The organism is Mycobacterium kyorinense (genome assembly GCF_002101735.1).
In the GTDB taxonomy this organism is placed as follows: domain Bacteria; phylum Actinomycetota; class Actinomycetes; order Mycobacteriales; family Mycobacteriaceae; genus Mycobacterium; species Mycobacterium kyorinense.
This window is the reverse complement of sequence record NZ_LQPE01000143.1, coordinates 56,000-168,608: the sequence shown is the minus strand read 5'-3', so window position 1 is coordinate 168,608 and position 112,609 is coordinate 56,000. Positions and strand designations below refer to the sequence as shown.

The following is a 112,609-nucleotide window of genomic DNA, read 5'->3' as shown; positions in this document are numbered from 1 at the left end:
CGGCGCTGCGCCGCCGCGACACGAACGCCACCTCGACGTCAAGCCGGTCGGCCCGCAACAACCGGGTCAGCACCGCGGCCAGGTCCGCGTCCGAGCCGACCACGATCAGCCGTTGGAGGCTGGCCGCATCCACGTCGTCGACAACGGGCAGCCCGTTAAGCGTACGAGGCAACCGCCGACCGCCGAACAACAGGACAGCCGTCTTCAAAACGCTCCTCGCAAACTGTCGGCATGGTGCTTTCGTTGAGATCGCGCGCAGGGTCGTGATCCGTGAGGAATCACAACCCTGTACGCGATCTCGACGACGTCGGGGTGCCCTCCGCGACTACTGGGCTAGTGTGAGACACCGGCTGGACCACAATAATCAGGAGAACCATGCCGGCAATCGTCCTGATCGGCGCCCAATGGGGCGACGAGGGCAAAGGCAAGGCCACCGATCTACTCGGCGGGCGCGTGCAGTGGGTCGTGCGCTACCAGGGCGGCAACAACGCGGGCCACACGGTCGTCTTGCCCAGCGGCGAGAACTTCGCGCTGCACCTCATCCCGTCGGGGGTGCTCACCCCGGGCGTCACCAACGTGATCGGCAACGGCGTGGTGGTCGACCCCGGCGTGCTGCTCGACGAGCTCAAGGGCCTCGAGGACCGCGGCGTGGACACCTCACGGTTGCTGATCTCCGCCGACGCGCATTTGCTGATGCCCTACCACGTGGCCATCGACAAGGTGACCGAGCGCTACATGGGCAGCAAGAAGATCGGCACCACCGGCCGCGGCATCGGCCCCTGCTACCAGGACAAGATCGCCCGCATCGGCATCCGGGTGGCCGACGTGCTCGACCCCGACCAGTTGGCCCACAAGATCGAAGCCGCCCTGGAATTCAAGAACCAGGTTTTGGTCAAGATCTACAACCGCAAGGCGCTCGAGCCACAGCACGTGGTCGCAACGCTGCTCGAGCAGGCCGAGAGTTTCAAGCACCGCATCGCCGACACGCGGCTGCTGCTCAACGCGGCTCTCGAACGCGGCGAGACGGTGTTGCTGGAGGGCTCGCAGGGTACCCTGCTCGACGTCGACCACGGCACCTACCCGTACGTGACGTCGTCGAACCCGACCGCGGGCGGCGCGGCGGTGGGCTCCGGCATCGGCCCCACCCGGATCACCGCCGTGCTGGGAATCCTCAAGGCCTACACCACCAGGGTCGGCTCCGGCCCGTTCCCCACCGAATTGTTCGACGAGAACGGCGAATACCTGTCGAAGACCGGCGGCGAGTTCGGCGTGACCACTGGCCGGCGCCGCCGCTGCGGCTGGTTCGACGCCGTCATCGCCCGCTACGCCACCCGGGTCAACGGCATCACCGACTTCTTCCTGACCAAGCTCGATGTGTTGTCCAGCCTGGAAACTGTTCCGGTGTGCGTCGGCTACACCATCGACGGCAAACACATCCACGACATGCCGATGACCCAGAGCGAGCTGGGCCGCGCCGAGCCGGTCTACGAGGAACTGCCCGGCTGGTGGGAGGACATCTCGCACGCCCGGACATTCGACGAGCTGCCCGCCAAGGCCCGCGACTACGTGCTACGGCTCGAAGAGCTTGCCGGAGCACATATTTCGTGCATCGGAGTCGGCCCAGGCCGGGATCAGACCATCGTGCGCCGCGACGTGCTGGCGGCCAGCCCGTGACGGAGGATCCCGAGTACGAGCATCACGGCGGTTTCCCGCGCTACGAGGCCGCACAGCCGGGCCCGGGTTTCGCCCGGTTCGTCACCGCGATGCGGCGCCTGCAGGACCTCGCGGTGTCCACCGATCCCGACGACAGCACCTGGGACAGCGCCGCCGAGCGGGCCGAGGAGCTGGTCAAGCTGCTCGACCCGTTCCAGGCGCCGGAGGGCGTCGCCCCCGCGGGGCGCGTTCCGTCGATGCCCGGGCTGGGCAGCCTGCTGATGCCGCCGTGGACGATGACGAAATTCGGCCCCGACGGCGTGGAAATGCGCGGCGAGTTCAGCCGCTTCTACGTCGGCGGCAATATGGCCGTGCATGGTGGTGTGCTGCCGCTGGTGTTCGACTGGATGTGCGGGATGGTGGTGGTCGCCGCGGGCCGCCCGGTCAGCCGAACCGCGTTCCTGCACGTCGACTACCGAAAGATCACCCCGATCGACACCCCGCTGGTGGTGCGGGGGCGGATCGCCTCCACCGAGGGCCGCAAGGCGTTCGTCACGGGCGAATTGCGGGACCCCGACGACGCGCTGTTGGCCGAATCCAATGCGCTGATGCTGCGATTGCTGCCCGGCCAGCCCTAGTGCTTGCGGCGCCTATCCTTGGGGCAAATGACTGAGGACGATGGCGAACCCGCGACCGAGGGCCTGACCGACGAGCCTGCCCACGAAAAGCACGAGCCGTCTTCCGCCGACGACACCGGGCGTACCACGGTGATGCTGCTGGGAGCGGGGGAGTTCAGCCGGGAGCTCGCGATCGCCTTCCAGCGGCTCGGCGCCGAGGTGATCGCGGTCGAGCGGTACGCCGACGCGCCGGCGCACGGGGTGGCCGACCAGTCGGTGGTGGTCAGGCTGACCGACACCGACGAGTTGGCGGCGGTCATCGGCCGGCTGCAGCCCAACTACGTGGTGACGGTGACCGACATGGTGGCCGCCGACGCGTTGACCGCCGCCTCCGAAACCGGCTTCGCGCAGGTGTTTCCGACGGCCCGCGCCGCCAGGCTCACCGCCGACCGGGAGGGTCTGCGCCGACTGGCCGCCGACGAACTCGGGCTGCCCACCGCACCGTTCTGGTTCGCCGGGTCGGTCGAGGAACTCCGCGCGGTGGCCGAGCACGCCGGGTACCCGCTGCGGATCCTGCCGGTGGCGCCGGCCGGTGACGGGGAGTCGGTGATCTACGGGCCATTCGATCTCGAGTCGGCGTGGCGTACTGCGGTGTCGGCCGGCGGCCCGCTGGCCCCCAAGCGGGTGATGGCCGAGACCGTCGTCGAGGTCGATTTTCATGTGACGCTGCTCACGGTGCGCAGCGACGGGCCGAAAGGCCCGGTGGTGGAATTCTGTTCGCCGATCGGGCATGGCCAAGTCAGCGGCGAGGCGCTGGAATCCTGGCAGCCGCAACCGATGAGCCGTGCCGCGCTCGACATCGCCAAGTCGATCGCCGCGCGCATCGTCAAAGCGCTCGGCGGGCGGGGCGTCTTCGGCGTCGAGCTGATGATCCGCGGCGACGAGGTCTACTTCTGTGATGTCAGCACGCGGCCGTACGAAAACGGCGTGGTAACGCTGCGCAGCCAGCGGCTTTCGGAGTTCGAGCTGCAGGCCCGCGCGATCCTGGGCCTGCCCACCGACACCATCATGATCTCGCCGGCCGCCGCCCAGGTGCTCTACTCCAGCCACGAGTCCATCGACACCGGCGCCGACAACACCGGCCCGATCGGCGGTCCGCTGAGCGAGGCGCTGGCGGTGCCGGAAAGCGACGTGCGGATTTTCGGGAATCACCAGTCCGACGAGCGGCGGCGGCTCGGGGTGGCGGTCGTCACCGCGGTGGACGTGCCGACGGCGCGTGACCGGGCCCGGCAGGTGGCGACCGCTCTGCGGAAGGTGTGGCAGTCGTGAGAGACTCACGCGGGTGAGTTACGCAGGAGATATCACGCCGCAGCAGGCTTGGGAGCTGCTCAGCGAGAACCCCGACGCGGTGCTGGTCGACGTTCGCACCGACGCCGAGTGGCGTTTCGTCGGCGTGCCCGACCTGTCCGGTCTCGGCCGGGACGTGGTGTACATCGAGTGGAACCGCTCCGACGGCACTCGCAACGAGAACTTCGTCCAGGAGCTGCTGGAACGGGTGCCGGCCCGCGACGACCGGCCGGTGGTATTCCTGTGCCGCTCGGGCAACCGCTCGATCGGGGCCGCCGAGGCCGCCACCGAGGTGGGCATCACCCCGTCCTACAACGTGCTGGACGGCTTCGAAGGACATCTCGACGAGGCGGGTCACCGCGGCGGAACTGGTTGGCGGGCAATCGGATTGCCCTGGAGACAGTCGTGACTGACAATAGCTCGATTCGGGTTCCGCCGCCGCTGCCCGAGGGCGTCGGCCCGGCCACCATCGGTGTGCGCGGTGGAATCTTGCGGTCGCAGTTCGAAGAAACCGCCGAAGCAATGTATTTGGCCTCCGGCTACGTCTACCAGTCGGCGGCCGACGCGGAGAAGGCGTTCACCGGCGAGGTGGACCGCTACGTCTATTCCCGCTACGGCAATCCGACCATCACCATGTTCGAGGAACGGCTGCGGCTGATCGAAGGGGCGCCGGCGGCGTTCGCCACCGCCAGCGGCATGGCGGCGGTGTTCACCTCGCTGGGTGCACTGCTGGGTGCCGGCGACCGGCTGGTTGCCGCGCGCAGCCTGTTCGGCTCGTGCTTCGTGGTGTGCAACGAGATTTTGCCGCGCTGGGGAATCGAGACGGTTTTCGTCGACGGTGACGACCTGTCGCAGTGGGAAGAGGCGCTGTCGGTACCGACTCAGGCGGTGTTCTTCGAGACGCCGTCGAACCCGATGCAGTCGCTGGTCGACATCGCCGCCGTGGTCGAGATGTCGCATGCGGCCGGGGCAAAAGTGGTGCTGGACAACGTGTTCGCCACACCGCTGCTGCAGCAGGGCTTCCCGCTCGGTGTCGACGTGGTGGTGTACTCGGGGACCAAACACCTCGACGGTCAGGGCCGGGTGCTGGGCGGCGCGATCCTCGGCGACAAGGAATACATCGACGGCCCGGTGCAGAAACTGATGCGGCACACCGGGCCGGCGATCAGCGCCTTCAACGCCTGGATCCTATTGAAAGGCCTTGAGACGCTGGCGGTTCGGGTCGAACACGCCAACGCCTCGGCGCAGCGTGTCGCCGAGTTCCTGGAGAGCCATCCCGCGGTACGCTGGGTGCGCTACCCGTTTTTGCCGTCGCACCCGCAGCACGACCTGGCCAAGCGGCAGATGTCCGGCGGCGGCACCGTGGTCACCTTCGAACTCGACGCCCCAGAGAGTGCGGCCAAAGAGCGGGCGTTCGACGTGCTGGACAAGCTGCAGCTGATCGACATCTCCAACAACCTCGGCGACGCGAAATCGCTTGTCACTCACCCGGCGACCACCACACACCGGGCGATGGGCCCGGAGGGACGGGCCGCGATCGGCCTGGGCGACGGCGTGGTCCGGATCTCCGTCGGGCTGGAGGATACCGAGGACCTGATCGCCGACCTCGACCGGGCGCTCAGCTAACCGCCAGGTAACAATCCGCGCGACGCGCTCAGCAAATACCGGGGACCCTGCCTCGGGCACCCTATGGTCACTTCGTGTACCGTCGAACGGTCCTGAAGCTACCGCTACTGATGGCAGCAGGTACTGCATTGGCCCGAATACCCCGCGCCGCTGCGGAACCCGGCCGGTGGTCGGTGGACCGCGCCAACCGCTGGTATCAAGCCCAAGGTTGGCCTGTCGGTTCCAACTACATCACTTCGACGGCGATCAATCAGCTCGAGATGTTTCAGGCCGGCACCTATGACCCGCGGCGCATCGATACGGAGTTGGGCTGGGCCAGATTTCACGGCCTCAACTCGGTGCGGGTGTTCTTGCACGACCAGCTGTGGGCGCAAGACCGGCAAGCGTTCCAGCTTCGCCTGGCGCAGTTCGTCAACATCGCGGCGCGCCATCGCGTCAAGCCGCTCTTCGTGCTGTTCGACTCGTGCTGGGATCCGATGCCGCGAGCGGGCCGGCAGCGCGCACCGAAGCCGGGGGTGCACAACTCGGGTTGGGTGCAAAGTCCAGGCGCCGAACGCCTCGACGACCGGGCCTACCTTCCAACGCTGCAAGGCTATGTCACCGGCGTGTTGAGCCAATTCCGCAACGACGACCGCGTCTTGGGCTGGGACCTGTGGAACGAGCCCGACAACCCCGCCAACGAATATCGCTCGACCGAGCGAAGCGACAAGGTGCAGCTTGTCGCCAACCTGCTTCCGCAGGTGTTCGGGTGGGCCCGCGCGGTCGATCCGGGACAGCCGCTGACCAGTGGAGTGTGGGACGGCGAGTGGGCAGATCCCGCCGGCCGCAGTGCAATCGCCAATATCCAACTCGACAACTCCGACGTGATCACGTTCCACAGCTATGGCAAACCGGCGACGTTCGAGAGCCGCATCGCAGAACTGACACCGCTGGGGCGGCCGATCCTGTGTACGGAGTACATGGCCAGGACGCTGGGCAGCACCGTCGAAGGCATCCTGCCAATTGCCAAGCGGCACAACGTCGGCGCCTTCAACTGGGGATTGGTCGCGGGACGGACCCAGACGTACTTCCCCTGGGACTCCTGGAATCAGCCGTACACGTCGGTCCCCAAGGTGTGGTTCCACGACCTGCTGCGACCCGACGGCAAGCCCTTCCAGGGCAGCGAAATTCAGGCCATCAAGACGGTGAGCGCCACGCAGTCGTCCTAACCGGCTGCTTCCTCGGCCTGTTCGGCTTCCTCAGCCGCCGCCAAGGCACCCTGCTGCTGCTCCTGCAGTTGTTGCATCGCCTGCCTGGCGTAGATCATCTGGCTGGTGATGGCCATCTGACCGCGACTGTGACCCGTGAACGTGATGAACCAGGCGATGACCGTGGTGAAGCGGTTCTTGTAGCCGACCAGGTAGACCAGGTGCAGTACGAGCCACGCGAACCACGCGATGCCACCACCGAACTCCAGCTTGCCCACCTGCGCGACGGCGCTGAACCGCGACACCGTGGCCATGCTGCCCTTGTTGAAATACTCGAACGGCTTGCGGTTGGCGGGATCGTCGTGGCCCTTGAGCGAACGCTTGATGCACTTTGTCGCATAAGTCGCGCCCTGGATCGCCCCCTGAGCCATTCCGGGTACGCCGGGTACTGCCATCAGATCGCCGACCACAAAGACATACGGATGCCCCTTGACGGTGAGGTCCGGTTCCACCAAAACCCTTCCCGCGCGGTCTACTTCGGTCCCGTCGGACTGCTCGGCAATCATCTTGCCCAGCGGGCTGGCCTGCACGCCGGCCGACCATACCTTGCAGGCGCAGTCGATTCGGCGTTCCGTGCCGTCCTTGTCCTTGATCGTGATGCCCCGGTAGTCGACATTGGTCACCATCGCGTTGAGCTGGATCTCGACGCCCATCTTCTCCAGCCGGCGCTGCGCTTTGAGGCCGAGTTTTTCACCCATCGGCGGTAGCACCGCCGGCGCTGCGTCCAGCAGGATCACCCGGCATTCGTGCGGCACGATGGTCCGGAACGATCCCGCCAGCGTGCGCTCCGCGAGTTCGGCGATCTGCCCGGCCAATTCGACCCCGGTGGGCCCGGCGCCGATCACGACGAACGTCAATCGGCGTTCGCGCTCGGCGGGATCGGTGGTCACCTCGGCCGCCTCGAACGCGCCGAGAATCCGGCCGCGCAGCTCCAGCGCGTCGTCGATCGTCTTCATGCCGGGCGCATACGTGGCGAAATGGTCGTTGCCGAAATACGACTGCTGCGCGCCCGCGGCGACGATGAGGCTGTCGAACGGCGTGACTGTATGCGCGGTCATCAGCCTCGACGTGACGGTGTTCGCCTGCAGGTCGATCGCCTCGACATCGCCGAGTAGCACCCGGACGTTGCGCTGCTTGCGCAGGATCAGTCGGGTAGTGGGTGCGATCTCGCCCTCGGACAAGATCCCGGTGGCCACCTGATACAGCAGCGGCTGGAACAGGTGGCTGGTCGTCTTCGAGATCAGCGTGACGTCGACGTCAGCGCGCTTGAGCGCCTTGGCCGCGGTCAGGCCGCCGAACCCCGACCCGATGATGACGACACGATGACGCTGGTCGGCAGTCGGCATATTCATCCTCTCTCAGGCGATTTCGGCGGCTGCGGCGCTGGCCTTACCGAGTCGGCTCCACGGCCGCACACTGGCCTCGGCCATCTCCATCGCCTTGGCGGTGAACACCCGGAAGCCCAAATGTGGCTTGTAACCGTGGATCTCCTTGGTATCCAGCGCACGGATGAACGACAGGATCTGCCGGCTGAAGACCTGTCCCGGCACCAGAATCGGGAATCCCGGCGGGTAAGGGGTGACGAACGTGGCCGACACCACCTGCTGGCCGGACTCCATCCGCTCGTCCACCTCGTCGGCGGACAGGTACTCGCAGAACGTGTCGTCGTAGCCGAGATAGAACGCTCGCCGCACATCGCCGTCCGGCGTGGATTCACCGCCGTCGCCGTCGTGTTCCAAGAAACACGAATGGAATCCGCTGAAGTCCGGCAGCGGCGCCGACGGACTGGTCAGCCTCAGCACGGCCCGCTCGTGATGCGAGCGGTCGGTCAGGCTCATGTCGGCGATCTTGTCGTCGAGCTCTCGCGCGAGGTTGACCAAGACCTCCACCAGATAGGCCACCGAACTGCGGGTGGTGCCGATATTCGTCATGAACAGCACGGTGTTGCGCGACGTCTTGTTGATCTGCACGCCGTAACGGTCCATCAGCTCGGTGCGTTTGAAGGTTTCGCCGTCGATCCCGGTGTTGCCGATGTACAGCGTGATCCGGCTGGGGTCGAGCACGAACTCGTCCTGCTCCCACGCGGTGGCCATGTTGCGCAGCCCGGTACGCAGCGGTTGATCGAGGCCCGACGGGCGGAACTGCGACGGGATCATCTCCCCGGTCGACAGGCAATGCATGTACTTGCTCAGCAACGGGTGCTTGTCGATCGCGTCGCGCAGCTGCATCGCGTTCTCGACCTGCTTTTGCACCAGCTCCACACCTTCCAGGTCGGCCTGCCGGCGCCCGATGTCCAGCGATGCGAGCACCTGGTAGTTCGGCGACGTGGACGTGTGCGCCATGTAGGCCTCGTGGAACGGCTCTTCGACCTTCTGGTCGAAATCCTGGTCGTAGACATGGATCATGGATCCCTGCCGCAGCGAGGTCAGTGTCTTGTGCGTGGACTGCGTCGCGTACACCCGCACCCGGGCACCGGCCGGGTCGGGCAGCAGGCGGGTGTTCAGCAGCGTTTCGTCGTCGGCGCCGGCCATCTTCTCGGCGTAGTCCAGGTACGCCTTGCGGTATTCCGGTGACCGCAGCCGCTCGCGGATCGCGCGGGCCGCATGCATCGCGGTGCGCTTGCGATAGACGTGGTGGAACCGGGCGAACGCGAACCATGCTTCGTCCCAAAGGAATACGAGATCCGGCTTGATCGCCAGGCACTCTTCCATGACTCGCTCGACGTCGTAGACGATGCCGTCGAAGGTGCAGTTGGTCAGCGTCAACAGCTTGACCCGGTCCAGCTTTCCGGCGGCCCGCAGCGCCAGCAGCCGGGACTTGATCTCGCGCAGCGGCACCGCGCCGTACATCGAATACTGGTTGAGCGGATAGGCATCCAGATAGGTGACCTGCGCGCCGGCCATCATCAGCCCGTAGTGGTGCGACTGGTGGCAGTTACGGTCCACCAGCACGATGTCGCCGGGCGCCACCAGCGCCTGCTCGACGATCTTGTTGGCGGTCGACGTGCCGTTGGTGACGAAGTAGGTCCGTCGCGATCCGAATGTCTTGGCCGCCAACGCCTGCGCCTCCCGCAGCGGCCCGGTGGGCTCCAGCAGCGAGTCCAGCCCGCCGCAGGTGGCCGACGTTTCGGCCAGGAACACCTCCAGGCCGTAGAAGTCGATCATGTCGGAGATCCAGTGCGAGCCGACGATCGACTTGCCCTGCGAGATCGGCAGCGCGTGGAACACCCCGGTCGGGCGGTGGCTGTATTCGCGCAGCGCGGAGAAGAACGGCGTGCGATAGCGCGCGGCGATGCCTTCCAGCAGCGACAGGTGCTGGTCGAGTCCGGCCTCGCCGCCGTGGAACACCCGCCGGAAGTGATGCCCGAGCCGGGCGGCGACGTCCTCCACCTCGAGCTCGGTGATCAGGTACATGTCGATCTCGGGGCGGCTGTCCTTGATGGCGTTGGCCAGGATCGCGGCCCGCTCTTCGGGCGAATGCTCGGCCAGATCCTCGGCGATGTGCGCGTCCACGAAGTGCGACAGGGCCGACAGGTCGCGGCGCGAGCGGTGCGCGAACCGCCGCGTGATCGCACATGCCTGCACGCTGGCGTTGAGCCGGGCGGCGATCACCGCCTCGTCGCCGCTGCCGACGACCACGATCTCGTAGACGAACGCGTCGTCCGGGCGGCGACGGGCGTGAATCTCGTTGCGCAGCGCGCGTTCCTGCGCCTCGGTCATCGTCGCGACGATCAGCAACTCGAAGTACGGCCGACCGGAACGGTGCAGCCCGAGCACCTCGAGCGCACCCTCGTCCGCACCGAGGGTGTCGCTTTCGCTTTCCAGCGGCGACGCCAGCAACCCGCTGCGGTAGGACTCCGTGACCAGCGCCCGGTTGATCTTGGACACCGCCCTGCCGAACATCTCGTATGCACCGGTGGCGAACAGGCGGTGGGTCTGCCCGAACACATGGATGCCGGGGAACGCCCAGTAGCGTTCGAACGGCCGCAGCTGGGACAACAGCCCGTCGACGAGGTCGGCCAACTCCGTGAGATCGTTGCCACGCGCCGCGCTGATCGACAGCCGCCGGCTTGCTTCCTCGAGACGGCACCAGGCGTCGGCCCGGAATTGCCATGCGGTGTTGTACGCGTGCGGATTTACGTCAGCCATTTCAGCCTCCAGCCCCTATGGGACCAGGCTAGGCCGACTGCGCAGTTCAGGTTTGGTTTTTCTAGTCCTTGTGCTCGACGACGCCGGTCGCGTGTTGGGCACGGTTCTCATAAGCCGCCCGCGCGGTGCTGTCGAGGTTGAGGAACACCGTGTCGGTGCCTGCCTTCTTGCCGAGCCAGCGACGGGCCCGCACCGGCAGCAACATGGTCAGTAATCCGACGTATCGCGACAAACCCGGAACGGACACTTGGGGTTTCGGCTTGTCGAGCACCTTGACGATCGCTGCCGCCACATCCTCGGGCTGTACCGGCTTGGTCGCGGCGGTGGTGGTGGTGCCCGAAATCAGTTCGGTGTTGGTGAATGTCGGCAGCACCGCGGTGACGTCGACGCCCTGGGGGGCGAATTCGTCGGCCATCGCGGAGGACAGCCCGACGACCGCGAACTTGGTGCCGGCGTAGACCACCTGGCCTGGGACCGCCACCATGCCGGCCATCGACGCGATGTTGACGATGTGCCCGCTGCGCCGCTTGACCATCTCGGGCAGCACCAGCTGACAACCCGTCAGCACGCCGTAGAAGTTGACCTCGATCGACGAGCGGATCGCGTCCTGCGACAACTCCAGGAACGGCCCGACCGGCATCACCCCGGCATTGTTGATCAGCACGTCGACGTGGCCGCCACCGTCGGCGCGGGCCTTGTCGAGGAACGCCGCAAACGACTCCCGGTCGGTGACGTCGAGCGGATGACCCGATACCGCGCCCAGGCTCCTCAACTCCTTGACCGCCTGTTCAAGGACGTCGACGTCGCGGTCCCCGATGACCACCCGCGCCCCGCGCGCCAGCAGCGCCTTGGCGGTCGCGTACCCAATCCCGCGGGCAGCACCGGTGATGACGACGGTCTTACCCCTGATGTTGTCCATGCCGACGGACTTTACAGGTGTCAAGTTCGGTAGCGGAAGATCAGTCCGGCTCGTCGGATTCGTAGGCGATGTCGAGCCGTTGTTCGGGACGGCGCGTCTCGGTGCGCAGCGCCTTCGTGTAGTACTCCTTGTCGGCCTCGATCAGGGGCGGCTGCACGATGCTGCGCGGCCACAGCCGATTGACCCGGACCACGTCGATCTCGATCGCGTAGACGATCACCGTCGCCTGCAGCGCCAGCCACGCCAGCAGCCCCAGCACCACGCCGAAGAATCCGGCCACCGCCTGGGCATGGCGCAGCTGGTGCGCGACGACCACGCCGGCGACGGTCAGCAGCAACTGCCACGCCGCGGCGCTGATCGCCGCCCCGGGCAGCATCGCGCGGGTGGCCACCTCCCCGCACGCCGCGACACGGAACAGTGCCAGAAAGAAGCCGGTGCCCAGCGCGGTGCCGACGACGAAACTGACGGTCCGGGCGGCTATGCCGTCGAAGCCCCACGACGCCGCTTTCACCGCGGCGGCACTCGATGCGCCGGTGACCACGACGATCAGCCCCATCAACAGCAGCGTCCCGATCGTGCGCACATACCTGTTCGGGAATCCGGGCCAGTCGACCTTGGGAACGGCCCACAGCGTATTGAGCGTGTTCTGTAGGGAATACGCGAAGCCGCGGGCCCCGTACAGCGAGCCGAGAATGCCGATGGTCAGCGACAAGGAGTTGCCGAAGTTGGCCACCCCGAGCTGTTGGTGGATTTGCCCGCCGACGATGGGAAACTCGGCGAACGCCGAATTCACCAGGTGCTCTTGGAGTTTCGGATGCGACCGCAGCACCACGCCGGCAATGGCGGTCAGTGCCAGCAGCAGCGGGAAAGCCGCGACAAAGCTGTAGTAGGCCAACAGCGACACGTGATAGCCGGCCTGGTCGTCGCTGAACTTCTTGACCACCGCGATCGGAAAACCGACCACCGGGTGTCGCTGCTGCCACCCGTCGAAGCCGCGGGCGGCGCGCTCAATCGGGTTCACCCACTGGGCATACCCAGAAAGCGTCGCGGTTAGGCGCGTTTCGAGGCGCGTTCGTAGCGGCGCGATTTCGGCGTCATCATCAGCGCGCCGTCGGGTCCGCCGGTGAACGTCAGTTCCCGGCGTAACTGTTGGCCGGGAACCAGGTCGAGCTCGAAGCGCTGGGCCAGCGTCGCGACGATCAGGGTGGCTTCCAGGGTGGCAAAGCCGGAAGCGACGCACATCCGTTTGCCCGCGCCGAACGGGATGTGGGCGCGGCGCTGCCGCGGCTCGAAGTTCTCCTTCAAGAACCGCCCCGGGTCGAACGTGTACGGATCGCTCCAGAAGCGTTCGTTGTGGTGGACGCCGTGGATCAGGACGGCGACGGTGGTGCCGGCCTTGATCGGGTAGTCGCCCAGGACGTCGTCGCCCTTTGCCACCCGGGCCAATCCCATGATCGGTGGGTAGCGGCGCATCGCCTCGGCGACCACCGCCTGCGTCCACGGCAGGTTGTCGACGTCGTCCGCCGTCGGTTCGCGGCCGCCCAGCACCTCGTCGAGCTCGCGGCCGAGTTCTGCTCTGGCATCAGGGTTTTCGCCGAGCAGGTACCACGTCCAGGCCAACGCTGCCGCGGTGGTCTCGAAGCCGGCGCCCAGGAAGGTCATCAGCTCGTCGCGGATCTCCAAGTCGGTGTAGCGATAGCCTGTTTCCGGGTCCTCGGCGGCCATCAGCAGGGCCAGCAGGTTGTCGGTCCCGGCCAGCGCGCCGCTGCGGTAGTCGGCGATCAGGCGATCCAAAAAACGCTCGATGCGCCGCAGCCCCAGTATTGTGCGAGGCGCGAATATCGCTGCCTCCCAGCGCAATGCGTTGATGGCCAGCCGCGGCGAGCGCAGCCTGTCGGCAATCCAGCGCAGCGGCCGTGATCCTCCGCCGATGAATCCGTAGCCGAAAATCGTGAGCAGCCGGGCGAAGTCGACGCGCATCTGCTCGGCCAGCTCGCCGGTCAGGTCGATGCCGAACATGGTGCGGGCGATGACGTCCATCGTGATGTAGTTCATCTCGGCCGCGATATCGAGCGGCTGGCCGGCACGGTCTTGCCAGCGGTCCGCGGCGGCGACGGCGGCGGCGGTCATCTGCGGGGCGAGCGCGTCGACGTTGCGCTTGGCGAAAATGGGCTGCACCAGCCGGCGGTTGCGCTGCCAGAGCTCGTCGTTCAGGTCGGTGACCAGGCCGCGGCCGAAAGCCACAGCCAGAAGGTCGTATTCGGCGCTCTTGGCGTAGTTGTCCTGGTTGGACACCAGGACGTGACGGGCGATGTCGGGGTTGCGCACCACGACGAACTTGGACAGCGGCGCGCGGGCCACGATGATGTCGTCCTGGCCGGGCAGCCGGGCGGCGTAGTCGAAGATGGTGTGCCGGTAGCCGGCCCAGATACCAGCCAGGGCCAGTCGCCACGCGGTGATCCAGCCGACCTTCGTGTGCTGCCACCGGACGAAGCTCGGCGCCCAGCGCGGGGGATGGAGTTGTGGGCGTTCAGCGTGCATAGGCCACTCGCTTCCCAGTACCTCCGGTATACGGTACCGCCGGTTCCGAAGCCGTGTCTACGGCTTGCGCCCGCCCACGCCGGGGCCCGGGTTCGGTGGCCAAATCGGTAGGCAGGGCTACGGTCGTGGGTATTAGACCCTTGGGTAATCGGATGGGGCGAAACGTCCAAGGAAGGCCGGGAATGGAAGCAAGCAACGCTGTGGCCGGGTTCTCGACGGGCAATGGTTTCCCGGATGTCGTCGTCACCGGCGTCGCGATGTCGACCGCCCTGGCGACCGATGTCGACGGCACCTGGAAAAAGCTGCTGGACGGCCAGAGCGGGATCCGCAAGCTGGAGGACCCGTTCGTCGAGCAGTTCGACGCGCCGGTGCGCATCGGCGGGCATCTGCTCGAGGATTTCGACGCCGAGCTGAACCGGGTCGAGCTTCGCCGAATGTTGTTTCTGCAGAAGATCTCCGTCGTGCTCGGCCGGCGCGCGTGGACGAACGCCGGCTCACCCGAGGTCGATCCCAACCGCTTGATGGTGTCGATCGGCACCGCGATGGGCTCGACCGAGGAAATGGTCTTCGGCTACGACGACATCCGCGCGCGCGGCCTCAAGGCCGTCAACCCGGTGGGCGTGCTGATGATGATGCCCAACTCGGGCAGCGCGTGGGTCGGGCTGGAACGCCAGGCCAGGGCCGGGATCATCACGCCGGTGTCGGCCTGCGCCTCCGGGGCCGAGGCGATCGCGCGGGCCTGGCAGCAGATCGTGCTCGGCGAGGCCGACATCGCGATCTGCGGCGGCGTGGAGACTCGGATCGAGGCGGTGCCGATCGCGGCGTTCGCGCACATGGGCATCCTGTCGACCAACAACGACGATCCCGCCGGCGCGTGTCGCCCGTTCGACAAGGACCGCGACGGGTTCGTGTTCGGCGAGGCGGGCGCGCTGCTCGTCGTCGAGCGTGAGGACCACGCGAAGGCCCGCGGCGCGACGATCCTGGCCCGGCTGATGGGTGCGGCCATCACCTCCGACGGCTACCACATCGTGGCGCCCGATCCCAACGGAGTGCGGGCCGGGCAGGCGATCACCCGGGCGATCCAACTCGCCGGGCTGCGCCCGACCGACATCGACCACGTCAACGCGCACGCCACCGGCACCGTCTTCGGGGACCAGGCCGAAGCCAAGGCGATCAACAACGCGTTCGGTGCCCATCGGCCGGCGGTGTACGCGCCGAAGGCAGCGCTGGGTCATTCGATCGGCGCCGTCGGCGCGGTGGAGTCGATCCTGACCGTGTTGGCGCTGCGGGACGGCGTCATCCCGCCGACGCTGAACCTGCACAACCTCGATCCGGAGATCGATCTGGACGTCGTGGCGGGGGAACCGCGACCGGGCAGCTACCGATACGCGATCAAGGACTCTTTCAGTTTCGGCGGCCACAATGTCGCGCTGGCCTTCGGAAAGTACTGACCGCGATCAGCGCGCGGTCAGCCAGCCGAGCACATGGCGGGTCTGCAGGCGGATGTAGTCGTCGAGGCTGTAGTTGGGCCCGAAATGCCATTGTTTCAGCGCCCATCCGTGCGCAAGCAGCATGATGTCGAAGACCACCAGGTCGACGTCGACGGCCTGGAATGTGCCGTCGGCGATGCCCGCCTCGATCGCCGAGCGTAGCGGCGCTGCGGTGGCGATCTCGAGTTCCTTGATCTGCGCGCGCCCGGCCGTATCCAGGGTGCGGCTCTCCCGGTAGGTCAGCACCACCGCGTCCAGATTTTCGTCGACGATCTCGATGTAGCGCCGGATGCCGGCGGTCAGCTGCGCGACGACGTCGTCGCCGGCGGCCGCCATCACCGGCGCGAGCTGGTCGCGGAAGGCGTCCTGGATGCGCACGATGGTGGCCAGCAGCAGATCCTCCTTGCCGCCGAAATACTTGTAGATCAGCCCGACGCTGACGTTGGCCTCGGCCGCCAGGTCCTGCATGGACATCTGGTGAAAGCCCTTCTGCCCCATGACTTTCACCGCGGCGTCGAGCAGTTGGCGCCGCCGCGAGCTGGCCCGGGCGGCGCGCACGGCCTCCTCGACCGGCAGATCGGCGAAATCGGTGGCCATCTACAGGCCCAGGTCCTTGGCGATGATCGTCTTCATGATCTCGGTGGTGCCGCCGTAGATGGTCTGGATGCGCGCGTCGACGAATGCCCGCGACACCGGATATTCGCGCATGTAGCCGTATCCGCCGTGCAACTGCAGGCAGCGGTCGGCGACGCGCACCTGCAGTTCGGTGGTCCACCATTTCAGCCGGGCGGCGCGGGCGGCGGTGAGTTTACCGTTCAGGTGTGCGGCGATGCAGTCGTCGAGATATGTTCGGGCGACATCGATTTCGGTGGCCAGCTCGGCGAGCACGAATTGGGTGTTCTGCAGGCCGGCGATCGGTGAACCGAACGCCTGCCGGCCGCGCACATACTCCAGCGTCTCGGCCAGCACCCCTTCGGCCGCGCCGACTGCGCCCACTGCCAGCGAAAGCCGTTCCTGGGGAAGGTTGTTCATCAGCTGGTAGAAGCCGCGGCCTTCCTCCCCGAGCAGGTTTTCGACCGGGACCCGCATGTCGGTGAAGCTCAGCTCGCTGGTGTCCTGGGCGTGCAGCCCGATCTTCTCGAGGTTGCGGCCGCGGGAAAAACCCGGCGTGTTCGGGTCGACGACCAGTAGCGACAGCCCCTTGTGCCGATCGGGGCCGGTGCGGACTGCGACGACGAACAAATCGCCGATCTGCCCGTTGGAGATGAAGGTCTTTGCGCCGTTGACCGCGTAGTGGTCGCCGTCGCGCACTGCGGTGGTGCGGATCCCGGCCAGGTCACTGCCGGCACCCGGCTCGGTCATCGCGATGCCTATGATCGTCTCGCCGGACACCACACCCGGCAGCCACCGCTGTTTCTGCTCGGCAGTGGTCAGGTCGGTGAGATAGGGCAGCACGATGTCGTTTTGCAGCGACAAGCCGACGGCCTCGGCGGCCGCCCCGGCCCGCTGCAGCTCGTCGACCAGAATTGCGTTGTAACGAAAGTCGTCGACACCCGGTCCGCCAAACTCCTCGGGCACCGAGAACCCAAGCAGCCCAAGCTTGCCGGCCTCGGTGAACAGGGAACGGTCCACACAGCCGGCCTTCTCCCAGGCCTCGTGAGCCGGCACGACGGTCTGCTGCACGAAACCGCGTACCAGCTCCCGGAACTGGTGATGCTCGGACGTGTAGGTCAGGCTCATCGGAACGCGTCCATGCCGGTGATGGCCTGCCCCAGGATCAGCTGGTGCATCTCCGGGGTGCCCTCGTAAGTCAGCACCGATTCCAGGTTGACCATGTGCCGGATCACCGGGTATTCCAGCGATATCCCGTTGCCGCCCAGGATGGTTCGCGCGGTACGGCAGATCTCCAGTGCCTCGCGGGTGTTGTTCAGCTTGCCGAAGCTGACCTGCTCGGGACGCAACCCGGCGCTGTCCTTGAGCCGGCCCAGGTGTAGCGAGAGTAGCTGGCCCTTGTGCAGTTCGACCGCCATGTCGACGAGCTTGGCCTGAGTCAACTGGAAACCCGCGATGGGCCGGCCGAATTGGGTGCGCTGCGTGGCGTAGTCGAGTGCGGCCCGCCACGCCGAGCGCGCGGCGCCCATCGAGCCCCAGATGATGCCGTAGCGCGCCTCGGACAAGCACGCCAGCGGCCCCCTGAGGCCTTTCGCCTCCGGCAGCATCGCGTCCTGCGGCAGCCGCACGTCGTCGAGCACCAACTCGGAGGTGATCGAGGCCCGCAGCGACAGCTTGTGGTGAATCGTGTTGGTGGAAAACCCCGGAGTGTCGGTGGGGACGATGAATCCGCGGATCCCGTCGTCAGTGGTTGCCCACACGATCGCAACGTCGGCCACCGTGCCGTTGGTGATCCACATCTTGCGGCCGTTGAGAACCCAGTCCGAACCGTCGCGTCGCGCCCGGGTTTTCATGGCCGCCGGGTCGGAGCCGATGTCGGGTTCGGTCAGCCCGAAGCAACCCAGCAGCTCGCCGGCGGCCATGCCGGGCAGCCACTGCTGCTTCTGCTCCTCGGAGCCGTTGTTCCAGATCGCGAACATGGCCAGCGACCCCTGCACCGACACCAGCGACCGGATCCCCGAGTCGGCGGCCTCCAGTTCGGTACAGGCCAGCCCGTAGTGCACCGCCGACGCGCCGCCGCAGCCGTAGCCCTTGAGGTGCATGCCCAGCAGGCCGAGTTCGCCGAACTGCTTGGCCAGCTCGCGGGCCACCGGCAGGTCGCCGGCCTCGAACCAGTCGGCGACATAGGGGGTGACGTGCTCGGCGCAGAACTGCCGCACCGTGTCGCGCACCGCGATCTCGTCGTCGGACAGCAACGTGTCCAGCGCCAATGGGTCCAGCGGGTCGAAGCTCATCATCCGGCCATGGTAAGGCCGCCGCTGACGCTGATCACTTGGCCGGTGATGAACGACGCGGCCTCGGAGGCAAAGAACAGCACCGGCGCGGCGACCTCTTCGGGCCGGGCCAGCCGCCGAAACGGAATCGCTTTGACCAGAGCCTCTCTCAGCTTTTCCGGCTGGGCCGCGAACAAGGGGGTGTCGGTCGGGCCGGGACAGACGCAGTTGACGGTGATCTGGTAGCGGGCCATCTCCCGGGCCAGTGACTTGGTCAGCGCGATGACGCCGCCCTTGGCGCCGGCGTAGATGGTTTCACCGGCGCTGCCGACCCGTCCGGCGTCGCTGGCCAGGTTGATCACGCGTCCGCCGCCGCCGGCCTCGATCATGCCGGGCAGGAACGCGCTGCACACATGTACCGGACCGAGGTAGTTGATGGCCACCACCTTTTCGGCGAATTCGGTTGTGGCGTTGAGGAATTGGTCGGTGCGGTCCCAGCCGGCGGCGTTGACGACGACGTTGGGCACACCGGGTGCCCGGTCCCGCAGCGTGTCCACTTGGGCGCGGTCGGCCACGTCGACCGGCAGCGCGGTGATCAACTCCGGGTATTCCTTGGCGGTGGTCTGGGCCGCGGCGAGATCGAGGTCGGCGGCAATGACTCGGTCGCCCTGGGCGGCGAAGCCCAGCGCGATCGCCCTGCCGATGCCCGATCCGGCGCCGGTGACTAATGCGAGTTTCATGCCGTCACGTACCTCCCGAAGTCGGCGGGACGCTTCTCGGCGAATGCCCGCGCACCCTCCATACCTTCGTCGGTGTGCACGAAGATCTCCAGCGCCGACATCGCCAGATTGGACAAGCCGGCCTGGTGGTCGGTGTCGGCGTTGAACGACTGCTTGAGGAACCGCAGCGCAGTCGGGCTCTTCTCGCCGATCTCGGCCGCAATGGCCTTGGCCTCGGTCATCAACTTCTCGGCGGGCACCACGTAGTTGACCAGTCCCCAGCGTTCGGCGGTGGCGGCGTCGTACCGGCGACACAAAAACCACATCTCCCGCGCCCGCTTTTCGCCGACCACCCGCGCCAGATACGCCGATCCGAATCCTGCGTCGAATGACCCGACCCGCGGCCCGGCTTGTCCGAACGTCGCATGCTCGGCCGCGATCGAGAGGTCGCACAGCACGTGCAGTACATGCCCGCCGCCGACCGCGACACCGTTGACGCGGCGATCACCGGCTTGGGCACATCGCGAATCAGCTTGTGCAAGTAGCCGATTTCGAACATGCCGCTCTCGGTGGGGCCGTAGTCGCCGGTCTCTGCGCGCTGCTTGACGTCGCCACCGGTGCAGAACGCCTTGTCGCCGGCCCCGGTCAGGATGATCGCCGACACGCGGTTGTCGGCCCACGCTGCGCGGAACGCCTTGACCAATTCCTCGACGGTCTTCCCGCGAAACGCGTTGTAGCGCTCCGGCCGGTTGATCGTGATGACCGCGGCGGCGGCGTCGATCTCGTAAGTGATGTCCTCGTATGGTGAATCAGAGCTCATTCTGAGCGAATCTATATTCAATTAGGGTCCCGGTCAAGGCCGGTACTGTCGCGACATGCGCGGGTTGAGGTGGCTGGCCGTCGACGTGGTGTGCGTGCTGGTGTTCTGCGGGGTCGGGCGGCGAAGCCATGACGAAGGGCTCAGCCTTACCGGTGTCGCGACGACGGCGTGGCCGTTTTTGATCGGCACGATTCTGGGCTGGCTCCTGTCGCGGGGGTGGCGACGCCCGACGGCGCTCGCGCCGACCGGTGTGCTCGTCTGGGTGTGCACGGTGGCCGTCGGAATGCTGCTGCGCAAGTCCACCTCGGCCGGGGTCGCCGCCAGTTTCGTGGTGGTGGCGTCGACGGTCACTGCCCTGCTGTTGCTGGGCTGGCGCGCCGCGGCCCAGGCCGGAATGCGTCTGGCCGCGCGACGTTAGACAGTTAGGTGATGCTCCAGACGCTCCAGTTCGTGTCGGCGGACCAGAACGACCCGCTGGCGCAGCCTCTGCTGTCCGAGTTGGCCGCTGAATACGCGCAGCGTTACGGCGGCACGCCGGATTTCCATATGACTTGGCTGCGAGTCCCGTCCACCGAGTTGGCTGCGCCGGACGGCGGCCTGGTGATCGGCGTCGTCGACGGGGTTCCGGTCACCGGCGGCGCGTTTCGCCGCTACGACGCCCACACCGCCGAGTTCAAGCGGATCTGGACCGACCGCGCGCACCGTCGCCGCGGCTATGCGAAGGCACTACTCGCGGTGCTGGAGGCCAAGGCCGCGGCCCGCGGATACCGCCGGGTCTACTTGATCACCGGCAATCGCCAGCCCGAGGCCGAGGAACTGTACCGCACGATCGGCTACACGCAGCTGGACGAGCCGCTGCCCTCGTGGGGCGAGTTTCATCCGATCGCGTTCGAAAAGTGGCTGTCATGACCGAACCGCTGCACCTCGGCGTCGCGCTCGACGGCTATGGTTGGCACCCGCAGTCGTGGCGGGCCACGCTGGCCGCCGAGCCGGCGACGGAATCGGTGCTGTCCGGCCGGTATTGGGCGGGGCTGGCCACCGCCGCCGAACGCGGACTGCTGGATTTCCTGACCATCGACGACACGCTGATGCCGCAACCGGGCCGCCGCGAGGCGATCGATCCGCGGCGGCTGGCCGGTCGCGCCGACGCAGTTTTGGTGGCCGCCCGCATCGCGCCGGCCACCCGGCACATCGGGCTGATCCCGGTGGCCACCGTCACCCACACCGAGCCGTTCCATGTCTCCAAGGCCATCGCCACCCTCGACTTCGTGTCGCACGGGCGGGCCGGGTGGCAGGCCCGGGTCAGCTCCACCGCGCACGAGGCGGCGCTGTTCGGCCGCCGTGATCTATCCGGCGATCTGTTCGACGAGGCCACGGATTTCGTCGAGGTGGTGCGCCGGCTCTGGGACAGCTGGGAGGACGACGCGGTGATCCGCGACGGCGCCACCGGGCGCTACATCGACCGGGACAAGCTGCACTACATCGACTTCACCGGAAAGTACTTCTCGGTCAAGGGCCCGTCGATCACCCCGCGGCCGCCACAAGGCCAGCCCGTGGTCGCCGCTTTGGCGCATGCCTCCCGCATTTACGAATTCGCTGCTGCCAGCGCTGATCTCGTGTTCATCACTCCCACCGACGAGGACGGGCTGCGCCGGATACTCGAAGAGTTAGACCCGCATCTGAAAATCTACGCCGACGTCGTCGTCTCGTTCGGCGGCGACACCGATTTCCGGTCGGATGCGCTGGTATTCGGCGGCGGTGCAACCGAATTGGTGGATCTGCTGCTGGCTTGGCAGGAGTTGGGCATCGACGGGGCCCGGCTGCGCCCGGCGGTCAACGCCACCGACCTGCCGGTGATCGTCGACGAGGTGGTGCCGCTGCTGCAGCGGGCAAACCGATTCCGTGACGCCTACCGCGACGACGAGACGCTGCGCGAACGGCTCGGCTTGCCGGTGGCGCCCAATCGCTATGCGGCGGTGCGACAATGATTGCGGTTCCGCTGTCCGTTCTCGACCTGGCGCCGATCAGCGCCGGCAGCGACGCCGCAACCGCGCTGCGCAACACGATCGACCTGGCTCAGCGCGCCGAACGCTGGGGCTTTCGGCGGTATTGGGTCGCCGAGCACCACTTCGTCGGGGTGGCCAGCTCGTCGCCGGCGGTGTTGGTGGGCCAAATCGCCGCCGCCACCAACACTATTCGGGTCGGCACCGCGGCTGTGCAGCTCAGCCACACCACCGCCGCGGCGGTGGTGGAAAGCTTCGGCATGCTCGAGGCCTTCCATCCGGGCCGCATCGACCTCGGCGTGGGCCGTTCCGGGCAGCGCCGCATCAAACCCGACAAGCCCCGCACGCCGCGGCCCAGGACCGAAACGCCCCGTGAGTGGCGCGACATCGACGGTGTCGTCGTGCCGCCGCCGTTCGACCTGCGCAGCGTGCTCAACAAGGAACGGGTGCAGGCCACGATGGCGGTCCTGCAGCAGCCCGAGGCCGTCGCACCGGACTTCGCCGAACAGCTGGGCGACATCATCGCGATGCTGAACGGCACCTACCAGGTCGACGGGTCCGACGTGCACGCCGTACCCGGTGAGCGAAGCGGCTTGACGCCGTGGATCTTTGGCAGCAGCAAGGGCAAGAGCGCGCAGACGGCCGGCGCGCTGGGGCTGCCGTTCGTGGCCAGCTATCACCTCACCCCGGCCACCGCGCTGGACGCCGTCGACGCCTACCGCGCCGCGTTCGTGCCGTCCAAGACGCTGTCGCGGCCCTACGTGGTGATCTCGGCCGACTTCGTGGTCGCCGACGACAGCGCCACCGCGCGGCACCTTGCGTCCAGCTACGGGCATTGGGTGTATTCCATCCGGGCCGGCGACGGCGCCGTGCCATACCCCGATCCCGACCAGTGCCCACCGCTGACCGACGACCAGCTGGCCGTGGTAAACGACCGGCTGGCAACGCAATTCGTCGGAAACCCGGACGAAGTGGCCGAGCGGCTGACGGCGCTGCAACGGGTCAGCGGCGCCGACGAGCTGGTCGTCACCTCGGTCACCTACCGCCACGAGGACCGGCTGCGCTCGCACGAACTGATCGCCGAACGTTGGGGGCTGTGCGGATGAAACAGGTTCATCTAGCGGCACATTTCCCGGGCGTCAACAACACCACGGTGTGGAGCGATCCGGCCGCGGGCAGCCAGATCGAGTTCGAGTCGTTCGTGCATCTGGCTCGCACCGCCGAGCGAGGGCTGTTCGACTTCTTCTTTCTGGCCGAGGGTCTGCGGTTGCGCGAGCACCGCGGCCAGATCTACGACCTGGACGTGGTGGGCCGGCCGGACACCTTCACGGTGGTGGCCGCGCTGGCCGGCGTGACCGACCGGATCGGGCTGACCGGCACGATCAACACCACGTTCAACGAACCCTTCGAAGTGGCACGACAATTCGCCACGCTCGACCATCTGTCCGACGGCCGGGCGGGCTGGAACATCGTCACTTCGTCGGATGCGTTCACCGGCGCCAACTTTCGGCGCGGTGGCTTCCTCGACCACGCCGACCGGTACGCCCGCGCGGAGGAGTTCCTCAATGTCGCACAAGCGTTTTGGAACAGCTGGCAGGCCGACGCCGTGGTGGCTGATGAGATCTATGTAGAACCGAGCCGAATCCACACCGTCGAATACCGCGGCGAGTTCTTCAGCGTGCGCGGAATGGCGACCCTGCCTGCCGGGCCGCAAGGCCAGCCGGTGCTGCTGCAGGCCGGCGACTCCGAGGACGGCCGGTCGTTCGGAGCCAGGCACGCCGACGCGATGTTCACCTTGCACGGGTCGCTGGAAGACGGCCAGCGCTACACCGCCGACGTCAAAGGCCGCGCGGCGGCTGCGGGCCGAAACCCGAACGAGCTGAAGGTGTTTCCCGCCGCCACATTCGTGCTGGGCGACAGTGCCGCCGACGCCGCCGAAAAGGCGCGCCACATCCGTCGCCAACAGGTCAGCGGCCCGACCGCGATCGCGATGCTCGAACAGGTGTGGGGCCGCGACCTGTCGGCTTACGACCCCGACGGCCCGCTGCCCGACGTCGACCCGACCGGTGACACCAGCATCACCCAGGGCAGGGTGCGGCACGGCGACCCGGTCGCGGTGGCGCGTCGCTACCGCGACCGGGCCCAGGCCGAGAACCTCTCGATTCGCGACCTGGTCATCGCCGTCACCAGCAGGCAGCAGTTCGTCGGAACCGCGTCGCAGATCGCCGACGAGATGAACCGCTACGTGCAGGCCGACGCCTGCGACGGTTTCATCCTGGTTTCGCACCTGACCCCGCACGGGCTGGACGACTTCGTCGACCAGGTGGTCCCGCTACTGCAGGAACGCCGGGTCTACCGCACCGAATACACCGGCCGGACGCTGCGGGAGCATCTCGCGGGTAAAGCGGCTTAGCGATCTGCTGATAGCATTGATATCAGGAGGTGGCGAGTAATGCCCGATGTCCTGATCAGAGGTTTGTCTGAGTCCGCAATCGCCCGTATCGACGCCGAGGCCGCAGCTCATGGACTTTCCCGCAACGAATATCTGCGCCGCAGATTCGAAGCCGAACGATCGCCCTCCGCCGAGGGAGGCCAACTCACGGTCGAAGACCTGCGCCGCGCCGCTGAAGCCGCCAAGGATCTCGATAATCCGCGGGTGATGGAGGGTGCGTGGCGGTAACCACGTGGCTCATCGACAAATCGGCGTACACGCGCTTAGCGGAATCCCCCGATGCACAGATATGGATAGACCGCATCGAGCGCGGCATGGTGCGAATCAGCACCGTCACCCGACTTGAAGTTGGCTACTCGTTCCGGAGCGCCGCTGAGGCGCGCACCGAGTCTGTCTCCCCGCCGCTTGCCCTGATGCCGGTGGAATACCTCACCCCGGCGGTGGAAGATCGCGCGGTTGAGGTGCAGCTACTGCTGGCCGATCGCGGCCAGCACCGCGCACCATCGATCCCAGACCTCCTCGTTGCGGCCATTGCCGAAATATCGGGCCACATAGTCTTGGCCTTGGACAAGGACTTTGAGCTCATAGCGCAGGTAACGGGGCAACCGGTCGAGCGCCTCCGCCTGACGGCAGGCCATAGTTAGGTGTGCCGGGGCATGCCGGTTACAAAACGTCGGCATGCCCCAGCCGTCGAGACTCCGCCTCATCTAGGCAATCAGCCGGCCATGAATTCGCGATAGGCCGACTCCAACTCGGGTGACAGCGCGGTCGTGTTGCACTGCCGCTCGGTGTCGCCGATCGGCGCCAGGATGCCCCGCAGGTCGTAGTACTCCTGCGGATGCGCGGTGAAGTAGGTGCGCAAAGTGGCCGAAGCCACCGGACGCGGCCGGGTGATCGCATCCGTCACTGCCGCATTGGCATCCGGGTGAGCGTCGAGGTACTGGCGGGCAGACCCCGTCGCCCAGTTGACGGTGTTCTGCACCCCGGCAGGGCTGCAGTCGGGTGCCGCCGACGCCGTCGGCGCCGCGATCATCGTTGCGGCCAGACCGCCCAGCAAGCAGGCAGCATGAATTTTCATCATTGTTTGTTCCTTGAGGTTGCACAGTGGCAGAAAGGCCCGCCTCCTGCTCAAGCGGGCGGGGCCGCCACCTCGGGCCGGCCCGACGCCGAACGTACGCCGAGTCAACGGGACGTAAAGTACGCGAAAACCGGTGCCGCAGTATGTGAATTGCGGCTGACGTGAACAATGTTGCATGTGTGGCGGTCGTCGGTAAGCGATCGACCAGAGCCGCGCCGCAATCGTGAGAATTCTTAAGGGACTGTGATGTTCACTGTAATCGAATTGTGATCGCGTTCAGTGGCGTTGGGCCAACGCGGTGGCCTTCTCGGTGGCGTCGCGGATGGGTCCGCGCCACAGGTCGCCGTGGCCGGGGGCCAGGATCTCGGTGTCCAGCAGCGCCAGTGCCGCCAGGCTGCGCACGCAGTCGTCCTGGCTGTGGCTGAACACCGCGGGCAGCAGCTGCGGGCCGCTGTGCGCCAGCAGCGGGTGGCCGGTGACAAGCGCGTCGCCGCTGGCCAGCACACCGTCGACCAGATACGAGCAGTGCCCGCCGGTGTGCCCGGGGGTCGGAATCGCCATCGGGTGGCCGGGCAACTCGGCGGCCACTTCCGCGGTCAGCGGCTGCGCCGACGGGATGCCCTCGCGGATCAGCCCGCCGTTGCGCACCACATGCGCGGCCCACATCGCCCAGCGCGGGCGCCAGATCCGCAGCGCGACGTCGAGCGGCGACGCCTGCTCCAGATACTCGCGCTTGGTGTGGCCCACCTCGTCGGGATGGCAGTACACCGGGGTGCTGTGGGTCTTGGCGAACCAGATCGCCGAGCCGAGGTGGTCGATGTGGGCGTGGGTGAGCAGGATCGCCCGTACGTCGCCCGGCTGGTATCCGAGTTCGCGCAGCGAGGTGAGCACGTCGTCGCGGTCGCCGGGATACCCGGCGTCGATCAGCATGACCCCGTTCTGGTCGGTGACCAGCAGCCAGTTGACCGCCTCGCCCTGCGCGAGATGCACGGTTTCGGTGATGGGCGTCAGCACCGGTGCCATGCCCGCGAGCTTAGCTACTGGAGTAGAAACGACAGCGTGGCTGAACTCAAACTGGGATACAAGGCGTCTGCCGAACAATTCGCGCCGCGGGAACTCGTCGAGCTGGCGGTCGCCGCCGAAGCGCACGGCATGGACAGCGCCACCGTCAGCGACCACTTCCAGCCCTGGCGGCACAAGGGCGGACACGCCCCGTTCTCGCTGGCCTGGATGACCGCGGTCGGCGAGCGCACCAAGCGCATCACGCTGGGCACCTCGGTGCTCACCCCGACCTTCCGGTACAACCCGGCCGTCGTCGCGCAGGCGTTCGCCACGATGAGCTGCCTGTATCCGGGCCGCATCTTCCTGGGCGTGGGCACCGGCGAAGCGCTCAACGAGATTGCCACCGGCTACGAGGGCGAGTGGCCGGAGTTCAAGGAGCGCTTCGCCCGGCTGCGCGAGTCGGTGCGGCTGATGCGCGAGCTGTGGCGCGGCGACCGGGTTGATTTCGACGGCGACTACTACCGGCTCAAGGGTGCCTCGATCTACGACGTGCCCGAGGGCGGCGTGCCGATCTACATCGCGGCGGGCGGCCCGGCGGTGGCCAAATATGCCGGACGCGCCGGCGACGGCTTCATCTGCACCTCCGGCAAGGGTGAGGAGCTCTATCGCGAGAAGCTGATGCCGGCCGTGCAGGAGGGCGCCAATGCCGCCAACCGCAACGTCGACGACATCGACAAGATGATCGAGATCAAGATCTCCTACGCCCCGGACCCGAAGCTGGCGCTGGAGAACACCCGGTTCTGGGCGCCGCTGTCGCTGACCGCCGAGCAGAAGCACAGCATCGACGACCCGATCGAGATGGAGAAGGCCGCCGACGCGCTGCCCATCGAGCAGGTCGCCAAGCGCTGGATCGTCGCCTCGGACCCCGACGAGGCCGTCGAAAAGGTCGGCCAATACGTCGAATGGGGCCTCAACCACCTGGTGTTCCACGCGCCCGGCCACGACCAGCGTCGGTTCCTGGAGCTATTCGAGAAGGATCTTGCGCCGCGGCTGCGGCGACTGGCCTGACGTGCCGAGCATCTACATCACCTCGCCCGAGGGCGACACCGGCAAGTCGACGATCGCGCTGGGCGTGCTGCACCTGCTGGCCGCGACCGTGGCGCGGGTCGGGGTGTTCCGGCCGATCGTGCGGGCTGGCGGCGACGATCGCAAGCGCGGCGAAGCCGGGCGCAGCGGGTCGTCGCAGGTCGGCACAGAGCGGGACTACATTCTGGAACTCTTGTTGGCGCACGCCACCGCCGAGCTGTCGTACGAGCAGTGCGTCGGGGTGACCTACCAGCAGTTGCACGAGGACACCGACGCCGCGCTCACCGAGATCGTTGACCGGTTCCACGTCGTCGCCGACCAGTGCGATGCGGTGGTCATCGTCGGCAGTGACTACAACGACGTCGCCGCGCCCGCCGAGCTATCGATCAACGCCCGCATCGCGGTCAACCTCGGCGCGCCGGTGGTCCTGACCGTGCGCGCCCGCGGCCGCACGCCCGACGAGGTCGCCCAGGTGGTCGAGATCTGTCTGGCCGAACTGGCCGCCCAGCATGCCCACACCGCGGCGGTGGTGGCCAACCGCTGCGACCCACCGCAAATGACGGCGGTCGCCGAGGCGTTGAGCGGGTTCGAGCCCAACACCTATGTGCTGCCCGACGAGCCGCTGCTGGTCGCGCCGACGGTAGCCGACCTGCAAACCGCCGTGCACGGAACACTGCTGTCCGGTGACACCGAGCTGATGGGACGCGAGGCGATGGGTGTGGTGGTCGCCGGGATGACCGCCGACCACGTGCTGGAACGGCTCGCCGACGGGGTCGCCGTGATCACCCCGGGCGACCGCTCCGACGTCGTCCTGGCGGTGGCGAGTGCCCATGCGGCAGAAGGGTTTCCATCACTGTCGTGCATGATCCTCAACGGCGGCTTCGAACTGCACCCGTCGATCGCGGCGCTGGTATCCGGGCTGCGGCTGCGGTTGCCGATCGTCGCGACGGCGCTGGGCACCTACGACACTGCCAGCGCCGTCGCCTCGGCGCGGGGCCGAATCACGGTCGGCGCGCAGCGCAAGATCGACACCGCGCTGGCCCTGATGGAACGCAACGTCGACGTCGCCGAATTGGTGGCGCGGCTGGCGATTCCGATTCCCACCGTCACCACGCCGCAGATGTTCACCTACCAGCTGCTGGACCGCGCCCGCTCCGATCGCAAGCACATCGTGCTGCCCGAGGGCGACGACGACCGCATCCTGCGCTCGGCCGGCCGGCTACTGCAACGCCGGGTAGCCGACCTGACGATCCTCGGCGACGAGAACGAGATCCGTTCCCGGGCAGCCGAACTCGGGGTCAACCTGTCGGCGGCCGCGGTGCTCGACCCACGCACCAGCGAGTTGCGGGAGAAATTCGCCCACCAGTACGCCGAGCTGCGCGCCGCCAAGGACGTCACGCTCGAGCTGGCGGGTGAGGTCATGTGCGACGTGTCGTACTTCGGCACCATGCTGGTCTACAACGACATGGTCGACGGGATGGTGTCCGGCGCGGCGCACACCACCGCGCACACCGTGCGGCCGGCGTTCGAGATCATCCGCACCGCGCCCGACGTGTCCACCGTGTCGTCGATCTTCTTGATGTGCCTGCCGGATCGGGTGCTGGCCTACGGCGACTGCGCGATCGTCCCGGACCCGACGGTCGAGCAGCTGGCCGACATCGCGATCAGCTCGGCGCGCACCGCCGCGCGATTCGGCATCGAGCCGCGGGTGGCCCTGCTGTCCTATTCCACCGGAGACTCAGGCGCGGGCGCTGGTGTCGACAAGGTCAGGGCGGCAACGGAATTGGTGCGCGGCCGGGCGCCGCAGCTGCTGGTCGAAGGGCCGATCCAGTACGACGCCGCAGTCGACCCGTCGGTCGCGGCCACCAAGATGCGCGACTCGGCGGTCGCCGGGCGCGCGACCGTGCTGATCTTCCCCGACCTCAACGCCGGCAACAACGCCTACAAGGCCGTGCAGCGCAGCGCCGGCGCCATCGCGATCGGCCCGGTGCTGCAGGGCCTGAACAAGCCGGTGAACGACCTCTCCCGCGGTGCGCTGGTCGAAGACATCGTCAACACCGTTGCCATTACTGCGATCCAGGCGCAGGGGTCATGACCGAGACCCTCGTGCTGGTGATCAACTCCGGCTCGTCATCGCTGAAATACCAGCTGCTCCAACCCGATTCGGGGGAGTCGTTGGCCGACGGCAATGTCGAGCAGATCGGTGAGCAGGGGTCGGAGTTTCCCGACCACGATGCCGCGCTGCGACATGCCTTCGCGCAGCTGGGTGGCCTCGACCGACTCACGGCGGTGGGGCACCGGGTGGTGCACGGCGGTCAGGACTTCTACCGGCCCACCGTTCTCGACGACGCGGTGATCGGCAAACTGAGGGAACTCTCACCGCTGGCTCCGCTGCACAACCCGCCCGCGCTGCGCGGCATCGAGGTGGCCCGCAAGCTGCTGCCCGACGTTCCGCACGTCGCCGTGTTCGACACTGCCTTCTTCCACGACCTGCCGCCCGCCGCGGCGACCTATGCAATCGAGCGGGAACTGGCCGAACGGTGGCAGATCCGCCGGTACGGCTTCCACGGCACGTCGCACCAGTACGTCAGTGAGCAGGCGGCAGCCTTTCTGGGCCGGCCCGTGCGCGAGCTGAATCAGATTGTGCTGCACCTGGGTAACGGCGCGTCGGCGTCGGCGATCGCGGGAGGCCGGCCCGTCGACACCTCGATGGGGCTGACGCCGTTGGAAGGCCTGGTGATGGGCACCCGCAGCGGCGACATCGATCCCGGGATCATCGGCTACCTGTGTCGCGAGGCGAACATGAGCGTCGACGAGATCGAGTCGACGCTCAACCATCGCTCCGGAGTGCTGGGGCTGGCTGGCGAACGCGACTTTCGCCGACTGCGCGAAATGATCGAATCCGGCGACAGCTCAGCGCAATTGGCCTACGACGTGTTCATCCACCGGCTGCGCAAGTACGTCGGCGCCTACCTGGCGGTGCTGGGCCGCACCGACGCGGTGAGCTTCACCGCAGGGATTGGTGAAAACGCCGCCTCGGTGCGTCGCGACGCGCTGAGCGGCCCTGCGGCACTGGGCATCGAGGTCGACGAGCAGCGCAACCTCGAGCCGGCTCGCGGCGCGCGACGGATCTCCACTGACCACTTACCGGTTGCCGTGCTGGTGATCCCGACCAACGAAGAACTGGCCATCGCCCGCGACGCTTTGAGCGTGACCCAGGCCGGATGAAGGCTACAGTTTGGAACATGGGTGAGCAGCCCGGCATTGCACCGGTCGGGACGCAAATCGGTCGCTACAAGATTCGCGCGCTGCTCCGCCCCACCGGCGTCGGTCAGGTCTACGAGGCGATAGACACCGCCAAAGACCGACCGGTCGGCCTCACGCTGCTGCCGCCGACTGTGGATCGCGAACGGTTCTTCCGCGAACTGGACGTCGCCGCGGAGCTGAAGGAACCGCACGTCATTCCGGTCCTTGATTGGGGGGAGATTGACGGCCGGTGCTATGTCGCCACGCAATGGGTGCCGGGGGAGACTCTCCAATCGCTGGTGACCACGTTCGGGCCGATCGACCCGGTACGCGCGGTGGCAATCATCGAGCAGATCGCGGCGGCTCTCGACGCCGCACACGCCCGTCGACTGATACACCGGGATGTCAAGCCGGAGAACATCGTTGTCACCGACGACGGCGAGGCGTACCTGCTCGGACTCGGCATCGCCGACCCGACACTGAGCGCGCCCGGGCCGACGGCGAGCTCGTATGCGTATATGGCGCCGGAGCGTTTCGACGAGGGGCCGGTGACCAGTCGGGCCGACGTCTATTCGCTGGCCGCAGTTTTGGCCGCGATCCTGACCGGCGACAGGCCATATCCCACCGCGACGACGGTGGGCCAGGTCATCAAGGCCCACCTGACCGCCCCGCCGCCGAAGCCCAGCCTGGCGCGGCCACACGCCATTTCGCCGCGGTTCGACGCCGTCGTCGCGCGCGGAATGGCGAAGAATCCGCAGCAGCGGTTCGCGACGGCAGGCGATCTCGCTCGCGCGGCCCGGGATGCGCTCGCGGCCGGCCAGGAGGCTCCCACGATGGTTCGCCGGGCCAGCGACCTCGGGAAGGTTATCGCCGCTCGCCGCGGCGGCGGCCGGCTGCCGGACCCGATTCCCAACCTGGACTTCTACTCGGACGAGTCCGCTGCGCCGCCGTGGCGGCGCTCCAGGCTGCTGCCGCTGGCCATCGGCGTGGTAGCGCTGCTGGTGCTCGCTGCCGTCGGCGTCGTCGTGTGGCGGGTGGCCTCGACCGGCGGAGAACTGCACGCCCAACCGTCGGCCGCCCCGAAAACGTACCGACCGACCGTGCTGCCGTTCACCGGGTTGACCGGCCCGGAAGGCGTGGCGGTGGACCCGGCCGGCAACGTCTACGTCGCCAACATCGACAACGACCGGGTGCTCAAGCTGGAGTCCGGGACCACCACCCAGACTGTGCTGCCGTTCACCAACCTGAAGGAACCGTACGGGCTGGCGGTCGACAAGGATGGCAACGTCTACGTCGCCGACACCGACGGCAACCGCGTGGTGAAACTCGATGTGGGGACCACCAATCAGACCGTGCTGCCCTTCGACGGGCTCAACCGGCCAGAGGGCCTGGCGGTGGACGCGGGGGGCCGGGTATACGTCGCCGACACCCTCAACAACCGCGTGCTCAAGCTCGACGCGGGATCGACCGGCCAGACCGTGCTGGGCTTCAACGGCCTCGAACGACCCAAGGGCGTAGCGGTGGACAGAGCCGGTCGCGTCTACGTCGCCGATACCGGCAACAACCGGGTGCTGAAGCTGCCGCCGGGATCGACCAGCCAGGAGGTACTCCCGTTCACCGGCCTGAAAGACCCGTCCGGGTTGGCGGCCGACGAGCAGGGCGGCGTCTACGTCACCGACGGCAGCAGGGTGGTGCGGTTGGACGCGCGCTCCAACCAGCAGACGGTGGTGCCGGTCACCGGTCTCGGCTACACCAGGGGTGTGGCGGTGGACGACGCCGGCAACGTCTACGTCACCGACTACGGCAACGACCAGGTGGTCAAGCTGGTCGCCGGCTGACCTACAGGAACCCCAGCGCGCGTCTGCCACTGCCGACCGCCGGGGTGGGGTCGGACTTCAGTGTTTGTGTCAGCAGCTCGTAGTAGACGTCGCGAAAGTCGTTGGTGGGCTTGAGGTCTCCGTTGTCCAGGTCGGTCAGGCTGGGCTCGTCGCCGTAGAAGCCGCCCTTGACCGGCGCCCCGGCGACGAACACAGGGCCCGCGGTGCCGTGGTCGGTGCCCTGCGACGCGTTGGCCCTCACCCGCCGCCCGAACTCCGAGTACGCCAGCACGACGACGTTCCTGCCGTACCGGTCGCCGGCCATCTGCTGCAGGAAAGGCGTGAGCGCCTCGTCGAAGGTCTGCAGCAGGCGCTGCTGGGTGTCGCGTTCGTCGGCGTGGGTGTCGAACCCGCCGAGCTGCACCGCGTACACGCGGGTCGGCACGCCGGCGCGCACCGCGGTGGCCACCATGCTCAGCTGGGCGGCCAGCGAGTTATGCTCGCCGCCAGCCGGTTTGACGTCGGCGAGGGTGGTGTCGGTGGTGCGGCTGGCGCGGTAGGCGGCGCACACCGCGGACATCGCCGGGGTGTCGTCTGGGTCGTCGACGCCCAGCGCTTCCATGGTGGCGGCGAACCTGTCCGCCGACTCCGGCACGGCAGTCGGGGAAAGCGCTGCGGCCGTGCACTTTTCGCCCACCGCCAACGGGGGCAGCACCGATCCGATGTTGACCGCGCGCAGCGGGTCGTCGCCGGTGGCGTCGAGCCAGCGGCCGATCCAGCCGGTCGACACGGGCTCGGCCGGCGACGCGGTCTGCCAGATATCCATCGACCGGAAGTGGCTGTGGTCGGGCCGCGGGTAGCTAGCCCCGCGCACGATGGCCAGCTTGCGCTGGTTCCACAGCTGGGCCATGCCCTTCAGCGCCGGGTTGAGCCCCAGCTGGTCGTCGAGGTGCAGCACATCGCTTGGGGCATAGGAAAGTTCGGGCCTGGCGTCGTGATAAGCATTGTCGGCGTAGGGGATTACGGTGTTGATGCCATCGTTGCCGCCGTACAGGGTGACGATCACCAGCACGCCGCTGCCCTCGGCCAGCGGCCGGTCGTGGGCCGCCCGCAACAGGTCGGACCAGCTGACCGCTACCGTCCCGGACAGTAGACCGGCCGCGCCCACGCCGGCGCTGGCGATCAGGAACTTGCGGCGATTCATGACGTCAGGTACTCCGGTGTATTCACGGCCGCGGCCAGTAGTGCTACAGGCTTGCGCACCAACGGTTTGAGAGCGGCGACGGTCCGATCCGACCACGTCCCGACGCCGATGAGATAACCGGCGGCGTCGATGCGGTCCCCGGCGCCGGCGTCCTCGACAGTGGACAGGTCGCCGGCGCGGGCCAGGTTGCTTGCGGCGCGGAACCGCACGTCGGCGCTGGCGGTGGACAGCCACACCTGGCCGTGTGGCCAGCCGCCGACGTCGGGCGGGTAGAAAGGCCGCTGCCCCAGGGCTTTCAGCGTCGCGCCGACGGTCTCGATCTGTTTGGGGGTGTCGAGCGGCACGCGCAGTGTCCGGATCATTCCGACCAGCCATTCCACCGGGGTATTGACGATTGCGGCTCGGGCGCCGACGAACTCGTCGTCGGTGAGGATCGCGGCGGTCAACGCTTTCAGGTCGCGGCCGGGGCCGTAGGCGGCGACCAGGCGGCTCAAGGCGCTTACCGACGGCGGGTCGTCGGTGGCGAGCTGGCGCCACAGCCGCCCCGCGACGTATTCGGCCGACTTCGGCTGGGCCAGCACGGTCTCGCAGAATCCGGCGGCGTCGAAGTCTCCCGTGGCACCGAGCACCGTCTTGGCGGTGTTGTCGTGCCGCTTGGGCATCATCGCCGTTTCACCGGTTGGCTTGATCACCCAGCCGGTCAGTGCCCGGGCGCCGGCTCGCACGTCGTCCTCGGTGTAGCCGTTGCCGTGACCGAGCGCGAACAACTCCATGAATTCGCGGGCCAGGTTCTCGTTGGGGGCCTTGGCGGTATTGGTCTGTCCGTCGAGCCAGCGCAGCATCGCGGCGTCGGTGAGCATCGCGTAGGCCAGGGTCCGGAAGTCGCCGAGCGCCAGGGTGCGCAGCTTCTGGTTCTGCGCTGCCATGTAGTCGGCAACGCGGACCTTCTGGGCGGAGGTGGCGAAGTGGTTGTGCCACAGCAAGGTCAGCTTCTCGTGGACCGGCTGCTCGACCGATGCCATGCGGCGCAGCCACCACGCCGACAGCTCGGACATCTGCTCGGACAGCTGCCGGTTGTGGGCCTTTCGCGCTTCTTTGGTGGCGCCCTTGCCGGGCGCACGTGGCACGGCGAAGGTGGGCATCGGCGTCGCGTGTGCACCCGGGTCGGCGTCGGGGTCCGAATTCAGCGCCGCCGCAACGTAGGTCGGCCAGTCTTGTGCGACGACCGCGTCGACGGTCGGGCCGCTGACCCCGAATCCTGCGCGGCGCAGGATTCGGGCAGTGGTGATCCACCGGTCGGATTGCCCCGCCATGACTCAACTGTGAACCGCGAAACTGGAGATTTGCTGAGGACACGCCACCGGGTTTCGGCGCGGTTTCTCGCGCTGAGCGACGATTATCGCGCCGAAATCGCTGAGCCCCCTAGAAGGTGCTCGTGGGGCGCACCCGGTTGGCCATGTCGACCAGCGTGTAGCGATGCGCCTGGGTGGGCGCCACCCGCGCCAGCGCCCGCAGCGACGCCTCGACGCCGAGGCGCAGCCCGTGTCCGGTGAACGGGAAACCCAGGATGTGGTTGGTGCTGGCCTCGTGGCCCGCCTCGAGCCAGTCCATCGCGCTGCCCAGAACCAGCGCCCGGATCTGCAGCACCCGCGGCTCGGTCGGCGGCAACGCCTCGACCCGTCGCGCGGCGTCGCGGATGTGCTCCTCGGTGATCTCGCTCGTCGAGCGGCCGGACAGCAGCGTCACCGCACTGGTCAGCCGCGCAGTGGTGAAATGCCTTGAGCTGGCGGGCACTTCGTCGAGGATGCGCACCGCGGCTTCGCGGTCGCCTTCGGCCGACAGCGCCCGCGCCAGCCCGAACGCGGCAGAGATCACGCCGTCGTCGGTTTCCCACACCGTCTGGTAGAACTGGTGCTCGTCGGAGTTGCCGGCCAGCTCGGCGGTGGCGGCCAGCGCCAGCTTCGGAGCCAACTCGCCGGGGAAGGTGTCCAGCACCTCGTTGAAGTGTTTGATCGCCGAGTCGTAGTCGCCGGTGAGCAACTCGGCGACGGCGCGATACCAGACCAGCCGCCAGCGCCAGCCCACCCGCTCGGCCAAGTCGTCGAGTTTGCGGGTCGCCTTGGCCACGTCGCCGAGGTCCAGCAGCGCGCGGACCTCCATCAGCGGCAACTCGACCGACTCCGACAGGTCGATCCCCTCGGAATCCAGTGAGCCGTGCCGCACCGCGCGCAACGAGTCCAGTGTCTGCACCGGCTGCGACAGCACCGTCGCCTGCAACACGGGGGCCGCGACGTCGGCGGGATCGACCAGCGGCACCGGCAACGCGGTCACGATCTCCTTGGCGGTCAGCTTCTCCGAATGCACCTGCCCGTCCAGGTACACGTCGGTGTGCGCCACCAGCAGCTCGACCCCGAACGTCGAACGGGTCCGGGAAAAGATCGTCGACAGGCCGGGCCGCGGCACGCCCGTGTCGTGAGCGACCACCTCGCGCAGCACGCCAGACAGCTGTCCCGACATCTCCTCGGCGCTGGCGAACCGCCGCCGTGGATCGGGGTCGATCGCGCGGCGCAGCAACCGGGCGAACGAGTCGTATTCGACCAGCACCGGGTCGTCTTCGGGCAGCCCGTCGACGTAGCGCCCGTTGCGGGTGCGCAGCGTCATCGTCAGAGCGGCCAGTGTCCGGCCCACCGTGTAGATGTCGGTGGCCACCGTCGGCCCGGTGCGCACGATCTCCGGCGCCTGATAACCCGGCGTGCCGTAGAGATAGCCGAACGAGTTGATCCGCGACACCGCACCCAGGTCGATCAGCTTGAGCTGCTCCTCGGTGACCATGATGTTCTCCGGCTTGAGGTCGTTGTAGACCAAGCCGATGGAATGCAAATACCCAAGGGCGGGAAGGATTTCCAGGATGTAGGCGATGGCCTCGGCCACCGGCAGGTTCACGCCGCGGCCACGCTTGAGCGACTGCCCGCCGACGTACTCCATCACGATGTAGCCGACCGGATCGCCGTGCCGGTCGGGATGCTCGACGAAGTTGAAGATCTGCACGATCGACGGGTGCACCACCTCGGCGAGGAACTGCCGCTCGGCCATCGCGATCGCCTGCGCCTCGGCGTCGCCGGAATGCACCAAACCCTTGAGCACCACCGGCCGGTCGTTGACGTTCTTGTCGAACGCCAGGTACACCCAGCCCAGCCCGCCGTGCGCGATGCAGCCCTTGATCTCGTACTGACCAGCGACCACGTCACCCGGATTCAGTTGCGGCAGAAACGAATACGGGCTGCCGCAATACGGGCACCAGCCCTCCGAGAGGGCCTTGCCGTCGGGGCTGGAGCGGCCCACCGGCCGGCCGCAGTTCCAGCAGAACCGCTTGGACTCCGGCACCACCGGGTTGGGCATCAGCGCTTCGAGCGGGTCGATGTCGGGCACCCGCGGGATCTCCACCAGGCCGCCGCCCAGCCGCCGGACCGGTTGCGCCACCCGGGTTGTCGTCACGCGCTCCGGCGACTCGGTCTCGACGGTGGTGGCGTCGTCGTCTTCGTCGTCGTCGAAATGCGGGCGGAACAGCGCCTGGGTGGACACCGGGCGCATCTGCGCGGCGGAGTCGGCCGTCGCGTCGGACGGCTCCGTGCCGGGAGCGACGGCGTCGTCGTCGGGCTTGTCCATCAGTCCAGATACCTCGGGGCGGGCGGGGCCGGCGCCGGACCCAGCACGTTCAACCACTTGCGGTACAACGTGTTCCAGGTGCCGTCGCGGCGGATGCGTTCCAGGGTGCCGTTGACGAACCGGACCAGCCCGGTGTTGTTCAGGTTGACCCCGATGCCGTAGGGCTGGGTGTCCATGTTGGGCCCCACGATGTGCAGGTAAGGATCCTGGGACACCAGCCCGGCCAGGATCGTGTCGTCGGTGCTGACGGCGTCGACCTCGCGCTGCTGCAGCGCCACCAGGCAGTCGGCCCAGTTCACCACCTCCACGATCAACGGCGGCGGCGCGATCTCGCGGATCCGGCCCAGCGACGTGGTGCCCTTGGCCACGCAGACCCGCTTGCCGGACAGGTCGGACGGTTTGGTGATCGCCGAATCGCTGGGCGCCAGGATGCGTTGTTTGGCGTCGAGGTAGACGGTGGAGAAGTTGACCAGCTTGCGCCGCTCGCAGGTGATCGTCATGGTCTTGACGACGATGTCGACGAGCGACTTCTGCAGCGCGGTGATGCGTTCGGCCGACGACAGGATCCGGTATTCCACCGAGGTCGGGCTGCCGAAAATGTCGCGGGCCACCTCGCCGGCGATGTCGACGTCGAAACCGGTGATCTGGCCGGTGATCGGGTCGCGGAAGGACAGCAGGTTGCTGCCGATGTCGAGGCCGACGATCAGCCGGCCGCGGCCGCGGATGCCGCTGACCGCATCGTCGGCCTCGGCCTTAGTGGCGAACGGCCGCAGGCTGGCGGTGACGTCGCAGTCGGCGTTGGCCTTCTCGGGTGGGCGCGGCGGTTGCGGCGGCAGCTCCTGCATGCCGGCCGGGGTGGGCGGCGGCAGCGTCGGCACAGGCGCCACCACCATCGGCGCCGAGTGCCCGCAGCCGGCCAGCAGCAGGACGGCGGCGCACACGATGGCAACTAGGCGGCGGCCGATGGCGCCGACCCGCTGCGCCTGGCTCCGCCATGCTTGCGATCGGCGCGTCATCGGTACTCGTTCAGTCGGGGCCACAAACCGAGCGCGACCGCGATCGCGGCGCCCAGGCTGAGCACGACGCCGCCGACGGTGGCGCCGGACAGCCCCTGACGCGCATTGAGGATGTCGGTGCGCAGCTGGTTGCGGCTCTGCTCCATGGTTTTGCGCAGCGCCTCGTCGAGTTTGTCGAACGCGGGGCTGGAGTCGTCTTCACCGTTGCCGAGCGCAACCTGGGTGGCGGCCTGATAGTTGCCCACCGAAATGTAGGCGTTGATCCGATCGTTGGCCTGGCGCCAACGGGCCAGCAGTTGGTCGGCGTCGTGCAAGTCGGTCTTGTCGACGGCGTCGCCGCGGGACAGGTATTCGTCGAGCTGCTGGTGCATGGCGTCGATGCGTTGGTAGAAGGACTGCTGGCGGACCTCTTCGTCCCCGCGCCGGATCAGTGACAGCGTCTCGTCGGCACGCGCCTGCTGGGCGGTGATCGACAGGTTGATGACGGTCTTCAGCGATTCTGCCGCAGTATTTTTCGCGCTGCGACTGGCCGAGGTGGAAATCGCCAGGGCCGTTCCTACCCACACCACCATAATGAGGATCGCCAGGGCGCCCACGACGAGACCGGGGTTGATCCGCCGATTGGTGCGCCGGGCCAGCCAGCGATGCGCGAACGCGCCGAAGATCACCGTGGTGACGACGACGAGGATCACCGGAGCCGGGATTTGAGTGGATGCCGTTGTTTCGCTGTCCACCCGCTCCGAGGTCTGGCGGTAGAGCTGTTGGGCATCGGGCAGGATCCGCGACTGCATCAACGCCGACGCCTCGGACAGATACGACGAGCCGACCGGGTTACCCGCCCGATTGTTGGTCCGCGCGATCTCGATCAGCCCGGTGTAGACGGCGAGCTCGGCGTTGATCCGGCCCAGCAGCTGCACCAGCGGCTCGTCGGTCAGCCCGCTCGACGCCCGGGTTACCGCGACCGCGGCGTCTGTGATCGCCTGCTCGTAACGCGCCCGGACCGTCCGCGGCTCGGCCTGGGCGATGAACGCCGTCGCCGCCGCCGCGTCGGCCACCGACAGCGTGGTGTAGAGCCGGCCCGCCGCGAACGACAGCGGCTCGGTGTGGTTCAGCACCGTGGTCAGCGCCTGCTGACGCTGGTTGATCGTCGTCGAGGTGGCAAACGCGCTGAGTCCGCCCAGCATCGCCAGGATGACGCCGATGGACAGGATGCGGCCGGGTGTCGTCGAGATGAACCACCAACGCGGGTGCGCCGGTTCGATTGGCGACCGCGACCCCAGTGGCTCGGTCGACGGGTGCGCCAACTCAACGGTCACGTCTGTTCGGACCTCATCTCTTCGCTGTGCGTCGCACGAACTCTATAAGCAAAGTCTAAGAGTTTGTTTTCGGGATGCGGGGAGCATCGCCGAGTCACCGGCGCTGGGCTGCTTATCCTGAACCCGTGCGCGGCGACGGCGACGGCTGGGTGATTTCCGACACGGGCGTGCCGTACTGGGGCCGGCACGGCGCGGCCGGTCTGCTTTTGCGGGCGCCGCGCGGCGACGGCAGCCCCGCGGTGTTGCTGCAACACCGTGCGCCGTGGAGTCACCAGGGCGGAACCTGGGGTCTGCCCGGGGGCGCCCGCGACAGCCATGAGACCGCCGAGCAGGCCGCCGTGCGGGAGGCGCTCGAGGAGGCGGGGCTGACCAGCGAACAGCTGGCCGTGCGCGCGACGGTGATCACCGCGATGGCGAGCGGCACCGACTGGACCTACACCACCGTCGTCGCCGACGCCCTCGAGTTGCTGCCCACCGTGCCCAACCGGGAAAGCGCCGAGTTGCGCTGGGTCGACGAAGACGAGGTGGCCGACCTGCCGCTGCATCCCGGGTTCGCCGCCAGCTGGCAGCGGCTGCGCGCCGCGCCGGCGACGGTGCCGCTGAGCCCGGGCGACGAGCGGCGCCGTCACCTGCCGCGCACGGTCGAGATCGAGGCGGGCGTTTTCCTGTGGTGTACGGCGGGCGGCCCGGACCAGGCGCCCTCGCAGCTGTCCACCCGGATCAGCTCGCTGCTGCCAGCGCCGAACTGAGCCGCTCGGCGGCCGCGCGCGGGTCGTCGGCCGCGGTGATCGCCCGCACCACCACGACCCGGCGGGCCCCGGCCTGTAAGACTTCGGGCAACCGGTCGGCGTCGATACCACCGATCGCGAACCAGGGTTTGTCGGTCGCCGTTGCGGCTGCTGCCCGGACCAGCGGCAGGCCGGGCGCCGGTCGGCCGGGTTTGGTCGGAGTCGGCCAGCACGGCCCGACGCAGAAGTAGTCGACGTCCTCGGTGAGGGCGGCGGTGACCTGGTCGACGTCGTGGGTGGAGCGGCCGATCAGGGTTTTTGGTGCGACGATCTCGCGCGCCACGGGTAGGGGAAGGTCGTTTTGGCCTAGGTGCAGCACGTCGGCGCCGACCGCCCGGGCGATGTCGGCGCGGTCGTTGACGGCGACCAACGCCGCGTGCCGGCGGGCCGCGTCGGCGAGCATCTCGAGTGCCGCCAGCTCGTCGCGCGCCTCCAACGGCCCGAACCGCTGCTCGCCGATCGAGCCCTTGTCGCGCAGCTGGATGATGTCCACCCCGCCGGCGAGCGCTGCCTCGGCGAACTCGGCCAGATCACCGCGCTCGCGGCGGGCGTCGGTGCACAGGTAGAGCCTGGCGCTGGCGAGCCGGGGTTGGTGCACACCGCGACGCTAGCCGCTAGCGTGGAAAGCTGACGAATCACGGGAGTCCCGGGCACGGGGTCTGAGAGTGGGCACGCCTGCCCTTACCGTCACACCTGATCCGGATCATGCCGGCGAAGGGAGAAAGGATGCCGGACTCACTGGCCGTTATCGGCGGAGGTGTCATCGGCTTGTCGGTGGCGCGCCGGGCGGCCCAGGCCGGCTGGTCAGTGCGGGTGCACCGCACCGGCGACCACGGAGCGTCCTGGGTGGCGGCCGGCATGCTGGCCCCGCACAGCGAGGGTTGGCCCGGCGAGGAGCGGCTGCTGCGGATGGGCCTGGAGTCGCTGAGGCTGTGGCGCGACGGCTTCGGGTTGCCGCCGCACGTGATCACCGCGCGCGAGTCGCTGGTGGTCGCCGTCGACCGCGCCGACGCAGCCGATCTGCGCACCGTCGCCGACTGGCTGTCCGCGCAGGGCCATCCGGTGGTCTGGGAGTCAGCCGCGCGCGACGTGGAACCTCTACTGGCCCAAGGCATCCGGCATGGCTTTCGGGCGCCCACCGAGCTGGCGGTGGACAACCGCGCGGTGCTCGACGCGCTCGAGACGGCCTGTGAACGGCTCGGCGTGCAGTGGGCCGGACCCGTGGGTGACGTGGCCGGTGTCAACGCCGACGCCGTCGTGATCGCCAACGGGATCGACGCGCCGGCGCTGTGGCCCGGGCTGCCGATCCGCCCGGTGAAGGGCGAAGTGCTGCGGCTGCGGTGGCGCAAGGGATGTATGCCGGTGCCGCAGCGGGTGATTCGGGCCCGGGTACACGGTCGGCAGGTGTATCTGGTGCCCCGGGCCGACGGCGTGGTCGTCGGCGCCACCCAATACGAGCACGGCCGCGACACCGCGCCGGCGGTCTCCGGGGTGCGCGATCTGCTCGACGACGCCTGCGCCGTGCTGCCCGCCCTCGGCGAATACGAGCTGGCCGAATGCGCCGCCGGGCTGCGCCCGATGACACCGGACAACGTGCCATTGGTGGGCCGCCTCGACGAGCGGACGCTGGTGGCTGCCGGTCACGGACGCAACGGTTTTCTGCTGGCGCCGTGGACCGCTGAACAGATTGTGTCGCAACTGGTTCCGACGGGAGCGCACGCGTGATCGTCGTCGTCAACGAAAAACCGCTGCAGGTCGACGATCAGACCACGGTCGCGGCCCTTCTGGAATCGCTGGGGTATCCCGACCGCGGCATCGCGGTGGCCCTGGACCAGTCAGTGTTGCCGCGGTCCGGTTGGCAGACAACGCTTTCCGACGGCGCCCGGCTCGAGGTGGTGACGGCGGTGCAAGGTGGCTGACAACAAACTCACAATCGCCGGGCGGGAATTCTCGTCGCGGCTGATCATGGGCACCGGCGGAGCGACCAACCTCGCGGTGCTCGAGGAGGCGCTGATCGCGTCGGGCACCGAACTGACCACCGTCGCGATGCGACGTGTCGACGCCGAGGGCGGCACCGGGATGCTCGACCTGCTGGGCCGGCTCGGCATCACACCGCTGCCCAACACCGCCGGCTGCCGCAGCGCCGCCGAGGCCGTGCTCACTGCACAACTGGCCCGCGAAGCGCTGGACACCGAGTGGGTCAAGCTCGAAGTGATCGCCGACGAACGCACCCTGCTGCCCGACGCCGTCGAATTGGTCCGCGCCGCAGAGCAATTGGTGGACGATGGGTTCGTGGTGCTGCCGTACACCAACGACGACCCGGCGCTGGCCCGACGGCTCGAGGACACCGGCTGCGCCGCGGTGATGCCACTCGGCTCGCCGATCGGCACCGGGCTGGGAATCGCCAACCCGCACAACATCGAAATGATCGTCGAGGCCGCCGGTGTGCCGGTGGTGCTCGACGCCGGCATCGGCACGGCCAGCGACGCCGCGCTGGCGATGGAATTGGGTTGCGACGCAGTGCTGTTGGCGAGCGCGGTGACCCGGGCCGCCGACCCCCCGGCGATGGCCGCCGCGATGGCCGCCGCCGTCACGGCCGGCTATCTCGCGCGCCACGCCGGCCGGATCCCGAAACGCTTCTGGGCGCAGGCGTCGAGCCCTGATCGATGAAACGCTATGTGGCGCTGGGCAGCTCGATGGCGGCCGGGCCCGGTATCCGGCCCCGCGCCAAGGGTGCGCCGTTCGGGTCCGGGCGCTCGGCCCGCAATTACGCGCACCTCGTCGCGCAGCAATGCAACCTCGACCTGGTCGACGTCACTTTTTCCGGTGCCACCACCGCGCACGTGCTGGCCGACCGGCAGCGCGGGGCGCCGCCGCAGATCGACGCACTCGACGGGTCCGAAGACTTGGTCACCGTTACGATCGGCGGCAACGACGTCGGATACGTGCCGTTACTGATGGCGGCCGCCTTGCCCGCGCCGGCCCGGCTGTGGCCGCCGATCGGCAACCTGCTCGACCGTGATGCGCGCGAGGAAGCGCTCGGCCAAGTCGGCGACTCCCTGCGTGCCGTGGGCGCCGTGGTCCGTCGGCGTGCGCCCAGGGCGCGGGTGATGTTCGTCGACTACCTGACCCTGCTGCCGCCGGACGGCCAAGCCGCACCGCCGTTGTCGAAGGCCGATGCCGAGCTGGGCCGCCACGTCGCCGCTCGTTTGGAGGAGGCCACCGCGGCGGCCGCAGAGGCCACCGGCTGCCAAATCGTGCGCGCCGGGCAGGCCAGCCGCGAGCATCACGCCTGGTCCACCGACCCGTGGACGGTGGGCGCCGCGTTGCCGCTGCCCTGGCGTGCGGCGCCGTTTCACCCGAATGCCGCGGGGATGCGTGCGGTCGCCGAGCTGATATTGGCCCGCTTCTGACCGATTAAGCCCTGGCTGGATGGGTAGGCGTCAGCCGATGGACCAGCACGCCGCCATGCTCTACCGGTCGCCGGACGAATACCTCGACGCCGTGGTGCCCTTCATCTCCGACGGGTTGGCCCAGGGGGAGCCGGTGTGGGCGGCGGTCCCCGAAGACAAAGGGGCGTTGTTGCGCCGCGCGCTGGGTGACTCGGCGACGCAGGTGGCTTGGGTCGACATTGGCGAGTTGGGCCGTAATCCGGGGCGGATCCTGGCGGCGGAACTGGACTTCGTCCAACGGCACAGCCGGCGACCGGTCCGCATCGTCGCCGAGCCGGTGTGGCCCGGCCGCAGCACCCTGGAATACCCGGCCTGCGTCCAGCACGAAGCCCTGGTCAACATCGCGCTCGGCGGCGAGCGGGTGACGGTGCTCTGCCCGTATGACGCGTCGCTGCTCGACGACGCCGTGCTGGCCGACGTTCGTGCCACCCATCCGATGATCCGGCGCAACGGATCGCGCGAACGCAGCGCCGACTACGGCGTCGACGCCGCCCTGGAGCGCTGCAACCAGCCGCTGGCCGCAAGCCCGGCCGCCGTGAGATACACAGTCGCGCGGCCCAGCGACTTAGCAGGTGGACGCCGGCACGGCAATCGTTACGCCCGATTGCTCGGCCTGGCCACCGAGCGGATCGCCGACCTGCAACTCGTCATCACCGAGTTGGCCACCAACAGCCTTGAGCACGCCGGGACGGCATGCCGGCTCGCGCTGTGGGAGCAAGACCGCCATCTGGTCTGCGAGGCGCGCGACACCGGCTTGTTTTCCGACCTGCTGGCCGGGCGCCGGCCGCCGAGCCGCGACAAACCGAGCTCAACCGGACTCTTCGTCGTGAACGCAGTCGCTGATCTGCTGCGCATGCACACGGCGCCGGAAAGCACCACCATTCATGTCTACCTCCGGCTCGACGTGGGGTCGTCGACATGACCGCCGCGAATATCCCGATTATCTGGTGGGGGTGGTCTGCGAGTGGTTGAGTATGGCCGACCAGGTACTGGGAAACCAGATGGAGCCCCGATGACCCGACGCCATGGTGAAGTCACTTCCGCGGCCGGTCTCAACCCGTTGGGGCACGTGGCGTGGGGGTATCGCGACCGCTCGGAGTTCGTCAGGCGCGCGGCCGAATACATCGCCGACGGCCTCGCGCGAAATCAGCGAGTGTTGTACGCGTGCGACGCCAGCGCCGCCGCGCTGCGCACCGAGCTGGACGAGATGGGCTTCGCCGATGCGGTGCGCACCGGGCAGATCGCGGTGACGCCGGTGGCCGAGCACTACCGGTTCGTTCCGGGCACCGACATCGTCGACGCCGAGGCGACGGTGGCCGACGGGGTGGCGGCGATGAAATTCGTGGTCGGGACGGGATGCAGCGGGTGCCGAGCGGTGGTCGACGGGGCGGTGCTGGTCCGCACGCCCGAGCAACGCGCCGCATTCGCCCGCCTCGAGTACCTCGTCGACCAGAAGATGGCGGTGCTGCCCTTCGCGGCGCTGTGTGCCTACAACCTCAGTCTCTTGGGCGACGCCGCCAAGGAGCTGATGTGCCTGCATCCCATGGTCAACGCGGGTGCGGTGGGTTTCCGCATCTATGCGGAGCAGGGCGTCGATTTCGCCTTGGCGGGTGAACTCGACGCCGCGGATGACGAGGCTTTCAGCATTGCGCTGCAACGGATTTGGCCGATGGCATCCGGCGACGAGGTGGTCATCGACGCGTCTGCGTTGGGCTTCGTCACACACCCTCAGCTCATTGCGCTGGATCGACTTGCGGCGGCGGACGGGCGCCAGGTCGTCCTGCGGACCGACCGGCGCATGGTGAGCCGGCTAGCCGAGCTGCTCCAGGTGACCAACCTGCGGGTGGAAGGCCGCGATCTCGCCGACGCCGGCTGACTCGGCGGTGATCCGGTTGCCGCCAGCGTCTAACGTGGGCGCGGTGGCTTACAAATCGAAGGTAATTCTGGTCGTTGCCGCGACGGCGGCGTTGCTGATCGGTGGCTGCGGCACGTCGAAGTCCGCCCAGCCCGCGTCGTCGGCGGCCTCGAATTTCGCGACCTCGCTGCGGCAGAAGATCAGCACCGACGCGATGATGGCGCACCTGTCGAAACTGCAGGACATCGCCCGCGCTAACGGCAACACGCGCGCAGTGGCCACCCCCGGCTACGACGCCAGCGTCGAATACGTGGTAAACAAGCTGCGCGACAAGGGGTTTGACGTGCAAACCCCTGAGTTTCAGGCGCGGGTGTTCCACTCCGAGCCCGGGTCGGTGGCGATCGGCGACAAAACCTTCGAGGCCCGCGCCTTGCAGTTCAGCCTGCCCACGCCGCCGGACGGGGTGAGCGGACCGCTGGTGTCCGCCCCAGTCGACGACAGCCCGGGCTGCACTCCGTCCGATTACGACAAGTTGCCGGTGAAGGGGGCGGTGGTGCTGGTGGACCGCGGCACCTGCCCGTTCACCGAGAAGGAGGAGGCCGCCGTGCAGCGGGGGGCGGTGGCGCTGATCATCGCCGACAACGTCGACGAAAAGGAGATGGGCGGCACGCTGGGCGACAAAGCCGACGTCAAGATCCCGGTGGTCAGCGTCACCCGAGCGGCCGGAATACAGCTGCGCGACAAGCCCGGACCCGTCACCGTAAAACTCAAGGCCGAGACCCGAGACATCGCGGCCCGCAACGTGATTGCGCAAACGAAGACCGGTTCCACCTCCGACGTGGTGATGATCGGGGCGCACCTGGACAGTGTCCCGGAGGGGCCCGGCATCAACGACGACGGCTCCGGCGTGGCCGCGGTGCTGGAAACCGCGCTGCAGCTGGGCAGTTCGCCGCAGGTGCACAATGCCGTGCGGTTCGGCTTCTGGGGAGCGGAGGAACTCGGGCTGATCGGGTCACGCAAGTACGTCGAATCGCTGGACCTCGACGCGCTCAAAGACATTGCGCTGTACCTGAACTTCGACATGCTGGGATCGCCGAATCCGGGCTACTTCACCTACGACGGCGACCAGTCGCTGCCGGTCGACAAGCGGGGCGAGCCGATTGTGCCGGAAGGCTCCGCGGGTATCGAGCGGTCGCTGGCCGCGTATCTGCGCTCGGCCGGTAAAACCCCGCAGGACACGTCGTTCGACGGGCGGTCCGACTACGACGGCTTCACGCTGGCGGGCATCCCGGCCGGCGGGTTGTTCTCCGGCGCCGAGAACAAGAAATCCGAGGAACAGGCCAAGCTGTGGGGCGGCGAGGCGGATCAGCCGTTCGACCCCAACTACCACAAGGCCACCGACACCTTGGACCACGTCGACCGCACCGCGCTGGGCATCCACGGCGCCGGCGTCGCCTATGCGACCGGCCTGTACGCCCAGGACATCACCGGCCGCAACGGTGTTCCCATCCGCGAGGACCGCACCCGCCACGAACTGAAGAAGTAGTGCGCAAATCGCGCCGGGGTTATCCACAGTTGGCGTTTTATCCACAACCAGATGATTTGCGAGTGTGAATCGAACAAAGGTTCGATAGCGTCGAGTTATGAGTTCCGCCGCGCAACCCCTGTCCGCAGACGCGGCGCGCGCGCAAATACGCGCGGACCTCGAGCTCATCGAGGCTTCGTACGCACGGCTGCGCGCAACATGCACAGACGTGGTAGGGAATGCATTTCGCGTGGAGGTGGCCGAGCGCCTCGAGACTTTAGACCGGCTCAACCGCGGACTGTCGTACCGGGTGTTCGGGGAGATCGCCGACCCGGTCGACGGGCCGGACGATCCGGCACTGCCCGCCGATGTGAGCATGCGTCATCTGCTGTGTTCACGGCTACGGATTACCTCGGCCGAAGTCAAGCGCCGGTTCCGGGTGGCGGTGCGGATTCGCCCCCGACGCTCGTTGACTGGCCCCGCGCTGCCGCCCGAATTGCCGAAGCTGGCGGAGGCCGTCGAAGAGGGCAACGTCGGTGACGACCACATCGCCGCGGTCCTGCACGCGCTCGATGTTCTGCCGTCCGGGATCAGTGCCGTCGACCGCGCCAAGGCCGAGCGCATCCTGGTCAGGCACGCCACCAAGCAAGACGCCAAGTTTGTGGCCGCAGTGGGCGAACGAATCTCCGACTACCTCAATCCAGATGGCAATTTTTCCGACGAGGACCGTGCCAAGCGACGCAGCGTGGTGCTGGGCAAGCAGGGCGTCGATGGCATGAGCCGGCTGAGCGGCTGGCTGGATCCGGAAGCTCGTGCGTATGTGGAAGCCGTGACCGCTGCGATGCGGCCCGGGCGCCACGTCCCCGAGAACGGCGATCCTGCCCCTGACCAGCGCGACAACCGCACACCCGCGCAGCGCTGCCATGACGGGCTCAAGCTGGCTCTGCGGCATGCAATCTCGTCCGGCGAGCTGGGTGTCCATCGCGGCGTTCCCGTCACGGTGATCGTGACGACCAAGCTGGCCGACCTCGAACAGGCGGCCCGTGCTGCGCAGGACCCAAGCATTCCGATGCCCACGCCCGCCCGCACCGGAGGCAACAGCCGCCTGCCGATGCGGGACCTGATCCGCATGGCCGCCAACAGCATTCACTACTTGGCTGTCTTCGAGGATCACTCGGATCGCCCACTGTATTTGGGACGCAGCAAGCGCATTGCCACCTTAGACCAGCGCATGATCTGCTACGCCCGCGACGGCGGGTGCACTCGCCCGGATTGCCTTGAGCCCGGCTATCACTGCGAGGTTCATCACGCAATGGATTGGGCCAAGGGCGGGCAAACCAACGCCGACAGTCTCTATTTCTCCTGTGCGCCCGACCATTCCGAGGCGACGGACGGTACCGTCACCACGACGGTGACTGACGAAGGTCGCCTCGCCTGGAGCGACGGCACCGGCCCACCACGAGTCAACCGAATCCACCGTCCTGATGAACTACTCGACGACGATGAAGACCCGTGATAGTCAGCCGGATCCTGAGTAAACATCAGGATGTGGTCGGCCTCGCTTGCCGGATGCGTTCGAGCGTTACTCGGGCAAGGCGCATCGACAACGATGGTGAAAGCCGCTCAAGGTACCAGAATGTCTTCCACCATGCCGGCACCACGATGATCGCGTCTCCACGGAACACGGCGCGAAGGGCCCGCTCGGCGAACTTCTCGGGCGCCATGGGACGCAATTGCTCCCAGCGCCTGAGGATTTCGTCGTCGTCGAGGCCGGCCTTCTCGGTCCGTCCGTAGCGACCGCCGGTGAGTATCGGGGTCCGGATCACGCCCGGACACAGTACCGAGACGCGGACGCCGTGACGCTCGGCCTCGATCCGCAATGTCTTGGAAATCGCGACGACGGCGTGTTTGGTGGCGGTGTAGCCCGCCTGTCCCGCCGTTGTGACAAGACCGGCCATGGACGCCGTGTTCACGATGTGGCCGGAGTGCTGCCGGATCATGATCGGGTAGACCGCGTGGATGCCGTGCACCACACCGCGCAGGTTGACGTCGAAGACGTCGTTCCAGTCGTCCAGCGTGTACGAGTCGACCTCACCGGCCACCCCGATGCCGGCATTGTTGAACAGGTAGTCGATCCGCCCCGATTGCTCCACCACTTCACCCACGGCGCGCTCGACCGACGAATAGTCGCGTATATCGACCTCGATCGCATGTGCCTTTCCGCCGCCACCGCTGCGGCGTTGCGCCAGCTCCTGCGCCGCTTCGATCTGACGATCGGCGATCCAGACTTCGGCGCCCCCGTCGACCAACTTGCTAGTCAACGCGGCGCCGATGCCCGACGCGCCGCCGGTAACCAATGCGACCTTTCCCGACACGCTCGACGCCATCGCCAAAGGATAGCGCCACGCTCAACCGATCTCGGCGATCCTCGGCATCAGCTCGTCGCCGAGACGCTTCACGAAGCCGGCCGGATCCGGATTGCCGGGCAGCGGGCCGACGTTGATCATCGAAACACCCAGCCCGGCATAGCGTTCGACCGTACGCAGGTACCCGTCGAGGTCCGCGAACGGATCCGCGAGCAGCCCGACTGTCTTGCGAATCTCGGTGGGGTCGCGGTCGAGGTTCGCGCAATGCCGGTTCAGCACCTCGATCTTGTGCTCGAGCTCCTCAGGCTCGGACACCGTGCTGTTCCAGACATCGGCGTACTGGGCGACCAGCCGCAGCGTCTTCTTCTCGCCCGAGCCACCGAGCAGCACCGGCGGGCGCCGAATCGGCTGCGGCACGCAGATCGTCTCGGCCAGCTGATAGTGCTTACCTCGGTATGGGCCGTTGTCATCGCTCCACATCTGCCGGCAGATCTGCAGCGTCTCTTCGAGCATCTCGAACCGCTCCCGCAATGGCGGATAGGGGACACCCAGTGCGACGTGCTCGCGCTCGTACCAGGCGGCCCCGATCCCGAACATCGACCGGCCCTGCGAGAGCACATCGAGCGTGGTGACCGTCTTGGCCAGCAGCCCCGGATGGCGGTAGGTCACTCCGGTGACCAGCATGGCCAGGTCGATCGTCGACGTCTGCGCGGCCAAAAAACCCAGCGACGTGTAGCCCTCCAGGAACGGATCCTCCGCTCGCCCAACGGTTTCCATTTGGAAGAAATGATCTGCGAGAGTGAACAGCGTGGCGCCGATGTCTTCGGCAGCTTTGGCCGTTGCCGCCAGCGTCGGCGCCAGCCGGGCCGGGTGTTCCGGCAGAAAGTCGATGAAGTGGATAGCCAATTCCATTGGCAGGTCCTTTCGCTAGTCGGTCAAGCGCTCGAGCAGCGACAACGCCTCGAGAATGACGCGGCGCTCCCTGTCCGAGTACTGCTCCTGCATGGCCTGGGCCAGCCATTCGCCGCGCAGCTGGCGGTGGTGCTCGGCACGTCGCCGTCCGGCCGCGGTCAACGAGATCACTTGCCGGCGACCGTCTTCCGGATCCGGCGCACGCCGGATCAGGCCGTGCCGATCGAGTCCGGTCAGCGTGGCCGCCATCGACTGAGGTCGAACCCGCTCAGCGTTGGCCAGCACGCTGGCCGACGACGGCCCGTCTTTCCACAGTCGAGTCAGCACCGCCGTCTGCGATGGCGTGAGGTCGTCGTCGGTGGCGACCTCGCGCATTCGGCGTCGCAGCCGGCTGAAAAAGACCCGCAGATCGCGCGCCGCCTGCGTTGCAGACTCGCTCGGCCCGTCCATGCCCGCCACCCTACACTAGACAGGCTGAACTGAACAGTTTCGCCTGTCTATTAGGTCCCGCCGAACTCCGGACGCAGGATCGAACTCAGCGCGGCCAGCGGGATGTGCGGCTCGACGGTCCCGCCGTCCATCGACCACTGCTGAGCCTGGCCGTACTGGACGGGGGAGTCGTGGCCCACCGGATAGTCCGGCATGTACAGGATCAGCTCGTCGGGGGTGAGCGCCCACGCCTTGTAGCCACCCGAGTACACCTTGTCCGGCGTCCACCGATCGACGGTGAACGGGTACGTGCCTGGGGAGTGCTGCCAGGGCGCCCGGTCGAGTGCCTCCGCAATGAACGGTTCGGCCAACGGCGGAATGGCCGCCCGCGGATCCACGCCCGGTTTGGTGATGTCGGTCAGCTCCAGCCGCCTGCCGCCGGCCATGTCGAACGTGAAAGTGCGGTAGGCGTTGTTGATCCACGGCCCGTCGGCGTGGTAGTCCTCGTGGAACGCCACGCTGAGCGCGGGCCCGTGCTGGAACACCTGGTAGTTCTCCTCGCCCCAGCTGTCCTGAACCATCGTGGCGCCCTTGGCGCGCCAGTTCTGCGACAGCGTGCGCAGGTAGTCGCGTATCACGGGGCCGGCGGTGGGGTTGTCCACCAGATCGCCCGGGATCGCCATCTTGATGTCGCGCACCGCTTTTCGCTCGGAAAGCACCGAGGAGTGGCAGTACTGCCCGTCCCATTGGCCGCCGAGATCTCCGCAGAACGTCTGGGCCGACGCCGATGCCACCGGCGCCCCGCTCACGGCGGCGACAACCGTGAGCCAGGCTACGGCAATTCGACTTTGCTTGCGAGCCATCGGTTGTCGACCTTCTCCATCGTCATCTTCATCCGGCTGCGGTCCACCCGGCCGTCGGGCCGCGCGGCGTTGGTGACCGTCTGATCGACCATCAACAGCACGACCACTTTGTCCTTGGCTTCGGACTGGATGGCCGACGCGACCACGACGCCGTGCGCGGTGGCCTTGTTGTCGATCAGCAACTGCCGAAGCTGCACACTGGCCTCCGTGTAGGTGTCTTTGAATTGGCCTGTGGCACCGCCGAGTACCGCCGCGAAGTTCTGATCCACCTGATTGGAGTCGATGCTGGTCAGCACTTGCGCGTAGTCGACCGCGCTCTGCCGGGCAGCCTGGGCGCCCTGGCTGACCGTGTGCTCCTCCCACAACTTCCAGCCCAGCGTTCCGGCGATACCGAACGCGGCGGCGAGCACCGCGGCCACCAGCCCGATGCGCAGGTATTTCATGATTGGCTCCAATTCAGCGAGGCGGTTCGACGGGCAGCGTCGGCCCGCCGTAGGGGGTGGGAATCGTGAAGCGGCCCTTGGGTGTTGGGTCGGTGGTCTGGCCCAGGTTGGCGCCCGGCGGCGGTCCGGCCGTGTCGTCGCCGCCGGGCCGGGGAGCGTTCTTGGCGCCGCGGATCAGCACCTCGGGGTCGTCGTCGCGGCAGTACGTGTAGAGGAACGGCTCGGGGTAGTCCGCCGACGACGACGGCCGGCGTGGGGTGCCGTAGTCGCAGGTATAGCGCGGGTAGATGTCGGCGGTGGCCCACAGCCCGTGGTCGTGCATGGTGGTCGCCAACGCCTCCAGCGTCGACCCCCGATAGTTGGGGAACACCGCGGCCAGCGCCGGGACGCGGACGTACACCAGCCGCGCCGTCGTCACCAGGTTGGCCAGCAACCCGACCATGGTGTCGGAGTTGTCGTCGAACAGGTTGTCCACCGACGACAGCACCCGGGGTGTGCGCTCGACGAACCGGCGGAACCCGCCGTCCATCTTGTTGACGCCGGCCATCACCTGGGCGACGTCTTGCGTCGCGGCCGCGAGTCCGGAGTTCTTGTCGGCCAGCGTGGTCAGCACCACCCGGCTGGTTTTGAGCACCGAAACCGTTTGCGGCAGCACCGGATCCATGGTGGACAGCAGGAACGTGCCGCCGTCGATGATGTCGGTGAGCTTGCGCGGCCCCTCCTTGCTCAGGCTCAGTTCCTTCTTGACCAGCTCGAGCTTCTTCGGATCGGTTTGGGCCAGCATCCCGTCGGCGTCGGCGAGCAGCGCTGACAGCGGAACCGGGGTGCTGGCCCGCTCGGGCCCGACCACGCTGCCATTCGCCAGGAATGGCCGGTTGTTCGACGCGGGCTCGAAGTCGACGTACTGCTCGCCGGCGGGTGACAGTCCCGACACTCGCACCGGGCTCGAAGCCGGGATCTTGACGTCCTTCTTGATGTGGGCGATCACTTCGACGCCGGACGGTGTGGCCTCCAGCGATTCGATGCGCCCGACCCGGATTCCGCGGACGGCGACGTCCTGATTAGGCAGCAGGCCACCGGATTCCGGCAGCTGGATCCTGACACGATACGTCGAGTCCAGCGGGTTCACCCGCAGCGCGCCGATCAACAGATACGCCACGGCCACAACGAGTGTCAGTGCAAGCGCCATGCCCGACAACCACGCCCGCTGCCGGTGACCCGCCCGAACGATACCGACGATCAGCCGGCTGACCGTGTCGATCATCCCGGCGGCTCCTGGGCGAACGGATCAGGCGGTGCCTCTCCCGGTGGCGCCGGCGGCAGCGGCGGCCCGACCGGCGTCCACGGGTTCTGACCCATCGACGTGTCGGGCCCGCGCCCGACAACACGTTCCTGCAGCCGCCACAGCGCGTACTTGAGCGAGCCGATGAACTTGTTGATGTCGCGGTGCATCGGACCGTGGAAAACCGGATCACCCTTGAACCCGCCGGATTCCGCCCCGGTGCCCGGCCGCGACCCCATCACCAGCCGGTCGAAGCTCGCCCGCACCGAAATCGCCGAGCTCGACGTGCCCTTGACCACCGGCGCGATCAACCTGTTGAGGGCGGCCAGGCTGGTGTCGGGACTCACCGAGACGTCATTCCACGCCGCCGCAATCGCGTTCGCATCCTTGATGACGCTGCGGCCGGTCTTGTCGGTGCCGGCGATCGACGGGAACTTCTGCAGTTGACGGGTAGTGGCTCCGACTTGCTCGACGACGTCGGCGATTTGGTCGGCGTCGGCCGACAACACGTCGGTGGCCGGCCCGACCGCCCGCAACACCTCGGTGATGGCCTGGTTCTTCTCGTCGAGCCGATCGGCCAGCCGCGCGGTTTCGGTCAGCGCCTCGTCGATCTGGCCCGATCGGGCGTTGAGCTTCACCAGCAGCGCGTTGGTCCGATTAATCAGGTCGCCGAACGCCTGACCCTGGTCACCGGTCGCCTTGCCGGCGCCGTTGACGATATTGGTGAAGTTGCGGACCGCGCCGCCGTTGACCAGCAGCGCCGCCGAGGCGAGCACCGACTCCACGGTGGCGGCGGCCCGGGTGGATTCCAGGCCGATGGTGTCGCCGCTGTGCAGCAGCGGTGCGGTGGGCTGCAACGGGTTTGGCGGCTTGATCGCGATGAACACGTCGCCGAGCGGGGTGGCCGACCGCAACTCCGCGGTGCTGCCCACCGGCACCCGGACGCCGTCCATGATGCGCAGCGTGGTTTCCGCGGTGTAGTTGTGCGCGACCATCGACTCGAGTTGGCCGACGTCGGCTCCGGCGAGTTTCACCTTGGCGTGTGCGGGCAGATTCAGCGCGTTGGAGAAGACGGCGTGCAGCAGGTATCCGCCGCCGCCGATTCCCGGCGCCGGCAGCGGCAGGCTGCTCAACCCGTTGGTGGCGCAGCCGGCGGTCACGGCTGCGGCGGCCACGACGGCCAACGCTTTGTGCGCCATCGTTACTGTCCCATCGCCGAAAGTCCGTCGAGGATGTACGTCAATCCGAAGTCGGGCCCGTAGTCTTGCAATGTCCCTGTGCTGCAGCCCAATTGCCGCAAGTGCATGAGGTTGCAGATTTCCTTGGCGGATTGGCTGTCGGTGAGCGCTTTGTCGAGCAGCCCGTGCACCCGGATTGCGCCGTTGTTCTGGTCGACGGTGTTGTACAGGTTCTCCAGGGTCAGCGGGAGCACGTCGAGCATCTCCGCGACCCCGCGCTGGTTGTCCACGACGGACTTGGCGGCGGTGTCGCCGTTGCGGATGGCCTGTTTCAGGTTTTCCCGGTTCGCCTCGATCAGCGAGGCGACTTGGTCGAGAATCTTGTTGATGGTGCGCCCGGTGGCGCCGGTGCCGAAGCCTTCGTCGGCGAGCATCTGGCTGAGCTGGTGTGTCGTCGAGCCGAATTGGCGCACCTTGGCGTCGTTGCGGGCGGCGGCCTCCACCAGCGAGCTCAAATCAGTGACGATCGTGGTCAACTCGTCGCGGGTGGTTTCGCCCCGTTCGGAGCTGAGCCGCAATGCTTTCGACAGCTCGTCGAGAGCCGCCAGGATCTTTTGACCGTTGCCGTCGGAGATTCCGACCGCGGCGTCGGTCAGGTCGGCGATCGGCCCACCCCCGGCGCCGTTGCCCTTGAGCGACTTCGAGACCTTGTCGAGCATGTCGAGCAACCGGTCGAAGGCCACCGGCGTCTTGGTTCGGGTCAGCCCGATCGTGTCGTGGTTCTTCAACACCGGGCCCCCGCGATACGGCGGCGTCAACTCGATCTGGCGGGCGGTCAGGATCGAGGTGGTGATCGTCACCGCCTGCGCGGCGGCGGGAATCTTGACGTGCTTGTCGACGGTGAACTCGACCTCGACGTAGCTGCCCTTCGACGTGATCTTGCTGACCGTTCCGACCGGCATGCCCAGCACTGCGACTGCGTTGCCCTCGTAAAGCCCTGCAGCGCTGTCGAATTGGGCGGTCAGCGTGATGGTGTCGAGCCGGGACTTGATGTAGTAGCCCACCACCCCGAGGCCTGCGACGGCCAGCAGGGCGATCGCTGCGATCACGGCGATAACCCTGCGCCTGCCGTTGATCATTTGCAGTCCTTGAAGTACTGGATCATGCCGAACTCCTTGGCGCGTCCACTGATCGCGCACATCCACGAGTCGATGGCAAGCCCGTTCGCCAGGTTGAACTCGACGACGGGCCCGTACCCGGTGGCGTTGGTCAGGCCGCGCAGCGGCACCGGGGCGGCCTGCAGCAGGTTGCGCAGCAAATCGTCGTGCTGGCCGACCATGTTGGTGAGCTCGTGCAGGTTGGTGAACAACTCGTCGAGCATCGGCCGGTGGTTGACCACGATCTTGTCGAGCTGATCGACGAGCTGGGTCAGCGCCGCCAACATCGCGTGAAAGGTGGCCTCCCGCGCCACCAAATGACCGATCAGGTCTTGACCCTGATCCATCAGGTTGCCCAGATTGGTCTGCTGGCGCCGCAGCGTATTGGCCACCCGCTGGGTGCTCTTGAGCAGTGCGCCCAGTTGGTCGCGGCGGTCGGCGGTGATCGCCGACAACGTGTGCAGGTTGGCCATCGCCTGCGGAACCAGCGGCGGCACGCCCTCGAGCTGCTTACCCAGGACGGCCAGTGACTGCGCGAACTGGTCGGAGTCGACCTGCTCGAATGTCGTTGTGGCGTCTTCGAGTAGCGACTGCAGGTCGTAGGGCACCTCGGTGTGGGCCAGGCTGATCGTCTTGCCGGGCAGTGAAGCGGGGCCGTCGGGCACCAGTTCGAGATAACGCGAGCCGAGGATCGTCATCACCTTGATGACCGCCCGGGTGTCCTTGCCCAGCGGGACGTTGTCGCGCACCTTCAGGCCGGCCTCGACGTGGTCGCCGACGAGCTTGATGCTCGACACGCTGCCCACCTCGATGCCGGCGATCGTGATCGGGTTGCCGGCACGCAGCGACGCCGCCTGCAGAAACTCGGCGGTGTAGTGGGTGTAGCCGATGCCGAGCACCTTCACCAACAACGATGCGGCGACCAGAACCGCGACCACCGCCAAGGCGACGAACCCGAGCCAGGTCTTGTTGTAGGACTCCAGCGGTCGGCGCCTAGCCATTGGCCATGTTCCTGCATCGCGGGGTGTGCCAGCCCAGGTTCTTCGTGGTGATCGGGTAGGCGTTGCCCGGGGTGGCCGCGTTGACGATGAACGTGGTGATGTCGTTGAGCCCGGGGAAGAATCCGATGGCATTGAGGTCGCAGGCATAGGCGTTGCCGTAGGACCCCTCGTCGACGATCCGCGCCAAACCCTTGAGCAGCAGCGGCAGGTTGTCGCCGGTGAACGCCAACTGCGGCTCCATGCCGGCCATGTGTTTGGTGAAACCGGGCTGGCGGGTGATCATCTCGTCCAACGCCGGATAGACGTCGTCGGCGATCGCGGAAAGCCGTCGGGTGACTTGGGCGATGGAGCCGACCGACGACTGCAACGATGGCCGACGGGCATCGAAATCCCTCATCACATCGAGGGTTTGGCTCAGCGCATGGTCCAAGTCGTCGTTCTGTGCGGCAACGTTGTCGGTGACCCGGGTCAGGCTGGTGATCAGATCACCGAGGGCCTGGTCACGGGCGGACAGCGTGCGGGACAGCGTCGACGTCTGTTCCACCAGCAGCGGGATGGACGCCCGGTCACCCTGCAGCGACTGGATCACCCCCTTGGTCAGGTCGTCGGCTTGCTTCGGATTCAGCAGCGAGAACAGCGGTTCGAAGCCGTTGAGCATCTTGCCGACATCGAACGACGGATCGGTCTGCTGAACCGGGATCACGCTTCCCGGTGGCAGCACAGTCCGGCTGCCGGTCTCGCCCAGTGACAGCCCGAGATAGCGCTGCCCGATGATGTTCTGGTAGGTCACCGATGCGACCGTGTTGCCGTACACGCGCTGGTCGTTTTGGACGATGAACGAAACCTTCGCCAGTTTGCCTGCCAGCTCGATGTTTTCGACGCGACCGACCCGCACCCCGGCCATCCTCACGTCGTCACCCACGCGCAGCCCGTACACGTCGGTGAACATCGCCGCATACGGTGTGGTCGACCCGGCCACGTCGCGCCGAAGCGTGGCATACACCAGCCACGTCACCGCGGTGGCGATCGCCATGAAGATGGACAGCCCGATCAGCGGTCCGCGGAACTTCATTTCGCTCCCTCCAACGACACCCTCGTCCCGCGGGCCAGCGGGCCCAGCAGCAGCTGAGTGGCCACCGAAGCCGGGTGTGGCTGACCGGTGATCAGGCCCAGTTGGTCCCGTTCGCGTTGGCTGCCGACGGGACCGACGTTTCCGCCGTACGACGCGGGCGCCGCCTCGGCGGGCAGCGGCGGCGGTGGCGGCGGGGCATCGTCGGGATCGGCGGTGCCGGGAACACGCGGCGCCGGACCGACAGGCCACGGCCACCACGGCAACGGCGGGTTGGGATCCTCCAGGTTGGGCCCACCGGGGTTGACCAGCGGCGGCCCGACCGCGACCAGGTTGCCATCGGGCCCGATCTGGGTGCCCGGCGGCGGCGCGAGATCGGCTGGCGGATGGTAGTTCTGCGGCAGCAGCACCTCGGGCAGGTCGGCCCGCACCGCAATCTCCGGGGCGGTGAAGCAGCTGGGGCCCTTCAGCTCGCCGTAGCGCGGGCAGTCGGCGCGCGTGTAGGTGTAGGTGGGCGTCAGCGCCAGGTTGACCCGCATGTTGCCGGTGTCCAGCTCGGGATCCCACACCTCTTCAAAGAACTTGTCGGACAACCGCTTCAGCCGGGTGAAGATGGGCATGAACTTGTCGCTGTTGATCGCGAACACGCCCACGGCCGGCGTCAGGTTCTGCGTCATCTCGATCAGCTGGTCGGTGTGGTTGTCGAACGCCTGCCGGCTGACGCCGAAGGTGTGCTGCGAGCCGGTCACCAAAGACAGGAACTGGGCGCGTTTTTCGGCCAGCGTCTGCATCGGCCGGACCGCATCGTGCAGGGCGTCGACGAGCTCGGGCGCGGTGGACTGCAGGCCGCGGGTGGCGTCCAGCAGCGCCGACACGGTCGTCGGACCGGGGTCGGTGGCGACGATCGCGTTGAGCTCGTTCAGCACCCGGGTCAACTGGGCGCCGGCGGTGAGCAGCTTGACGCGCCGGTTCTCGGTGGCGGCGCCGACAGCGGCCAGAATGCCGACGCTGTGGTCCTCGCGTCCCCGGCCCGTCGCGGCCAGGATGTCACGCAGCTTGCTGATGGTGGTCTGGAAGATCACCGTCGACAGTTCGGTGTCTTCGCGGATGTGCGCGCCGTTGCGGATGCCGGTACCGTGCCCGCGGTCGACGAGCTGCACCGACGAGACCGCGAACACGTTGCTGGGCACCACCCGCGCGGTGACCGTGGCCGGGATCTGAGCGGCGTAGTCGGGTTTGAGGTTGATGTGCACGTAGTTGGGCTTGCCATAGGTTGCCGGGATGACGTTGTCGACGGCGCCGACCAGCAGGCCGTGGTATTTCACGTCGGAGCGCTGCGGCAGTCCGTCGCCGACGTTGACCAGCTCGGCAACCACCCGGACGTAGTCGTTGAGTCGCCCGGTCGACTTCAGCAGCAGGGTGCCGGTGACCGCGGCGACCACCAGCAGGACGGTCACCCCGTATGCCAGCAGCTGCTGATCGGAGGGCCCGCGCCCGTCGAGGTCCAACGAATTGCCCATCTAGCCGCCAAATCTCGCGCCGGCGTCGATGCTCCACAACGCCATCGTGAGCAGCATGTTCACCATGATCACGACGGTGATGCTGGCGCGCATGGCATGCCCGGCGGCCACCCCTACACCCTCCGGCCCGCCCGCGGCGTAAAACCCGTAGTAACACTGCACTGTCGACGAAATCCACACGAACACCACGCATTTGAGCACCGAATAGACGATGTCCTTGCCGCTCAGCATCATCGTGAAGTAGTGCAGGTACGGGCCGACCGATCCGCCGCTGATCACGCCCGCGACCAGCTGGCAGGTGAGATAGGTGACCGCCAGGCAGGCCACGTACAGCGGGATCACGGCGATGATCGACGCCATCAGCCGTGTCGTCACCAGGAACGGAATCGGCCGGATCGCCAGCGAATCCAGCGCGTCGATCTCCTCGGCGATCCGCATCGCGCCCAGCTGCGCCGTGAACCGGCAACCGGCCTGCATCGCGAACGCCAGCGACGCCATGATCGGCGCGAGCTCGCGAGTGTTCACCAGCGACGAGATGATGCCGGTCGCCGGACCCAGCCCGAGCAGGTTCAAAAAGTTGTACCCTTCGACGGCCACCAGCGCGCCCGCGGTGAACCCGAGTACCACCGCCACGCCCGCGGTGCCGCCGCCGACCACGATCGAGCCGTTGCCCCAGGCGATATCGGAGAGCAGCCGCAGAAATTCCTTGCGGTATTGCCTCAGCGATGCGGGCACGGCCACCAGGGCGCGGACGAAGAAGACGAGCATGTGTCCGAGCCGAATCGTCGGCGCGGATGCTCTGCGGTAGATCGCGACGACCGGTCGCGCGACGGCGGGAACATAGGTCGAGGCCGTCATGTCACAGACCCGTCCGCGGGAACAGCACGTTGTAGAGCTGGCTGATGCCGACGTTGACGATCATGAGCACCAGAATCGCTTCCACGACAGCGGCGTTCACCGAGTCGGCGACGCCGGTCGGTCCACCCCTGGTGCACAGGCCCTTCTGGCAGGCCACCACCGCGACAATGCCGCCATACACCACCGCCTTGAGCAGCGCCACGATCATGTCGCCGGTGGTGGCGAACGACGAGAACGTCGCGACGAAGCTGCCGGGCGCGCCGCGCTGGAAGTAGACGTTGAACAGGTAGCTCGCCAAAAAGCCGACAAAGCAGGTGATTCCGGTGAGCGCGACACCGATCATGATCGCGGCCGCGAACCTCGGCACCACCAGCCGGCGGATCACCGAGACGCCCATGACCTCCATGGCGTCGGTCTCCTCCCGCATGGTGCGCGAGCCCAGGTCCGCGGTGATCGCGGAGCCGACGGCCGCCGCCATCAGCACCGCGGCCACCAGCGATGCCGCTTGGCGAATCACGGCCAGCCCGCTCGCCGCGCCGGCCAGCGACGTGGCACCAACTTGGTTGGCCAGCAACGCGAACTGAATCGACAGCGTCACCCCGATCGGCAGTGCCACCAGCACCGTCGGCAGCACCGCAGTGCCCGCCATGAACGCGCCCTGCCGCAGAAACTCGATCCACTGGAAGCGTCCGGTGAAGAGGTCGAAAAAGAAGTACTGGATGGTGCGCACGGCCAGGACGTACTGCTCTCCGACGGTCGCCAGCGACGCGAGCGGGTGCCGGCGGATGTAGCCCGCGGTCCACTCTTCGATGGCCGCCACGCCGTCGGGCGCCACGTCTGTGCCACGATCCACGGCGAGCATGTTAATCACGGTTCCGCGACGACGGAAGACTTTTGTGAAACTGCCCGGAAGTAATCAGGGCGGCGCGTTCACCGGTCGCTGCACCATGCAGGTCTGCATTGCAGACTCACAAGGGTGCGCTCCGCAAATTCCTACAGAACGGCATTATTTTTAAAGAACGGTAGTCTACAACCGGTTTCGGCCACGCGCGGCAATAGTGTGCAGCAACCCGTTCGGCGGTGAGGGAGCGCTGAACCTTCGGGACATCGGCCGCTCTCGGCTAACCTGGCCGTCAAGCAGCCCAGGACGGCCGCCGAGCTCTTGTTAATGACAATTTCGTCCTTTACGGTTGCCTACATGGTTCCGGTGGCGTCGGCGTGGGCGGCGAGCTGCCTGGCTGCGGCCGCGCTCGGGCTGGCCGGCGCCGCGCACGCCGATCCGACTCCGCCGCCGCCGCTGCCGGTGTTCAGCCCGGCGCCCAGCGAGTGGTCGCCCAACGTCGACATCTGGCCGTACAACACCTTCAGGTATCGGGTGACCCCCGAGATGGTCAGCGGCATGTCGGACGCCTGTCAATGGTTCAACGCGCAATTCGACCCGCTGATGGGCCAAATCGACGAGTTCAACCGCAACCTGGGTGACCATCACGACGACTACTCGGCCGCCGGCGTGCAACGCCAAGCCGACGCTGTGGTCGCCAATATCGACCAGTCGACGGTCTTCCTGGCGCCACGGGTCAAACCGTTGATCGTGACCAACAACCCCGACAACTTCGGCCCGTACTCGCCGATATACGGCGGCGAATCGATGACACATGTGGCCTTTCAGCTGACCCGTATCGGCGTCGGCATCAAGAAGAAAGACCCGTCAGGCGTCAGCCACGCCAACATCGTGGCAGCGACGGGATGGGGTAATGCGATCCGCGAATCGGGGGCATGCAACTGATGACCACTACCACGGAAAAAGACACCGAGGCGCAAGAAACCACGCCCGAAGTCGACGACGAACCGGAGGAGCCGAAAGGGCGTCAGCGCAGGGTAGGCCGGTGGGTTGCCTGCGGTGTGCTTGCCGCGGTATTGGCCGGAGCCGGCTACGAGGGATGGGTGTTGTTCGAGCACCACCAGGTCAAGATCGCCGCTGCCCAAGCACTCGACGCCGCAACCAAATACACTCTCGCACTCACCAGCATCGACACCAAGGCGATCGACAAGAACTTCACCGACGTCCTCGACGGCGCGACCGGTGAGTTCAAAAACATGTACACCCAATCGAGCGCACAGCTGCGTCAGACGCTGATCGACAACAAGGCGGCCGCACACGGCACCGTCATCGAAGCAGGAGTGAAATCGGCCAGCAAGAACAAGGTCGAGGTGGTGCTGTTCGTCGATCAGTCGGTGAGCAACGCCGCCGCGCCCGAACCACAATTGGACCGCAGCCGGGTCACGATGACCATGGAGAAGGTCGACGGCCGATGGCTGGCCAGCAAGGTCGAGCTGCCGTGAGATATGCGGCGCGCGTGGCTATGTCGCGTCGCCGCGCAATTCCCAGAACCGAGTGCTTTCCTCGTGGGAGCCGGGCGGGGTGTGGACCCAGATCGCCAGGACGACGGTGATGATCACCCATCCGACGACGGCGGTCGGGATGGCCCAGGCACGCCGGATGAGCAGCGCCGTACTGCATTTGCCGGCGATGTCGTCGCCGCCGGCGTCGGCCGCCTGGGTAAGGTTGGCGCTGAATCCTCGGCCGCAGGTGATTTGTATTCCGTAGTGGTCGAACTGGTCGAGGTAGACCGGCCACCACAGCGCCAGCAATCCGACGGTGATCAGCAATACGGCCACCACACCGGCGAAGAAGTGGCTGTGGCTCAGATGTCGCACGGTTACTTTCCCACCGCCCTTCAGATCAGCTTGCGGCGCCGCCGGATTCGGCGGCGCACGTCGGCCAGCAGCACATAGCTGCCACCCTGCCGGATGAACTTGGGCAGAAACCGGTTGACGAACGCCACCACCAGGAACAGGTACTCGAAGCGACGCTGCGCAGCGGGCGTCCACGAGACCTGCAGCGCGTCGCGAAAAACCGGAGCGAGAAAACCGGTGGTCAAAAACCGCAACAACGGGACGAAGATACGCAGCGGCGGCGTGATCATCCGCAAGTTGATCAAGTCCTGCAGGTATTGGCGCACGGTGTCGTCGATCGCCACGCGCCGGCACGCCTGATTCCAGTATTGGTCGAAATCCGCACGGGTAGCCGGCCATTGGTCCTCGGTGACCTGCAGTGTGGTACCCAGGGTGAACGCCGAGGAGTAAAAGTGTTCGGCGAGCTCACCGGTCAGCTTGCCCCGCAGCAACTCGTAGGTGTCCTCGAGCCCGACGAAAAGGCAAGCCGCGACCCACATCTGCAGATCGCGGTCGAAGCCGCTGTATTTCACCGGGCTGTCGGGTCCGGAGCGGACCTCGCGGTGCGCGACGTCTACGGCGTCGCGGAAAGCGGCACGGTCCGCCGGGCTGCCCAGAATCGCCACCGCCAGATAGCTGAACGTGGTGCGGGCCCGCTTCCACGGGTGTTTCATCAGGCTGCCGGATTCGACCGTGCTCTCGACCACGCCGTAGCCGACCCCGGGCCAGGACAGCTGCATGACGACGTTGGCGGCCCCGGCCGCGAACGACCAGAAATCCAGCGCGTCGGCGACGGTGGCCGGCCGGTTGTCCCACCGCGCGGTACGACGGGTGATGTGAATCCGGGTATCGGCGGTCGTCAGCGGCGCTCCGGCTTCGGCGGTCATGTCATGCAGACATCGGCGAACAACAGAACCGGCCAGGAAACGATCGACCCGAGGAATGACACCACCAGGTCGGCTCCGTGCATCTTGTGCAGATGATCGGTGTGCGTCGTCGACCAGATCACTCCGACCAGTAAGTATGGCGTGCCGACGATCAAGGCGAGCCCGATCAACTCGGCGATGGTGATCTGGAAGCCAAGCACCTGGCGAACCTTCTCCAGCATGTGCGTCCCTCCGACAGGCAACCCGGACGCCGTCGTCGCCGGCGACCGAACAGAAGCTATGTTAATGGAGGTTCTGACCCAAGGGTAGGTTTTCCGGACCGTAAATCCGACGCTAGGGTGAGGCGGTGACGAACCCTCGCGCCGAGCCGGCCACCCAGGTGCGCCGCCGGCCGAAAGACCGCAAGGCGCAGATCGCGCGCGCCGCGGCCGAGGCTTTCAGTGCGCAGGGATACCACGCGGTCGGCATGGAAGCCATTGCGGCCAAGGTCGGGATCTCGGCGGCGGCGCTGTACCGGCACTACTCCAGCAAGTACGACCTGTTTCGCGGCGCGGTGCTCGCGCTGGGCCAGCAGCTGGTCGATTGCACCGCTTTCGCCGACGCCGAGCCTGCCGACGCAGACCCGGCCGCCACGTTGGAGCGCGTGGTCGACGCGCTGATCGACCTGGCGGTGGCCAACCGCGAGTCCGGCGGACTGTACCGCTGGCAGGCCCGTTACTTACACGGCGAGGACGCGTCGACGCTGGCCGATCAGCTGCGGCTGGTCAACCGCCGAATTCATCGACCGCTCATGGCAATTCGGCCGTCGTTGACGCCCTCGCAACGGTGGATGCTGTCGGCGGGAGCGCTCAGCGTGATCGGCAGCATCGTCGACCATCGAGTCCGGCTGCCGGACGACGAGATCCGCGCGCTGATGCGGGACGCCGCGTTGGCGGTGCTCGCCACGGAGCTTCCGCACCCGGACGACGCCATTGCCCGCCCGGCGGCCTGGCGAATCTTCGCTTCGGATGCCGGGGTGTACGAAGCCCTGCTGGGCGCGTCGATGGTGTTGTTCAACCACCACGGCTATTCCGAAACCAGCATGGCGCAAATCGCTTCGGCGGTCGGCATTCCGGTATCGGGCATCTACCGGTACTTCTCCGGCAAGTGCGAGATCCTGTCCACCGGATTGCGGCGGGCAGCCGACCGGGTCTCCGGTCACCTGTCGGCGATCCTCGGCGATCTGCGAGAACCGCGCCAGATGCTGACCGCGTTGATCGAGGCGTATGTCGCGACGTCGTTCGCCAACCCCGAACTGGCTTCGATCTACTACACCGAGCGGGTCAACCTGACCCGCACCGATCAGGAGCTGCTGCGCGACGTGCAGCGCGCGACGATCGATTCCTGGACGCGGCTGCTGGAGTCAGCGCGGCCGGCGTTGACGGCTGCGCAGGCACGGTTCCTGGTACACGCGGCGATGGCCCTGGTGGTCGACCTGGGCCGGCTGGTGCACTACGAAGACGCAGCCGAGCAGTCCGCCTACCCACAGGCATGCGTGCGAAAGCTGATGCAGGCTACGCTTTTTGGCCGTTCCGAATAGCGCTACCACCCAGATAGGCCAAGTAGGCGATCAACCCGACAATAGCGGCGCTGCGAGTCCGCCGGCTGGAAAAGCCGAGCCCGAGGACCGTTTCAATCCCGCCGTTGGTGTAGATGTGCTGGCGGGTGTTGTGGGGGAACACCGGCTTGCTGATCGGCTCGAACAGCTGCGGGCTGGTGAAGTGGGAGACCCCGGCGCCGGCCAAGGCCAAACCCGAGAAGCGGGCCAGACGATTGCTCTTGCGTGACATGGGGCTCCTTAGGCGATTGCGTAGTCGTCCAACGGGAATTTAGACCCGTCCCGCACCGCGTTGCGCACCGAGGTGGGCCGCAGCAGGGTGGCCTCGCCGCTGTGGTTGAAGTAGTAGGACCGCGACGTGGCACAGTCGCCGGCGTAGAACACCGAGTTGTCCAGGTGGCGGGTCATGCGATCGAGGAAGCGCGCGTTGGCCTCTTCGGTCACCTCGAAAGTCGTTGCGCCCCTGCGCTTGACCTCGCCGAGCAGCCGGTCCATGTGGCGCATCTGGTATTCCATGGTGTTGAAGAACGACAACCCGGAGAAGGCGTACGGGCTGGCCAGGCTCAAGTAGTTGGGGAAGTACGGAATCGACACGCCCTGGTAGGCCTGGAACCTGTTCTCCCGCCACCACTTACCCAGGTTGCGGCCTTCTCGGCCGACCACCTCGATGGCCGGGAAGTTGGCGTCCCACAGGTCGAATCCGGTGGCCAGCACCAGCGTGTCGATGACGGCCTTGTTCCCGTCGTTGGTGACGATGCCGTCCGGCTCGATCCGGTCGATGCCGCCGGTCTCCAGGTGCACGTGCGGTTTGGTGAAGCTGCGGTAGTAGTCATTGGACCAACTCGGCCGCTTGCAGCCGATGTCGTAGTCCGGGGTCAGCTTGCGGCGCAGCTCCTTGTCGCGGACCTGGACGAACCGGTGAATCTTGCACAGGTCCATCGCGGCGATGGACAGCCGCCGGAAGTAGCGGTAGTTCAGCACGCCGGTGACCGTCATGAACTCGAGAATGTTGTCGGTCAGCCACCGCACCGCCCGCTGGGTGAACGGCACCCGGGCGAAGAGCCGCTGCACGGCGGGGGAGATCCGGAAGTCGACCTTGGGCGCCACCCAGATCGCGGTGCGTTGATAGACGGTCAGGTCGGCGACGGTCTTGGCGAGCTCGGGAATGAGCTGGATGGCCGTGGCGCCGGTGCCGATCAGGCCGACCCGGCGGCCGGCGAAGTCGTAGCTGTCGTCCCAAGCCGTGGTGTGGATGATCCGGCCTTCGAACGAGGAGATGCCGGGAATGTCCGGGGTGTGCGGCTGGGACAGGAAGCCGGTCGCGGTGATCAGGAAGCGGGTGGTCAGCGTTTCGCCGCCGGCCAGCGCCACCCGCCAGATTTGCGAGTCCTCGTCCCAGCGGGCGCCCTCGACGGCCGTGTTGAACCGCATGTAGCGGCGGACGTCGTACTTGTCGGCGACGTGGTCGGCGTACTGCTTGAGCTCGGGCCCCGTCGCGAAGAGCCGCGACCAGTAAGGGTTCGGCTCGAACCAGTACGAGTAGGTGGTCGACGGGATGTCGACGGCCAGTCCCGGGTACCGGTTGACATGCCAGGTGCCGCCCAGGTCGGCCTCGCGGTCGAGGATGACGAAGTTGTGGTAGCCGAGCCGCTTGAGCTGGATCGCAGTGCCGATACCGGCGAAGCCTGCACCCACGATGACGAAGTCATACTGTGGCGAGTCCATGACGCGACTATACAGAACCCGCGGTACCGGATAGCAGACGCAGCGCCGCATCGACGGCCAGCGCCGGCACGTCGAGGGCCTTGGCCCCCAGGTCATGGCGCGCGCCAGTGACCTCGACGACCTCGGTGGGTGCGGGAATCAACGCGGCGGCGTCCCGTACCTCGTCGAGGGTGCCGAACGGGTCCGACGTGCCGTGGGTGAACACCGTCGGCACCGCGATGTCCGGCAGGTGCTCCGTGCGCGGGCGCTCGGGCTTGCCGGGCGGATGCACCGGGTAGGAGAACAGCGTCAGCACATCCACCGGCGCGTCCCCGGCGGCCACCACCATCGACGTCTGCCGGCCGCCGTAGGAATGCCCGCCGGCGATCAGCGGGCCGTCGGCAAGCTTGCGGCAGATCGCGATCGCCTCGACGATGCCGGCGCGGTCGGTGGCCGCCGAGCCGGACGGCGGCCCTTTGGGCCTGCGCCGCCGGTAGGGCAGGTTGTAGCGCACCGCCAGCCAGCCACGTCGCGCCCACTCGTCGCAAACCCGTTGCAGCAGCGGCGATTCCCGGCTGCCGCCGGCGCCGTGCGTCAACACCACCACACCCGACGGGGTGCCGTCGGGATGGTGCGCGACGCCGGCGATGTCCTCGAGCGTCATGCGCCCGCTGACGATGCAGTCCGGAACGGACTGAGGAGGAAGCGGGCAATCATGAGAGCCGGAACAGCGGGGACACCGGGCCGTGGCCGTGGCCGAGTGGATAAGAGGCGCGAAGGCATTCGGTCACCCACTCCTTGGCGAACGCGACCGCGTCCGGCACGGGGTAGCCGTGCGCCAGCGCGCACGCCGTCGCGGCGGCCAATGTGTCGCCGGCGCCGTGGTCGTGGATGGTGTCTACCCGGGGCGACTCGAACTCGTGAAAGTCGTTGCCGTCGAACAGCAAATCGACACTGCTGGACGACCCGTGCAGATGCCCGCCCTTGACCAGCGCCCACGTCGGCCCCAAGTCGTGCAGCGCGCGGGCCGCCTCACGCTGAGACTCGGCGTCAACGACCTCGATGTCCACCAGCAGCCGCACCTCGTGCAGGTTCGGCGTCACCAGCGTGGCCAACGGAAAGAGTTCGGCGCGAAGCGAATCCAGCCCGCCCGCATCCAGCAGCGGATCGCCGTGCATCGACGCGCACACCGGGTCCACCACCAGCGGCGCATCCGGGGCGTGGTCTCGCCACGCCGACGCGACGGCCTCGATGATCTCAGCGGACGCCAGCATGCCGGTCTTGGCCGCCTGAAACCCGATGTCGTGGCACACCACCTCGATCTGTGCGGCGATCACGTTACCGGGAACCTTGTGAAAACCCTTGACGCCCACCGAGTTCTGCACCGTCACCGCGGTCACCGCGCACAGCGCGTGCACGCCGAGCAGCGTGCAGGTGCGCACGTCGGCCTGGATGCCTGCGCCGCCGCCGGAATCCGATCCGGCGATGGCCAGCACCCGCAGCGGCGTCGTCCCCTGTGGCGCCAGCGGCAGGTATTTCACTGTGCGATCGGCAGATACACCCGATTGCCGTGCTCGGCGAACTCGGCCGACTTCTCCGCCATGGCGGCTTCGATGGCCTCCTCGCTGTCCAGGCCGTGCGCGGCGGCGTAGTCCCGGACATCCTGGGTGATGCGCATCGAGCAGAACTTCGGCCCGCACATCGAGCAGAAGTGCGCGGTCTTCGCCGGCTCGGCCGGCAGCGTCTCGTCGTGGAATTCCCGGGCGGTGTCCGGGTCCAGCGACAACGCGAACTGGTCGTTCCACCGGAATTCAAATCGAGCCGTGGACAGCGCGTCATCCCTTTCCTGGGCGCGCGGATGACCTTTCGCCAAATCGGCTGCGTGCGCGGCGATCTTGTAGGCGATCACGCCGTCCTTGACGTCTTTGCGGTCCGGCAACCCCAGATGCTCCTTGGGCGTCACGTAGCAGAGCATCGCGGTGCCGGCCTGCGCGATGATCGCCGCGCCGATCGCCGAGGTGATGTGGTCGTAGGCCGGCGCGATGTCGGTGGCCAGCGGGCCGAGCGTGTAGAACGGCGCCTCCTCGCACCACTCCTCTTCGAGCTTCACGTTCTCGACGATCTTGTGCATCGGGATGTGCCCCGGCCCTTCGATCATCACTTGCGCGCCACGGGCTTTCGCGATCTTGGTCAGCTCGCCCAGGGTGCGCAGCTCGGCGAACTGCGCGGCGTCGTTGGCGTCGGCGATCGAGCCGGGCCGCAGCCCGTCGCCCAGCGAGAACGTCACGTCGTAGCGGGCGAAGATGTCGGCCAGCTCCTCGAAGTGCGTGTACAGGAACGACTCTTGGTGATGGGCCAGACACCAGGCGGCCATGATCGACCCGCCGCGGCTCACGATGCCGGTGACCCGCTTGGCGGTCAGCGGCACGTAGCGCAGCAACACCCCGGCGTGCACAGTCATGTAGTCGACACCCTGCTCGCACTGCTCGATCACGGTGTCGCGGTAGATCTCCCACGTCAACTTGGTGGGATCGCCCTTGACCTTCTCCAGCGCCTGATAGATCGGCACGGTGCCGACCGGCACCGGCGAGTTCCGCAGGATCCATTCGCGGGTTTCGTGAATGTCCTTGCCGGTGGACAGATCCATGATCGTGTCGGCGCCCCAGCGGGTGGCCCACACCATCTTGTCGACCTCCTCGGCGATCGAGCTCGTCACCGCGGAGTTGCCGATGTTGGCGTTGACCTTCACCGCGAACGCCTTGCCGATGATCATCGGCTCGCTCTCGGGATGGTTGTGGTTGGCCGGAATCACCGCTCGGCCGCGGGCGACCTCGTCGCGCACCAATTCGGCGGGCATGCCCTCGCGGGCGGCGATGAACGCCATCTCCGCGGTGATCTCGCCGTTGCGGGCCCGCTGCAGCTGGGTGCCGCGGTCGCGCACCACACCGGGACGCGGCGGCAGCCCGCGGTGCACGTCGATGACGGCGTCCGGGTCGGTGTAGGGCCCGGAGGTGTCGTAGAGGTCGAAGTGCTCGCCGTTGGACAGGTTCACCCGGCGAAACGGCACCCGCGCGCCGTCGTCGAGCTCGCGGTAGATCTTGGTGCTGCCCGCGATCGGGCCGGTGGTCACGGACGGTTCGACTGTTGCAGTCATTTCCTCTCCCTACGCCGGCATTACCCGGTCAGGTTCATACGGTCGACGGCCCCCGAGCCGTCCTCTCAGCTCACTTGGGTGAGCTCCCGCGTGGATTGGTGGACCCTGCCCACGCTAGCGCAGCGCGGCCCCGCGGCCGGAACGAATTCGACCGCAATCATTTGTATAGCTAACATATGTGTTTCGTGGTGACCGAAATGACCCGGGCAGCCGACCCCGGCCGCCGGTTGCGCGTGCAGCGCGACCATCCGTTCTACAAGTGGGTCGCGCTGTCGAACACCACGCTGGGTGTCCTGCTGGCCACGATCAACTCGTCGATCGTGCTGATCTCGCTGCCCGCGATCTTCCGCGGCATCGGGCTGAACGCGCTGGACCCGGCCAACGTCAGCTACCTGCTGTGGATGCTGATGGGCTACCTGTTGGTGAGCGCGGTGCTGGTGGTGTTCTTCGGCCGGATCGGCGACATGTACGGCCGGGTGCGCGTCTACAACCTCGGGTTCCTGGTGTTCACCGCCGCCGCCGTCGCGTTGTCCATCGACCCGTTTTCGCTCAAAGCCGGCGCGCTGTGGCTGATCGGATGGCGGGTGGTGCAAGGCGTCGGCGGCGCGATGCTGATGGCGACCTCGTCGGCGATCCTGACCGACGCGTTCCCGGCCAACCAGCGCGGTATGGCGTTGGGCATCAACCAGGTTGCCGCGGTGGCCGGGTCGTTCATCGGTCTGCTGCTGGGCGGGCTGCTCTCGGAGTGGGACTGGCGCGCCATCTTCTGGGTCGGGGTGCCGATCGGGCTGGCGGGCACCATCTGGGCGATGCGCTCGCTGCACGAACTGGGCGACACCCGTCCGGCCAAACTGGACTGGACCGGCACCGTGACACTTGGCGTCGGGCTCACCGTGATTCTTACCGCCATCACCTACAGCATTCAGCCGCACGGTGATTCGGCCACCGGGTGGACCAACCCCTGGGTACTGGGCGCGCTGGTGTCAGGCGTGCTGGCAATGGCGGCGTTCTGCGTCATCGAGTTACGGGTGCCCAACCCGATGCTCGACATCCGGCTGTTTCGAATCACCGCATTCGGCACCGGCAACCTCGCCGGCCTGATGTCCGCGGTGGGCCGCGGCGGCCTGCAGTTCATGCTGATCATCTGGCTGCAGGGCATCTGGCTGCCGCTGCACGGCTACAGCTTCGAATCCACCCCGCTGTGGTCGGGCATCTACCTGCTGCCGATGACGGTGGGTTTCCTGGTGGCCGGTCCGCTGGCCGGTTCACTGGCCGACCGCCACGGCGCCAGGCCGTTCACCGTCGGCGGAATGCTGTTGATGGCAATCACTTTCGTGTTGCTGATGATGATCCCGGTCGACTTCAACTACTGGGTGTTCGCGGCGCTGGTCTTTCTCAACGGGTTCGGCGGCGGCATTTTCACCGCCCCCAACACCGCCGTGATCATGTCCAGCGTCCCGGCCGACCAGCGCGGGTCGGCGTCGGGCGTGCGGGCGACGTTCTTCAATGCGGGCACCTCGCTGTCGATCGGCGTGTTCTTCTCGCTGATGGTCATCGGCCTGGCCAACTCGCTGCCGGGCGCGATGAGCGCGGGGCTGCAGCAGCAGGGCGTGTCGGCGGCGGTGGCCCACCAGGCAGCGCAGACCCCACCGGTCGGCAGCCTGTTCGCGGCATTTTTGGGATACAACCCGATCGCCGAGTTGCTCGGACCGTCCGGCGCACTGTGGCAGCCCGGCGTGGCCGCCGACGTGCTGACCGGCCACACCTTCTTCCCGCTGCTGATGTCGGGGCCGTTGCACACCGGGCTGACGGTGGTATTCACCGCGGCGACGGTGATGATGCTGCTCGGCGCGTTGGCGTCGTTGGTGGCGCCGGGACACTACGCCGCCGAAGTGCCGGCCCCTGGCCGGTTCGACTCCCGGGTGGAATGATTTCTTACCGTGCAGCGGACTGCTAGAGCGGCCACGGGATACCCGCCGGGTGCCGAGGTGTACTCGAACGTCGGCACGTTCCGGTTCTGGTTCGTCGGTCAGCGCTGGGAGTGGTCCGACGAGGTGGCCCGGATGCACGGCTATGAACCCGGCTCGGTGCAGCCGACGACGGAATTGATGCTCTCGCACAAGCATCCGGACGACCGGGCCCACGTCCAAGACATTCTCGACCGCGCGCTGCACAGCGGGGGGTCGTTTTCCAGTCGGCACCGCTTCGTCGACACCGCCGGCACCGTGCACGACGCGATCGTGGTGGCCGATCGGATGACCGACGAGAGCGGCGCCGTGGTGGGCAACGCCGGCTACTACATCGACCTGACCGACACCTTCGCGGAGACCCGCCAGGAGATACTCGACGAAACACTGCCGGACCTCTTCGAGTCCCGGGCGGTGATCGAGCAGGCCAAGGGTGTCCTGATGGCCATCTACCGGGTCAGCGCCGAGCAGGCGTTCGGCGTGTTGCGGTGGCGATCGCAGGAGACCAACACCAAACTGCGCGTCCTGGCCAAGCAGTTGGTCGACGAAGTCCGCACCTTGCCACCGCCGTCGGAGAATGTCCAAAGCGAATTCGACCATCTGCTGCTGACGGTCCACCAGCGCGTATCCGCAGACTCCGGCACGTAGACGCACGGCCAGGCTAGGCTCGATTCCAGTTGGGCTGCAGAGGCGGCGGGTCGGCACCGCATTTCGTTTCCGCGCACACGTCGAAGCGGGTGAATGGATGGAATTGTTGGCGGTCGACTGTGAGGTTCTGCCGGAAGCAGTCGTCGTACACGTCAAGGGCGAAGTGGACTCCAGCACCGTCGGGGAGTTGATTACGGACCTCGGCGCCGCGCTACGCCAGGCCGCAACACATGTCGCGCGGCTGCTCGTCATCGATCTGCAGGCGCTGACCTACTTCGGCAGCGCCGGGCTGAACGCCGTGCTCGACTGCCACCGGCAAGGAGACGAGGCGGGCACGTCGGTGCGGCTGGTCGCCGACAACGACCTGGTGATCCGGCCGATCGAAGTGACCAACTTGGACAGCGTGCTGCAGATCTTCCCGACGCTGACCGACGCGCTGCAGGATCACCGTCCCCGACAGACGTGAGCGAGCACCTGCCGGCTGACCTCGCCGCGGCGGTCGGGCTCGGCGGCGAGTTGGGCCGGCTGTTCGCCGAATTCGACTGGGCTGCACACCCTTTGGGTCCGGCTCAGGATTGGCCCGCCGAAGTGCGTTCGGCGGTGGCGGTGGTGTTGACGTCGCGGTTTCCGATCGTGCTGTGGTTGGGCGCCGACGATCTGTTCCTGGTCTACAACGACGCCTACATCCAGATCCTGGGCGACAAGCATCCCGAGGCGCTGGGCCGGCCCGGCCGCGACGTGTGGTGGGACATCTGGGAACCGATCAGCCCGATGCTCGCCGGGGTCGTCGCCACCGGCGAGGCCACCTGGTCGCATGATCTGATGCTGCCGATGGTGACCGGCGGGCGGCGCCAGGAACGCTATTTCACGTTCACCTACAGCCCGCTGATCGGCCAGGACGGCACCATCTACGGCATCTTCTGCCCCTCGTTCGAAACCACCGAACGGGTGCTGAGCGAGCGTCGCCTGCACCTGCTCAACGCGGTGGCGTCGGCGACCATGGAAACCCGCACCATCGACGACGCCGTCGACGCCGCGGTTGCGGTGTGCGCCAGCCAGCCAGCGGACGTGCCGCTGGTCGCCGCATATGTCGAGGGGACCTTGCGCGGCGGGACACCGTCGGTGCTGCCGTTGCTGCCACGCACGCTGGCGGAGTTGACCGACTGGGATCCCACCCAGCGGTCGCGAGCCGAGCTGCACGTCGTCGACGGGGCGGTGTCGCTCATTCCCGGCCTCGACGAGGTGCTGGGCGGCGACTGCCCCGAGCAGATCCTGATGCTGCCGCTGGGTGAGGGCTCGACCGCGGGCGCGCTGGTGGTCGGCGTCAGCCCGCGCTGCCCGCTGGACACCCAATACCGCGGTTTTTGCCAACTGCTGGCCGACCAGTTGTCGTCGGCGCTGGCGTCGGCGGTTTCCTACGAGCAGGAGCGCCGGCGGGCCGACGCGCTCGCCGAACTGGACCGCGCCAAGACCGCGTTTTTGACCAATGTCAGCCACGAATTCCGCACCCCGCTGACCCTGCTGATGGGTCCGCTCGACGACGCGCTGGCCGACACCGGGCCGGACACGCTGCTGGCGCAGCGGCTGCGCACCGCGCGGCGCAACGCGGGCCGGCTGCTGCGGCTGGTCGACTCGCTGCTGGACTTCTCCCGGATCGAAGCGGGCCGGGCCACCGCCGATTTGGTGTGCACCGATGTCGGTGCGCTGACGGCACACATCGCGTCGTCGTTCACCGAACTGTGCCAGCGGGCCGGGCTCGAGCTGGTGCTCGACTGCCGACCGGCGCTGGCCGACGTCGACCCCGCGATGTGGGAAACGATCATGCTCAACCTGCTGTCCAACGCGGTCAAGTACACTTTACAAGGCTCGATAACCGTTGTGACGCACTGTGATTCGGGCAAGTGCCGGATCGGCATCGCCGACACCGGCGTGGGCATCAGCGTCGACGACCTCAACCGGCTGGGCGAACGCTTCTTTCGTGCCGACTCCGCCCGCGGCCGCAGCGTGGAGGGCACCGGGATCGGGCTGTCGCTGGTGCGCGGTCTGGTCGAGCTGCAGCACGGGACCGTGCACATCGACAGCGAACTCGACCGCGGCACCACCGTCACTATCGTGCTGCCGCAATCCGCCGGCGGCACACCGGTCCAACATTCGCCGGCGGGGCTGCTGGACAACCCGTACGTCGTCGAGGCGGGCCAGTGGCTGGCCCCCGTGACGGCGTCGCCGCGCGATCGCGACGACGACCGCGAACTCGTGCTGATCGCCGACGACAACGCCGACATGCGGGCCCATCTGGAGCGGATCATCTCCGCACACTGGCGAACCGTGCTCGTCGCCGACGGCGAGGCGGCCCTGCGAACCACCCGCGAGCTTCGCCCGGACGCGGTGGTGACCGACGTGATGATGCCGCGGCTCGACGGGTTCGACTTCGTCGCCGCCATCCGCGCCGACCCGGAACTGGCCGGCACCCCGATCCTGATGCTGTCCGCGCGGGCCGGCGCCGAAGCCGTCAGCGAAGGCTATGCCGGCGGCGCCGACGACTACCTGCCCAAGCCGTTTCGCTCCCAAGAGCTGATCGACCGGCTCTCCGCGCGGTTGTCCGCAGCCGCCCGCGAACGTCGTTCTGCCGCAACGGAACACCTCGATACCGCGCTGCAGGCGATCGAGTCGGTCCCCGGCATCCTGCCGGCGCTGCTGCATTCCGCGGCGGACGCGGTGGGGGACGCCTCGGCGGTGGCGATCGGCGTCCTCGACACCGAGGAGGACACCATCCGCGTCGACTACGCCGGCGCGGTGCCCACCGAATTGCGGGACCGCTACCACGTTGTCGGCCTGGACGCGCCGCTGGCGTTGGTCGACGTCGTGAAAACCGGTGAGCCGGCGGTGATTACCGATACCTTCCAGCTGCCGCCGCGCTACCAGCACGCCGTGCAGGACGTGGCAAACGTCGCTCGCGCCCTGGTCATCCATCCGCTGCGCGGCGAGACCGGGCGGGTGATCGGTGCGCTGATGCTGGTGTGGCCGGCGCCCCGCACGTTCGACGACGACGAGCTCGACATGTTCGCGCGCACCGCGCAGATCACCCAGTCTGCGGTCGACCGGATCCGCAACATGGCCCACGAGCACCGGATCGCCGTCGACTTCCAGGAGCATCTGCTCGACCTGCACCGCGGAAGCACCGCCGCCGTCGTCGCCGCCACGTACCAGCCCGCCGGCGAGGCCCTGCGCGTCGGCGGCGATTGGTATCTGGTGACCCCGCTCGACCGCCCCGGGCAGCTCGCAATCTCGGTCGGCGACGTCGTCGGCCACGGCCTGCCCGCCGCGATCGTGATGAGCCGGCTGCGGGCCGCGATAGCCGCCACCGCCCTCACCGACTCCGATCCGGCCGCGGTGCTCACCGCGCTGGACCGCTACGCGTCGACGGTCCGGGGCGCGCGCTGCGCGACGGTGGCCTACGCGCTCGTCGATGTCGGCGACTACGCGGCGAGCATCAGTTACGCGTGCGCCGGCCACCCCTACCCGTTGCTGGTCGCGCCCGGAACGGAGCCGGTGTTCCTGCAGTCCGGCCGCCGCCCGCCGGTGGGCGTGTGGGACAACCAGGCCACCCACGACGCCGCGCGAACCGAGTTGCCGCCGGGAAGCCTGGTCCTGCTCTACACCGACGGGCTGATCGAGCGGCCCGGCGAGGCCCTCGACCGGGGATTCGCGCGACTGCAGGCCGCAGCCGCGGACTGTGCCGACCTGCCGGTGGGGGACATCTGCGCGGTGCTGCTCGACCGGATGCGCCCACCCGGCGGCTACACCGACGACGTGGCAGTGCTGGCGCTGCGGCCCAGCCACGCCGCCGCGCGCAGCTTCGCCGCCGTGATACCCGCCGACGTGGCCCACATCGCCGACGCCCGGCACCGGATGCGCCGCTGGGTGAGCCGCATCGTGGCGGACCCGACCCGTGTCACCGACATCCTGCTGGCCACCGGCGAGGCGGTCACCAACGCGATCGAACACGGCAGCCGCGAGGACCGCGCCGGCACGGTGTCCATCGAGGCGTTTGTGCGGGGCGGCAGTGTGGCCGTGACCGTCAGCGACGCCGGCCGGTGGTCAGGGGATTCGTCGGCCAGCCTGCGCAGCCTGCAACGCGGGCGCGGCCTCACGCTGATCAACGGGCTCGCCGACCACGTCCAGACTGAGCGCACCGCTGCGGGCACCCGGATCAGCCTGCGGTTCGACCACGCGGTGGGTCAGACCTCTTCCATGGCCTGACCGAGTTCCTCGAGCAACTTGTTGTGGTGGTTGCTGGCCAGGATGTGGCCCGCGGCGATCACCAGCGCCACCGGCCAGTCGATCAGCTCGAAGGCGGCCAGCGCGGCCAACCCGCCGTAGTAGGCCAGCTGCTCGGGCCGCGGAACTTCGACCCGGCCCACGACCGGCAGGTTCACGAAGAACGTCTCACCTTCGCGGATGTGGTCGACGGCCTCGCGCTGGGAGGTGCCGCGGCGCGTCTTCTTTTCCACCATCATTTGCCTTTCTGAAACGTTGGGTTTGCCGCTGGGCCGGGTGCCGCCGTCACTGTCGGAGGTATGTCGACGACCGATGCTCTGGCCGATCCGCTAGCTTGCGCGCTCGCTGTCGCGTTGACGGTTCCGGTGATCGAGTTGTACGCGGTGCTGTGGCGGGCCGGTGTTCTGGAGGTTGTTCCGGCTGATCAGAGTCCGAGCGCTGGCCGAACAGCAGGCGGGGCGCGGCGGCCACCGCGGCGGTTGCCACCGCGGCTGATCCCAGTCCCTGCGCCCAGCCGATCGGTCCGAGAGGTGTACAGCCGAGCAGCTGGCTGACTCCCGGGATGCTGATCAGCGTCCCCATCGCGACCAGCGAGCCGCCCGCGGTGAGCACGACCAGCGGGGCGTGCGAATCGAGCAGGGTCTGGCCCAGCTGGGCGGACACCAGCGCGACCAGCGCCACCGTCGACGCACGGCGCGGCCGCCCGGTGACCCCCGCCATCGCCCACGCCGCCGTTGCGGCCGCCGCCGTTGTCGTCCCGCGGATCGCAACCGCGCGCCACAGCGCCTGCTGATCGGGCCCGCGTGCGTCGCGGTTACCCGAGCCGGTCGTCTGGCTGACGGCCAGCGCCGCCGCCGGCAGCGCGTCGGTGAGCATGTTCACCAGCAGCAGCTGGCGGGTGTCCAGCGGCGAACTGCCGGTCAGCGCGCTGCCGATGATCGCGAAGCCGACCTCGCCGGCGTTGCCGCCCAGCAGCACCGACACCGCCGCCTGCACGCGGCGCCACAGTTCGCGGCCTTCCTCGATCGCGTTCAGCAGGGCCTCGATCCGGCCGTCGACCAGCACCACGTCGGCCGCGACGCTGGCCGGGTCGCTGCCGCGAGCGACCACGGCGATGCCGACGGTGGCGGCCCGGATCGCGGCGGCGTCGTTGGAGCCGTCGCCGACCATCGCGCACACCTTGCCGGTGCGTTCCAGCGTCTGGACGATCTGCACCTTGTTCTCCGGCGACATCCGGGCGAAGATCACCCGCTCGGCGACCGCGCGCTCCTGGTCCTTGCGGGACAACTCGTCCCACTCCGCGCCGGTGATGACCTGCTCCGGTGTCACCGGCATGCCCAGCTCCGCGGCGATCGCGGTGGCGGTAATCGGGTGGTCGCCGGTGATCAGCCGGATGGCCGTGTTGCGTTCGGCCAGATCGGCCAGCAGGCCGGGCGCCTGGGCCCGCGGCGTGTCGGACAGCCCGAGGAATCCGGTCAGCGACAAGCCGTCGCGGCACAGGTCGTCGATGGCGTCCTCGTCGTCCTGGACCGCCCGGGCCTGCTCGGCGGTCAGCTGCCGGCGTGCCACCGCGATCACCCGCAGCCCTTCGCCGGCCAGGCCACGCACGGTGCGGTCCATGTCGGCCGCGCCGTTCTGGCAGGCGCGCAGCACCACTTCCGGGGCGCCCTTGACGGTGAGCAGGTCGCCGGACACCGAGGCCGAGAAGGACCGGCCGGACCGGAACGGCAGATGGGCGTCGGGCTCGTCGGTGGGCGCCGAGCCGTTCACCGACTGCGCGGCCTCGATGATGGCGCGGTCGGTGGCGTGTACGTGCGGGTTGCCGTTGGCGGTGGGCGCGGCGTGCGCTGCAGAGTGCAGCACGTCTTCGCGCGAGTGGCCCGCCACGGGATGCACCTGCGACACCCGCAGCCGGTTCTCGGACAGCGTGCCGGTCTTGTCGAAGCACACCACGTCGACGCGGCCGAGCGCCTCCACCGACCGCGGAATGCGTACCAGCGCACCGTAATTGGTCAGCCGCCGGGCCGACGCCGCCTGGGCGAGGGTGGCCACCAGCGGCATCCCTTCGGGCACGGCCGCCACGGTGACGGCGATGCCGCTGGCCACTGCCTGGCGTAACCCCTTGCGGCGCAACATCCCCAGCGCGCTGACAAGGACGCCGCCGGCCATGCTGACCGGGAAGGCGCGGTTGGTGAGCTGGCTGAGCTGGTGTTGCAGCCCGACGTCGGGCAGCTCACCGGACGCGAGCTCGGCGGCGCGTCGCGCCTGGGTGTCGGCGCCGACGGCGGTCACCACCGCCAGCGCGGTGCCGGCCACGACGGTGGTCCCGGCGAACACCATGCAGCGACGGTCGGCCAGCTCCACGCCCGGAGTCGGCTCGGTTTGCTTTTCAACCGGTAGCGACTCGCCGGTGAGCGTGGACTCGTCGACCTCGAGGTCTTCTTCCTCGATCAGCCGGGCGTCGGCGGGCACCACCTCGTGGGTGCGCACCTCGATCACGTCGCCTGGGCGCAGTTGCGCCGCTTTGACATTGACGTAGCCGTCGGCGGTGACCTTGCGGGCCGGGGGAATCTGCAAGGCCAGCAACTGGTTCAGCCGGCTCTCGGCCCGCAGCCGCTGGCTGGCGGCGAGCACCGCGTTTCCGGTGAGCACAGAGCCCACCAGCACCGCGTCCACCGGCGAGCCCAGCACCGCGCTGGCCGCCGAGCCGAGCGCGAGGACCGGGGTCAGCGGGTCGGACAACTCGGCGCGCACCGCCTTGACGAAATTCCAGACCGCGCGGCCCGGCCGTGCGGTGATCTCGGCGCCGCGTTGAGCGGTGGCGACGGCGCGGCTTGGCTTGGCGACGTCGGGCTCGGCGGGCGGCGGCAACTCGCGGCGGACCTGTTCGACGGTCATCGCGTGCCACTCCTGGACCGGAGCCGGCCGCGGTGTGGCCGCGTTGACCACCCCGCGCGCCAGCCAGTAGCCGGACAGCAGGCCGGCCGCCGCGCCGGTGGTCACCGGGCCCGGCCCGCGGCCCCGGACCCCGGGAAGCATCAGTAGCGCGCCCAAAGCCGAAGCGCCAGTGGATATTTCGATGCCGCGGCGGGTGGCGGACTTGGCCGCCGGCAGCGCGTGCAGCACCCGCCAGACGCCGGCCAGGTCGGGCAGCAGCAGATCGGCGTACCACGGCGGCGGCTGGGTGTCGTCGCGCGGGATGAGGCCCAGCGCGACGTCGGCCGACGACAGCGCTTGCGCGGCGGCGGACGACAGCACTGCCACGGTGTGACCGTCGCGCTGCAGGTGCGCCAGGGCGTCGGCGAGCGCGTCGTCAAGGGATCCGACATCCAGCGGCCGGACTTCGTCGAACGCGGGCCGCAGTTCGCCGAGCGCGTCGGTGTCGACGGAGATCAGGTCCACGCCGCAGCGGCGCGCCTCGGCCATCACCGCCGGGGCCAGTGGGTCGTGGGTGGGACAGATCAGCGCTTCGACTCGGCGTCCCCGCCCCCCGGGCACCCGGTGCCAGCCGAGGCCCGCATCGGCGTCGTCGAGCAGCGACTGGGCGCGCTCCCACGCCTCGGCGAGTTCGTCGTCGCGGGCGCCGCGAACGCGTACCACGCGCAGTTTGTCGGTGCACAACACCCGGGGGTCGACGAGCAGCGCGTCCACCTGGTCGAGCCGGCGCAGGCTGTGCGGGCGCAATGGCAGCACCCCGTGCCGCTCGGAGAGCCCCTGGCCGAGCGCCGCGGCGAACGACTCCCGGGTGGTACGCAGCGCCTTGGGTGCGGTCACCAACGCCGCCGTGCCGGCCATGTTGACGCTGCGGGCGGCGGCGCCGACGACGCCTGCCCCGACGGCCTGCGCCAGCGCGACCCGCTGGGCATGACGCTCGGCGGCTCCCGGCGGCACGGGCACCGGCCGCGACGGCAGATAGACGTCGTCGTTGTCGGCGTGGACGGCCAGCCTCGGCTCGTGCCGGCGCCAGGCTTGTGCCTCGGCGCGGCACTCGGCGGCCTTGACGATTTCCATCATCAGGTCGACGGCCAGCGACGCCGGGGCGAGCGAAATGATGTGCGCGGCGGTCATCGCCAGCGTCAGGACGGTGTCGGTGGCCGGCTGGCCGATCCGCTCCTCCAGCAGCCGGCGCAGCCGCGGTTGGTAATCCACGGCCACCACGGCCGCCTCGACGGTGTCCGGCAGCCGCGGCCAGCGCAGCACCCGGCCGGCCAAGGCGGTACCCATTCCGGCGGCGGTGGCGCCGACCGCCACCGCCTTGGTGGCGATCAGCAGGCCGTCGCCGGGCAGCGGTTTCGGCCGTTCGCCGTTGGTGCGGCCGGTTTCGGCGGCATCGACCACCCGACACAGCTCCCGCAGCGACACGTGATCGCCGTCGAGCTCGACGACCAGCCGCGACAACGGACGGTTCAGCTTCGCCGAGACGACGCCCGGGCGGGCGGTGACCGCGTCGAGGACCACGCGTGCGAGTTCGTCGCCGCCCGGGCGGTCCAGGCCGCGCACCTCGATCCAGGCGCGGTTGTGTCCGCGCCAGCAATGCCGGGTTAGCGGCGGGCCGGGCAACTCGCCCGACACCGCTCTGACGGCTTCGCGAACCGGAATAGTGACCATGCTGGCGCCAACGGACGCTGTCGTGCTCAGGGTTTGAAAGCCCATGGCGACCGCGCGCAGCGGCATGGATCTTCGCACGAATTCGACGGTACTCAATCGCTCAACGGCGGCTACGCGATTGCGTGCTGCGCGACTGCCGCGCTGGCGCTTTCTTGGCCCGCGTCGTCGATCCGGTAGACTTCCTCGCCGGGGCCGACTTCTTGGCCGGGGCGGCAGTGGACTTCGCCGGGGCCGCCGTGTCGCGCTGGCGGTTCAGCTGCCGCAACACCAATGCGCCGCCGCCGACGGCGAGCAGAATCGGCCACTCGACCAGCCCGGTAACGCCCAGCGCACCCAATGCCACTGCGGCCGCAGGCAGCGAGTGGCTGCCGGAGTTGATTCCCTTTTGCACACCGGCCGCCGCACCGGTCACGGCTCCGACGGCGCCATTGACCGCGGCGCCGCCCACCGCGCCGGCGGCTGCCGTGGTGGCCGCGGCGGCGCGACCGACCGTTCGACTCGCCTTGCGCACCGCGCCGTCGATGGCACCCATGATTACTCCTTGACCGCTTGAGTTGTCGAACCCCGGTTCGCGACGGTTGTATACCCGCACGCCTGTGGAGTTCACCGAATCAATGAGATTCTGTTCAGCTTCATAAATGCTATGACCGGTGCAGGGCAAACGTACAGAGAACGCACAGCGGTCCGACAGCTGCCCGCCATTAGCGTCAATCTTCGCGTAAATCCACCAAAACCGGTGCGTGATCGCTGGGCGCTTTGCCTTTGCGCTCGTCGCGGACGATCTGCGCGCCGGTGACCCGGGCGGCCAGCGCGGGTGAGGCGAGAATGAAATCGATGCGCATGCCGCGTCCTTTGGGGAAGGCCAGCTGGGTGTAGTCCCAGTAGGTGTACACGCCGGGTCCGGGCGTGAAAGGCCGCACCACGTCGGCGAATTGAGCGTCGACGATCGCGTTGAACGCTTTGCGTTCCGCCTCGGAGACGTGTGTGCAGCCGCGGTAGTAGTCGACGCTCCAGACGTCGTCGTCGGTCGGGGCGATGTTCCAGTCGCCGACCAGCGCGATCTGCGCCGACGGGTCGTCGCGCAGCCAGCCTTCGGCCGTAACACGCAGCGCGGCAAGCCAATTGAGCTTGTAGGTGTAGTGCGGATCGCCCAGCGCGCGGCCGTTGGGCACATAGAGGCTCCACACCCGGATCCCGCCGCAGGTTGCGGCCAACGCGCGTGCTTCGGCCGCGGCGGCGGCCTCGGCTGCTGGGGGCGACCCGCTGCGCCCGGCCTCGCCGCGCTTGCGATCACCCCGCGGCTTGCTGCTCCAGCTCGGCTGGCCGTCGAAACCGACCTCGATGTCGTCGAGCCCGACCCGCGAGGCGATCGCGACACCGTTCCACTGGTTGAACCCGCAGTGCGCCACCTCGTAGCCGAGTTCGAAGAACGGCAGTGCCGGAAATTGGTCGTCGGCGCATTTGGTTTCCTGCATCGCCAGCACGTCGACGTCGGCGCGGCGCAGCCAATCGAGCACGCGGTCGAGGCGCGTGCGGATCGAGTTCACGTTCCAGGTGGCCAGCCGCATACTCAAAGCGTATGCGCGGCGAGGTAGCGGCCCCGGTGGTGCGTTGTGAAACCCAGCGATTCGACGACGCCGGCGGTGGCGTGGTCGTCGTCAAGCACCCGGACGTAACCGCGGGTGGCGCCGCGGGATGCGCCCCACGCCAGCAGCGCCTCACACAAGCGGTCGTCGGAAATCGCCGACAGGCCGACCCAGCGGGTGCCATCCGGGGCGTCGGTCACTGATGCCCGGCCCGCCGCGCGGTCGTGGGTTCCGAACGCCACCTCGCCGTCGAGGACTGCGGTCAGCACCTCGACGGGCTCTGCGCCGCGGTAGCAGCGCAGCCAGTGCTCGTCGGGGCTTGCCGCGAGATGGATTGCCGGGTCGGCATCGGCGGCGCTCACGTCACGCACCAGCACGCGGTGAGCGTGCTCACCGGCGTCGGGCAGCCGCAACAGCCGGTCGGGCAGCCTAAGTCTCGGTGTCAGCCCGCGTTGGATGTACCACTCCACGATCGCCGGGACGGCTCCGGTCGACGCTGAAACATCCAGCGGCACAGCGGAATTCACTTCGATACCGGCGCCGGGCGCGGCGCGCAGCAGCCAGCCGTCCAGCCACTGCTGTTCGAGGCCCGGCCAGGCCAGCGCGGCGGTGTGCTCGAGCGCGCGGATCTGCGAGGTGCGCACCGGCGCGTCGGTCAGGGCCCGCACCGCCACCGCGTCGTCGGGCGAAAACTCCACCACCTGCCCGCTTTTCGTGCGAACCCGCACCAGCGGCGCGACGGCCAGCAGATGCCCCACCGTGTCGGTCAGCGGCGGCACACTGCCGGCGGGTCTGCGGTAGCGAACCGTCACCCGGGTCCCGAGATCCGGCCACGAAACCATCAGTGCCCGAACGGGTCCGGCCCTTCGCCGGGTGTCCAGGACAGCCCGGGAACGCCCCAGCCGTGCGACTTGACGGCTCGTTTCGCGGCGCGGGCGTGCCGGCCGATCAACCGGTCCAGATACAGAAAGCCGTCCAGATGGCCCGTCTCGTGCTGCAGCATTCGGGCGAACAGCCCGGTGCCTTCGACGGTGACCGGGCTGCCGTCGGCGTCGAGCCCGCTGACCCGGGCCCATTTGGCGCGTCCGGTAGGAAACGATTCGCCCGGCACCGACAGACAACCCTCGTCGTCGTGATCCGGGTCGGGCATGGTCTCGGGAATCTCGGAAGTCTCCAGCACCGGGTTGACCACCACGCCGCGACGGCGCGCGGTCTGCCCGCGGTCGTCGGCGCAGTCGTAGACGAACACCCGCAGGCTCACGCCGATCTGGTTGGCGGCCAAGCCGACGCCGTACGCGGCGTCCATGGTGTCGTAGAGGGTGCTGATCAACTCCGGCAGATCGGTTGGCAGCGAACCGTCTGCGCCCACCGGCACCGGCTTGGTCGGTGTGTGCAGGACCGGATCTCCCACGATCCGAATGGGTACGACTGCCATGGTCGGCAAGCTTAAGCGGGCGACTCGCGGGCGAGGGTTACGGGTCAGCTGTTGGCGGCGTGGTTGAATATTCGCCGGAACAGCCAGCATTCGAGATTCGAAGGGTCTTGGGAAGGCTCAGAGGAGCGATATGGACAGCGCTGAGGCGCGGGCTAATCGATCGGGGGACGACTCTGAAATCGTTGATGGGCTGACCCGCCGCGAACACGACATTTTGGCGTTCGAACGCCAATGGTGGAAATACGCCGGTGCAAAAGAAGAAGCCATCAAAGAGTTGTTCTCGATGTCGGCGACGCGGTATTACCAGGTGCTCAATGCGCTGGTCGATCGTCCCGAGGCGCTGGCTGCCGATCCGATGCTGGTGAAGCGGCTGCGGCGGCTGCGCGCCAGCCGGCAAAAGGCGCGGGCCGCGCGGCGGCTCGGCTTCGAGGTCACCTGAGGCTTTCGCCGAGGTCCGAGCGCCTTTAGCTGTTCGGGCGTAGTCCTGGATACAGTGGGCTGAAATGAACGAACGCGTTCCGGACTCTTCCGGTCTACCCCTGCGGGCCATGGTGATGGTGCTGCTGTTTCTCGGCGTCATCTTCTTGCTGGTGGGATTCCAGGCCATGGGATCAAGCGGGCACTCCGACGACGACGATTCGGTGTCGACCGTGACGACGAGCACAATGCCGCCGAAGAAGTCGACGCCGGCCGCGGCGAAGGCCCAGGTGCGGGTCTACAACATCTCCGGCCAGGAGGGCGTCGCCGGGCGCACCGCCGACCAGCTCAAGGGCAAGGGTTACGACGTCCCCGAGGTCGGCAACCTGTCGTTGCCCGACGTCTCGACCACCACCGTGTACTTCAGCAACGCCCCCGGGGAGCGGGAGACCGCCGACGCGGTGGGCAAGTTGCTGGATGCTCCGGTCGAACCGCGGGTGCCCGAGGTGGCCGACCAGCCGCCCGGCGTCATCGTGGTGGTCGCGGGCTAGTCTTACCCCATGGTCAAGCCGTTTAGCCGCAAAGTCGTCGCCGCAACCGCCCTCGGAATGCTCGCCGCGCCCGTCGCACTGAGCGCCTGTTCGCCCAACCAGCCGCCGGCGACGTCGCCCGGGACCACGCCGTCGGTCTGGACCGGGACGCCGCCGCCGGCCAGCACGCCGCCCAAGGGCGGGCCGGGCCGACCGGAGAGCCTGACCACGCATTTGATGTCGCCCACCGGCGTGCAGGTCGCCACCGCGAAGTTCGAGTTCGACAACGGCTATGTGACCGTCACGATCCAGACCACCGGCTTGGGCCAGCTGTCCCCCGGTTTCCATGGCGTGCACATCCATTCGGTGGGCAAGTGCGAGCCCAATTCCGTCGCACCAACCGGTGGCGCGCCGGGCGACTTCCTCTCAGCGGGTGGCCATTACCAAGCTCCCGGGCATACCGGGGAGCCCGAAAGCGGTGACCTGACCTCGCTGCAGGTGCGCAAGGACGGCGCCGCGCTGCTGGTGACCACGACCGACGCGTTCACCAAGGAGGACCTGGTGTCCGGCGACGGCTCGGCGATCGTCATCCACGAGGGCGCCGACAACTTCGCCAACATTCCGCCGGACCGCTACACCCAAGTCAACGGCGCGCCCGGCCCCGACCAAACGACCATGGCCACCGGCGACGCCGGCAAGCGGGTGGCGTGCGGTGTCATTGGTTCCGGTTAGCCCGAAGGGCAACAGGGTAACCGAGCGTGTGGATTTCGCCGGCTCGCCAAGGCCGACGATCGGAGTGGAGTGGGAATTCGCGTTAGTCGACGCGCAGACCCGTGATCTGAGCAACGAAGCCGTCGAGGTCATGGGGGAGATCGGCGAAAACCCGCGTGTCCACAAGGAATTGCTGCGCAACACCGTCGAGATCGTCAGCGGGGTGTGCGAGTGCACCGCCGAGGCGATGGAGGATCTCCGCGAGACGCTGCGCACCGCGCGGCCCATCGTCCGGGACCGGGGCATGGAGCTGTTCTGTGCAGGAGCGCACCCGTTCGCGCAGTGGTCGGCTCAAAAGCTCACCGACGCACCGCGTTACGCCGAGCTGATCAAGCGCACCCAGTGGTGGGGGCGACAGATGCTGATCTGGGGTGTGCACGTGCACGTCGGGTTGTCCTCGGCGCACAAGGTGATGCCGATCATGTCGTCACTGCTCGACTACTACCCGCATCTGCTGGCGCTCTCGGCGTCGTCGCCGTGGTGGGGCGGTGAGGACACCGGATATCCGAGCAACCGGGCGATGATGTTCCAGCAGCTGCCCACCGCGGGGCTGCCATTTCAATTTCAGACCTGGGCCGAGTTCGAGAAGTTCGTACACGACCAGAAGAAGACCGGGATCATCGACGATATCGACGAAATCCGTTGGGACATCCGGCCTTCGCCGCACAATGGGACGCTGGAGGTGCGGATCTGCGACGGGGTGTCGAACCTGCGGGAGCTGGCCGCGTTGGTGGCGTTGACGCATTGCCTGGTGGTCGATTTGGATCGGCGGCTGGAAGCCGGTGAGACGCTGCCGACCATGCCGCCCTGGCATGTGCAGGAGAACAAGTGGCGGGCCGCCCGCTACGGCCTGGATGCGGTGATCATCCTCGACGCCGACAGCAACGAACGCCTGGTCACCGACCATCTGCCGGACGTGCTCAATCGCCTTGAGCCGGTGGCCAAGTCGCTGCACTGCGCCGACGAACTGGCCGCGGTGGCCGATATCCCCCGGCTGGGGGCGTCGTATCAACGGCAGCGCCGGGTGGCCGAGGAACACGACGGGGATTTGCGCGCTGTCGTCGACGCGCTTGTTGCCGAACTGGACATCTGATCGTGGAAACTTTTGAGCTGCCGATGTTTCCGCTGGAGTCGGCGCTGCTGCCCAACGAGGACCTGCCGCTGCGCATCTTCGAGCCGCGCTACACGGCGCTGGTGCAGGACTGCATGCGCAGCCCCGAGCCGCGGTTCGGGGTGGTGCTGATCTCGCGGGGCCGCGAGGTCGGCGGCGGCGATGCGCGCTGCGACGTGGGGACCGTCGCCGGGATCGACGAATGCATCGATGTGGGCTCCGGCCGGTATGCGCTGCGCTGCCGCACCCGCGGGCGGATCCGGGTGAGCGAATGGCTGCCCGACGATCCGTACCCGCGGGCTCTTGTGCGGTTCTGGCCCGACGAGCCGGGGGATCCGGTGGGCATCGACCAGCTGCGCGAGGTCGAGGACCAGGTGCTGGCGCTGTTCGAGCGGATCGCGAGCGCCCGCGGTGTGGTGTTGCCGGGGCCCGACATGCTGCTAGGTCCGCGGCCCGATGATGCGGGAGAGCGGTTGTACGCGTTGGCAACTCGCGTGCCGATGGGCCAGGCGGACCGCTATGCGGTGTTGTCCGCACCGTCGGCGGCCGATCGTTTGGCGGCGCTGCGTGAGGCCGTCGAGTCGGTGGCAGCCATGATCGAATTCCAGTTGTCGGAGTAACCTTTCCGCGCTACGGCGCGTCGTCGTCTGCGTCTGCGCGGAGGAGTTTTTCGGGGTGGTGGTATTTGTTGGTGCGGGGTTGGCCGTGGTCGAGGTGGGGTGGTGGTATCCATTCGGTGTCGCCGTTTTTGAGCTTGCGGGTGGTCCAGCCTCGGTCGGCGAGTTTGTGGTGCGGACCGCAGGCCAGGGTGAGGTCGACGATGTCTGTCTGGTGACATTGGGCCCAGGCGGTGACGTGGTGGACTTCGGTGAGATAGCCGGGCATATCGCAATTGGGAAACGAGCAGCCGCGGTCCTTGGCGTGTAGCACTATTCGTTGACCGGGTGAGGCAATGCGTTTGGTGTGGTAGAGCCCGATCGGGTGGCCGTTGTCGAAGATGGCCAGGTAGTGATGGGCGTGGCTTGCCATGCGGATGACGTCGCTCATCGGTAGCAGGGTGCCTGCCGCCGGCGGTGAGCGCTGTGCCGCATTGGGCTTCCAGGTCGGCGAGGTTGGCGGTGACGATGATCGACGCCGGTAACCCGTTGTGTTGACCCAACTCACCGGAGGCCAACAGTGCGCGCCCGGCGGCGATCAGGGCGTCGTGGTTGCGCTGGCCGGCCGAGCGGGTGTCGTTGTCGATGGCTTGTTGGGCCGGGGTGCCGCTCAGGCAGGGGGTGAGGTCGTCGGGGTTGCACATGCCGGGGGCGGCCAGTTTGGCCAGCACGGCATCGAGGGTGGCGCGGGCTTGGGGGGTCAGATAGCCGCTGATGGCGCTCATGCCGTCGGGGCCTTGCTTGCCAAGGATGAGGCTGCGCCGGCGGGCTCGGTCGTTGTCGGTGAAGTCGCCGTCGGGGTGCAGGCAGTGCATCAGCTTGTCGGCCAGCTTGGATAGGTCGTCGGGACGATGCTGCCCGGCCAGTTCGGCCAGGTGGGCTTCGGCGTGCTCGGCGGTTTCGGCGTCCACGGCGTCGGGCAGCCGGTGCATGAAGCTGCGGATCACCGCCACATGGGGGGTGCCGAGTTCGCCGGCGCGTTGGGCGGCGGCGGTGGCGGGCAACCGTGGCTCGAGTGGTTCGCCGGTGATCGCGCGGCGTGGCCCGAGGTTTTCGGCGTCGTGGATGCGTCGGCTGGCCTCGGCCGGGGTGATGCGCAGCCGACCGGCCAGCGCAAAGCGCAGCGTGCCGCCCAACTCGGTTTCGCCGGCCTGTTCGGCGAGCTGGTTGATCAGCGGATGCTCGACGGCGGGCAGGCGGCGGCGGACCGTCTCGCAACGTTCCAGTAGCGCCAGCCGCTCCGGGGTGGTCAACACATCGAACGACAGATCCAGAGCACACTTCATGGCAGCCTTGAGCGCGTCGAAGGCCTCGACGATCTCCTCCCGGCTATCCGAACGCATGTTCGAATCATATCGGCGCGGTCTGACATTGATACCCGCGACAAGCCCCGCTGTGGATAAACGCCGAACTGTGCACAACCTGGCGACAGGCCGCCGCCCCGACTAAGCCGCCCGCCCGGGGGCCCGGTGCACCGCGCCGAATACCGTTGCGGCGACGGCCAACAACGCCGAACTGACCAGCCACGGCAGGATCCGGCCGGCGCTGAACAGCGCGGCGTACATGCCGGGCGCGACGGCGGTAGCGGCCGCCCACGCCGTCTGCAGCAGCGAGCCGTGTCGCCCGGACGACTCCTCCGGCGCAAACGTCAGCATGATGTTGGCGCCGAGAGTGTTACAGGCCGCATCGGACACGCTGAACAGGATCAGCCCGACGGCCAGCACCGCGAACAACGCTGCGGCCCCGGCGTTTTGGACCGCGACCAGACTGTCCACGACCAAGAAACTGAGCGCACATAACGCCGTGGACCACGACAGGATCCGCAGGTGTGCCACTCGCCGGCCGATCCACGACACCAGCCGCGCCGACGCCGCCACCGCCACGCAGATGGCCACGTACGCCACCGTCGTCGACCACTTCGGCAGCCCCACCGACAGCATGAACAGCGGCAGCGCGGTGTCCATCCCGATCGTGGTCAGCGCAATGACGAAGACGCCCGCAACGAACGCCATGAATCCGCCCTGCCGCACGACGTCGCGGTACCGCGGCGGCTGCCATTCTTGCGGCTCGTCGGGACCGGCGTCGTCGTCGACCCAGCGCAACCGCCAATACAGCATCGCGGTCAGCGCCTCGCCCGCGGCGATCAGCCCGACAAGGACCGACCAGAACCGACCGGACCCGCCGTCGAGAACCAAACCCAACGTCGCGCCCAGCGCACCGATGCCGAAGCCCAGTACTCGCACCGAGGTCAGCGCCGCGAACATCTGGGTGCGGTCGTGCCCCTCGGCCGTCAGCCGACGAACCGCCTCGGGGTCGCTGGTGAAGAACATGTTGGCGGCCATGGAGGCGGCGAAGCAGAACAGTGCGGCCGCCACGAGGGTAGTGGTGACCAGGAAGCCCAAGAAGGCACCGGCGGCCAGAACACCCGACAGCGTCATCGCCCGGAACGGCCCCAGCCGGTCCAGAACCCGCCCGGACACGACGGCCCCGACGAACAGCGCGCCGGTATTGCCCACAGTCGCGGCAACTCCGGCCCCGGTGAGCGGCAGGCCGCGGCCGAGCGTGAAGAACAGGAAGACCAACGGGACCCACAGGCCGTGGTTGACCATCGCGACCGTCGTCGACACGATGAACAACCGCCGTGCTCCCGTAAGCCGTTGTGGCACGGTGAGCATCAGCCGAACGTACCCGGCGGCCGCCCCGCCACGCACCCGAATTTTCGGGCGTGTCTAGCTCGGTAGCCGGCCTTCGATGAACACGCTGCGGGGGATGGTCGCTTCGGCGCCGGCGGCCGGTGATCGTCCATAGCGCCGCATCAGATCCAGCGCCTCGATCACGGTGACCTCCCAGCCGCGTTCGGTCAGCCACTGTTCGAGGTCGGTGCGTTCTTCGACGTACCAGAGTTTTTCGGGGGTCTGCTCGCCGCTCTCCCGCATGCGGCGCCACTGCTGGGCGCGGGCTTCTAAGTACTCGGGCTCGAAGAATCGCGGGCTGAACGCCTCGACCGCCACCCGACTGCCCGGTGCGCTGAGCTTCGCGATCCGCTCGAACAGCAGGTCCTGGCCGGCCGGCGGCAAGTAGGGCATCAGGCCTTCGGCTGACCACACTGTTGGCGCGGAGGTGTCAAAGCCGGTATCGCGCAAAGCCTTTGGCCAATCCTGCCGTAGATCGACGGGGACGGCGCGATAGTCGGCCGCCGGCCGGGCGCCATGCGCGGCCAGGGTTTCGGCCTTGAACTCCAGCACCTTGGGCTGGTCGATCTCGAAGACGATGGTGCCGTGCACCCACGGCAGCCGCCAGGCTCGGGCGTCCAGACCGGCGGCCAGGATGACCGCCTGCTCGATCCCGTTGGCGCCGGCGGCGATGAACTGTTCGTCGAACCACTTGGTGCGCGCCGCCGCATAGCCGCCGATGACCCGCAGCCGCTCTGCCATCGGCCCGGAAGTCGGTGGGCGCCAGCCTCGCTCGACGGCGGCGTCGACGAAGCACTGCGCGTAGCGGTCGGTGAACAGCGGGCAGTCGCAGTCGTTCTCGCGGGCCCGTGCCAGTGCCACGCCTAGCGCCGTCGCGCCGACGCTCTCGGTGATGTCCCAGCTGTCGTCATCCGTTCTCGTCATCGCCACTATCCATCTCGTCGACCGTCAGGGATCCGCGAATGTTTTGTTCGCGGTACGCCAATTGCCCGACCCGGTGTGCGACCACCGGGGCGGTGATCACTGTGAACGCACCGGTCAGCACCAGCATTCCGACGTCGTAATTGCCGCGCAGCCGGATCGCGGCGCCCGCCAGCACCAGCAGCAGACCCAGCACCTGCGGCTTGGTCGCCGAGTGCATCCGCGAGAGGGTGTCGCCGAAGCGGACCACACCGATCGCGGCGGTCAGCGCCAGCACCGAGCCGCTCAGCACCAGCGCACCGGAGACGACGTCGAGCGGGGTCATCGGCGGTCCCGGTCGGGGACTCGGAAGCGGGCCACGCTGACCGAGCCGACGAAGCTGATCAGCGCCAGCGCCGCCAGGCTGTAGGTCACGGTGCTGTCCAAACTGGCTGCGGCCCAAGTACCGATGGCGCACATCGTCACGGCGATCAGCGTGTCCACCGCCACCAGTCGATCCAGCGTGCTCGGCCCGGCCAGCAGCCGGAACATCGTGATGGCCGCGGCGGCGCCCAGCAGCACGCCGGCGATCAACCAGACGGTCATGCGACCTCCTCGACAGGCTGCCAATCCTCGTCGCGCTCATAGGCGGCCACCACCAGCCGCTCCACCTCGGCGACCTGGCGATAGAAGCGGTCGACGGCACGGGCCGAGCCGACGTCGATCACGTGGCAGTACAACACTCGGCGCAGCTGATCGATCTCCAGCACGATCGAGCCCGGGATCATCGTCAAGATGTTGACCGCGAAGACCAATACGAGATCGGACTTGATCGACACCTGCGCCCGCAGCACCCCCGACGGCGGCGGCGGACCGGGTTTGACCGCCAGCCAGGCGACCTGGACGCTGGACACCACCAGATACCACGCGACCCGCACGACCAGCCGCAGCACCGACAGCGGATGCACCCGGCCCTGGACCGGCACCGGCGGCATCGGCAGCAGCAGCGTGATCGTGAGCGCGACCGCCATCCCGCTGACCGCGTTGGCCGCAGAGTAGTTGCCCCACAACAACACCCACACGCCGGTCAGTGCAATCAGAATGGCGATCCGCAGCAGCGTGGCCCTCATTTGGACAACACCGCCGAGATGTAGTTGCCGCGGTCGAGCACCTCGGCAGCGGCTCGGTCACTGTAGGCGAAGATCGGCCCGGCCAACACCGTCAAACCCAGCCCGACGGCGATGAGCGCCAGTGTCGGCGCGACCATTCCGATCGGCATGTGGCCGACGTCGTCGCGGTCGTCGAACGCAACATCCTCGACTTCCTCCAGCAGCGCCGCCGTCCGGGCCGCCACCAGGTCCCCGTCGGGCGCGTCGACGCGGGGCCGCCAAAACGCCTTGGACCACACCCGCGCAACCACATACAGCGTCAGCAGGCTTGTCACGATTCCGCCGGCCACCAGCAGCCAGGCCAGCACCGACCCGTCGGCCGTGCCCGCCCGAAGCAGCGCCACCTTGCCGATGAACCCCGAAAATGGCGGAATCCCACCGAGATTCAGCGCGGGCAGCAGAAACACGAACGCCAGCAACGGGTTTGCCGCCAGCCCACCGAGCCGCTGCAGGCTCGACGCGCCGCCCTGCCGTTCGATCAGACCCGTCGCCAAAAACAGCGTGGTCTGCACGACGATGTGGTGCGCCACGTAGTAGATGGCCCCGGCCATGCCGGCCTGAGTGGACAGCGCCACCCCGAACACCATGTAGCCGATGTGGCTGACCAGCGTGAAGGACAGCAGCCGCTTGATGTCGCTTTGCGCGATGGCGCCGAGGATGCCGATCAGCATGGTCAGCAGCGCGGCCACCAGCAGCAGGTGATTCAGCCCGGCGTCGGGGAACAGCAGCGAATGCGCCCGGATGATCGCGTAGATGCCGACCTTTGTCAGGATGCCGGCGAACACCGCGGTGACGGGCGCGGGCGCGGTGGGGTAGGAGTCGGGCAGCCACGCCGACAACGGGAACACCGCGGCCTTGATGCCGAACGCGACCAGCAGCACCGCGAACATCGCGCTGCGGACGCCCGGGCTGACGGTGCCGATGCGCACGGCCAGCTCGGCCATGTTCAAGGTGCCCGTCGCGGCGTAGACCAACGCGATACCGAACAAAAAGATCAGCGACGACAGCAGCGACACCATCACGTAGCCGATGCCGGCGCGCACGCGGGCAGGGCTGCCGCCGATCGTCAACAACACGAAACTGGCCGACAGCAGTACCTCGAACCCGACGAACAGGTTGAACAGGTCGCCGGCCAGAAACGCCATGCACACCCCGGCGGCCAGGGCGAGATAAGTCGGCAGGAAGATCGACACCGGCTGGCGGTCGTCGCCGTCGCGGATACCCTGACCGATCGCGTACACCACCACGGTCAACAACACGACCGACGACACCACCAGCATCAGCGCGGAGAGCCGGTCGACCACCAGTGTGATGCCCAGCGGCCCCAAAGGCGTTGGGCCCCAACCGCCGACGTGCAGGGCCAGGGTGCCGTCGCGGTCGGTCAGGAACAGCAACGCGATGCCGACCAGCACGATCGTCGCCAGCGCCGCCCAGGTGATCAGGCGCTGCAGCCGCGGTCGCCGGCCGGCGACCAGGGTGGCCGCGGCGCCGAGCATGGGCACCAGCACCGGCAGCGGGATCAGCGTCGCGGCAAGGCTCATCGCGACCCCCGATGGCCGGGCAGCGCGTCGAGCTCGTCGGGTTCGTCGGTGTCGGGGTACGGCTCCTCGGGGTCGGCGTCGACGTCGGCGGCCTCCTCGGTCGACAGCTGCGCGACGCGAGTGTCCTCGGCGTCCTTGGCGACGGCTTCGGCGGCGGTCAGCCGGTACGAGCGGTAGGCCAGCGCCAGCACGAACGCCGCGACGCCCATCGTGATCACGATCGCGGTCAACACCATGGCCTGCGCCAGCGGGTCGGCCGTGGGTTTGCCGCTGGTGCCGGCACCGCGAACCGGCGGATTGCCCGGCGGACCGCTGACGGCGACGATCAGCAGATTGACCGCATTGCCAATCAGCAACAGCCCCAACAGCATTCGGGTCAGGGTGCGTTCAAGCAGTAGGTACACGCCGCAGCTGACCAGCGCGCCGATCGCGAGCAGCGGAATCAGGTAGACGATCATGTGAGGGCCGCCTCGCGAGCCGCGGCCTGGTCCTCGCCGACGCGCACGCCGAGGCTGCGCAGCACGTCGAGCACCAAACCGACCACGATCAAATAGACACCGAGGTCGAAGACCAATGCGGTGACGAACGTGACGTGGCCCAGCACCGGCAGGTCGACGGCCAGCACGGCCGACGACAGCGCCGGCGCCCCGAGCAGCAGCGAGGTCGCCGCGGTGCCCGCGGCCAGGCCCAGCCCGACGCCCAGGATCTTGCCGGCGTCCAGCGGCAGTGTCTCACCGAGTTCGTAAGGGCCGCCGGCCAAATAGCGCAACACCAGCGCCAGCCCGGCGGTCAGCCCGCCGGCGAACCCGCCGCCGGGAGTGTTGTGGCCGGTGAAGAAGAAGTACACCGACACCACCATGATCAGCGGGAAGATGATCCGCGTGGTCACCTCCATCACCAGCGAGCGGTAGCGGGGGTCACGGTATTCGCTGCCGCGCAGCCAGGTGGTGTCGCCGATCGCCGGGCTGTAGGGCGTGACGGGAATGTTGCCGATGTCCGGCTGCCCAGGGCGCGGCATCCGCGGCGCCGCCCCGAACCGGCGGTGCCGAAACACCAGCGACGCAACGCCCGTCGCCGCCACCAGCAACACCGAGATCTCGCCGAGGGTGTCCCACGCCCGGATGTCGACCAGCAGCACATTGACCGTGTTGGCGCCGTGGCCGCGCAGATAGGCGGCGTCGGGCAGCAGGCTCGCGATCGCGGTGCCATGCCGGGCGGCGATCGCGAACATCGCCAGCACGGTGACGGCGGCGCCGACGGCCAGCGCCAGCGCGGCGCGGGGCAGCCGGTGGCGCCTGATGTCGGCCGGATCGACTTCGGCCGGCAGTGTGCGCAGCACCAGCACGAAGATCACCAGCGTCACGGTCTCCACCAGGAACTGGGTCAGCGCCAGATCGGGCGCGCCGTGGAAGGCGAAGATAGCCCCGCAGGCGTAGCCGGTGACCCCGACCATCAGCACCGCGGCAAGCCGGTTGCGCGTCATCGTCGCGCCGAGCGCGGCCGCGACCAGCAGGGCGGCCAGCGCCGGCTGCAGCGCGGAATCCCACAGCGCGAACCGCGGCCGGTCCCGGGCGCCGAACAGCAGCGCCGCCGTCGGGACCAGCACCAGCGTCGACAGGATCACCGACTGGGTGGCCGGGATGGAGCCGCGCTGCGTTTCACCGGTCAACCGCACCGAGATCACGTCGAGGCCGCGGACGACGGCGTCGTAGGCGCGGTCGGCGTTGCCCAGCGGCATCCAGCCGATCCGGGCGCGACGCAGCCGGGCCCGCGCGAAGAACGCGGCGGCGCCCAGCGTCGCGACCCCCGCCGACAACGCCAGCGGCAGGCCGACGCCGTGCCACAGCGCCAGGTGGTAGTCCCCGCCGCTGTAGCCCGCCAGGGCGTGGCCGAGCGGTGCCGGCGTCAGGCCCAAAGCGAGGCCGGCGGCGGCCAGGATCGCCGGTGCGGCCAGGAAGGTCGCGGTGGGCGGGTGCATGCCGGCGACCGGGGCGCTCGGTTCGCGACGGCCTTTGCGGGCGAACGCGCCCCACAGGAACCGGACGCTGTAGATCATCGTGAACACCGAGCCGGCGGCGATCACGCCCAGCACGTATGGCGTGTGCGCAAGCGTCGCAAACGCGGCCTCCTTGGCGACGAAACCCAGGAACGGCGGCAGCGCGGCCATGCTGGCCGTCGCCGCGGCGGCAATCACCAGCAGCGACGGGCAGCGCTGCCCCAGCCAGGCCAGCCGGCGCACATCCCGGGTGCCGGTGGCGTGGTCGACGATGCCGACGACCATGAACAGCGCGGCCTTGAACACCGCGTGCGCACACAGCACCGCCAGGCCGGCCAGCATCAGGTCGCGGCCGCCGGCCCCGACCAGCACGGTGATCAAGCCGAGCTGGCTGACGGTGCCGAACGCCAGGATCAGCTTGAGGTCGTATTCGCGGACCGCCCGCCAGCCGGCCAGCAGCATCGTGGTCACCCCGAGGATCACGACGGTGGGGCGCCAGCCGGGCGAGTCGGCGAAGCCCGGCGCCATCCGCGCGATCAGGTAGACGCCGGCCTTGACCATGGCGGCGGCATGCAGGTAGGCGCTGACCGGCGTCGGGGCGCCCATCGCGCCCGGCAACCAGAAGTGCAGCGGCACGATCGCCGACTTGCTGAGCCCGCCGACCAGCATCAGCAGCACCGCGACGGCGACGGCGGTGCCCCCCGGGGGATCGGCCAGCACGTCGGAGAGCTGGTAACTGCCGGCGGCGTGGCCGAGGATGACGATCCCGGCAAGCATCGCCAGCCCGCCGGCGGTGGTCACCAGCAACGCCTGGGTGGCGGCGCGGCGGCTGAGCAGCCGCTCGGCGTAGTGGCCGATCAGCAGGAACGACAACACGGTGGTCAGCTCCCAGAACACATAGAGCACCAGCATGTTGTCGGCGATCACGAGGCCGAACATGGTTCCGGAGAACGCGACGAGTTCGGCGGCGAAGCTGGGCAGCCGGTTTTCGGTGTGCCCGTCGCGGTGGTGGAAGTAGTCGGCGCAATAGAACAGCACCAGCGCGCCGATGCCCAGCACCAGCACGCTCATGATCGCGGCCAGCGGGTCGAAGCGCAGCGCGATGTTCATCGACAGCTCGGGCACCCAGGTGATGCTCTGCTTCTGGTCTGCGCGGCTTGGCCAGTGCAGTACCACCCAACCCAGCGACCCGAGCGGCACCAGCGCGAGCGGGTAGAACGCCAGCCGGTCCCATTTGCGCACCAGCAGCGGCGCCAGCGCAGCAGCGACCGCATGGGCAAACAGGATGGCGAGCATGGCACTCCGGTGTCGGGGTGTCAGCCTGATAGGGCTATTTCGCCAGGCAGTCTACCGGTTGGTTGGGCGCTGCATGCTGCGACGGAATCTACGGACGTGCTGCATGTGCGTGGGAGTCATTGTCGCGCAACATGTTTCGCGGATGTATGGATTGGCCCACAGCCACGGGCGCCGAGTGTGCGGTTTTATCCGCGACGCGCCGAGGGCTGCGTATCAAATCGCACAGTCGCGGAGGCCAACAGCCGCGGCGCAACAACTCGATGCACCGGGCCGACCACCGCCCACACCATTCGGGCGGCAAGCTTACGGCGATAGTGCAGGCGGGTCGTGAGTGCAGCGTGCCCGTCGTGGCGCTGCAGAGTCAGTGTGGCCCGCATCAGCGGCCCGTCCGCCGCGAGCACGAGCTCGTCGGGTTCCGAGCGGACCACCGTCCAGCCGTCGAACCTCAGTACGTGGCGGTGAATCCATCGCACCGCACCCGGCGCTTCCACGAGTGCATCACGGATCGGCGTTTCGAACGTGTCCGTGTAGTCGACGTCGGTGTTAGCCGCTGCCGCAATGCGTTTGAGCGTCCATCGCACCACCACGCGATGCGCACCGCTGCCGATGACCAGGGCACGGTAGATCTTGCCGTGCAGCCCGGGGAACGCCGCCCACGTCTGCGAGCGCACACGCGTGCGCTGTGGGCCCTCGACGTCCAATTCGAATATCCAGCGGTAGACGGCGAACGGGTGGCGGCCTTTCAACGCCAGCCGCCTCGGCGCCATCGCCTCGGCGAGCACGAAGCCCACCGGGACCGTCGAGGGATCGTTCGGATCGCGGCACATCACCCGCAGCAGCGCAGACCACGTGTCTGCGGCGGATGCGTCGATCGATCTGGCATGCTCGTCGATATAGGGCAATTGTTCCATATAGAAGGACTGTACTAGATCATGGCGCCTCCGCGGAAGCATGAAACCGATGTGATCCTCGACGCGACGCGCGCGCTGGTGCTCACCGAAGGACCGCGGGCGGCGAGCGTCGCCGCGATCGCCAAGGCGAGCGGCGCGCCGGCCGGAACGCTGTATCACCGGTTCGGCAATCGCAACGGCGTCCTGACCGCCGCCTGGCTGCGCGCGCTCGAACGTTTCCAGGCGCGGGCGATGGCCGCGACAGCCGAAACTGCCCTGGAGTCCGGCGTCGCGATGGCCGTCGCGGCCATCGGCTTCACTCGTGAGCTCCCCGAGGATGCGCGGCTGCTGTTGACCATCCGAGCGGGCGACCTGCTCGACGGCGAACCCGATGCGGCGTTCGAGCAGACCCTGGCCGCCATGAACGCGCCGCTGCAGGAGCGGATCCGCAGCCTGGCCGACGAGCTATACGGCAGCAGCGATCCGCGCAGCATCGACGCCGTCGCCAGGGCAGTCGCCGACCTGCCCTACGCCGTCGTACGCCGTCATGCTCACGACGACCCGATCCCCGCCTGGTTGGAGGACGACGTCGCCGCGGCAGTGCGCGCGTTGCTGACCACCTACCGGGCTTCCGCGTAGGCGCGCAGCGCCGCTACCTGCCCGGGATCCAGCGACGGGCTCACCGCTTTGCGGGCCGCGGCGATGTCGTCGGGGGTGATGTCGGCCGCGTCGATGGAGCGCCGCATCGCGGCCAGCGCGGCCTCCCGCAGCAGCGCCGCGCAGTCGGCGGCGCTGTAGCCGTCCAAGTCGTCGGCCAGCGCGGTCAAGTCGACGTCGGCGTGCAGAGGAATGGATTTGCCTGCGGTGCTGAGGATTTCGAGGCGCGCAGCGGCGTCGGGTGGTTCGACGAAGACCAGCTTCTCCAGCCGGCCGGGCCGCAGCAGCGCCGGGTCGATCAGGTCGGGCCGGTTGGTGGCGCCGACGACGACGACGTCGCGCAGCGGGTCGACGCCGTCGAGCTCGGTCAACAGCGTCGCGACGACCTTGTCGGTGACGCCGGAGTCGAAGCTCTGCCCGCGCCGGGGCGCCAGCGCGTCGACCTCGTCGAGGAACACCAGCGACGGCGCCGAGTCCCTTGCCCGGCGGAACAATTCACGGACGGCCTTCTCCGATGCGCCCACCCATTTGTCCAGCAGCTCGGGGCCTTTGACCGCGTGCACGCTCAGCCGCCCGGTGCTGGCCAGGGCCCGCACCAAAAACGTCTTGCCGCAGCCGGGCGGCCCGTACAGCAGCACGCCGCGTGGCGGGTCGACGCCGAGCCGGGAGAACGTGTCGGGGTGTTGCAGCGGCCAGAGCACGGCTTCGGTGAGTGCCTGCTTGGTGGCCGCCATGTCGCCGACGTCGTCGAGGGCGACGTCACCGACCATCGGTTGGCCGCCCGTCGAGCGGGACAGCGGCCGGATGACGGTCAACGCGCCAAGCAGGTCGTCTTGGGTCAGCCGTGGAGGCCCCCCGTCCGCGCTGGCCCGCGCGGCGGCGCGCAACGCGGCCTCGCGTACCAATGCCGCCAGGTCGGCGACCACGAAACCTGGTGTGCGGCCTGCAATCTCGGCAAAGTCGAGCTCGTCGGCGGGTGCCCGCTGCAGCAGCGAGCCCAGCAGCGCGGCGCGGGTGGCGGCGTCGGGCAGGCTCAGTGCCAGCTCGCGGTCGCACAGGTCGGGCGCACGCAGCCGGGCGTCCAGGTTTTCCGGCACCGCCGAGGTGGCGATGAACGCGACCCCGGGAGTCGCTATGGCAGTGCGCAGTTCGGCCAGGATCAGCGATGCCACCGGCTCGGCGGCGGCCGGCAGCAGCGCGTCGGTGTCGGCGATCAGCAGCACCCCACCGCCCTGACGCACCGAGGCCACCGCCGCGGCAACGGCTTTCAACCGCTCGTCGGCGGCCAGGGCGCCCACCCCGGGCCCGTCCAACTCCACTAGCCGCCGCCCGGCGCACACTGCCCGCACCAGCGTCACTTTCCCGACGCCGGCCGGCCCGGACACCAGAACACCCAAATTGGTTGTGGCGCCGAGCTTTTGCAGCAGGCCCGGCTCGTCGAGAGACAGCTTGAGCCATTCGGCCAGTTTGCGGGCCTGAGCATCGACTCCCTTGAGGTCATGGACCGGGGTGGGCGCGACCGGCTCGACCGCGGCGGGCACACCGGTTCCCCAGCTCACCAGCGAATTGGGCTGCACGCTGACCGGCCCCGTCGGGTCCACCCCGGTGACGGTCAAAAGTTCGGACGTCCAGCTGATTCCGACGGCCGACGCCAGCTGGCGCGTGGTTTCGGTCGTCGACGTACCCGGTCCGAGGTCGCGAGGCAGCAGCGACACCGCGTCGCCGACCGTCAACACCTTCCCCAGCAAGGCCTGCCGCAGCGTGGCCGGCGTGATCGACTGGCTGGCGATCGTCGAGCCGCTCAGCGTTACCGACCGGGCGCCGCATACCGTCGCCGCTGCCACGATGACCGGGTTTCCCTCGCGCAGACCGGCATTCGACAGCGTCACGTCGTCGAGCAGTATCGTGCCGGCCGGTGTGTCGCGGGCGGTGCCGGCTACCGCCGCGGTGGTCCGCGATCCGGTCAGCGACACGGCGTCCCACTCTCGAATACCAAGGGCGGCAATCGCTTCCGGGTGCAGGCGCACGACGCCGCGGCGTGAGTCGACGGCGGAGGTGTTCAGCCGTGCGGTAAACGTCAACTGGGCCATTCAGCCACCCGGCTTGCGCAGACCCAGCCGGGCCATCGACCGGCGGTTCGGCTGGGCCCGCCGGATGGCCCGGCGCACAGCGCGCCGCTCCTTGGGTCGCTCGCCCCATACCTCGGGATGCTCGGCCAGCCAGCGGTGGCTGCGCACCGAAAACGGGATGTGGCACAGGTAGACGGCGATGGCGACCATCACCAGGATGTAGGGGAACAAGAATGCGGCCGCCGCGACGATAGCCAGCACCGCCAGCAGCAGCGCCGCGAAGTTCGGCGGCACCGACACCGCGTGCATCTTCTTCATCGGGATCCGGCTGACCACCAGCATCGAGCACACCGCCACCCAGGCGCACACAAACCACGGCGAGCTCCACCAGCCGGCGCCGAACTGCAGCTTGGCGGCCAGCGGACCGAGCACCGCGATCGCGCCGGCCGGCGCGGGCATGCCGACGAAGAATTCGCGCGTGTAGGCGGGCAGGGTGGCGTCGTCGAGCAGCGCGTTGAACCTGGCCAGGCGCAACACAATACAGACCGCATACAGCAGCACCGCCACCCAGCCGGCCGGCAACGACGACAGCAGCGACACGTAGACCACCACCGCCGGCGCCACCCCGAAGTTCACGGCGTCGGCCAGCGAGTCGATCTCCTCGCCCATCCGCGACTCGGCGTCCAGGATGCGGGCCACCCGGCCGTCGAGCCCGTCGAGGATGGCGGCCGCGGCGATCAGCGCCATGGCGGCGTGCGGCTGGGACTCCAGCGCGAACCGGATCGAACTCAGGCCCGCACAGATGGCCAGCACGCTCATCGAGCTGGGCAGGATGCGCAGGTTGACCGATCGGCGGGGTTTGGTGGTCATGTCAGCTGGGCCAGCACCGTTTCACCGGCTACCGCCCGTTGCCCGACGCTGACCAACACCTCCGTCCCGGCGGGCAGATACGTGTCCAGGCGCGACCCGAACCGGATCAGCCCGTAGGTGTCACCGATCGAGAGCTTGTCGCCGACGCGGGCGTCGCAGACGATCCGGCGCGCCAGCAGTCCGGCGATCTGCACGACGACGATCTCGGCGCCGTCGTCGGTGCGGATCCGCATGCTCGTGCGTTCGTTGTGTTCGCTGGCCGCCGCCAGCTCGGCCGAACCGAAGCGGCCCGGCCGGTGCTGCACGTCGAGCACCTCGCCGCCGATCGGAGCCCGCTGGACATGGGCGTCCAGCAGCGACAGGAAGATGCTGACCCGCGGCAGGGGGGTGTCGGGGAGGCCGAGTTCGGCGGGCGGAGCGGCGGATTCGACGAGGCAGACGAGGCCGTCGGCGGGCGCGACGACGGCGCCGGGGCGGGTCGGCGGCACCCGGGGCGGGTGGCGGAAGAAACCCGCGCAGGCACCGGCGGCCAGCAGACCGGTCCGGCGCAGCCACCGATAGCGGCGGCCGGCCACTGCCACCCCCAATCCCGCGGAGATGAACGGCAGCCCGGCCGGGTGCACGGGCGGAACCGTCGACCGCAGCAACGCCACCAGGCGCTGGGGGCCGCTCAGGCCATCGGAGGGGCGTCGTGCCACGCGGTCATCCTACGGAGCCGCGCCGAGCGTGGGATTGTGGCACGCGAAATCGCAAGTGGCGTGCATCAAGCGCACGCTCGACCGGAAAGCTAGCGCAGGTCCCAGAGTTCCACCTGCGATCCGGCCGCGATCTCCGCCACCTCCGCGGGGATGTCCAGCAGGCAGTTCGCCGACGCCAGCCACCGCAGATGGTGCGACGCCGGCGGGCCGTAGCTCATCACCGTGCCGGCGTCGGCGTCGAACACCCCACGGCGGAACTGTCGTTTGCCGCGCGGTGAGGTCAACGTCTCGGTGAGCACGGCAGAGCGTCGTGGCCGATGCGCGACCGGCAGGCCCATGGCGGTGCGCAGCGCGGGCCGGACGAACACCTCGAAGGACACCAGCGCGCTGACCGGATTGCCGGGCAGCGTGACAATCGGCGTGCCCGCGACCCGCCCGGTGCCCTGCGGCATCCCCGGCTGCATCGCGACTTTCACGAACTCCACGCCTTGGTCACCCTCGCGGCCGAACGCGTCCTTGACAACCTCGTAGGCGCCCGCGCTGACGCCGCCGCTGGTGATGATCAGGTCCGACTCCGCGGCGTAGCGGTCCAGCACGGCGACGAACTGCGCGACCTCGTCCTCGACAGCCGGGGCGGCGACCACCTCGCCGCCGGCATCGCGGACGGCGGCGGCCAGCATGACCGAATTCGACTCGTAGATCTGGCCCGGCAGCAGCGCGGTGCCCGGCGAGACCAACTCGGTTCCGGTGGAAATCACCAGCACTCGCTGTCGCGGGATCACCGGCAGCTCGGGCAGTCCCAGCGCGGCGGCCAACCCGACCACCGCCGGGGTGACCAATTGGCCGGCCCGCAACACCGTGGTGCCGGCGGCGACGTCCTCGCCGGCGCGACGGATGTGGCGCCCGTCGGCGGTGGGGGCGGTGATCGACACGACGTCGGTGCGCCCGTCGGTGTTCTCGACCGGCACGACGGCCGTGGCCCCGGCCGGCATCGGCGCGCCGGTCATGATCCGGTGCGCAGTCCCGGGTTCCAGCGTGGGAATGTCGGTGCGTCCGGCCGGAATGTCTTGGGCCACCGGCAATTTCACCGGACTGTCGGCAGACGCTGCGGCTACCTCGTCGGCCCGCACCGCATAGCCGTCCATCGCGGAGTTGTCGAACACCGGCAGCGACACCGTCGCGGTCACGTCGTCGGCCAGCGCCAGCCCTTCGGCGTCGGCGAGCGCGGCTGTGGTAGCCGGCCGGGCCGCGATCAGTTCGGCGACGACGCGCTGATGTTCCTCGACGGAGCGCATCAGACCGGGAAGGTGACGCCGGTGAGTTCTTCGGACACCGCCCACAGCCGGCGCTGCAGCTCCTCGTCGTGGGACTGCCCGCTGGACTCGACGAGCTTCGGATAGCCGCGCTGCTGACCGAAACCGTCGGGGCCGTAATACTGGCCGCCTTCGACGTTCGGGTCGGTGGCGGCGCGCAAAGTCGGCAAGGCACCCATCGCCGCGCTCTGGAAGAGCAGCGGGCCGAGCAGCGCGTTGGCCGGCTTGAGGATCGTGGGCAGATTGCGGGTCAGCTCGGTGTTCGACGTGCCGGGGTGGGCGGCGACGGCGATGGTGTTTTTCTGCTGCTCGGCCAGCCGGCGCTGCAGCTCGTAGGTGAACAGCAGGTTGGCCAGTTTGGACTGCCCGTACGCCGCGATCCGGTCGTAGCTGCGCTCCCACTGCAGGTCGTCGAAGTGGATCGAGGCGCGGAACCGGTGGGCGTTGCTGCTGACGGTCACCACTCGCGAACCGCGGACGCCCAGCAGGTGGTCGAGCAGCAGCCCGGTCAGCGCAAAGTGGCCGAGATGGTTGGTGCCGAACTGCATTTCGAAACCGTCGGCGGTCAGTTGCTTCGGGGTGTACATCACGCCGGCGTTGTTGATCAGCAGGTCGATGCGTGGGTAGTTCGCCCGCAGCCTCTCGGCGGCGGCGCGCACCGAGTCCAGCGAGCTCAAGTCGAGTTCGGCCAGCGTGACGTCGGCCCGCGGCTGGGCGGCGACGATGCGGGCCAGCGCAGCGTTGCCCTTCTCCGGATTGCGCACCGCGAGCACGACGTGCGCGCCGCACCGGGCAAGCACCGCGGCCGTGTGGTAGCCGATACCGGTGTTGGCGCCGGTGACGATCGCGATGCGGCCGCTCTGGTCGGGCACATCGGCTTCTGACCATTTGCCTCCTGCACTCATGGCCGAAAACGATACCGACGGATGCCCGACGCCGGCGGGTGGCATTCTCGACGCCATGGACGACGGCGCGGCCGGCCCGGTCGTGGTGGGTATGGCCGATCCCGCTCATCCGCCCAGTCGCAGGGCGCCGCTGATGTGGGCGGTCGAGGGCGCCATCCCGTGGTTGATGCTGGCCGTCGGGCAGCTGTTGTGGTTCTCGCTGGATCAGCGGCTGTTGTGGGTGCACGGATTGTGCGCGGCCGCCACCGTGCTCGGCGCGGCGGTGGCCGTCGGCGTCGTGCCGTGGTGGCGGTATCGGGTGCACCGCTGGGAGATCAGCGCGCAGGCGGTGTACACCCGCACCGGATGGCTGGTGCAGGAGCGCCGGATCGCGCCGATTTCGCGGGTGCAGACCGTCGACACCTACCGCGGCCCGCTGGACCGGTTGTTCGGGCTGGCCAATGTCACGGTGACGACGGCGTCGTCGGCGGGAGCCGTGCGCATCGTGGCGCTGGACTCGGCGGTCGCGGATCAGGTCGTCGCCCAGTTGACCGACATCGCGGCGATCGGCGCCGAGGACGCCACATGACCTGGCGGCGGCTGAGTCCGCGAATGTTGTTGGTACATCCGGTACATGAGCTTCTTCGCCAGCTGCCGCTGCTGATCGGCGCAATCGTGCTGGGTTCCACCACCGGCAATCGGTGGTGGACGGTGGCGGCGCTGGCGGTGACAGCCCTGTTCGGGGTGGCGCGCTGGTTCACCACTAGCTACCGGATCGAGCCGGACGAGGTGCAACTGCGGGCCGGGGTATTGCAACGCAAGGTTTTGTCGTTGCCGCGCAACAGGATTCGCTCGGTACAGACAGATGCGCGGCTGTTGCATCGGCTGTTGGGGCTGGCCGTGCTGCGGGTGAGTACCGGACGAGAAGCCGCTGGCGACAACCTTTTCGAGCTCGACGCCGTCGAGGTTGCGCAGGTGCCGCGGTTGCGGGCGATTCTGCTGGCCGAATCCGAACTGCCCGCTGACCAGGTGGGCACAGTGCTGGCGCGCTGGCAGCCGTCCTGGCTGCGGTATGCGCCGCTGAGCCTGTCCGGGTTGGTGATGATCGCCGCGGCGGTGGGTGTCGTATATCAGAGCGGATTCGCGGCGCCGCTGGGCCGGTTCGGGTCGAATACCGTTGCGCAGCTCGGTGTTCCGGCAATCGGAGCGGTAGTGCTGGTGGCGTCGGTGGTGTTGGCGGTGATGCGGTCATTGCTCACCTACGGCAACCTGGTGCTGCTGCGGCGCGAAGGGTTCCTGGAGTTGCGGCACGGGTTGTTGAGGCTCCGCGAGCACACCTACGACACCAGCCGGCTGCGCGGCGGGTCGCTGCGTCAACCGCTTTTGGTGCGCGCGCTTCGCGGCGCCCGCCTGGACGCGGTGATGACCGGTGTGCACGGCGCCGGCGAGTCCTCGATGCTGCTGCCGCCGTGTCCGGTTGCGACGGCCGAGGAGGTGCTGACCGGACTGGTCGGCTCGTCGCGCGTCGTGACCGGACCGCTGCGTGGGCACGGCTGCCGGGCGGCGCAGCGGCGATGGACTCGCGCGTTGGGCGCGCCGGTTGCGGCGGGCGCGGCGATGGTGGTGGTCGGTGTGCCGGCCTGGCTGTGGGCCGGATGGGCCGCTGTGATGGTGTGCTGCGCACTGATGGCCGCCGACCGGGCGCGGGCACTCGGGCACCGGGTGGACACCGACTGGCTGGTTGCGCGGGCCGGTTGCCTGGAGCGGCGCCGCGATTGCGTTGCCACCGCGGGCATTATCGGCTGGACCGTGCGGCAGACGCCGATGCAGCGGCGGGCCGGCGTCGCCACGCTGGTAGCCGCCACCGCCGCGGGCGCGAAGCGTTACCCGCTGATCGACGTGCCCGAGCAGCAGGCGTGGGCGGTGGCAGCGACGGCATCGCGGTGGGTGGCCGACAGCGTCTGGGCGATGCGCTAAAGCTCCCGCACCGCCGCGATGCGGGCCTGCAACTGGTCGCTGGTCGCCGCGGCCACCGGCGGCCCGCCGCAAATGCGGCGCAGCTCGTTGTGAATCCAGCCGTGCGGCTTGCCCGTGCGGTGGTGCGCCGCCGACACCAACGCGTTGAGTTCGCGGCGCAAATCGCGCAGCTGCCCATGCCGCGTGACGGGCTCGGGCGCACTGCCGCCGGCCGCCGCGAGCTGCTCGGCTTGCCTGCGCCGCAACAGTTCTCGCATCTGCTCGGCATCCAACAGCCCGGGGATGCCGAGATAGTCGGCCTCGTCGCCGCCGGTGCCGAACGACGCGCCGTCGAAGATGACCTGGTCCAGCTCGGCGTCGGCGCCCAGCGACATGAACCCGTTGTCGAGTTCGGATGGTTCGCTGTGGCGGCGCTGCGCGGCGACCAGTTCGTCGGTTTCGCGATGCGGCTTGCCGAGCACGTGGTTGCGCTGCGCCTCCAACTCGCTGGCCAACAGCAGCAGCGACGGCACCGACGGCAAGAACACGCTGGCCGTCTCCCCGGGCCGCCGGGACCGGACGAACCGCCCGATGGCCTGCGCGAAGAACAACGGCGTCGAGGCGCTGGTCGCATAGACACCGACCGCCAGGCGCGGCACGTCGACGCCCTCCGACACCATCCGCACCGCGACCAACCAGCGGCTGGTGCCCGCGGAGAACTGCGCGATGCGCTCCGACGATCCGGGGTCGTCGGACAGCACGACGGTCGGCGCCTCGCCGGTGATCCGCTCCAGCAGAACGGCATACGCCCGCGCGGCCTTCTGGTCCGAGGCGATCACCATGCCGCCGGCGTCGGGCATGCCGCCGTCGCGCAGCTGGCGCAACCGGGTGTCGGCCGCCGAGATCACCGCCGGCATCCATTCGCCGGCCGGATCCAGTGCGGTGCGCCACGCCCGGGCGGTGTGCTCGGCGCTCAGGGGTTCGCCGAGCCGGGCGGCGTATTCCTCGCCGGCGCTGTCACGCCAGCGCGCCTCGCCCGAGTAGGCCAAAAACACCACCGGGCGCACCACCCCGTCGGCCAGTGCCTCGGTGTAGCCGTAGGTGTGGTCGGCCTGTGAGCGGAGCAGCCCGTCGCCGCCGGGTTCGTACCGCACGAACGGGATGGCGGCGTCGTCGCTGCGAAACGGTGTGCCGGTCAGGGCGAGCCGGCGGGTGGCGTCGCCGAAGGCCTCCAGGATCGCCTCGCCCCAACTCCTGGCGTCGCCGCCGTGGTGGATCTCGTCGAAGATGACCAGGGTCCGTCTGCCCTCGGTGCGCACCCGATGCCGGGTCGGGTGGCTGGCCACCTGTGCGTAGGTGACGACGATGCCGTCGTACTCGGCGGAAGTCTGCGCGGCGGTGTTGCGGAACTTCGGGTCCAGCGCGATGCCGTCGGCGGCGGCCGCCGCGGCCCACTGGTTTTTCAGGTGTTCGGTGGGCACCACCACGGTGATGGCTTCCACGGCGCGGTCGGCCAAAAGCTCCGCGGCGATGCGCAGAGCAAACGCCGTCTTACCCGCACCCGGGGTTGCGACCAGCAGGAAATCGCGCGGCTTGGCGGTCAGGTACCGCACCAGGGCTCGCCGCTGCCAGCCCCGCAATACTCGGGTGTCGGGCGCATCAGTTGCCCGCACCCGAGGCCTCCTATCTAACGAGATGCACTGTAGCGCAAGGACATCGGTCGGCGCATCTTTGCAGGAAGCCGCTTAGACGAAGAAGTTGTCGTGGCGAATGAACCATTCCCGACGTTCGTCGTCGGTCATGTCGGCCAACGCCGCAAAACCCTCGAAGTAGGCCTCCCGCGGCGCGCCCGGAGCGAACAACATCAAGATCGACGCGGGCGTGTCGGCCTCGTTGCGAAAGCCGTGGATCCCGCCCGGCGGAACATAGAGGAAGTCGCCTTGATGGCCGTCGAGCCAATCGCGGCCGTCGTAGAGCTTCATGGTCCCCGACAGCACGAAGACGGCCTGAAAACAAGGCGAGCCATCGCCCGGTGGTAGTGCGGGCCGGGCCCGCCGCCTTCCGGGCTGATGTCGACCCGGTACAGGCCGTAGTCGCCGTCGGTGGCCTGCTGGTTGGCCAAGTAGTGGTACTTGACGCCGAACGTTTCGTAATCGGGCGGCGCCCCTCCATTTTCAGGAGCCCGCTTGAGCCACGCGCTGACTTGCGGTTGGTCGTCGAGGTAACGGGGTTCTGGATAGGGCGGTACGACGAGCGACATTGGCTCAGCCTGCCACGCCCGTAGCATTGGCGCGGTGGTGGTCGACGAAAGTGTGCGCGTACAACGGCTTCTCGACGCCCAAGACAAAGCGGTGCAGCTCTTCGACGAGATCGAGCGCCGCGGCATGGTCCGCGCGGGTGTCGGCGAGCAGGAGTTGTCCAACGAGATCCGCGACCTGGCCGCCGACATGCTCGGCGTTGCCCGGCACTGGCATCGACGTATTGTGCGGTCGGGCGAGAACACCCTCCAGCCATTCCGGGAGCACCCGCCGGACCGGGTGATAGCAGACGGCGACATCGTGTTCTTGGATCTGGGCCCGGTCTTCGAGGAGTGGGAAGCCGACTTCGGCCGCACGTTCGTCCTGGGCGACGACCCCTTCAAGTTGGCCCTCCGGGATGCCCTGCCGCGGGTGTGGCAGGGCGGACGCGATTATTTCGACAGCCATCCCGACATCACCGGCGCCGAGTTGTTCGACCACGTCGTCGGGCTGGCTTACGCCGACGGATTCGAGTTCGGCAGTCCAATAGCCGGCCATCTGCTCGGGGAGTTCCCGCACCGAAAGATCGTGGGGAATGGAGTCGAGTGGTACATCACGCCCGGATCGGCCAAGCCGATGCGGCGCGAGGACTCCAACGGCCGCACCTGCCATTGGATTCTGGAGATCCACTTGATCGACCCGGCCCGCCGCTTCGGCGGCTTTTACGAGCAGCTGCTCGACCTGCCGTGAGGCAAGATCAGCGGGCGCCGGGGTTGACGTAGTGGCACACGGCTCCGGTCCCAACGCTGCGCGGGGCGTTATTGGTCTGCGTGACGACTTGTCGCCCACCCACGGACACCCGACAGGTCACCGTTCCCGGTTCGGGACCGGAATGTATGCCGCTGAAAGTCAGCAACCGGGAGTTGCCGTCGTAGTCGAATGCCGTCGACCACGGCAGGCCCACATTGTCCACCTGGGGCACGTCGTTGGCTCCGGTGTAGGACACCTGCACCCCTTCGGTGAAGGTGCCGGTCAACTCGAACACGATCGGCACCGACGCCGACGCCGTCCCGGGGGCCGCCAGCAGCAGCCCTCCACTCAGCGCCACGGCGGCGGCCAGGCCGCCCGATTTACTAACCATGACGTGAATTAGAGCACCGCATGTGGCCGACCGTCAGGCGATCGGTGTTCTTGCACTCTCCATAGGCGAGTGCTAAGAATGACTTGGCACTCGCGACCGGTGAGTGCTAGGTCGGGACGGTGAGATCCAGCTCAGGATCGTCCGTCGCGGGCACTGCACCCGGCCAGGACGTGTCATCCCCAATCCGGAGGAATCACTTCGCAATGGCCAAGACAATTGCGTACGACGAAGAGGCCCGTCGCGGCCTCGAGCGGGGCCTGAACAGCCTCGCCGACGCGGTAAAGGTGACGTTGGGCCCCAAGGGTCGCAACGTCGTCCTGGAGAAGAAGTGGGGCGCTCCCACGATCACCAACGACGGCGTGTCCATCGCCAAGGAGATCGAGCTGGAGGACCCCTACGAGAAGATCGGCGCCGAGCTGGTCAAGGAAGTCGCCAAGAAGACCGACGACGTCGCGGGTGACGGTACGACGACGGCCACCGTGCTGGCCCAGGCGCTGGTCAAGGAAGGCCTGCGCAACGTCGCCGCCGGTGCCAACCCGCTCGGCCTGAAGCGCGGTATCGAGAAGGCCGTCGAGAAGGTCACCGAGACGCTGCTCAAGGGCGCCAAGGAGGTCGAGACCAAGGAGCAGATCGCTGCCACCGCGGCCATCTCCGCCGGTGACCAGTCGATCGGCGACCTGATCGCCGAGGCGATGGACAAGGTCGGCAACGAGGGCGTCATCACCGTCGAGGAGTCCAACACCTTCGGCCTGCAGCTCGAGCTCACCGAGGGTATGCGCTTCGACAAGGGCTACATCTCGGGTTACTTCGTCACCGACGCCGAGCGTCAGGAGGCGGTGCTCGAGGAGCCCTACATCCTGCTGGTCAGCTCCAAGGTGTCGACGGTCAAGGATCTGCTGCCGCTGCTGGAGAAGGTCATCCAGGCCGGCAAGCCGCTGCTGATCATCGCCGAGGACGTCGAGGGTGAGGCGTTGAGCACCCTGGTCGTCAACAAGATCCGCGGCACCTTCAAGTCGGTGGCGGTCAAGGCCCCCGGCTTCGGTGACCGCCGCAAGGCGATGCTGCAGGACATGGCGATCCTCACCGGTGGGCAGGTGATCAGCGAAGAGGTCGGCCTGACGCTGGAGAACGCCGACCTGTCGCTGCTGGGCAAGGCCCGCAAGGTCGTCGTCACCAAGGACGAGACCACGATCGTCGAGGGCGCCGGCGACACCGACGCCATCGCCGGGCGGGTGGCCCAGATCCGCCAGGAGATCGAGAACAGCGACTCCGACTACGACCGCGAGAAGCTGCAGGAGCGACTGGCCAAGCTGGCCGGCGGTGTTGCGGTGATCAAGGCCGGGGCTGCCACCGAGGTGGAGCTCAAGGAGCGCAAGCACCGTATCGAGGACGCGGTGCGCAACGCCAAGGCCGCGGTCGAGGAGGGCATCGTCGCCGGTGGTGGCGTGACGCTGCTGCAGGCGGCCCCGGCGTTGGACGAGCTCAAGCTGTCCGGCGACGAGGCCACCGGTGCCAACATCGTCAAGGTGGCGCTCGAGGCTCCGCTGAAGCAGATCGCGTTCAACTCCGGGCTCGAGCCCGGCGTGGTCGCCGAGAAGGTCCGCAACTCGCCCGCCGG

General features: G+C 68.1%; 104 protein-coding genes, 5 pseudogenes and 1 riboswitch (2 of these 110 cut by a window edge). Of the genes and pseudogenes, 45 read left to right on the top strand and 64 right to left on the bottom strand.

The window, feature by feature from the left end; genetic code table 11:
* Nucleotides 1-208, bottom strand: the 5' end (the start) of a protein-coding gene (locus tag AWC14_RS19305) for a peptidase M50 (protein ID WP_142281756.1). It extends 398 nt beyond the left edge of the window; only the first 208 of its 606 coding nucleotides appear in the window; its start codon is at nt 206-208; the stop codon falls past the left edge of the window.
* A 167-nt stretch (nt 209-375) separates the two neighbouring features.
* Here AWC14_RS19305 and AWC14_RS19300 point away from each other — a divergent pair, with 167 nt between their 5' ends.
* The 6 genes from AWC14_RS19300 (at nt 376) to AWC14_RS19275 (ending at nt 6,451) form a co-directional block, all read left to right on the top strand.
* Nucleotides 376-1,674, top strand: coding sequence for an adenylosuccinate synthase (locus AWC14_RS19300; protein WP_045374024.1), 1,299 nt, complete (start codon nt 376-378; stop codon nt 1,672-1,674).
* A complete protein-coding gene (locus AWC14_RS19295) occupies nt 1,671-2,291 on the top strand; it encodes a PaaI family thioesterase (RefSeq protein WP_045374021.1) in 621 nt (206 codons plus the stop codon). The genes AWC14_RS19300 and AWC14_RS19295 overlap by 4 nt, the downstream gene beginning before the upstream one ends.
* Before the next feature lie 27 nt (nt 2,292-2,318).
* On the top strand, nt 2,319-3,599 hold the full coding sequence (purT, locus tag AWC14_RS19290; protein WP_052425476.1) for a formate-dependent phosphoribosylglycinamide formyltransferase: 1,281 nt from the start codon (nt 2,319-2,321) through the stop codon (nt 3,597-3,599).
* 13 nt (nt 3,600-3,612) lie between these two features.
* Nucleotides 3,613-4,026 (top strand): rhodanese-like domain-containing protein, encoded by a 414-nt coding sequence (locus tag AWC14_RS19285; protein ID WP_045374018.1) that lies wholly within the window; start codon nt 3,613-3,615, stop codon nt 4,024-4,026.
* The gene (locus AWC14_RS19280; RefSeq protein ID WP_045374014.1) at nt 4,023-5,243 is read left to right on the top strand and encodes an O-succinylhomoserine sulfhydrylase; all 1,221 of its coding nucleotides are present in this window, start codon (nt 4,023-4,025) and stop codon (nt 5,241-5,243) included. Before AWC14_RS19285 ends, AWC14_RS19280 begins: the two co-directional genes overlap by 4 nt.
* Nucleotides 5,244-5,317: 74 nt before the next feature.
* Nucleotides 5,318-6,451: a glycoside hydrolase 5 family protein gene (locus tag AWC14_RS19275; RefSeq protein ID WP_045374011.1), complete on the top strand. Its 1,134-nt coding sequence runs from the start codon at nt 5,318-5,320 to the stop codon at nt 6,449-6,451.
* Here the strand turns inward: AWC14_RS19275 and AWC14_RS19270 are convergent.
* The 5 genes from AWC14_RS19270 to AWC14_RS19250 form a co-directional block, all read right to left on the bottom strand.
* Nucleotides 6,448-7,842 (bottom strand): NAD(P)/FAD-dependent oxidoreductase, encoded by a 1,395-nt coding sequence (locus AWC14_RS19270; protein WP_045374008.1) that lies wholly within the window; start codon nt 7,840-7,842, stop codon nt 6,448-6,450. The two genes, AWC14_RS19275 and AWC14_RS19270, sit on opposite strands and share 4 nt — an antisense overlap.
* A gap of 6 nt (nt 7,843-7,848) precedes the next feature.
* Nucleotides 7,849-10,638 carry an aminotransferase class I/II-fold pyridoxal phosphate-dependent enzyme gene (locus AWC14_RS19265; protein ID WP_045374004.1) on the bottom strand — a complete coding sequence of 930 codons (2,790 nt, stop codon included), beginning with the start codon at nt 10,636-10,638 and terminating at the stop codon, nt 7,849-7,851.
* Nucleotides 10,639-10,699: 61 nt separating this feature from the next.
* Nucleotides 10,700-11,557, bottom strand: a complete 858-nt coding sequence (locus AWC14_RS19260; protein ID WP_045374001.1) for an SDR family oxidoreductase — start codon at nt 11,555-11,557, stop codon at nt 10,700-10,702.
* 40 nt (nt 11,558-11,597) lie between these two features.
* A complete protein-coding gene (locus tag AWC14_RS19255; RefSeq protein WP_057003144.1) occupies nt 11,598-12,578 on the bottom strand; it encodes a YihY/virulence factor BrkB family protein in 981 nt (326 codons plus the stop codon).
* A 29-nt stretch (nt 12,579-12,607) separates the two neighbouring features.
* Nucleotides 12,608-14,098, bottom strand: a complete 1,491-nt coding sequence (locus tag AWC14_RS19250) for a cytochrome P450 (RefSeq protein WP_081967973.1) — start codon at nt 14,096-14,098, stop codon at nt 12,608-12,610.
* 182 nt (nt 14,099-14,280) lie between these two features.
* Here AWC14_RS19250 and kasB point away from each other — a divergent pair, with 182 nt between their 5' ends.
* Nucleotides 14,281-15,549, top strand: a complete 1,269-nt coding sequence (kasB, locus tag AWC14_RS19245; protein WP_045373995.1) for a 3-oxoacyl-ACP synthase KasB — start codon at nt 14,281-14,283, stop codon at nt 15,547-15,549.
* Between the two features lie 6 nt (nt 15,550-15,555).
* Here kasB and AWC14_RS19240 read toward each other — a convergent pair whose 3' ends face one another.
* From AWC14_RS19240 to AWC14_RS19220, 5 genes and pseudogenes are all read right to left on the bottom strand, one after another.
* Nucleotides 15,556-16,185, bottom strand: a complete 630-nt coding sequence (locus AWC14_RS19240; RefSeq protein ID WP_045373993.1) for a TetR/AcrR family transcriptional regulator — start codon at nt 16,183-16,185, stop codon at nt 15,556-15,558.
* Nucleotides 16,186-17,328 (bottom strand): acyl-CoA dehydrogenase family protein, encoded by a 1,143-nt coding sequence (locus AWC14_RS19235; protein WP_045373990.1) that lies wholly within the window; start codon nt 17,326-17,328, stop codon nt 16,186-16,188.
* Nucleotides 17,325-18,497 carry an acyl-CoA dehydrogenase gene (locus tag AWC14_RS19230; RefSeq protein ID WP_142281754.1) on the bottom strand — a complete coding sequence of 391 codons (1,173 nt, stop codon included), beginning with the start codon at nt 18,495-18,497 and terminating at the stop codon, nt 17,325-17,327. Before AWC14_RS19230 ends, AWC14_RS19235 begins: the two co-directional genes overlap by 4 nt.
* A complete protein-coding gene (locus AWC14_RS19225) occupies nt 18,494-19,213 on the bottom strand; it encodes an SDR family NAD(P)-dependent oxidoreductase (RefSeq protein ID WP_045373984.1) in 720 nt (239 codons plus the stop codon). Before AWC14_RS19225 ends, AWC14_RS19230 begins: the two co-directional genes overlap by 4 nt.
* Nucleotides 19,210-20,012, bottom strand: a pseudogene (locus tag AWC14_RS19220) (enoyl-CoA hydratase-related protein). Before AWC14_RS19220 ends, AWC14_RS19225 begins: the two are co-directional and overlap by 4 nt.
* Nucleotides 20,013-20,067: 55 nt before the next feature.
* Here AWC14_RS19220 and AWC14_RS19215 point away from each other — a divergent pair.
* The 7 genes from AWC14_RS19215 to AWC14_RS19185 are packed head-to-tail and all read left to right on the top strand — an operon-like array spanning nt 20,068 to nt 25,111.
* On the top strand, nt 20,068-20,430 hold the full coding sequence (locus AWC14_RS19215; RefSeq protein ID WP_045373981.1) for a DUF3054 domain-containing protein: 363 nt from the start codon (nt 20,068-20,070) through the stop codon (nt 20,428-20,430).
* Nucleotides 20,431-20,441: 11 nt separating this feature from the next.
* Nucleotides 20,442-20,921, top strand: coding sequence for a GNAT family N-acetyltransferase (locus AWC14_RS19210; protein WP_045373978.1), 480 nt, complete (start codon nt 20,442-20,444; stop codon nt 20,919-20,921).
* A complete protein-coding gene (locus AWC14_RS19205) occupies nt 20,918-22,000 on the top strand; it encodes an LLM class flavin-dependent oxidoreductase (RefSeq protein ID WP_045373976.1) in 1,083 nt (360 codons plus the stop codon). The genes AWC14_RS19210 and AWC14_RS19205 overlap by 4 nt, the downstream gene beginning before the upstream one ends.
* Nucleotides 21,997-23,121: an LLM class flavin-dependent oxidoreductase gene (locus AWC14_RS19200; protein WP_045373973.1), complete on the top strand. Its 1,125-nt coding sequence runs from the start codon at nt 21,997-21,999 to the stop codon at nt 23,119-23,121. Before AWC14_RS19205 ends, AWC14_RS19200 begins: the two co-directional genes overlap by 4 nt.
* Entirely contained in the window at nt 23,118-24,428 is a 1,311-nt protein-coding gene (locus AWC14_RS19195; RefSeq protein ID WP_045373969.1) for an NtaA/DmoA family FMN-dependent monooxygenase, read from the top strand. Before AWC14_RS19200 ends, AWC14_RS19195 begins: the two co-directional genes overlap by 4 nt.
* Nucleotides 24,429-24,467: 39 nt before the next feature.
* Entirely contained in the window at nt 24,468-24,695 is a 228-nt protein-coding gene (vapB, locus tag AWC14_RS19190; RefSeq protein ID WP_045373966.1) for a type II toxin-antitoxin system VapB family antitoxin, read from the top strand.
* Nucleotides 24,686-25,111, top strand: a complete 426-nt coding sequence (locus tag AWC14_RS19185; protein WP_045373963.1) for a PIN domain nuclease — start codon at nt 24,686-24,688, stop codon at nt 25,109-25,111. Before vapB ends, AWC14_RS19185 begins: the two co-directional genes overlap by 10 nt.
* Nucleotides 25,112-25,182: 71 nt before the next feature.
* Here AWC14_RS19185 and AWC14_RS19180 read toward each other — a convergent pair whose 3' ends face one another.
* Both AWC14_RS19180 and AWC14_RS19175 read right to left on the bottom strand, forming a co-directional pair.
* Nucleotides 25,183-25,548 (bottom strand): heme-binding protein, encoded by a 366-nt coding sequence (locus AWC14_RS19180; protein ID WP_045373960.1) that lies wholly within the window; start codon nt 25,546-25,548, stop codon nt 25,183-25,185.
* A 273-nt stretch (nt 25,549-25,821) separates the two neighbouring features.
* Nucleotides 25,822-26,568 (bottom strand): MBL fold metallo-hydrolase, encoded by a 747-nt coding sequence (locus AWC14_RS19175; protein WP_045373957.1) that lies wholly within the window; start codon nt 26,566-26,568, stop codon nt 25,822-25,824.
* 36 nt (nt 26,569-26,604) lie between these two features.
* On the opposite strand from AWC14_RS19175, the gene fgd reads away from it, so the two are divergent.
* From fgd to AWC14_RS19155, 4 genes are read left to right on the top strand one after another with little or no spacing between them, the layout of a single operon-like run.
* Complete coding sequence (gene fgd / locus AWC14_RS19170; protein ID WP_045373952.1) at nt 26,605-27,615, top strand: glucose-6-phosphate dehydrogenase (coenzyme-F420); 1,011 nt, start codon at nt 26,605-26,607, stop codon at nt 27,613-27,615.
* Complete coding sequence (pta, locus tag AWC14_RS19165) at nt 27,587-29,728, top strand: phosphate acetyltransferase (RefSeq protein WP_428838984.1); 2,142 nt, start codon at nt 27,587-27,589, stop codon at nt 29,726-29,728. Before fgd ends, pta begins: the two co-directional genes overlap by 29 nt.
* Complete coding sequence (locus AWC14_RS19160) at nt 29,725-30,861, top strand: acetate kinase (RefSeq protein ID WP_045373949.1); 1,137 nt, start codon at nt 29,725-29,727, stop codon at nt 30,859-30,861. Before pta ends, AWC14_RS19160 begins: the two co-directional genes overlap by 4 nt.
* Nucleotides 30,862-30,878: 17 nt before the next feature.
* The gene (locus AWC14_RS19155; protein ID WP_057003143.1) at nt 30,879-32,717 is read left to right on the top strand and encodes a serine/threonine-protein kinase PknD; all 1,839 of its coding nucleotides are present in this window, start codon (nt 30,879-30,881) and stop codon (nt 32,715-32,717) included.
* Between the two features lies 1 nt (nt 32,718).
* On the opposite strand, the gene AWC14_RS19150 is transcribed toward AWC14_RS19155, so the two are convergent.
* The 5 genes from AWC14_RS19150 to glnX all read right to left on the bottom strand — a co-directional run bounded on the left by AWC14_RS19150 (nt 32,719) and on the right by glnX (nt 39,898).
* Nucleotides 32,719-33,900: a DUF1501 domain-containing protein gene (locus AWC14_RS19150; RefSeq protein WP_045373946.1), complete on the bottom strand. Its 1,182-nt coding sequence runs from the start codon at nt 33,898-33,900 to the stop codon at nt 32,719-32,721.
* Nucleotides 33,897-35,213, bottom strand: coding sequence for a DUF1800 domain-containing protein (locus AWC14_RS19145; protein WP_045373943.1), 1,317 nt, complete (start codon nt 35,211-35,213; stop codon nt 33,897-33,899). The genes AWC14_RS19150 and AWC14_RS19145 overlap by 4 nt, the downstream gene beginning before the upstream one ends.
* Before the next feature lie 109 nt (nt 35,214-35,322).
* Nucleotides 35,323-37,566 (bottom strand): serine/threonine-protein kinase PknG, encoded by a 2,244-nt coding sequence (locus AWC14_RS19140; protein ID WP_045373940.1) that lies wholly within the window; start codon nt 37,564-37,566, stop codon nt 35,323-35,325.
* Nucleotides 37,566-38,582 carry a glutamate ABC transporter substrate-binding protein gene (locus tag AWC14_RS19135; RefSeq protein ID WP_081967972.1) on the bottom strand — a complete coding sequence of 339 codons (1,017 nt, stop codon included), beginning with the start codon at nt 38,580-38,582 and terminating at the stop codon, nt 37,566-37,568. The genes AWC14_RS19140 and AWC14_RS19135 overlap by 1 nt, the downstream gene beginning before the upstream one ends.
* Nucleotides 38,579-39,898, bottom strand: a complete 1,320-nt coding sequence (gene glnX, locus AWC14_RS19130; protein ID WP_085241396.1) for a protein kinase G-activating protein GlnX — start codon at nt 39,896-39,898, stop codon at nt 38,579-38,581. Before glnX ends, AWC14_RS19135 begins: the two co-directional genes overlap by 4 nt.
* Nucleotides 39,899-40,023: 125 nt before the next feature.
* On the opposite strand from glnX, the gene AWC14_RS19125 reads away from it, so the two are divergent.
* Nucleotides 40,024-40,647: an NUDIX hydrolase gene (locus tag AWC14_RS19125; protein ID WP_045373934.1), complete on the top strand. Its 624-nt coding sequence runs from the start codon at nt 40,024-40,026 to the stop codon at nt 40,645-40,647.
* Here the strand turns inward: AWC14_RS19125 and thiE are convergent.
* The gene (thiE, locus tag AWC14_RS19120) at nt 40,619-41,284 is read right to left on the bottom strand and encodes a thiamine phosphate synthase (protein ID WP_045373931.1); all 666 of its coding nucleotides are present in this window, start codon (nt 41,282-41,284) and stop codon (nt 40,619-40,621) included. The genes AWC14_RS19125 and thiE overlap by 29 nt on opposite strands.
* A 128-nt stretch (nt 41,285-41,412) precedes the next feature.
* Here thiE and thiO point away from each other — a divergent pair, with 128 nt between their 5' ends.
* The 8 genes from thiO to AWC14_RS19080 all read left to right on the top strand — a co-directional run bounded on the left by thiO (nt 41,413) and on the right by AWC14_RS19080 (nt 49,034).
* Nucleotides 41,413-42,411, top strand: a complete 999-nt coding sequence (gene thiO / locus AWC14_RS19115) for a glycine oxidase ThiO (RefSeq protein WP_045373927.1) — start codon at nt 41,413-41,415, stop codon at nt 42,409-42,411.
* Nucleotides 42,408-42,605, top strand: coding sequence for a sulfur carrier protein ThiS (gene thiS / locus AWC14_RS19110; RefSeq protein ID WP_045373920.1), 198 nt, complete (start codon nt 42,408-42,410; stop codon nt 42,603-42,605). Before thiO ends, thiS begins: the two co-directional genes overlap by 4 nt.
* Nucleotides 42,598-43,356 carry a thiazole synthase gene (thiG, locus tag AWC14_RS19105; RefSeq protein WP_045373917.1) on the top strand — a complete coding sequence of 253 codons (759 nt, stop codon included), beginning with the start codon at nt 42,598-42,600 and terminating at the stop codon, nt 43,354-43,356. The genes thiS and thiG overlap by 8 nt, the downstream gene beginning before the upstream one ends.
* A complete protein-coding gene (locus AWC14_RS19100; protein ID WP_045373914.1) occupies nt 43,353-44,099 on the top strand; it encodes an SGNH/GDSL hydrolase family protein in 747 nt (248 codons plus the stop codon). The genes thiG and AWC14_RS19100 overlap by 4 nt, the downstream gene beginning before the upstream one ends.
* Before the next feature lie 37 nt (nt 44,100-44,136).
* Nucleotides 44,137-45,060 carry an anti-sigma factor RsbA family regulatory protein gene (locus tag AWC14_RS19095; protein ID WP_235215805.1) on the top strand — a complete coding sequence of 308 codons (924 nt, stop codon included), beginning with the start codon at nt 44,137-44,139 and terminating at the stop codon, nt 45,058-45,060.
* 90 nt (nt 45,061-45,150) lie between these two features.
* Complete coding sequence (locus AWC14_RS19090; protein ID WP_045373911.1) at nt 45,151-46,014, top strand: MEDS domain-containing protein; 864 nt, start codon at nt 45,151-45,153, stop codon at nt 46,012-46,014.
* Nucleotides 46,015-46,105: 91 nt separating this feature from the next.
* Nucleotides 46,106-47,539, top strand: a complete 1,434-nt coding sequence (locus AWC14_RS19085; protein WP_235215808.1) for a M28 family metallopeptidase — start codon at nt 46,106-46,108, stop codon at nt 47,537-47,539.
* A 97-nt stretch (nt 47,540-47,636) separates the two neighbouring features.
* Nucleotides 47,637-49,034 (top strand): 13E12 repeat family protein, encoded by a 1,398-nt coding sequence (locus AWC14_RS19080; protein ID WP_045373909.1) that lies wholly within the window; start codon nt 47,637-47,639, stop codon nt 49,032-49,034.
* 25 nt (nt 49,035-49,059) lie between these two features.
* Here the strand turns inward: AWC14_RS19080 and AWC14_RS19075 are convergent, their stop codons facing one another.
* The 13 genes and pseudogenes from AWC14_RS19075 to AWC14_RS19015 all read right to left on the bottom strand — a co-directional run bounded on the left by AWC14_RS19075 (nt 49,060) and on the right by AWC14_RS19015 (nt 61,458).
* The gene (locus tag AWC14_RS19075) at nt 49,060-49,905 is read right to left on the bottom strand and encodes an SDR family NAD(P)-dependent oxidoreductase (protein ID WP_045373907.1); all 846 of its coding nucleotides are present in this window, start codon (nt 49,903-49,905) and stop codon (nt 49,060-49,062) included.
* Between the two features lie 21 nt (nt 49,906-49,926).
* Nucleotides 49,927-50,796 carry an LLM class F420-dependent oxidoreductase gene (locus AWC14_RS19070; RefSeq protein WP_045373904.1) on the bottom strand — a complete coding sequence of 290 codons (870 nt, stop codon included), beginning with the start codon at nt 50,794-50,796 and terminating at the stop codon, nt 49,927-49,929.
* Between the two features lie 15 nt (nt 50,797-50,811).
* Complete coding sequence (locus AWC14_RS19065) at nt 50,812-51,246, bottom strand: MarR family winged helix-turn-helix transcriptional regulator (RefSeq protein WP_045373901.1); 435 nt, start codon at nt 51,244-51,246, stop codon at nt 50,812-50,814.
* A 50-nt stretch (nt 51,247-51,296) separates the two neighbouring features.
* Nucleotides 51,297-52,088: a mannan-binding family protein gene (locus AWC14_RS19060; protein WP_045373898.1), complete on the bottom strand. Its 792-nt coding sequence runs from the start codon at nt 52,086-52,088 to the stop codon at nt 51,297-51,299.
* Nucleotides 52,058-52,519: pseudogene (locus AWC14_RS19055) on the bottom strand (Mce protein); the annotation flags it as partial. The pseudogene AWC14_RS19055 and the gene AWC14_RS19060, both read right to left, overlap by 31 nt.
* A 25-nt stretch (nt 52,520-52,544) precedes the next feature.
* Entirely contained in the window at nt 52,545-53,795 is a 1,251-nt protein-coding gene (locus AWC14_RS19050; protein ID WP_045373895.1) for an MlaD family protein, read from the bottom strand.
* Nucleotides 53,792-55,012 (bottom strand): MlaD family protein, encoded by a 1,221-nt coding sequence (locus AWC14_RS19045; RefSeq protein ID WP_045373892.1) that lies wholly within the window; start codon nt 55,010-55,012, stop codon nt 53,792-53,794. Before AWC14_RS19045 ends, AWC14_RS19050 begins: the two co-directional genes overlap by 4 nt.
* 2 nt (nt 55,013-55,014) lie before the next feature.
* Nucleotides 55,015-56,130: an MCE family protein gene (locus tag AWC14_RS19040; protein ID WP_045373889.1), complete on the bottom strand. Its 1,116-nt coding sequence runs from the start codon at nt 56,128-56,130 to the stop codon at nt 55,015-55,017.
* Nucleotides 56,127-57,149 carry an MCE family protein gene (locus tag AWC14_RS19035; RefSeq protein WP_045373886.1) on the bottom strand — a complete coding sequence of 341 codons (1,023 nt, stop codon included), beginning with the start codon at nt 57,147-57,149 and terminating at the stop codon, nt 56,127-56,129. Before AWC14_RS19035 ends, AWC14_RS19040 begins: the two co-directional genes overlap by 4 nt.
* Nucleotides 57,142-58,221: an MCE family protein gene (locus tag AWC14_RS19030; RefSeq protein WP_045373883.1), complete on the bottom strand. Its 1,080-nt coding sequence runs from the start codon at nt 58,219-58,221 to the stop codon at nt 57,142-57,144. The genes AWC14_RS19035 and AWC14_RS19030 overlap by 8 nt, the downstream gene beginning before the upstream one ends.
* Nucleotides 58,218-59,738: an MlaD family protein gene (locus tag AWC14_RS19025; protein WP_045373880.1), complete on the bottom strand. Its 1,521-nt coding sequence runs from the start codon at nt 59,736-59,738 to the stop codon at nt 58,218-58,220. The genes AWC14_RS19030 and AWC14_RS19025 overlap by 4 nt, the downstream gene beginning before the upstream one ends.
* A complete protein-coding gene (locus tag AWC14_RS19020; RefSeq protein WP_045373877.1) occupies nt 59,739-60,596 on the bottom strand; it encodes an MlaE family ABC transporter permease in 858 nt (285 codons plus the stop codon). It lies immediately after the preceding gene.
* Between the two features lies 1 nt (nt 60,597).
* A complete protein-coding gene (locus AWC14_RS19015) occupies nt 60,598-61,458 on the bottom strand; it encodes an MlaE family ABC transporter permease (protein WP_045373874.1) in 861 nt (286 codons plus the stop codon).
* A gap of 336 nt (nt 61,459-61,794) precedes the next feature.
* Here AWC14_RS19015 and AWC14_RS19010 point away from each other — a divergent pair, with 336 nt between their 5' ends.
* Nucleotides 61,795-62,382, top strand: a complete 588-nt coding sequence (locus AWC14_RS19010; RefSeq protein ID WP_045373872.1) for a hypothetical protein — start codon at nt 61,795-61,797, stop codon at nt 62,380-62,382.
* The gene (locus AWC14_RS19005) at nt 62,382-62,939 is read left to right on the top strand and encodes an Mce protein (RefSeq protein WP_235215804.1); all 558 of its coding nucleotides are present in this window, start codon (nt 62,382-62,384) and stop codon (nt 62,937-62,939) included. Before AWC14_RS19010 ends, AWC14_RS19005 begins: the two co-directional genes overlap by 1 nt.
* Nucleotides 62,940-62,957: 18 nt before the next feature.
* Here the strand turns inward: AWC14_RS19005 and AWC14_RS19000 are convergent, their stop codons facing one another.
* Genes AWC14_RS19000 through AWC14_RS18990 form a run of 3 tightly spaced genes read right to left on the bottom strand, consistent with a single transcriptional unit; the run spans nt 62,958 to nt 64,440 of the window.
* Complete coding sequence (locus AWC14_RS19000; RefSeq protein ID WP_235215803.1) at nt 62,958-63,314, bottom strand: hypothetical protein; 357 nt, start codon at nt 63,312-63,314, stop codon at nt 62,958-62,960.
* Nucleotides 63,315-63,334: 20 nt separating this feature from the next.
* The gene (locus AWC14_RS18995; protein WP_045373866.1) at nt 63,335-64,219 is read right to left on the bottom strand and encodes an oxygenase MpaB family protein; all 885 of its coding nucleotides are present in this window, start codon (nt 64,217-64,219) and stop codon (nt 63,335-63,337) included.
* Nucleotides 64,216-64,440, bottom strand: coding sequence for a hypothetical protein (locus tag AWC14_RS18990; protein WP_045373863.1), 225 nt, complete (start codon nt 64,438-64,440; stop codon nt 64,216-64,218). The genes AWC14_RS18995 and AWC14_RS18990 overlap by 4 nt, the downstream gene beginning before the upstream one ends.
* A 158-nt stretch (nt 64,441-64,598) precedes the next feature.
* Between AWC14_RS18990 and AWC14_RS18985 the strand changes: the two genes are divergently transcribed.
* Nucleotides 64,599-65,798: a TetR/AcrR family transcriptional regulator gene (locus tag AWC14_RS18985; RefSeq protein ID WP_081967975.1), complete on the top strand. Its 1,200-nt coding sequence runs from the start codon at nt 64,599-64,601 to the stop codon at nt 65,796-65,798.
* On the opposite strand, the gene AWC14_RS18980 is transcribed toward AWC14_RS18985, so the two are convergent.
* The 5 genes from AWC14_RS18980 to thiC form a co-directional block, all read right to left on the bottom strand.
* Nucleotides 65,773-66,048 (bottom strand): membrane protein, encoded by a 276-nt coding sequence (locus AWC14_RS18980; RefSeq protein ID WP_045373856.1) that lies wholly within the window; start codon nt 66,046-66,048, stop codon nt 65,773-65,775. The genes AWC14_RS18985 and AWC14_RS18980 overlap by 26 nt on opposite strands.
* Nucleotides 66,049-66,056: 8 nt before the next feature.
* Nucleotides 66,057-67,541, bottom strand: coding sequence for a flavin-containing monooxygenase (locus AWC14_RS18975; RefSeq protein ID WP_045373854.1), 1,485 nt, complete (start codon nt 67,539-67,541; stop codon nt 66,057-66,059).
* 7 nt (nt 67,542-67,548) lie between these two features.
* Nucleotides 67,549-68,184: an alpha/beta hydrolase family protein gene (locus AWC14_RS18970; RefSeq protein ID WP_045373851.1), complete on the bottom strand. Its 636-nt coding sequence runs from the start codon at nt 68,182-68,184 to the stop codon at nt 67,549-67,551.
* A gap of 49 nt (nt 68,185-68,233) precedes the next feature.
* Entirely contained in the window at nt 68,234-69,061 is an 828-nt protein-coding gene (gene thiD / locus AWC14_RS18965; RefSeq protein ID WP_045373849.1) for a bifunctional hydroxymethylpyrimidine kinase/phosphomethylpyrimidine kinase, read from the bottom strand.
* Nucleotides 69,058-70,674, bottom strand: a complete 1,617-nt coding sequence (gene thiC, locus AWC14_RS18960; RefSeq protein WP_045373847.1) for a phosphomethylpyrimidine synthase ThiC — start codon at nt 70,672-70,674, stop codon at nt 69,058-69,060. The genes thiD and thiC overlap by 4 nt, the downstream gene beginning before the upstream one ends.
* A riboswitch (TPP riboswitch) is annotated at nt 70,664-70,774 on the bottom strand. (Overlaps the previous gene by 11 nt.)
* A 97-nt stretch (nt 70,775-70,871) precedes the next feature.
* Here thiC and AWC14_RS18955 point away from each other — a divergent pair.
* The 4 genes from AWC14_RS18955 (at nt 70,872) to AWC14_RS18940 (ending at nt 77,549) form a co-directional block, all read left to right on the top strand.
* Entirely contained in the window at nt 70,872-72,605 is a 1,734-nt protein-coding gene (locus AWC14_RS18955; RefSeq protein WP_052425478.1) for an MFS transporter, read from the top strand.
* A gap of 57 nt (nt 72,606-72,662) precedes the next feature.
* Nucleotides 72,663-73,289: a PAS and ANTAR domain-containing protein gene (locus tag AWC14_RS18950; protein WP_428838988.1), complete on the top strand. Its 627-nt coding sequence runs from the start codon at nt 72,663-72,665 to the stop codon at nt 73,287-73,289.
* 97 nt (nt 73,290-73,386) lie between these two features.
* Nucleotides 73,387-73,755: an STAS domain-containing protein gene (locus tag AWC14_RS18945; RefSeq protein ID WP_045373842.1), complete on the top strand. Its 369-nt coding sequence runs from the start codon at nt 73,387-73,389 to the stop codon at nt 73,753-73,755.
* Nucleotides 73,752-77,549, top strand: a complete 3,798-nt coding sequence (locus AWC14_RS18940; RefSeq protein WP_057003140.1) for a SpoIIE family protein phosphatase — start codon at nt 73,752-73,754, stop codon at nt 77,547-77,549. Before AWC14_RS18945 ends, AWC14_RS18940 begins: the two co-directional genes overlap by 4 nt.
* On the opposite strand, the gene AWC14_RS18935 is transcribed toward AWC14_RS18940, so the two are convergent.
* Nucleotides 77,528-77,803: a hypothetical protein gene (locus AWC14_RS18935; RefSeq protein ID WP_099539561.1), complete on the bottom strand. Its 276-nt coding sequence runs from the start codon at nt 77,801-77,803 to the stop codon at nt 77,528-77,530. The two genes, AWC14_RS18940 and AWC14_RS18935, sit on opposite strands and share 22 nt — an antisense overlap.
* Before the next feature lie 63 nt (nt 77,804-77,866).
* On the opposite strand from AWC14_RS18935, the gene AWC14_RS30255 reads away from it, so the two are divergent.
* On the top strand, nt 77,867-78,121 hold the full coding sequence (locus tag AWC14_RS30255) for an Rv1535 domain-containing protein (RefSeq protein ID WP_428838987.1): 255 nt from the start codon (nt 77,867-77,869) through the stop codon (nt 78,119-78,121).
* Here AWC14_RS30255 and AWC14_RS30250 read toward each other — a convergent pair.
* The 5 genes and pseudogenes from AWC14_RS30250 to AWC14_RS18910 all read right to left on the bottom strand — a co-directional run.
* Nucleotides 78,045-80,465: pseudogene (locus AWC14_RS30250) on the bottom strand (cation-translocating P-type ATPase); the annotation flags it as partial. The gene AWC14_RS30255 and the pseudogene AWC14_RS30250 sit on opposite strands and share 77 nt — an antisense overlap.
* Nucleotides 80,466-82,275: 1,810 nt before the next feature.
* Complete coding sequence (locus AWC14_RS18925) at nt 82,276-82,707, bottom strand: hypothetical protein (RefSeq protein WP_045373833.1); 432 nt, start codon at nt 82,705-82,707, stop codon at nt 82,276-82,278.
* Between the two features lie 175 nt (nt 82,708-82,882).
* On the bottom strand, nt 82,883-83,743 hold the full coding sequence (locus AWC14_RS18920; RefSeq protein WP_045373830.1) for an exodeoxyribonuclease III: 861 nt from the start codon (nt 83,741-83,743) through the stop codon (nt 82,883-82,885).
* Between the two features lie 2 nt (nt 83,744-83,745).
* Nucleotides 83,746-84,603 (bottom strand): N-acetylglutamate synthase, CG3035 family, encoded by an 858-nt coding sequence (locus tag AWC14_RS18915; RefSeq protein ID WP_045373828.1) that lies wholly within the window; start codon nt 84,601-84,603, stop codon nt 83,746-83,748.
* Entirely contained in the window at nt 84,603-85,196 is a 594-nt protein-coding gene (locus AWC14_RS18910) for a peptide deformylase (protein WP_045373826.1), read from the bottom strand. Before AWC14_RS18910 ends, AWC14_RS18915 begins: the two co-directional genes overlap by 1 nt.
* A 130-nt stretch (nt 85,197-85,326) precedes the next feature.
* Between AWC14_RS18910 and napA the strand changes: the two genes are divergently transcribed.
* The 5 genes from napA (at nt 85,327) to AWC14_RS18885 (ending at nt 88,645) form a co-directional block, all read left to right on the top strand.
* Nucleotides 85,327-85,635 carry a nucleoid-associated protein NapA gene (gene napA / locus AWC14_RS18905; RefSeq protein WP_045373824.1) on the top strand — a complete coding sequence of 103 codons (309 nt, stop codon included), beginning with the start codon at nt 85,327-85,329 and terminating at the stop codon, nt 85,633-85,635.
* A gap of 64 nt (nt 85,636-85,699) precedes the next feature.
* Nucleotides 85,700-86,164 (top strand): LytR C-terminal domain-containing protein, encoded by a 465-nt coding sequence (locus AWC14_RS18900; RefSeq protein WP_045373822.1) that lies wholly within the window; start codon nt 85,700-85,702, stop codon nt 86,162-86,164.
* 57 nt (nt 86,165-86,221) lie between these two features.
* A complete protein-coding gene (sodC, locus tag AWC14_RS18895; protein ID WP_162267180.1) occupies nt 86,222-86,875 on the top strand; it encodes a superoxide dismutase[Cu-Zn] in 654 nt (217 codons plus the stop codon).
* Nucleotides 86,856-88,007 carry a glutamate--cysteine ligase gene (locus tag AWC14_RS18890; RefSeq protein ID WP_081967971.1) on the top strand — a complete coding sequence of 384 codons (1,152 nt, stop codon included), beginning with the start codon at nt 86,856-86,858 and terminating at the stop codon, nt 88,005-88,007. The genes sodC and AWC14_RS18890 overlap by 20 nt, the downstream gene beginning before the upstream one ends.
* Before the next feature lie 23 nt (nt 88,008-88,030).
* A complete protein-coding gene (locus tag AWC14_RS18885; protein ID WP_045374094.1) occupies nt 88,031-88,645 on the top strand; it encodes an LON peptidase substrate-binding domain-containing protein in 615 nt (204 codons plus the stop codon).
* A 10-nt stretch (nt 88,646-88,655) separates the two neighbouring features.
* On the opposite strand, the pseudogene AWC14_RS18880 reads toward AWC14_RS18885, so the two are convergent.
* The 10 genes and pseudogenes from AWC14_RS18880 to AWC14_RS18835 all read right to left on the bottom strand — a co-directional run bounded on the left by AWC14_RS18880 (nt 88,656) and on the right by AWC14_RS18835 (nt 99,187).
* Nucleotides 88,656-90,024 (bottom strand): annotated as a pseudogene (locus AWC14_RS18880) (HNH endonuclease signature motif containing protein).
* A gap of 102 nt (nt 90,025-90,126) precedes the next feature.
* Complete coding sequence (locus AWC14_RS18875; RefSeq protein WP_057003137.1) at nt 90,127-91,356, bottom strand: MFS transporter; 1,230 nt, start codon at nt 91,354-91,356, stop codon at nt 90,127-90,129.
* A gap of 54 nt (nt 91,357-91,410) precedes the next feature.
* The gene (locus tag AWC14_RS18870) at nt 91,411-92,298 is read right to left on the bottom strand and encodes an SAM-dependent methyltransferase (RefSeq protein ID WP_045373812.1); all 888 of its coding nucleotides are present in this window, start codon (nt 92,296-92,298) and stop codon (nt 91,411-91,413) included.
* Entirely contained in the window at nt 92,282-92,620 is a 339-nt protein-coding gene (locus AWC14_RS18865) for a monovalent cation/H(+) antiporter subunit G (protein ID WP_045373809.1), read from the bottom strand. Before AWC14_RS18865 ends, AWC14_RS18870 begins: the two co-directional genes overlap by 17 nt.
* Nucleotides 92,617-92,880, bottom strand: coding sequence for a monovalent cation/H+ antiporter complex subunit F (locus AWC14_RS18860; protein WP_045373806.1), 264 nt, complete (start codon nt 92,878-92,880; stop codon nt 92,617-92,619). Before AWC14_RS18860 ends, AWC14_RS18865 begins: the two co-directional genes overlap by 4 nt.
* Nucleotides 92,877-93,404 carry a Na+/H+ antiporter subunit E gene (locus tag AWC14_RS18855; RefSeq protein ID WP_045373803.1) on the bottom strand — a complete coding sequence of 176 codons (528 nt, stop codon included), beginning with the start codon at nt 93,402-93,404 and terminating at the stop codon, nt 92,877-92,879. The genes AWC14_RS18860 and AWC14_RS18855 overlap by 4 nt, the downstream gene beginning before the upstream one ends.
* A complete protein-coding gene (locus AWC14_RS18850; protein ID WP_045373800.1) occupies nt 93,401-94,984 on the bottom strand; it encodes a Na+/H+ antiporter subunit D in 1,584 nt (527 codons plus the stop codon). Before AWC14_RS18850 ends, AWC14_RS18855 begins: the two co-directional genes overlap by 4 nt.
* Entirely contained in the window at nt 94,981-95,442 is a 462-nt protein-coding gene (locus tag AWC14_RS18845) for a Na(+)/H(+) antiporter subunit C (RefSeq protein ID WP_045373797.1), read from the bottom strand. The genes AWC14_RS18850 and AWC14_RS18845 overlap by 4 nt, the downstream gene beginning before the upstream one ends.
* Nucleotides 95,439-98,276, bottom strand: a complete 2,838-nt coding sequence (locus tag AWC14_RS18840) for a Na+/H+ antiporter subunit A (protein ID WP_045373794.1) — start codon at nt 98,274-98,276, stop codon at nt 95,439-95,441. The genes AWC14_RS18845 and AWC14_RS18840 overlap by 4 nt, the downstream gene beginning before the upstream one ends.
* Before the next feature lie 185 nt (nt 98,277-98,461).
* Nucleotides 98,462-99,187: a DUF2867 domain-containing protein gene (locus AWC14_RS18835; protein WP_045373791.1), complete on the bottom strand. Its 726-nt coding sequence runs from the start codon at nt 99,185-99,187 to the stop codon at nt 98,462-98,464.
* Nucleotides 99,188-99,208: 21 nt separating this feature from the next.
* Between AWC14_RS18835 and AWC14_RS18830 the strand changes: the two genes are divergently transcribed.
* Nucleotides 99,209-99,805, top strand: a complete 597-nt coding sequence (locus tag AWC14_RS18830) for a TetR/AcrR family transcriptional regulator (protein WP_045373789.1) — start codon at nt 99,209-99,211, stop codon at nt 99,803-99,805.
* On the opposite strand, the gene AWC14_RS18825 is transcribed toward AWC14_RS18830, so the two are convergent.
* The 5 genes from AWC14_RS18825 to AWC14_RS18805 form a co-directional block, all read right to left on the bottom strand.
* Nucleotides 99,787-101,913, bottom strand: a complete 2,127-nt coding sequence (locus tag AWC14_RS18825) for an AAA family ATPase (protein ID WP_057003136.1) — start codon at nt 101,911-101,913, stop codon at nt 99,787-99,789. The genes AWC14_RS18830 and AWC14_RS18825 overlap by 19 nt on opposite strands.
* Nucleotides 101,914-102,762, bottom strand: coding sequence for a CDP-alcohol phosphatidyltransferase family protein (locus AWC14_RS18820; protein ID WP_045373786.1), 849 nt, complete (start codon nt 102,760-102,762; stop codon nt 101,914-101,916). It abuts the gene before it with no gap.
* Nucleotides 102,759-103,460, bottom strand: a complete 702-nt coding sequence (locus AWC14_RS18815) for a phosphatidylserine decarboxylase (RefSeq protein WP_081967970.1) — start codon at nt 103,458-103,460, stop codon at nt 102,759-102,761. The genes AWC14_RS18820 and AWC14_RS18815 overlap by 4 nt, the downstream gene beginning before the upstream one ends.
* Nucleotides 103,461-103,549: 89 nt before the next feature.
* On the bottom strand, nt 103,550-104,755 hold the full coding sequence (moeA, locus tag AWC14_RS18810; RefSeq protein WP_045373783.1) for a molybdopterin molybdotransferase MoeA: 1,206 nt from the start codon (nt 104,753-104,755) through the stop codon (nt 103,550-103,552).
* Complete coding sequence (locus tag AWC14_RS18805) at nt 104,755-105,678, bottom strand: SDR family NAD(P)-dependent oxidoreductase (RefSeq protein ID WP_045373780.1); 924 nt, start codon at nt 105,676-105,678, stop codon at nt 104,755-104,757. Before AWC14_RS18805 ends, moeA begins: the two co-directional genes overlap by 1 nt.
* A 55-nt stretch (nt 105,679-105,733) precedes the next feature.
* On the opposite strand from AWC14_RS18805, the gene AWC14_RS18800 reads away from it, so the two are divergent.
* Together AWC14_RS18800 and AWC14_RS18795 are read left to right on the top strand one after the other, a co-directional pair.
* Nucleotides 105,734-106,246, top strand: coding sequence for a PH domain-containing protein (locus AWC14_RS18800; RefSeq protein WP_142281761.1), 513 nt, complete (start codon nt 105,734-105,736; stop codon nt 106,244-106,246).
* Nucleotides 106,243-107,634 (top strand): PH domain-containing protein, encoded by a 1,392-nt coding sequence (locus tag AWC14_RS18795; RefSeq protein ID WP_045373776.1) that lies wholly within the window; start codon nt 106,243-106,245, stop codon nt 107,632-107,634. The genes AWC14_RS18800 and AWC14_RS18795 overlap by 4 nt, the downstream gene beginning before the upstream one ends.
* Here AWC14_RS18795 and AWC14_RS18790 read toward each other — a convergent pair.
* Both AWC14_RS18790 and AWC14_RS18785 read right to left on the bottom strand, forming a co-directional pair.
* The gene (locus AWC14_RS18790; protein WP_045373774.1) at nt 107,631-109,286 is read right to left on the bottom strand and encodes a DEAD/DEAH box helicase; all 1,656 of its coding nucleotides are present in this window, start codon (nt 109,284-109,286) and stop codon (nt 107,631-107,633) included. The two genes, AWC14_RS18795 and AWC14_RS18790, sit on opposite strands and share 4 nt — an antisense overlap.
* A 72-nt stretch (nt 109,287-109,358) precedes the next feature.
* Nucleotides 109,359-109,873, bottom strand: a pseudogene (locus AWC14_RS18785) (cupin domain-containing protein).
* 34 nt (nt 109,874-109,907) lie between these two features.
* Here AWC14_RS18785 and AWC14_RS18780 point away from each other — a divergent pair.
* Nucleotides 109,908-110,600 carry a M24 family metallopeptidase gene (locus tag AWC14_RS18780; RefSeq protein ID WP_057003135.1) on the top strand — a complete coding sequence of 231 codons (693 nt, stop codon included), beginning with the start codon at nt 109,908-109,910 and terminating at the stop codon, nt 110,598-110,600.
* A 7-nt stretch (nt 110,601-110,607) separates the two neighbouring features.
* On the opposite strand, the gene AWC14_RS18775 is transcribed toward AWC14_RS18780, so the two are convergent.
* The gene (locus tag AWC14_RS18775) at nt 110,608-110,991 is read right to left on the bottom strand and encodes a hypothetical protein (protein WP_045375780.1); all 384 of its coding nucleotides are present in this window, start codon (nt 110,989-110,991) and stop codon (nt 110,608-110,610) included.
* A gap of 203 nt (nt 110,992-111,194) precedes the next feature.
* Here AWC14_RS18775 and groL point away from each other — a divergent pair, with 203 nt between their 5' ends.
* On the top strand, nt 111,195-112,609 hold the 5' portion of the coding sequence (gene groL / locus AWC14_RS18770) for a chaperonin GroEL (protein ID WP_045375782.1). It continues 208 nt past the right edge of the window; only the first 1,415 of its 1,623 coding nucleotides appear in the window; it begins with the start codon at nt 111,195-111,197; the stop codon falls past the right edge of the window.

What these genes read in the sequence shown, in the direction of transcription:
- AWC14_RS19260 (WP_045374001.1), bottom strand. Translation starts at nt 11,557, where the DNA reads ATGGACAACATCAGGGGTAAGACCGTCGTCATCACCGGTGCTGCCCGC.
- AWC14_RS19020 (WP_045373877.1), bottom strand. Translation starts at nt 60,596, where the DNA reads ATGACGGCCTCGACCTATGTTCCCGCCGTCGCGCGACCGGTCGTCGCG.
- AWC14_RS19030 (WP_045373883.1), bottom strand. Translation starts at nt 58,221, where the DNA reads ATGAAGTTCCGCGGACCGCTGATCGGGCTGTCCATCTTCATGGCGATC.
- AWC14_RS19080 (WP_045373909.1), top strand. Translation starts at nt 47,637, where the DNA reads ATGAGTTCCGCCGCGCAACCCCTGTCCGCAGACGCGGCGCGCGCGCAA.
- AWC14_RS19265 (WP_045374004.1), bottom strand. Translation starts at nt 10,638, where the DNA reads ATGGCTGACGTAAATCCGCACGCGTACAACACCGCATGGCAATTCCGG.
- AWC14_RS18860 (WP_045373806.1), bottom strand. Translation starts at nt 92,880, where the DNA reads ATGACCGTCTGGTTGATCGCCGGCGTGCTGCTGGGCGCCGCCGCGGCC.
- AWC14_RS18850 (WP_045373800.1), bottom strand. Translation starts at nt 94,984, where the DNA reads ATGAGCCTTGCCGCGACGCTGATCCCGCTGCCGGTGCTGGTGCCCATG.
- AWC14_RS19210 (WP_045373978.1), top strand. Translation starts at nt 20,442, where the DNA reads ATGCTCCAGACGCTCCAGTTCGTGTCGGCGGACCAGAACGACCCGCTG.
- AWC14_RS18820 (WP_045373786.1), bottom strand. Translation starts at nt 102,762, where the DNA reads ATGACCACCAAACCCCGCCGATCGGTCAACCTGCGCATCCTGCCCAGC.
- AWC14_RS19065 (WP_045373901.1), bottom strand. Translation starts at nt 51,246, where the DNA reads ATGGACGGGCCGAGCGAGTCTGCAACGCAGGCGGCGCGCGATCTGCGG.
- AWC14_RS19025 (WP_045373880.1), bottom strand. Translation starts at nt 59,738, where the DNA reads ATGGGCAATTCGTTGGACCTCGACGGGCGCGGGCCCTCCGATCAGCAG.
- AWC14_RS18970 (WP_045373851.1), bottom strand. Translation starts at nt 68,184, where the DNA reads ATGACGCTCGAGGACATCGCCGGCGTCGCGCACCATCCCGACGGCACC.
- vapB (WP_045373966.1), top strand. Translation starts at nt 24,468, where the DNA reads ATGCCCGATGTCCTGATCAGAGGTTTGTCTGAGTCCGCAATCGCCCGT.
- AWC14_RS19240 (WP_045373993.1), bottom strand. Translation starts at nt 16,185, where the DNA reads ATGGCCACCGATTTCGCCGATCTGCCGGTCGAGGAGGCCGTGCGCGCC.
- AWC14_RS19215 (WP_045373981.1), top strand. Translation starts at nt 20,068, where the DNA reads ATGCGCGGGTTGAGGTGGCTGGCCGTCGACGTGGTGTGCGTGCTGGTG.
- AWC14_RS18835 (WP_045373791.1), bottom strand. Translation starts at nt 99,187, where the DNA reads ATGGAACAATTGCCCTATATCGACGAGCATGCCAGATCGATCGACGCA.
- AWC14_RS19045 (WP_045373892.1), bottom strand. Translation starts at nt 55,012, where the DNA reads ATGGCGCACAAAGCGTTGGCCGTCGTGGCCGCCGCAGCCGTGACCGCC.
- AWC14_RS19160 (WP_045373949.1), top strand. Translation starts at nt 29,725, where the DNA reads ATGACCGAGACCCTCGTGCTGGTGATCAACTCCGGCTCGTCATCGCTG.
- AWC14_RS19175 (WP_045373957.1), bottom strand. Translation starts at nt 26,568, where the DNA reads ATGGCACCGGTGCTGACGCCCATCACCGAAACCGTGCATCTCGCGCAG.
- AWC14_RS18830 (WP_045373789.1), top strand. Translation starts at nt 99,209, where the DNA reads ATGGCGCCTCCGCGGAAGCATGAAACCGATGTGATCCTCGACGCGACG.
- AWC14_RS18975 (WP_045373854.1), bottom strand. Translation starts at nt 67,541, where the DNA reads ATGGACTCGCCACAGTATGACTTCGTCATCGTGGGTGCAGGCTTCGCC.
- AWC14_RS19180 (WP_045373960.1), bottom strand. Translation starts at nt 25,548, where the DNA reads ATGATGAAAATTCATGCTGCCTGCTTGCTGGGCGGTCTGGCCGCAACG.
- AWC14_RS19140 (WP_045373940.1), bottom strand. Translation starts at nt 37,566, where the DNA reads ATGGACAAGCCCGACGACGACGCCGTCGCTCCCGGCACGGAGCCGTCC.
- moeA (WP_045373783.1), bottom strand. Translation starts at nt 104,755, where the DNA reads ATGCGCTCCGTCGAGGAACATCAGCGCGTCGTCGCCGAACTGATCGCG.
- sodC (WP_162267180.1), top strand. Translation starts at nt 86,222, where the DNA reads ATGCTCGCCGCGCCCGTCGCACTGAGCGCCTGTTCGCCCAACCAGCCG.
- AWC14_RS18910 (WP_045373826.1), bottom strand. Translation starts at nt 85,196, where the DNA reads ATGGCAGTCGTACCCATTCGGATCGTGGGAGATCCGGTCCTGCACACA.
- AWC14_RS19070 (WP_045373904.1), bottom strand. Translation starts at nt 50,796, where the DNA reads ATGGAATTGGCTATCCACTTCATCGACTTTCTGCCGGAACACCCGGCC.
- AWC14_RS18935 (WP_099539561.1), bottom strand. Translation starts at nt 77,803, where the DNA reads ATGGTGGAAAAGAAGACGCGCCGCGGCACCTCCCAGCGCGAGGCCGTC.
- AWC14_RS19205 (WP_045373976.1), top strand. Translation starts at nt 20,918, where the DNA reads ATGACCGAACCGCTGCACCTCGGCGTCGCGCTCGACGGCTATGGTTGG.
- AWC14_RS18885 (WP_045374094.1), top strand. Translation starts at nt 88,031, where the DNA reads ATGTTTCCGCTGGAGTCGGCGCTGCTGCCCAACGAGGACCTGCCGCTG.
- AWC14_RS19095 (WP_235215805.1), top strand. Translation starts at nt 44,137, where the DNA reads ATGGACCAGCACGCCGCCATGCTCTACCGGTCGCCGGACGAATACCTC.
- AWC14_RS18840 (WP_045373794.1), bottom strand. Translation starts at nt 98,276, where the DNA reads ATGCTCGCCATCCTGTTTGCCCATGCGGTCGCTGCTGCGCTGGCGCCG.
- AWC14_RS19270 (WP_045374008.1), bottom strand. Translation starts at nt 7,842, where the DNA reads ATGAATATGCCGACTGCCGACCAGCGTCATCGTGTCGTCATCATCGGG.
- AWC14_RS18805 (WP_045373780.1), bottom strand. Translation starts at nt 105,678, where the DNA reads ATGAGTGCAGGAGGCAAATGGTCAGAAGCCGATGTGCCCGACCAGAGC.
- AWC14_RS19300 (WP_045374024.1), top strand. Translation starts at nt 376, where the DNA reads ATGCCGGCAATCGTCCTGATCGGCGCCCAATGGGGCGACGAGGGCAAA.
- AWC14_RS19200 (WP_045373973.1), top strand. Translation starts at nt 21,997, where the DNA reads ATGATTGCGGTTCCGCTGTCCGTTCTCGACCTGGCGCCGATCAGCGCC.
- AWC14_RS19075 (WP_045373907.1), bottom strand. Translation starts at nt 49,905, where the DNA reads ATGGCGTCGAGCGTGTCGGGAAAGGTCGCATTGGTTACCGGCGGCGCG.
- thiC (WP_045373847.1), bottom strand. Translation starts at nt 70,674, where the DNA reads ATGACTGCAACAGTCGAACCGTCCGTGACCACCGGCCCGATCGCGGGC.
- AWC14_RS19150 (WP_045373946.1), bottom strand. Translation starts at nt 33,900, where the DNA reads ATGAATCGCCGCAAGTTCCTGATCGCCAGCGCCGGCGTGGGCGCGGCC.
- AWC14_RS18870 (WP_045373812.1), bottom strand. Translation starts at nt 92,298, where the DNA reads ATGACGAGAACGGATGACGACAGCTGGGACATCACCGAGAGCGTCGGC.
- AWC14_RS18865 (WP_045373809.1), bottom strand. Translation starts at nt 92,620, where the DNA reads ATGACCCCGCTCGACGTCGTCTCCGGTGCGCTGGTGCTGAGCGGCTCG.
- AWC14_RS18795 (WP_045373776.1), top strand. Translation starts at nt 106,243, where the DNA reads ATGACCTGGCGGCGGCTGAGTCCGCGAATGTTGTTGGTACATCCGGTA.
- AWC14_RS19005 (WP_235215804.1), top strand. Translation starts at nt 62,382, where the DNA reads ATGACCACTACCACGGAAAAAGACACCGAGGCGCAAGAAACCACGCCC.
- AWC14_RS19235 (WP_045373990.1), bottom strand. Translation starts at nt 17,328, where the DNA reads ATGAGCCTGACCTACACGTCCGAGCATCACCAGTTCCGGGAGCTGGTA.
- AWC14_RS18775 (WP_045375780.1), bottom strand. Translation starts at nt 110,991, where the DNA reads ATGGTTAGTAAATCGGGCGGCCTGGCCGCCGCCGTGGCGCTGAGTGGA.
- AWC14_RS19060 (WP_045373898.1), bottom strand. Translation starts at nt 52,088, where the DNA reads ATGGCTCGCAAGCAAAGTCGAATTGCCGTAGCCTGGCTCACGGTTGTC.
- AWC14_RS19225 (WP_045373984.1), bottom strand. Translation starts at nt 19,213, where the DNA reads ATGAAACTCGCATTAGTCACCGGCGCCGGATCGGGCATCGGCAGGGCG.
- AWC14_RS18955 (WP_052425478.1), top strand. Translation starts at nt 70,872, where the DNA reads ATGACCCGGGCAGCCGACCCCGGCCGCCGGTTGCGCGTGCAGCGCGAC.
- AWC14_RS19230 (WP_142281754.1), bottom strand. Translation starts at nt 18,497, where the DNA reads ATGATGAGCTTCGACCCGCTGGACCCATTGGCGCTGGACACGTTGCTG.
- AWC14_RS19010 (WP_045373872.1), top strand. Translation starts at nt 61,795, where the DNA reads ATGGTTCCGGTGGCGTCGGCGTGGGCGGCGAGCTGCCTGGCTGCGGCC.
- AWC14_RS18875 (WP_057003137.1), bottom strand. Translation starts at nt 91,356, where the DNA reads ATGCTCACCGTGCCACAACGGCTTACGGGAGCACGGCGGTTGTTCATC.
- AWC14_RS19090 (WP_045373911.1), top strand. Translation starts at nt 45,151, where the DNA reads ATGACCCGACGCCATGGTGAAGTCACTTCCGCGGCCGGTCTCAACCCG.
- AWC14_RS18980 (WP_045373856.1), bottom strand. Translation starts at nt 66,048, where the DNA reads ATGTCACGCAAGAGCAATCGTCTGGCCCGCTTCTCGGGTTTGGCCTTG.
- AWC14_RS18900 (WP_045373822.1), top strand. Translation starts at nt 85,700, where the DNA reads ATGAACGAACGCGTTCCGGACTCTTCCGGTCTACCCCTGCGGGCCATG.
- AWC14_RS18990 (WP_045373863.1), bottom strand. Translation starts at nt 64,440, where the DNA reads ATGCTGGAGAAGGTTCGCCAGGTGCTTGGCTTCCAGATCACCATCGCC.
- AWC14_RS18995 (WP_045373866.1), bottom strand. Translation starts at nt 64,219, where the DNA reads ATGACCGCCGAAGCCGGAGCGCCGCTGACGACCGCCGATACCCGGATT.
- napA (WP_045373824.1), top strand. Translation starts at nt 85,327, where the DNA reads ATGGACAGCGCTGAGGCGCGGGCTAATCGATCGGGGGACGACTCTGAA.
- AWC14_RS18925 (WP_045373833.1), bottom strand. Translation starts at nt 82,707, where the DNA reads ATGGGTGCCATCGACGGCGCGGTGCGCAAGGCGAGTCGAACGGTCGGT.
- AWC14_RS19100 (WP_045373914.1), top strand. Translation starts at nt 43,353, where the DNA reads ATGAAACGCTATGTGGCGCTGGGCAGCTCGATGGCGGCCGGGCCCGGT.
- AWC14_RS19145 (WP_045373943.1), bottom strand. Translation starts at nt 35,213, where the DNA reads ATGGCGGGGCAATCCGACCGGTGGATCACCACTGCCCGAATCCTGCGC.
- AWC14_RS18800 (WP_142281761.1), top strand. Translation starts at nt 105,734, where the DNA reads ATGGACGACGGCGCGGCCGGCCCGGTCGTGGTGGGTATGGCCGATCCC.
- AWC14_RS19250 (WP_081967973.1), bottom strand. Translation starts at nt 14,098, where the DNA reads ATGCACGCTGAACGCCCACAACTCCATCCCCCGCGCTGGGCGCCGAGC.
- AWC14_RS19135 (WP_081967972.1), bottom strand. Translation starts at nt 38,582, where the DNA reads ATGACGCGCCGATCGCAAGCATGGCGGAGCCAGGCGCAGCGGGTCGGC.
- AWC14_RS18915 (WP_045373828.1), bottom strand. Translation starts at nt 84,603, where the DNA reads ATGGTTTCGTGGCCGGATCTCGGGACCCGGGTGACGGTTCGCTACCGC.
- AWC14_RS18825 (WP_057003136.1), bottom strand. Translation starts at nt 101,913, where the DNA reads ATGGCCCAGTTGACGTTTACCGCACGGCTGAACACCTCCGCCGTCGAC.
- AWC14_RS19195 (WP_045373969.1), top strand. Translation starts at nt 23,118, where the DNA reads ATGAAACAGGTTCATCTAGCGGCACATTTCCCGGGCGTCAACAACACC.
- AWC14_RS19015 (WP_045373874.1), bottom strand. Translation starts at nt 61,458, where the DNA reads ATGCTCGCCGTGGATCGTGGCACAGACGTGGCGCCCGACGGCGTGGCG.
- purT (WP_052425476.1), top strand. Translation starts at nt 2,319, where the DNA reads ATGACTGAGGACGATGGCGAACCCGCGACCGAGGGCCTGACCGACGAG.
- AWC14_RS19035 (WP_045373886.1), bottom strand. Translation starts at nt 57,149, where the DNA reads ATGGCTAGGCGCCGACCGCTGGAGTCCTACAACAAGACCTGGCTCGGG.
- AWC14_RS18945 (WP_045373842.1), top strand. Translation starts at nt 73,387, where the DNA reads ATGGAATTGTTGGCGGTCGACTGTGAGGTTCTGCCGGAAGCAGTCGTC.
- AWC14_RS19050 (WP_045373895.1), bottom strand. Translation starts at nt 53,795, where the DNA reads ATGATCGACACGGTCAGCCGGCTGATCGTCGGTATCGTTCGGGCGGGT.
- kasB (WP_045373995.1), top strand. Translation starts at nt 14,281, where the DNA reads ATGGAAGCAAGCAACGCTGTGGCCGGGTTCTCGACGGGCAATGGTTTC.
- AWC14_RS18855 (WP_045373803.1), bottom strand. Translation starts at nt 93,404, where the DNA reads ATGAGGGCCACGCTGCTGCGGATCGCCATTCTGATTGCACTGACCGGC.
- AWC14_RS18920 (WP_045373830.1), bottom strand. Translation starts at nt 83,743, where the DNA reads ATGCGGCTGGCCACCTGGAACGTGAACTCGATCCGCACGCGCCTCGAC.
- AWC14_RS19155 (WP_057003143.1), top strand. Translation starts at nt 30,879, where the DNA reads ATGGGTGAGCAGCCCGGCATTGCACCGGTCGGGACGCAAATCGGTCGC.
- AWC14_RS18845 (WP_045373797.1), bottom strand. Translation starts at nt 95,442, where the DNA reads ATGATCGTCTACCTGATTCCGCTGCTCGCGATCGGCGCGCTGGTCAGC.
- thiO (WP_045373927.1), top strand. Translation starts at nt 41,413, where the DNA reads ATGCCGGACTCACTGGCCGTTATCGGCGGAGGTGTCATCGGCTTGTCG.
- AWC14_RS19040 (WP_045373889.1), bottom strand. Translation starts at nt 56,130, where the DNA reads ATGATCAACGGCAGGCGCAGGGTTATCGCCGTGATCGCAGCGATCGCC.
- AWC14_RS30255 (WP_428838987.1), top strand. Translation starts at nt 77,867, where the DNA reads ATGTCGACGACCGATGCTCTGGCCGATCCGCTAGCTTGCGCGCTCGCT.